Origin of the sequence: Enterococcus sp. HY326, assembly GCF_026157065.1 — a bacterium.
Taxonomy (GTDB): Bacteria; Bacillota; Bacilli; order Lactobacillales; family Enterococcaceae; genus HY326.
The window spans coordinates 229,462-344,804 of record NZ_JANLGQ010000002.1 but is presented as its reverse complement, the minus strand read 5'-3'; the positions used below and the strand labels follow the sequence as shown (position 1 = coordinate 344,804).

Below are 115,343 nucleotides of genomic sequence, written 5' to 3'. Positions count from 1 at the left end.
TTTCCATCATAGCAAAAGGTGCCCAGCTCTTTGGATAGACAATATCGGCATCCTTGAAGGCTTCTGCCATATTATTCGTTTTAGTAAAGGAACCGCCAGACTCAGCAGCATTTTTTGCTGCGACTGCTTCGACCTCCGGCATCACTTCATAGCCTTCTGGATGAGCTAAAACAACATCCATGCCTAAACGAGTCATTAAACCGATAATTCCTTGAGGTACAGATAATGGTTTACCATAAGAAGGTGAATAAGCCCAAGTCATGGCAATTTTTTTGCCTTTTAGATTTTCAACACCGCCAAACTCATGAATCAAATGTAAAGCATCTGCCATTGACTGAGTTGGATGATCAATGTCACATTGCAGATTAACTAAGGTTGGCCGCTGTTCCAAGACGCCATCTTGATGACCTTCTTGGACTGCTTCTGATACTTCATGCATGTAAGCATTGCCTTTGCCGATATACATATCATCACGAATACCAATAATATCCGCCATGAAGGAAATCATATTGGCTGTTTCCCGCACTGTTTCCCCGTGGGAAATTTGGCTTTTGCCTTCATCCAAATCTTGAACTTCTAAGCCTAACAAGTTACAGGCTGAAGCAAAACTGAAGCGAGTTCGAGTTGAATTATCTCTAAATAGGGAGATGCCTAAGCCACTGTCAAAAATTTTCGTTGAGATATTATTTTCCCGTAAATAGCGTAATGTGTCGGCCACTGTGAAGACAGCCTCTAGCTCATCTCGGGATTTTTCCCAGGTTAAGAAAAAGTCGTTTTCGTACATTTCTGAAAATTCCAGTTGATTTAGTTTTCCAATATATTCTTTAAAAGTTTCCATCTTTAAGCTCCTTAATTATTATTTGATGTTTTGGCAGTAGGTCGTTGGTAATGCCGCATACATTGCGGCACAACGAACCAAATCTTCTTTCCAAGTTTTTTCATTTGGGGCATGGGCTTCCGCTTCAGCACCCGGGCCAAAACCAATACATGGAATACCATTGCGGCCCATGATTGATACACCATTGGTTGAGAAGGTCCATTTATCTAATAATGGACGGGCTTCCCGCATGGCGACAGTCGATTTAGAACCTTGCCGTTGATCGCCAAACAAGTTATGATGCACTTCCATTAAGGATTCGGTTACGACGTGGTCTTCAGGAATTACCCAAGTTGGGAAGTAGCATTCGATTGGGTAAGATAAGCCGGTATAGGATGGCCGATCATATTCATACATCGATACGACTACATCTTCACCGTATTTTTTAACTGCTGGTAATTGACGAATTTCTTCAAGACAGCTTTCCCAAGTTTCCCCAGCAGTCATTCGGCGATCTAAAGAAACAGAGCAGCCATCAGCGACAGCACAACGACTTGGTGAAGAATAGAAAATTTGTGAAGCTGTGACTGTTCCTTTACCTAAGAAACGAGCTTCCTGCCATTCTGGATTATATTTTTCATCCAGCATTCTAACTAGACCACGGATTGAAGTGCTCTCTGTATCCCCGTTATTGTTTAAAGCCCGAACATCTTGTAAAATGTCCGCCATTTTATAAATGGCGTTGTCGCCCCGTTCTGGAGCAGAACCATGGCAAGAAACGCCTTTGACGTCAATCCGTATTTCCATCCGGCCCCGTTGTCCACGATAAATCCCGCCGTCGGTTGGTTCAGTTGAAACCACAAATTCTGGGCGAATCTTATCTTCTTTAATAATATATTGCCAGCACAGGCCATCACAGTCTTCTTCCTGAACAGTCACAGTGACTAAAACAGTATATTCATCAGATAATAAACCTAAGTCCTTCATAATTTTAGCGCCATAAATTGCCGAAACAATCCCGCCCTCTTGATCAGAAGTGCCTCGACCACCAATTTCTTCATCGCTTTCGTAGCCGTCATACGGATTAAATTTCCAGTTACTCATTTCACCAATACCCACTGTATCAATGTGACCATCAAAGGCGACGATTTTTTCACCGGTGCCCATATAGCCTAACAAGTTCCCCATTGGATCAAAAGTTACTTTATCGAAGCCTAAAGCTTCCATTTCAGCTTTGGCCCGTTCCATTTTATTTTTTTCTTCAGCACTTTCTCCTGGAATTTTCACTAATTCTCGTAAAAATTTGGTCATAGCTGGTCCGTAAGCTGTTGCTGCTTGTTTAATTTCTTCAAAATTCATGTTACTCTTGCCCCCATACAATTTTTTTATAATTTTCTGGATCAGTGTCGCCTTCAGTTGAAAACATTAAAACAACAGAGTTTTGATCCAGTTTCAATGCTTGTTTTAATTCCTGATAAGCAGGATCTTTCATCACACTAGCGACAACTCCCATCGCCACGGCTCCGGATTCTCCAGAGATAACCTGTGGGTCACCTTTCAGGGGTGCGCCTAAAATTCGCATACCTTTTTCAGAAACCCAATCCGGTGCTGAGATAAAGAAATCTGTGTGATTTTTTAAAATATCAAAGGAAATCGTGTTAGGTTCGCCACAGGCTAAGCCCGCCATAATTGTCTGTAAATCCCCTTCAACAAAACGGATGCTACCATCTTTAACTTTAGCTGATTGATAGAGACAATCAGCTGCCTGAGCTTCAACCACCGTCATAATTGGTGGATTATCTTGATAAAGATTAGCAAAATAACCAATCACTGCGCCGGCTAAACTACCAACACCTGCCTGCACAAAAATGTGGGTCGGCCGTTGAACACCCGTTGCTTGTAATTGTTGAGCCGCTTCTAAAGACATCGTGCCATAGCCCTGCATAATCCAAGTTGGGATTTTTTCGTAGCCTTCCCACGCAGTATCTTGCACCATCACACCGTTTTCAGCTTCCTCCGCCAAATGATTGGCCATGCGGACACATTCATCATAATTTACTTCTTCAATTGTGACTTCAGCGCCTTCTTTTTGAATATTTTCAAAACGAATCTCTGCTGAACCCTTAGGCATCAAGACCACTGATTTCTGGCCCAATTTATTAGCTGCCCAAGCCACGCCCCGACCATGATTGCCGTCTGTTGCTGTGTAAAACGTTGCTTGACCAAATTTTTCTTTTAAAGCTGGCGAGGTTAACTCTTCATACCCCAGCTTGGCCACATCAACAGCTAATTTTTCAGCGATATAATTTGCCATCGCAAAAGATCCGCCTAACACTTTAAAGGCATTTAAGCCAAAACGATAGGATTCATCTTTGACAAAAAAATCTTTTATGCCTAAATAATTGGACAGCTGTGATAACTCAGCTAAAGGTGTTGTCGTATATTGCGGAAAGCTCTGATGAAAGGCCAGCGCCTTACCGATATTTTCTTCTGACATTAAAGGTAAAAATTGATCGTCTGTTTTTGGCATTTCGTTTTTCAGCCATTTTATTTCTTCCAACTAAAATCCTCCTCGATTGTAAAAAATAGTAAAACTTGATTGCTCACTTCCTTATTGCTACTTTAAGTTAAAGTGGTCGTGGTACAAGTCTTCTTCCAGAGGTAATATAAGAATCTTATTGCCATTTCTTGTGCCTTAACCACATTGTTTTATTTGGTTGTTCTAAAGACGAATTGCCCCTTTTTTTCTTGGAGGACTTTGCCGTTTTCGGCAACCTTTTGACCTCTAAGAAAAACACTTTGAGCCTGACCCTGCGTTTCAATTCCTTCATAAGGTGTATAATCGACATTTTGTAATTGGGTAGTAGCCGAAATGACGCCTTTAGCTGCCGGATTCCATACTACCAAGTCGGCATCGCTACCGACTTGAACAATGCCTTTTTGTGGAAATAAATCAAATTGCCGGGCAATGTTTTCTGCTAGAAGTCCCACCATGGTTTCTAAACTAATTCGTTTGCTGGCAACACCAGCAGTATAAATTAGCTGTGGCCTAGTCTCGACTCCGGGCATCCCATTAGGAATTTTGCTAAAATCATCAATCCCTAAAACTTTTTGGGTTTTAAAATTAAAACTGCAGTGGTCGGTTGAAATTGTATCAATTTCACCATTTTCTAGTCCCTCCCACAAAGCTCTCTGATCATCTAAACTTCTTAGTGGCGGTGAGCAGACATATTTGGCTCCTTCAAAATTAGGGGCGTCATACAAATGATCATCCAACACTAAATACTGAGGACAAGTTTCGACATAGAGCTGTTGCCCCCGTTTGCGAGCTCTACGCACAGCTTCCAATGATCTTTCGGTACTTAAATGAACAATATTCACCGGTAGCTCAGCTTGATCCGCTATTGTTAAATAGCGTTCCACCGCTTCTGCTTCAACCGCATCTGGTCGAGAAAGCGGATGGTAATGGGGACTGGTCTTACCGGCCTTCAACAATTTCTTTATGCCTTCATTGACTAAGTCACCATTTTCGCAATGAACTCCCAGCATTCCATGAAATTTTTTAATTTCTGTCATAGCTTCATAAATTTCAGCATCAGTTGTTCGCAAATTGTCGTAGGCCATGTACATTTTAAAAGAGGTAATCCCTGCTGAAATCATTGCAGCAATCTCGTTTTTTATTTCTGGATTCCAGTCGATAATCGACATGTGAAAAGTATAATCACAGGAGCTATTACCCTTAGCTAATCGTTGCCAAGTGTCTAAGCAAGCCTGCAGAGAACCATCCTTATCCGGCGTCGCCATATCAATGACGGTCGTTGTACCGTTGGCTAAGGCGGCGCGACTACCGCTGGCAAAATTATCGGCTGTCCCACTGGAACCAGCGCCATTATTTAGCTGTAAATGAGTATGGGCATCAATAAAGCCCGGCAGGATAAAACAACCCGAGACATCCTCGACCTGTGAATCACCGATTGGCAAACTCGCCCCTAGCTCGACAATTTTTTCTTTTTCAATTCTGACATCTAGCTGACGTCTATCCACAGCGGTGACTACAACACCGCCTTTTAATAAAATCGACATGGTTCTCCCTCTTTTCAAAAAGGTCTTTAAAACTAAAATGTAAATTGTAAGTAGAAATTTTTATTACGCCATCAAGGTGTAGCTATATTCTTCAATTAGCGTGTCCATTAAATTTAAAATTTCTTCTGGGACATCCAGATAGGTTTGATTGACATTGACGACTTGTTCCTGCGCTCCCAAACGTAACAGGCAATCCTTCGACAAATTATCGAGAACATAAAATCCTGAGTTGCTACTATCATGGAAGTCTGACTCTGTTTGGAATAAAGTAAATTTATCCTTATAAGGCGCACTTTGATATGGGCAGAAGGTCTCGCAGTTGCCGCATTCATTACACATGCGGTCAATGTGAACAATTTGCGGAGAACCTTTGATGGTCACCACAATATTGGCTCGGTTGGGACAAACATCCATGCAAGATTCACAAACGGTTGAACACTCCAAACAGCGACTAGCTTGACAGGCGGAATTTTCTGCTCCGTACAAGAGCCCACGTTTTTGTCGCACACTTTGGCGATCTTGATTGATATTATCTGTTTCAAAATGATTTCGGTGTAACTCACAGATATTTGCCGCCGCTTTAGTAGCATCCGCAATCGCTTCGACAATCGTTGCCGGACCCAAATTTGCGTCCCCTATAACATAAACATTTTCTAAATTAGTTTCTAAAGTCTGCGGATTGACAATGACCTTGCCCCAATCATTTGTTTCCAAGCCTATCGAGTGATAAAATTCTGTATCAACTTTTTCACCGACAGCGGCAATCACCGTGTCTGCAGGGACCTCAACAAATTCTCCAGTACCGACTGGTTTACGACGCCCAGATTGATCCCGTTCACCTAAGCGCATCATTTCACAAGTTAAGCGACCATTTTCTATTTTAATTGGCGCTAATAATTCCAAAAATTCAACGCCATCTGCTAATGCCAGATAAAGCTCTTCTTCGTCCGCTGGCATATTACGTTTATCTCGCCGATAGACAACTGATACTTTTTTTACATCCGGTAAACGCATAGCTGCTCGAGCACAATCCATTGCTGTGTTGCCGCCACCAACCACAATAATATTTTCTCCATACGGGTTAACATTAGGATTTTTGCGATTTGCGATTAAAAATTCTAAGGAGTTTAAGGTTGTGCCAGCTTCTAAGCGTAATTTCCCATGCTTCCAAGCACCAATCGCATAAATAATATTGGTAAAGCCCTGTTTCTGTAATTCAGTTAAGCTTGGTGCTGCTTGCCCAGTTTTGAATTCGGCTCCTAAAAATTCGGCCATCTTAACATCATTTTCGACCGATTGCCTAGAAATTCTAAATTCCGGTACGATTTGGCTGCAGACACCGCCAAGGGTCTCCGCTTTTTCAAAAACAGTAACCGGCATTCCTTCTCGTGCTAACAGATAGCCGGCAGAAATTCCTGCGGGCCCACCGCCAACTACCGCCGTCTTTGCTGCGCCGACTTTTTTCTCAGGTCGCACCATTTCAGCCATTAGTTGAGCATAAGCCGCTTCGGCCGCTTCCAATTTCGCTTCCCGAATTTGAATAGCTTCTTCATAAAACTGGCGAGTACACTTCGTCATACAGGGATGAGCACAAATTGTTCCCGTGATAAATGGCAGAGGGTTTTTATCAACAATCACCCGCAAAGCTTCAAGATATTTCCCTTCACTGACATAGCGTAAGTAGGCTGGAATATCTTGATCAATCGGACAGCCACCTTCATCACGACAAGGTGCTGTATAACAATCAATTAACGGGACATTCCGTTCAATTTTAGGACTCTCTGGTAATTTAATTGACTTATGATAATGGCTTTGTTTTTCAATTTTAGCGACAATATCAGTTAATTTTTCTAAACTCACTTGAACTGTTGCCGGATAAGGCGCATCTGCTAAAAGATTCGCCACTTGGTTCATCCGTTGATAACCCCCAGGCTTCAATAAACTCGTAGCCATCGTAATCGGCCAAATCCCCGCCTCAAAAATTTCTCGAATATTGAAAATATCTGCTCCGCCTGAATAAGAAATTTGTAGTTTCCCAGCGAAAGCGTCGGAAAGTTTTTTGGCTAAACCGATACTTAAAGGAAACAGGGAACGGCCTGACATATACATTTCTTCACCTGGTAGTTCATTTTGAGCAATGTCAACAGGAAAAGTATTGGTGATTTTAACGCCAAAGCTCAACTGCTGGTTATCAGCTAATTGCTGCAGCCGTTGAATCATGGGAACCGCATCCTCAAACTGTAAATCTTCTTTAAAGTGATGATCATCAAATTCGATATAATCAAAGCCCAAGCTATCCATTTTTTCTCTTGCATAAGGATAGCCCAGCATTGTCGGATTGCATTTGATAAAGGTATGCAATCCTTTTTTCGTTAATAAATAGGTAGAAATCCGTTCAATTTCATCCGGCGGACAGCCGTGTAAAGTTGATAAGGTAATCGAACGACAGACCCGGGAATCAATGGTTGCCAGATATTCTTCGTCTATCCGTTTAAAATCCTTCAGATATTTTTTTGCCGCTTGTTGACATTCCTGCCAAATCGCCGTATCTTTGGCATCTTTCAGCTGCTCAATAAAGCGATCAATTTTCTCCGATTGAATACCGGCAAGATCATAACCAACACTCATATTAAAGATGAAACCATCGGGATTGCCGATTGCTAATTCTTTACTGAGAATTTTTAAAACATACCAAGCTTTGACATATTCTTCCATTGCCTGTGGCACTCTCAGCTCAGTTGACCATTCTACGTTGTAGCATTCATCCGCTGCAGTGATGCACGGTTTACTTACAGGCAAGTCTTCACCGTCAATAATCTGAACCGTTTTCAATTCAAAAAATCTCGAACCGGTTAAATAGGCCGCAATAATATTTTGGGCTAATTGCGTGTGGGGCCCAGCTGCTGGACCGCAAGGGGTTTCCATTTTTTCGCCAAATAAAGTCATTACCTTCTGGGGATCTGCTTGGTATATTTTTCGAATGCCAAAAATTGTGCCCTCGGTTTGATACTCATTTAAAACCCAATTGAATAAACTATCAATTGAAATCGGGCGCATCATATCGCTCATCTTTTTCACTCCTTCAGCTGTTTAGTTATTAATCCGACGCCACAAATCATTGGCCTGAACTTGAGCTTCGTGCCAAACTTTTTCTTCATCAATGCCAACCACTTCACGATTGCGCATCTTGATAACGCCATCGATAATTGTGTCTCTGACCATTGCACCATTGACACCAAATAAAATATGTCCATTAGGATTTGCTGCTGTCATCGGTGTTGGCCCTTGATACTCAACAACAATTACATCGGCTGCGGCTTCTGGTTCTAAAACCCCCAATTTGGTTTCAAAATGACGATTCGCCATCTGTGGATTATTTTCAAAAAGCATTGCTGGAATTTGATTACCACCGGCTGTTGGATCAGCCAAATGATGCTTATGAATTAGATTCGCAAATTTGAAAGATTCTGTAACGTCATTGGTAAAACCGTCGGTGCCAAGTCCCATCAAAATTTGATACTCATCAAACATTCTTAAAGCTGGCGGACAACCGACAGCGTTCCCCATATTCGATTCAGGATTGGTCACAACCATCGTGTTAGTGTCACGAATCAATTCCATTTCGTGAGGACCAATGTGAATGCAATGGCCTAGCATCGTTTTTTCACCAAGAATCCCAAAATCATACAGACGATTGACAATTGGTTTGCCATATTTTTGCAGTGAATCTTTTACATCTGCAATATCTTCTGCCACGTGAATGTGGTAGCCGACATCATCTGGGGTATTACTTACACAGTAGTCTAAAGTTTTATCTGACAATGTAAATGCAGCATGCATACCAAACATCGCTTTTTGTAAATCATCAGTCCGTTGTTGACTCACCTTGATAAAATCAAGGTTTTCTTTGACGGCAGCTTTCATTTTCTCAAAACCATCACGATCAGAAACTTCATAGCAGAGGCAAGTCCGGATACCATATTCATCTGCAGCTCTTGATAATTCATGCAAGCTGCCGGCGATACCTCCGTAGCTGGCATGATGATCAAAAACTGTCGTCACACCATTTTTCAGACCGTCTAGATAAGCAACTTTCCCACTGTGATAGCAATCTGCTAGATTCATGCTTCGATCCAAACGCCACCACAAGCCTTCTAAAATATCCATAAAATTATGTGGAGCGTAGCCATTGATACTCATGCCACGAGCAAAAGAACTATAAATGTGATTATGCATATTAACAAATCCTGGCATAATAATGCCACCTTTTGCGTCAATAAATTCTGCCTCGGGAAATTCTTTTTTCAATTGATTGGTCTCGCCAATTTTTTTAATTCTTTTCCCATCAATTGCCACACAACCATTTTCATAAAAACCTGTTCCTTGACTCCTTGTCACTAAGCGTCCATTTCCGATTAATAGCATTCAATTATTCCTCCCTTTAATATAATTAGCAATCGCTTTCATTCATTTGGATAAAAAAATTTAGTTGAAATGAAACAGTCAAATTCATTTCTTTTTTTCTTTTCAATCACTCTTCTTTTTGATTATATCACTCTACCTAAAAAAAAACAATGCTACCTAAAAAATATTTTTTAGTTTTTTTATTTGAACATCTTGTTATTCACAGAATCCCATGATATCATGAATGTAACAAGCTTTGAGAACGTTTTTAGAAAGGAAGATCAGCATGCTTTCAGATGAGCAATTAACTTTTTTAACCCAAATTGCCAAAGCCTTAGCCGGACAATTCGGTGAAGATTGTGAAGTTGTCATTCATAAAATTCAAGAAAATAGCATTGACAATTCAATCGTCTCAATTGAAAATGGGCATGTTTCCTCACGGCAATTAGGTGACGGCCCCTCTCAAGTAGTTTTAGAGGCTGTCAAAAAAGATCCACGAACATTAAAAGATCATATTAACTACTTGACTCGTACTCATGATGGGCGGATTTTAAAATCCAGTACAGTGTATCTGAAAAATGAAGACGGTCAACTGGATGCTATTTTCGCCATCAATCAAGATATCACAAATCTGATTGTCGCCGAATCTGCCATAAAATCTTTAATTGCCACTGAAGAATCAGAAGAAGCCAAGGAACCAGATTACATTCCACAAAATGTCAACGAACTCTTAGATGACTTAATCGAAGAATCCATCAAGATTGTTGGCAAGCCAGTTGCTTTGATGACGAAAGATGAAAAAATTAAAAGTATCCAATTTTTAAACAACAAAGGCGCCTTCTTGATTACCAAATCAGGTGACAAAATCTCGAAATTTTTCAATATTTCAAAATATACTTTGTATAGTTATATTGATGCTACTTAATAGTAATAAGTTTGATAAGTTCGATTGAAGTGAATCCAAAGCGGAAGATGAAAAATTCTGCTTTGGATTTTTTATTGGGTTTGTTTAAACAATGGATTTACTAAAATGATAAAGAAAATTAAGCGGCTAAGCTTAGAAAAGTCAGAGGGATTTCTGGCACTTAGACAATGTAACCAAGTTGCTAGAAGGCAGTGTAAAGCTTAAAACTTTCAGGGGGTATTTTAGATTTAACTCCCTCTATTTCATCCACCTTTGGCAAATATTTTCTGAAATGAAAAAGATAAGAACAGAAATTTTCGATACACTCACCTAAAGATTCAAAAAAATATGCATAAGTAATTCAAAAACTCCGCCCAAGCGAAAACTTGGGCGGAGTTTAGGCAAATATTATATGATTTCACAATCGATTTAATGAGTAAAGACTTTGCAAATCCTTATTTCTTCGGATTATCGTCTTCATCCATTTTCAGCACAGCCATGAAGGCTTCCTGAGGGACTTCGACAGAGCCAATCTGTTTCATCCGTTTTTTACCTTCTTTTTGTTTCTCTAAAAGTTTGCGTTTACGGGAGATGTCTCCGCCGTAACATTTAGCCAAAACATTTTTTCGTAGGGCTTTGATATCAGACCGTGCGACAATTTTTTGGCCGATGGCCGCTTGAATTGGTACCTCAAATTGCTGACGCGGAATCAGTTTCTTTAATTTTTCGACAATCGCTTTGCCTCGTTCATAGGCAAATTCTCGATGGACGATAAAGCTTAATGCATCAACTTTTTCTGTATTTAATAAAATATCCATCTTGACTAGCTTGCTAGGCCGATAGCCAGCCATTTCGTAATCTAATGAGGCATAGCCTTTCGTGCTGGATTTCAATTTATCAAAGAAATCAAAGACAATTTCTGAGAGTGGAATTTCGTAGACGACATTTACGCGATAATCGTCTAAGTAGTCCATCGTCACAAATTCCCCCCGTTTTCTTTGGGACAATTCCATCACCGCTCCGACATAATCATTTGGCACCATGATTTGAGCTTTGACATAAGGTTCTTCCACGCTGTCAATAGTCACAGGTTCTGGAAACTCTGCGGGATTATCAACAACAACTGTAGAGCCATCCGTTTTTTTCACATGGTAAATTACAGAGGGTGCGGTGGTGATTAATTCTAAATTAAATTCCCGCTCTAATCTTTCCTGCACAACATCCATGTGGAGCAAGCCTAAAAATCCACAGCGGAAACCAAAACCTAGCGCTTGAGAGGTTTCTGGTTCAAATTGTAAAGCTGCATCGTTTAATTGTAATTTTTCAAGGGCTTCCCGTAAATCATTGTAACGGGACGTGTCAATTGGATAAAGACCACAATAAACCATCGGATTCATTTTACGATAGCCGGGCAAAGCTTCTTTCGCCGGGTTGTTGGCCAAAGTAACTGTATCACCTACCCGAGTATCCTGAACGGTTTTAATGCTAGCGGTGATGTAGCCTACATCACCCACCATGAGAAAATCTCGATTAACAGCTTTTGGCGAAAACACGCCAACTTCAGTCACTTCAAAAGTTTTGCCATTACTCATTAATTGAATTTTATCGCCGGGTTTGACCACGCCATCGGTAATGCGGACGTTTAAAACAACGCCGCGATACGCATCATAGACCGAATCAAATATTAATGCCTTTAAAGGTGCTTCCAAATCTCCTGCAGGTTCTGGCACGAATTGGACAACTTGTTCTAAAATTTCTTCAATACCGATGCCGGCTTTAGCGCTGGCTAAAACGGCTTCACTGGCATCGATGCCAATTACATCTTCAATTTCTTTGCGTACCCGTTCTGGATCGGCTGCCGGCAAATCAATTTTATTGATGACTGGTAAAATTTCTAAATCATTATCCAAGGCAAGATACACATTGGCGAGCGTTTGAGCTTCAATCCCCTGAGCTGCGTCAACTACTAAGACGGCGCCTTCACAGGCTGCTAAGCTACGGGAAACTTCATAAGTAAAATCGACATGTCCGGGAGTGTCGATTAGATGAAAAATATAGGTTTCGCCATCTTCTGCAGTGTAATTTAATTCGACAGCATTTAATTTAATCGTGATGCCCCGCTCTCTTTCCAAATCCATGGAATCCAATAGCTGGTCTTGCATTTCCCGAGAAGAGACGGTGTGGGTTTTTTCTAAGATTCGATCCGCTAACGTTGATTTGCCGTGATCGATATGGGCGATAATCGAAAAATTGCGGATTTTTTTCTGCCGTTCTTTCATTTCTTTTATATTCATGTGTTTTCCTACTTTCCTAACAATCAGCACTTAAGATTATAACAACGGAAGTCCTCCTTGAAAAGAGTTTTTAACATTTCTTGGGGAATAATCGCTAGAAAATCCCCATAAAAAAACTGACACTAGTCAAATTAGTGTCAGTAGATAGATTAAGCTTCGGTAATCGCGATTGCTTGCGAACCAAATTGTTCCCATGAGGCAATAAAGTCAGTCAAGCTGGTTTGATAATTTTCATTGCCATAAGGGTCATTCAGATAAACATATTCTTCATCATAACCAATCAAAACAACACAATGCTCACTCATAGAAATTTCAACGGGGCCATTGACGGTTTCCCATGTTTCCATATCATTAGTGGCGGCGTAATTAGTCGTGGTGATGGCCAAGACTGGGCTGCCCGTCGACAAAAAGTACTGAACTTTAGAGAAATCACTGCCGGTAAAATCAATAGCAGTCAAATCTTCTGTCAAATAATTTTGGGCCAAATTAAAAATTGGCTCGTGATACACAAAGTAGCCTGCTCCGATATCGCCGGTGATATCGCCAACAAAGGCTTCGTTAGGATCACCATAATAACCCTCATCATCTTGATAGGCAACTGACGGTAGTGCATCGGCCAAATCATTTTTCGTTACATCAATATTATAATAATTCAAAATCATCGCTAACGAAGTAACCTCGCAACCATTTCGCAGACGTGGCGAATCTAGTTGATTTAGCAAAGGAACATTTTCGATAGTCGCGCTAGTCAAAATTTCTGCTGCTTGTGTCTCGGTTAATTCTGCTGTCCCAGAAGTAATCTCAATTATTTCCTCTGTCGATGATGTCGTAGAGGTTGTGGTGGTATCGGCCATTACCTCTTCTTCAAGGGGATCAGTGGCGGTTAGGTTGGCTACAATGATGACCACAGCTATAAATCCCATAACAGCTGCGAGTCCCAATAAATATTTTTTATTCACTCAACTACCCCATTCTTTTTTATTATGTATAAGTATAAATTATATTCCTTAAAACAAACTTAATATTCATGAAATGTAAAAAAAATGTAATAATCGACATCAAACATGCCCCATCGCCAAAAAAGACATTGCAGTAAAGTTTTGCTATACTTAGTCCATTAGAAATGGAGTTGAAAATATGGCGGAACAAGATTTTCGCGAAAATTTAGTTTTGAAGCCGGTTAGTGAAGAGCATGTCGCTCAATTCAATGAATTATTGAGTTATGTCTTTCAGTTTACAGAATCTGATTTAGAAGAGAGTGGTTTTTCCAATAAACGGGAACTAATCAAATCTAAACAGCCGATTTTAGAATTATCAGAGGTGTTTGGCTGGTTTTATCAAGATAAATTAATTTCACAAATTGCAATTTATCCCTGTGAAGTAAATATTCACGGAACCTTATATCAAATGGGTGGTGTAACAGGTGTCGGCACATACCCTGAATATGCCAATCATGGCTTGATGCAGGATTTAATCCGCGTTGCACTAGGAAACATGCGCAAAGAAAAACAATGGATTTCCTATTTATATCCCTACAGCATTCCTTATTATCGCCGCAAGGGCTGGGAAATTATGTCGGACAAATTAAGTTTTAAAATTAAAGATGTTCAGCTGCCAAAAGCTGTTGAGGTTCCCGGTATGGTGGAGCGCAAAGAGGTTTATGACCCGGATGTTTTTACTGTCTATGCCCGCTTTGCCAGACAAAATCATGGCGCCTTGATTCGCAGTGAGTTTCACTGGGAAGAATACTGGCGTTTTGAAAATGAAGAGGAACGGACGGCCGCCGTTTACTACGGCGCCAATCAAGAACCTCTAGGTGTTTTATTTTATTGGATTGCCGAAGATGTTTTTCATATTAAAGAAATGTTTTATTTGAACTTAGAAGCCCGCAACGGCCTCTGGAATTTTATCAGCGCCCATTTTTCGATGGTCGACTGGGTCTTGGGGGATATTTATAAAAATGAACCGCTAGCTTTTTTATTAGATGACAGTCAAATTAAAGAGACGATTGAACCGTATTTCATGGCCCGCATTGTCGATGTGAAGGAATTTTTACAGGTGTATCCCTTTGAAAGTACCGGCAAACCGTTTCATTTTGTTGTGACCGATCCTGTGGCGGATTGGAATACGGGCATTTTTGGTCTGATTTGGGATGAAAATGATCAGGTGACTGTGACCGACGAAGCGATTGGAAAGCCGGTTGTCCTTGACATCCAAACTCTAACTTGTCTGATGATGAATTATCGCCGGGCCAGTTATCTTTCACGAATTGAACGACTTAGCACAGATAAAGAAACCCTGCACACCTTAGAACGGATTTTACCAGATACGGAAGCTTACTTCAGTGACTATTTTTAAGCATACAGGGTTCCGTGACTACTTTTAGATGGAGGATTTATAAATGAAGATTTACTTCGCCGCCCCATTATTTGCTCAAAGTGATTTACTTTATAATCAAAAGCTTGTTGAAAAGATTCGGCAGCAACAACCAGATGCCACTATTTATCTGCCGCAGGAAAATGCGGCGATTAATGATAAATCGGCTTATGCCGACAGCAAAATGATTGCTTTAGCTGATACTGAAAAAGTTTTAGAAAGTGATTTGATGATTGCGCTATTAGATGGTATCACAATAGATGCCGGAGTTGCTTCAGAAATCGGCGTCGCCTATGGAAAAAACATTCCAATTTTAGGCTTATATACTGATACCCGTCAGCAAGGTAGCGACAATCAGCAAAAAATTCAAGCGCTGCAGACTGTCGCTGAAAATCAGTTTCACTATACAAATCTCTACACAATTGGTTTAATAAAATTAAATGGTCAAGTGGTTAATTCTGAAGCAGCGCTTTTACAAGCTCTGCAAGAATACTGCTAGAAAGGTTGTCCCATGTCAAAAAAAATGAAACAAGCACAATTGGCGTTAACTGTTTTTGGATTGTTTGTCGTCGCTTATAATATCTTTGAATTGATTACTAATAAGTATTCTACGAGTCAAGGCATCATCTTTGTCATTGAATCACTTGCGGGTATTGTCTTAATTTATCTGCCGAATATCGCCCGTAAATTATTAAAAATCGAAATTCCAGCGGCTATCGTCCTGTTTTACTGGTTTTTCTTAACCATTTCCGTTTTTATCGGCACTGGCTTACACGTTATTTCTTTAATTTTCTTCTGGGATAAGGTGCTCCATGCCGTCAGTCCTATGCTTTTAACAGTGTTGGGGTATGGCTTAATCGCAACCTTTTTAAAAGATGCGGATATTTCTAAAACCAGTCCCTGGCTCTTTATTATTATGGGCTTCGCCTTTGCTGGACTCTGTGGTGTTTTCTGGGAATTTTGGGAGTTTCTCTGCGATCAATTTTTCAATATGAATCTGCAGCGCTATAATGCCTCCAGTGGCACACCATTTATCGGGCGGGAAGCCTTGATGGATACAATGGGTGATTTGTTTACCAATACTTTGGGAGCTTTGGCGTTAACCATTTTTGCCGGAGTAAAAAGTCACAATCATCCAGAATATTTTGAGCAGTTTAAAATCAAAAAATTGCCTTAAATGTAAATCTAGAATGAAATACTGGCAATCGGCTGCTGGTCTTCCCTCTGTGCTATACTAGAAATAACTTTAAAAGATATCAGGTCGTTTTTAACTAGAGGTGATTCATATGAAAAGACTTTTATCCGGCTTTGCCACTTTTCTATTTTATCTAGTAATTGTTGTCGTCATTTTAGGTCTCGCATATTTTATTTTTAGACCTAAGCTTTAAGCTTAATGTGAAACCGCCCTAGTAATTCTGGGCGGTTTTTTATGTTGCTGTTACCTGCTATTTTCTCCCTTGCAAATCACGAACTCATCCGTAACAATAGATAAGAAATATTTGGCTTTTCAGACACACCAAAAAAATTTAAAGGAGTTTATTTAATGAAACTAGAAATTTTACAGACACCTCTTTCAGTTATTCAAATAGCAGATTTTAATGAGCTTGACCTTACTATCAGTCCATTATTTATTGCAAATACTAAAGATGAACGTTCAGTCGTGTTGCCGACTGAAAAGGTTCCAGCTCTCACCTTGAATCGAGAAGATGGCTGGCGAGCTCTCAAAATCGTCGGTGTTTTAGATTTTAGTCTTGTAGGTATCTTGGCAAAAATCGCTAGCCTTTTGGCAGAGCAGGACATCAGCATCTTTGCCGTTTCTACTTACAATACCGACTATATTCTTATTAAAGAAGACAAGCTAGCCAAGACTATCTCGGTGTTAGGCGATGCCGGTTATACAATTAGTGACTAGCAATTAAAATTTCTTCATGATAAATTTGCTGTTAACTTGAATTTTCACAATTAAGCTTACTTTTGCAAAAATATCTGGAATTTCTCCTCTTCAGTGATTTTTTTATGGAAAACTTCATGTTATGATGAAGTCAGTTTGGTAATTTTTATTAGAGGAGGAAATCTTTTGCAGAAATTTTTTCAAAAACAATTGGTCCAAGATACGCTATTTGTCACAGTTGGGGCCTTTGTCTTAGCTTTGTCGATTAATTCTATTTTACTGCCTAATCGGATTGTCGCTGGGGGTGCGAATGGAATTAGTGTGGTTTTAAATCACCTTTTCAACTGGAATCCCGCAATTATTTTGTACGCCATTAATATTCCCCTTTTATTCTTGTGCTTTATCCTGTTAGGTAAAGAAACCGGGCTAAAGACGATTTATGGCAGCTTGCTTTATCCTTTTTTTGTTGGGATCACTAGCAATGTTCCTGTTTTAACCACAAACATTTTTTTGGCAGCCCTCTTTGGCGGCATTATCACAGGGATTGGTCTAGGCTTAGTCTTTCGCGGGAATGCTTCGACTGGTGGAACGGCGATTATCTCACAAATTGTGCATAAATATTTAAAAGTCTCGCTGGGAATTGCGATTCTCTTTGTAGATGGCTTGGTAATTTTATCTGCATTTTTAGCATTCAGTACAGATGTCGTTTTATTCTCGTTGATTGCCCTATTTATTATTGGTCGGGTTGTCGATGGCATTCAAATTGGACTGGTACGCTCAAAAAATATTTTGATTATTTCCCAAAAGCACCAAGAAATTCGCAGGGTGATTACCGATGAATTGGATTTAGGGGTTACCTTAATCCCAATTGAAGGTGGCTATAGTCAGCAACCAGGAAAATTACTAATGACCGTTATTCGTGAAAAGGATTTTCCAAAGGTCAAAGAGCGCATCCTTTCAATTGATGACCACTCCTTCTTTATCACCCTAAGTGCCAGCGAAGTTCACGGACGCGGCTTTAGCTTGAAAAAAGTGGCGGAGGATTATGGGGTTGAAATGAATCAGTTGTAGGATGATGTATCAATCAAACTTTTAAAATTAGCAAAAATGAATTTTGATTTTATCTCTTTTATGAAAAAAGCTGATCCCAACAGGTCAGCTTTTTTTAGGTTCTTCTTTTAATCGAAATAAACTTTCGACTGGCACTTCAAAAATTCTAGCAATTTCCAAAGCCAGTTCTAAAGATGGGTTGTACTTATTTTTCTCTAAATGGACGATAGTTTCTCTTCTAACTCCGACTTGTTCAGCCAAATCTTTTTGGGTCAGCCCCCGCTCTTCACGATATTCTTTTAAATTCGTTTCAATTTTTCCCATTAGATAAGCCTACATTTTCAAAAGTGAGGAAGGATAATGCGTGAAAAGCTAACATAGCAGCTACAACAAACGACATAATACCTGCTGTTAATCGGATATGAAGAGAAAATGCCAATAAGCTGACACCTAATAAAAGGAAAAACGAAATTGCTGCAATGATAGTTAAATTGCTGGCCTTTGACAGATTGTAACGGGCTCGTTCATCCATCTTCTCGGAATTCATCAGAGCTATCCAAAGAATAATTGCTGAAATTACGACTAGCATCACTCCCATAACAAGATATTTTAAATAAATTGGATTGGTGTTTGGTGTGCTTAATGAGACACCAATGCTATAAAACAACATTGCTGCTAAAAACTCGATTGAATAAATTTTACTAGTTAAGTGTATTTTCTTTTTCATTTTTTGTCCAACTTTCATGTGATGTATTTATAACATGTTACAAATATATCACTCGGTTTGTTTCTTGTCAAACTTTTGAAGGAATAAGATTTTTAGTTTTCCCATTATTTTTAACCTATCTAAGAATGCTCAACTATCATTTTTTGCTGACAATAAAAAACTGCTATCAAATTTGACCAACTTGATAGCAGCTTTTTGTTAGTTTATAAATTAATTTTTTTCACTTGAGGATTCATGATGGCTGTTCCAGTTATTTCGATAAAAGTTTTGCCAGCTGCTTTTGTCGCCGTTGCCAATAATTGACCGGGCCGCTTCAAATAGCGTCCCTGCTGAATTGAAATTGTCAGCGGATTTTTTTCTGGATAGAGATATCTTTGACAATAAGCTGCCATCACCCCTGACGCTGTACCAGTCACCGGATCTTCAATGGTTTTAGAATACGGCGAAGAAAAATGGCGGGCGCTGAATAAGCGTTGTTCTTGATCCAAAATAGTAAAAGGATGAATCGAGCTACGGGGAATTTCCTTTAAAACTTCTGGAAAGCGTAGCGTTTGCGGCACCATTTTTGCTAAGACGGCCTCGCTTTTCACAGGGACTAGCAAAGTCCAAGATCCAGTATTGCCATATTCAATCGGCAAATCCTCTAGCAAATCTGCTTCTTGAATGTTTAAGACGTTGCACAATTCTTTTTTTGATGAGAGAAATGGTGTTTGCTTCGGTTGACTTTGGGCCATCGTCAAAGCGTCAGCGTTTATTTTGATTTCGATTGGACCGACTTCTGTTTTAAGGAGCGCATGCTCTTGAATCAAGCCAGCATCTAAAAGGTATCTCACACCGCCAATTGTTGCGTGACCGCATAAAGGCGTCTCATGCCCTGGTGTAAAATAGCGAAACTCAGCGGTACATTCTTCACTGGTCAAAATAAAAACCGTCTCATTAAAGCCCATCTCGGCTGCAATTTTTTGCATCTGATCCGTGGTCAGATTGTCTGCCGCAGGAACAATCCCGGCTGGGTTTCCTTGATTTATTTTTTTGGTAAAGACATCTGCTTGATACACAGCAATTTCCATTTGATTAAGCCACCTATTTTTATTATCAGACAAACAAAAGCTGCGACTAAAGTATCCCATAAAATGAGCGGCACCTTGCCAAATTTTTTCAAAAAATTGGCATTCCTTTGCTCATTTTGGTTTTCTTTTCGTCACAGACTCGGTTCACTTTGTTCTATTTAATTCAATTCTTCTACTATCTCGTAGTCATCGGGATTTTTAAGGGCGTGAAAATCTTCCTTAAAAAAGAGGACATATTGGTTATTGCGCTTGTCTTTAGCAATAACCAGAGGTTCTTTATCACGGCCACTATCCTTTTCAATTTGAGCAGCAATATACAACGCTTTTAAATCCACATCAGAGGTTAGCGCATTACCTTGGTTAAAGAAAATTCTTTCTTCCATTTGAAATCCCTCCTTTTATACATTTATTTTAGCATTAATAGAAAACGACTTCCAATAAAGGCCGTTGAATCTTTTGTGATTTTTATAAGAGTTTTTTGTCCGCCATGTATTCTTCTAAATTATTCATGGCTGCTGCGACTTTTTCTGCTGTGATCGTCCCTCTCATCATATGAATCGTCTCGTCAGGCAAAACAGCCCGTTTGGCCACGGCTGTTATTTCTTCAGCAGTCAAGGTCATTTCCATAGCGGCTAAGGATTTCGGCAAGTGCAGTTCATCGTAAAAAGGAAGTAATTCTTCCAGCTCTTGCCACTTATTTTCCATTACCAACTGCACCAGCACGCCATAAGCCACTTTGTTGCCGTGAAGTTGCTGATGACTTTGAGGCAAGATGGTTAGGGCATCATGAATTGAATGGGCCCCAGCCGTGCGACCATATTCATCGCCAAAGCCCCCCACCATGCCGGCTAATAGAATATTCGTTTCAACAACATTTAAGAAGGCCTGATTTAGTTCATTTTTTTCCATCGCCGCTAAGGCCGCTTGACTGTCTCTTAGTAATACAACTTGGCATTGCTTGGCAGCAAATTCTGCTACAGTTATTTCAATTGGTTTTTCTTCAATCTGTTCAATGATAGAAATGCCCTCGTACCATTTGGCTAAAGTGTCCCCAATCCCTGCCACCATCAATTCAATTGGCGATTCTAAAATGACCCGGGGTTCAATTAAAACCAAGGCATTGCTGACAGGAAAAATATCATAGCGATCCATTGAGCCGTCTTCATTATAGACCACGCTTAAAGATGCATAGGCTGCACAGGTTGCGGCTAAGGTCGGCAGACAAAAGACGGGCACCTGCGCTCTAATGGAGGCCAGTTTGCCAGTGTCTAAAACTTTGCCACCGCCGATTGCCACTACCACTTCAAAATGTTCTTTTTTTATCATGTCCACAAATACTTGGGCATGGGCGTCTGTACACTCACCGCCATAGTATTCATAATGAACCGAAAAATCAGTCAGGTTGGGCAAAAAGTTTTGGACAGCCTGCCAAGATTTTTTACCGTGAAGGATTAGAACCTTTTTTAATTGGCGCCGTTCTAAATGCGCCGAAAGCTGCTGCCAAGCTCCTTCATGACATTCATATTCCTGCGGAGCACCTCTGACAATAAGTGGTTGATTCATCTTCTTCTCCTTTTTTTCCTGAAATAAATTAAATCTTTATTAGTTTTATACGAAACAAAAAAAGCGCCTTTAAAAAGGTTTTTCCAAAAAAAATTTCTGAAAAGTCCTTTTTGCCCTTTGACTTTAACAGATTTTATGATATTATAATTCACAGAAAAACACAAATGAATTTTTATGCAATTATTATTCATTTTATTTTGTAAAAGGGAGCGATTATTGAATGAAAAAATGGAAAAATTGGCTGTTTTCGCTGATTGCCTTGCTGGCAGTTGCCGGTTCATTTTTACCAGCAGCAGCTCAGGCAACTTCAACTTCTGGATCAGATACCGCAGTTGCCACAACTGCTGAGACGGATGCAACATATGAAAAGGTGATTTCTAGTGGCAAATTAATTGTCGGCTTGTCGGCAGACTATGCACCTTATGAATTTCATGCGACTGTCGATGGTAAAGATACCATCGTGGGCTTTGATATTTCAATTGCTCAACATATTGCGGATAGTTTAGGTGTTGAACTGGAAATTCAAGAGCTAGGTTTTGATGCTCTTTTAGGAGCACTAACGACAAATAAGATTGACATGATTATCTCCGGCATGTCTCCAACACCGGAACGGGAAGAACAAGTTGATTTTTCTGATCCCTATATGACGGTGACGCAAAAAGTGGTCGTGCGGGCTGCTGACAAAGATAAGTATACTTCCACTGCTGACTTTAACGGCGTACCGGTTGGCGTTCAAAAACAAACGACGCAAGAAGAATTGGCACAAACGGAAATGACTGGCTCTGTTTTGACTTCACTACAAAAAGTGCCAGATTTAATCACCAACTTAACCACTGGTAAAGTCGATGCGGTTGTTTTAGAAGGACCCGTTGCCGATGCTTACGTACAACAAAATACAACATTGACAATCGCCGATGATGTAACCTTCGTGAACGGTACCAAACAAACCGCTGTAGCTGTCAATAAAAATTCACCACAATTTTTAGCAGCCATCAATGACTCTATTAGTGAAATTACTGGCTCTGATTTATTAGCTGAATATCAAGAAGAAGCCAATGAATTGATGTTCCAAGATGACACCAGCTTCTTTGAAAAATACATGCCTTACTTTATTTCCGGGACTGGTTATACTTTACTATTAGCCTTTGTCGGTGTGCTATTCGGAGCTGTCTTAGGTAGCGTCTTTGCCTTGATGAAACTTTCAAAATATAAAATTTTGCGGGCTTTGGCGATTATCTACATTGAATATGTCAGAGGAACACCACTATTGGTGCAAATTTTTATTGTGTATTTCGGAACCACAATGTTAAATCTCAATGTGTCCAATCTAGTGGCCGGCTGTATTGCCCTTTCTTTAAATAGTGCTGCTTATGTTGCGGAAATTATTCGGGCTGGGATTGGCGCTGTCAATAAAGGTCAGATGGAAGCCGCTCGTTCACTAGGAATGAATCAAACACAAGCGATGCGCTACATTGTCTTTCCACAGGCAATTAAAAATATCTTACCGGCTTTAGGAAATGAATTTGTCACTGTCATTAAAGAATCTTCTGTCGTATCGGTAATTGGTGTGGCGGAATTAATGTTCCAAACTGGTGTGGTTCAAGGCGCCAGCTTCCGGGCCTTCATGCCTTACGTGATTGTTTCCTTAATTTACTTCGTCTTAACCTTCGCCTTGTCTCGTTTATTAGGTGTTGCTGAAAGGAGAATGAAAACTAGTGATTAATATAACTGACTTACACAAAAGCTTTGGTGACAATGAAGTCTTAAAGGGCATTGATTTAAATGTTGAAGCTGGTGAAGTGGTCGTAATTATCGGCCCTTCCGGTAGCGGAAAATCCACCTTCCTGCGGTGCATGAATTTATTAGAAATGCCAACCAAAGGCAAGATTGAATTTGAAGGTCAAAATATTTTAGAAAAGGGCGTCAACATTGATTCCCTACGGCAAAAAATGGGAATGGTGTTTCAAAGTTTTAACCTTTTTCCTCATAAAACTGTTTTAGAAAATTTGACGATTAGTCCAATTAAAGTAAAAAAAGAAGATGCTGAAGCCGCCAAGAAAACGGCATTGGCTTTACTTGAACGGGTTGGTTTAAGTGATAAAGCTGAAGTTTATCCTTCTAGTTTATCCGGGGGACAACAGCAACGGGTGGCCATCGCTCGCGCTTTGGCAATGAATCCAGACGTGATGCTTTTCGATGAACCGACTTCGGCCCTTGATCCGGAAATGGTTGGTGAAGTGCTATCCGTTATGCAAAGTTTGGCTAATGATGGCATGACCATGGTGGTCGTTACCCATGAAATGAGCTTTGCCCGCCAAGTAGCTGATCGGGTAATCTTTATGGATGCCGGCATTATTCAAGAGGAAGGCACCCCAGAAGAAGTTTTCGGCAATCCGCAAAATCCGCGGACTCAAGATTTTCTGGCAAAAGTCCTCTAAGTCATTTTAGCTAAATTAAAAGTGTCCGTGACACAAGTTAAGACAGATTTTATTCCGAACAATATTGAAAAGAGACAGAAAATATTGTGTAATTGTCATGTAGATTCAACAGCTGGCTAACAGAAAAATTCTATTAGCCAGCCTACTGAATTCCAAAAACAATTTGATTCGGATAATTTTACTGTTAAATACTTGTGTCGCAGCCACTTTTATTTTTTATCGTGAAGGGAAATTGAAAATGAAAACATCAAAAATCGCCAAAAGATTTCATGCGCCAAAGGAAAATATTTTAATGGAGATTGGTGCTCTAGCCAGTCATACAGATAACTTAATTAATCTTTCCATCGGTGATCCCGATTTAATCACTGATGAGAAAATTATTGATGCCGCAATGACTGCCGCCAAAGCCGGTCATACAAAATACACGGCCTCAGAAGGCAGCCAAGAATTATTGGCTGCTATTCAAAAATTTTACCAGACGCAATATGGCTTAGCCTTTGAACTAAATCAAATTTGGGCAACAGTAGGCGCTCTTCATGGCATCTATCTAGCTTTTCAAGCCATCCTTGATCCCGGCGACGAAGTAATCATCCATGAACCCTACTTCTCTCCTTACAAAGATCAAGTTATCTTTGCTGGCGGTGTCCCAGTTTTTGTACCAACCTATGAAAAAGATGATTTTCAATTAGATGTTAGCTTGTTGGAGGCCGCTATCACACCAAAAACCAAAGCGATTTTATTGAATTCGCCGAATAATCCAACTGGAGCAGTTTTTTCAAAGGAAACCTTTCAGGTGATTGCCGACTTAGCCATCAAACAAGATCTTTTGATTTTATCCGATGAAGTCTATGAAGCCTTCACCTATTACGAAGATTTTATGCCGATGGCCAGCTTTGCACCGGAAAACACGATTACTTTTGGTAGTTTCTCCAAAGCTTTTGCCATGACTGGTTGGCGTTTAGGCTATATGATTGGCCCGGCTGATATCAACGCAGTTGCTAAAATGATTAACGAAAGCGTAGCCTACTCTGCCCCGACTCTTTCTCAACGGGCAGGCATTTACGGATTAGAGCATTACGCTGAATTAGTTCCGCAAGTTACCAATGTTTTTCAAGAACGCTTAGAATATATTGAAAAACGCGTTGCTGCTAATTCTTTTTTATCGCTGCGACCGATTAAAGGCTCCATCTATGCTTATATCAATATCGCAAAAACTGGTTTAGATTCCGTCGCCTTCACGGAAAAACTTTTAAAAGAAACCAAAGTTTTAGTCATTCCCGGTAAGGCCTTCGGGGAAACCACTGGTGATCAACACATTCGCCTAGCCGCTACGCAAAATTTAGAAATTTTGCGGGAAGCCTTTGACCGAATCGATCAATTAACCTTTTAAAAAAACTCAAGTTCATTTTTCCTTTCACATGTAGCTTTTACAAAAAGCTTCCTGAAAAGATAAGTGACTTGAGTTTTTTTATTTAGTTTTTGAGTAAATATTGTTTGAAGAATAATTCCACATAAGGTTGCGCCTCTGTTAAATAGCCTTTTGCATGAGCCGAGCCGGTAATGAATTTAGTCATGACGGGTACGCCAACTTCTGCTAAGGCGGCTTCTAAGAGCCAGACGCCTTCATTTGGCACCAATTCATTCAATGAGTTGGCAATAAACATTGGACCGGCTGTTGCAGAAACACGATTAAGCGGCGACATATCTTTAATTTTTTCCGCTTGATTACCGGCATAATTTAAAACAAACCATTTATAAAAGCGATCATCGCCACCGTCTTGGTCGATTAAATTACTAGCAAGATTGGGATTGTTAACTTGCGCCGCTTTGGGTTGTGGTGTCACGTCTTGATGAGCTGCTAGCCAATCTTCTATCTGGATAATGCCTGATAAAGAAACAGCCGGTAAACCAAATGCTAAGGACAATTCAATTGCCAAATTACCACCAGCGGAAGAACCATACACGCCAATCTTTTGCTTTTCTAAATAATCACTTTTCTTTAACCAATGGTAAACATTTTTCACATCATCTAAGGCTGTCGGATATAAAAATTCCGGAGCAAGCCGATAATTCGGCACTAACACGAGATACCCTTGATCTGCCCAAATTTGCGCCCAATCTTGATCCTTCGTTTTATCTCCTTGGAACCAGCCACCGCCGTGAATATCAATCAGTACGGCTCCATTGCTTTTTTCTGGTTGGTAAATATCCATCTTCAATTGATTTTTTTCATCATACATAACATCTGTCAAAATTTTCATGTCCTTCACCTCTCTTAAAATTATACTCCCAATCAAAAAAAGACCGTAGCAATCCGTTTCAAAGCGGAAGAAAAAAGTGAAAACAGGTATAATAAAAGAAAATCAGAAATTGGAGGAATGATTATGCCAATGCTTTATGGAAAAGACAATCGTGAAGAAGCGGATTTTTTAGAGCCGATTTTTGCAGAAGCCGCCGAAAATCATGATTTGCCTAAATATAAATTAGCCGACACGGGTTTGGATTCGCAGGCGGCCTATCGTTTAGTCAAGGATGAATTATTAGATGAAGGCAATTCCCGCTTAAATTTGGCGACCTTTTGCCAAACCTATATGGAACCAGAAGCGGTTGCTTTGATGAGTGAAACGCTAGACAAAAACTTAATTGATAAATCAGAATACCCCCGCACTGCTGAATTAGAAAATCGATGTGTCAATATGATTGCCGAGCTTTGGCAGGTCAATCAAAGTGAAAAATTTATCGGGACCTCGACGATTGGTTCATCAGAAGCTTGTATGTTAGCGGGGATGGCCTTAAAATTCCGCTGGCGCAAAGAAGCCGCCGAAAACGGTTTGGATATTTATCGAAAACGACCGAATCTAGTGATTTCCGCTGGCTATCAAGTCTGCTGGGAAAAATTTTGTGTCTATTGGGACATTGAGCTGCGGGCGGTACCGATTGATTCACAACATCTGTCTTTGAACATGGAGACAGTGATGGATTATGTCGATGATTACACCATCGGCATTGTCGGCATCATGGGTATAACCTATACCGGTCAATATGATGACTTAAAGACTTTAGACAGTCTCGTTGAAACATACAATCAAGAACATCACAGAACACTTTCCATCCATGTCGATGCTGCCTCTGGCGGATTTTATGCCCCATTTGTTGAAAAAGATTTGGTTTGGGATTTCCGTTTAAAAAATGTCGTTTCCATCAACGCTTCTGGTCACAAGTACGGACTAGTTTATCCAGGCGTTGGCTGGGTCTTATGGCGGGATCAACAATATCTACCAGAGGAATTAATTTTTAAAGTCAGCTATCTCGGTGGTGAAATTCCCACGATGTCGATTAATTTTTCCCACAGCGCATCGCAGGTTATCGGACAATATTATAATTTTGTCCGCCTAGGTTTTGCTGGCTACCAAGAAATTCAGCAGCACACCCATGATGTCGCCATCTTTTTAAGTAAAGAAATCAGCCAATTAGCCGATTTTAAAATTATCAACGATGGCAGCCAATTACCATTAGTTTGTTATAACTTGATGCCAGATGATGCTCGGGAATGGACGCTTTACGATTTATCCGACCGCCTATTAATGAAGGGCTGGCAGGTGCCGACTTATCCTCTGCCAAAAGGGTTAGATCAAACAGTGATTCAACGGATTGTCGTGCGGGCCGATTTTGGCATGAATATGGCCCATGAATTTATGCAGGACTTTAAAGATGCTATCGCTGATTTGCAGAAGGCCCATTTAGTCTTTCACGAAAAAACTGAAATTAAAAAACAAGGCTTCACTCACTGAACAAAAAAACGCATCTGAGAAGGCAGTCAATCACTGCCTCTTCAGATGCGTTTTCGTTTTTGTAATTATCAATTTTGTTAGGCTTCACCTTTAATTAAGCTTAAGCTTCTACAACTTCTTCCACCACTGCTTCGTTTTCAAAAACCAATTGATCGGCTAGTAAGCTAATCGTCACTTTAGTTTTTGGTAGGACGCGACCGGCAATAATTTCTTTTGCCAAAGGTGTTTCCACTTCTTTTGTGATGAAGCGACGTAAAGGTCGGGCACCAAAAGCCGGCTCATAGGCGTTGTCAGCAATCCACGTTTTAGCTTCATCAGAAATGGTTAAATAAATTTCTTGATGTTCTAAGCGACGGGCCAATTGTTCAACAATTTTCACAACAATCCCCTTCACATTATCTAAACTCAATGGTGTGAATAAAATAGTGTCGTCAATCCGATTTAAAAATTCGGGTTTGAAGTGTCCCTTCAGCATGGTCATCACCGCATCCTCGACAGTTTCTGGAATGCTACCGTCTTCGGTCACACCTTCTAATAACAGCTGCGAACCGATATTGCTGGTCATAATCATCACCGTATTTTTAAAATCAACTACGCGGCCTTTTGAGTCGGTTAAACGGCCGTCGTCTAAGACTTGCAGCAAAATATTAAAGACATCTGGATGAGCTTTTTCAATTTCATCCAAAAGGACAATCGTATAAGGATTGCGGCGCACGGCTTCCGTCAGCTGACCGCCTTCTTCAAAACCGATATAACCTGGAGGCGCTCCAACAAGTCGTGAGACGGAATGTTTTTCCATGTACTCACTCATATCAATGCGCACCATATGATCTTCTGAATCAAATAAATTTTCAGCCAAAGCTTTTGCCAATTCGGTTTTCCCAACACCCGTTGGTCCTAAGAATAAAAATGATCCTAAAGGCCGGTTCGGGTCCTGTAAGCCGGCCCGTGACCGTAAAACAGCATCACTGACAGCTGTGACAGCTTCGTCTTGTCCAATGACTCTTTGATGGAGCGTATCATTGAGCTTCATCAATTTTTCCCGTTCGCCTTCGACTAATTTTGTCACCGGAATGCCGGTCAAACGGCCAACCACCTCGGCGATTTCATTTTCAGTGACAGACTCTTGAACCATCCGTAAATTGCTGGCTTCATTTTTAGCTTCCAAAGCCTTCAACTCTTTTTCCAATTCAGGAATAGTGCCATGGCGCAAGACAGCCGCCCGTTCTAAATCATAATTGTTTTCAGCATCTTCCAGTTCGTGGCGGGCTTTATCAATTTCAGCCCGTTTATTCGACACTGAATTAACTTCTTCTTTTTCAGTTTCCCACTGCAATTTCATGGCATTGGCTTCTTCTCTTAAATCAGCCAATTCCTCTTGCAGATTACCTAACCGTTTTTTAGATGCATCGTCTGATTCTTTTTTCAATGCAGCTTCTTCAATTTCCAATTGCATTAGGCGTCGGGTCACTTGGTCCAATTCGGTTGGCATGGAATTCATTTCAACCCGAATAGTGGCACTGGCTTCATCGACTAAATCAATCGCTTTATCTGGTAAAAAACGATCTGTGATGTAGCGGTCGGATAAGGTTGCCGCCGCGACTAATGCATTATCATGGATATTGACGCCATGATGGATTTCAAAGCGTTCCTTTAAGCCCCGTAAAATACTAATAGTATCTTCAACAGTCGGCTCTTTAACTAAAACTTTTTGGAAACGGCGTTCGAGGGCTTTATCTTTTTCCATGTATTGACGGTATTCATCTAAAGTCGTGGCCCCAATCGTATGAAGTTCTCCACGAGCCAACATCGGTTTTAATAAATTACCGGCATCCATACTGCCTTCTGCTTTGCCAGCACCGACAATATTGTGAATTTCATCGATAAAAAGAATAATGCGACCATCGCTTTTTTTGACTTCGGCGAGAACAGATTTTAAGCGTTCTTCAAATTCACCACGGAACTTAGCACCGGCAATCAAAGAGCCCATATCTAAAGAAAAAATAGTTTTGTCCTTTAAATTTTCTGGAACATCTTTGCGGACAATCCGTTGGGCCAAGCCTTCAATGATGGCTGTTTTACCGACACCAGGTTCACCGATTAAAACCGGATTATTTTTAGTTTTACGGGTTAAAATCCGAATGACATCGCGAATTTCTTCATCCCGTCCGATAATCGGGTCCATCTTGCCGCTTTTGACTTGTTGGACCAAGTCAACACCGTATTTTTCCAATGCTTGATATTGTTCCTCTTGATTTTTTGAGGTGACTTTGTCGCCACCCCGCATATCTTCAATGTTTTTGCGCAGTTCTTTTTCAGTAATACCTTGTTTTTTCAAATAGACTGTTAAGCGATAATTTTTCAACTTCATTAGAGCTAAAATCACAATTTCGGTTGAAAGAAATTCATCGCCAAAACTATTTTTTAATTGGTCCGCTTCATTTAATAAGCTGAATAAATTTTGGCTCATATTTTGACCGTACTGAACATTACCGCCAGCAACTGTCGGATATTCATCCAAAGCTCGGTCAACTTCTCTTTCAAAAGCATCGACATCTAAGCCGGCATCCGTATAAAAGTTACGCCCAAAGTGATTGGGTTGCAAAAAGATTTTCCATAGATGGGCAATGTCAATTTCTTGATGGCGACGGGTAACAGCCACTTGTTGCGCTTCAGCAATCGCCTCTTGTAAGGTGCTAGTCATTTTTTCTGGATTCATATAAGTACCTCCCGTTTAACTATTTTTTTCTAGTTAACGATCTTCTCTTGTTTAGTGAGAAATCAAAATCTTTTTCATTTCTCTGACAATAATTATACACAATTGGTCAGTAAAGGTCAAAAAATAACTCTTGAAAATATAAAAAATCAAAAAATAATTTCCCGCAGGAACTATTTTTTGATTTTGATTTAGCTATTATTTTTTTCTTTGCGAACTTCCCGTAATTCACTGGAAATTTGTCGTCTTTTTTTCAATAGCACATAGACTAGTCCAATTAAAAATGGCAAGACATAGGTTGAAAAACGATACAACAGCAGCGAAGAAAGTGTGTCAACCTCACCGACTAATGGTCTAAAAAGCAACAGGTAAATAAATTCAAATGAACCTACGCCGGCTGGTGTCGGAATTACCCCAGCCGTCACCACCACCATCGAGATAAAAGATAGCGAGGTTAAAAAGTTCAAACTAGGATGCAGTTGAAATAAAATCGCATAAGGAATTAAATACCAGAAAAATAATTTGAATAAGCTCCAATAATAAATTCGCAAAATTTTAGTTCTATCTTGGACAATCGTTTGAAAAGTTTCCCGCAGAGAAAAAATTTGCAGGTTCAAATTGTCAATCCAATCGCGAATTTTTCGACTCTTAAAGACCTTGTTACAAAAAAGCATCACACCGACTTGTAAATTGATGCTCGAGGCAAGCAACGCCAAGGCTATGACAATAATTGCCGTGACGACAATTCCAAAGAGTACTAATGCAATATATTGTGGGCGTTCATGCCATAGCCTGCTAAATTGCAACACTAAACCAAAAACGGCATAGGTTAAAACAGCTAGTTTATACATCATCATGTGTAGTACAGTTACGCCAATTCCCTGAGACATTTTCATGCCTTTTTCCCGATAATATTGGACCTCAGATACGAGAGTGCCGGCGCCTAGAGTAATCACCCGATAAAAAGCCACCGATCCAGATAAAAAGAAGCCATTCTTTTGCGAAAATTCTTCACAGAAGGGATCAGCAATGAGCTGAACCACCTTGCCTTCTAAAAGCTGATATAAAAATCCCAGCAACACTACAATGAACAGCGTCAATAAACTAGTGGAAGCCAACTGTTCAAAGATATCTTTAAAGGAATTTTCTCCGACGACAATAATGAGCACGAAAATAACCACCAAAAAGGCAATATTCATGATCAAACGATTTTTAGAATTTTTTTGCATGTTAAACTCCCAACGATTTATCAAACATATAAATAAGAACAAGTGCCACCATCACACCAATAAAAAATGCAGCATAGAATTTGGGCTTGCGGGTTTTATGATGAAACACCTGTTGACCAATCAATCCGCCAAAACCGGCTCCGATGATTCCTAAAGCTAATAAAGTTTTTTCGGGAACCCGCCACTGATGCTTTCGCGCCTTCTGCTTATCAAGTCCCATCAATAAAAACAACAGCACATTGACACTCACTAAATAACCATATACAACCAACTAGTCACCTACTCTGGAACAAAGATTTGTAATTTTTTCGTTTCGACTTTCATAGTTAACGGTAAATAATCAGCCGGGTCGCCATCAATCCGAGCCTGCGCTTTTTTCATTCCTGACAATTTTAAAGTGCTGGTATGAAAATACTGGACATCCGGCAGCTGATAAATGCGGCCGCTGAGAATTTTCGGCAGATAAAAAAGATAGCGCCAAATATGCAGCCGTGGCAAAATCGTCACATGAAAAAGACCATCATCTACCCGAGCTGTACTGTCAAAATGGGTGAAGCCGCCAATTGAGTTGGTCATCGTGACCGCTAAAAGCTGACAAGATTCCTGCCAAGACTTTTGGTCTGTCTCAATATCAAAATGATAACGTTTCTTTTTCAACACCATTTTGATAAAATTTCTGACAAAAATAAGTTTACCATACTTTTGCTTATCTTTTTGAGAAATTGAGGCAGCGGTGTCCGCTAAAATCCCCACAGTCATACTAGAAACCATCACGTCTTGATTGACCACGCCGTAATCACAAAGGCGTTGATGCCCTTCAAAAATAATCGGAAAAGCCGCTTCAGCATTGACCGGCAACTCCAAGGAACGGGCAAAATTATTAACCGTTCCACCGGGAATAATCCCGATATTGTATTTGTCAATGGTGCTTGAAAAATCCTGCACCATATGACGAATCGTGCCATCTCCGCCGATAAAAACCAAGGTGTCAATCTCTTTAGACTCAGCTTTTTTTGGATAGTCTGCCGGCTTTATGTCCTTGGAGATTTCCTGTAGAAAGACCTTCTGCTGGGGATGATGCTCTTTTGTGTAATGGGCGAACTTCTCCGCAATTTTCAACGCTTGATCACTGCCAGAACTCTGATTATAAAAAACCATAATCCGCATTATTTTCACCCTCTTTATAAAATAAAATCTGAGTCATAAGTTAGCTGCAGAATCTCTTTTTCTAGTTTTTCTTCCAAAACTGTTTTAGAAATCCCGACTGTAAAAAACTTATGCCCAGACCTGTTAAAAATTATTTTGCGTTATTTTCTGCGATTTTGACAATGACATCAACAGCTTTTTCCATCGCCTGTAAAGATACAAATTCAAAGCGTCCGTGCATATTTTCACCACCAGCAAAAATATTAGGCGTTGGAATTCCCATATAAGAAATTTTAGAGCCATCTGTCCCGCCCCGCACAGGTTCGATAATCGGCTCAATTGCCAATTCAAGCATCGCATTTTTAGCCAGCTCCACAATGCTCATATCTTTTTCAATGATTTCCTTCATATTGTAATACTGATCGTACATGTCCACAATGACCCGCTCTTCATTAAAGCGACTGTTTAATTTATTCTGGATGTCGGTAATCATTTGTTTGCGGGCTAAAAATTTGTCGTGGTCATGGTCACGAATGATGTAACTCATCTTCGCTTCTTCAACATTACCGCTTAAAGCCATCAGATGGAAAAAGCCTTGATAGCCGTCAGTTTTTTCCGGTACTTCGTCTTGAGGCAAGCTATTTTGAAAATCAATCGCCAATTGCAAAGCACTAATCATGGTATTTTTAGCCGTTCCAGGATGGACATTTTTTCCGTGAATTGTGATATTGGCTTGAGCTGCTGAAAAAGTTTCATATTCCAATTCACCAACTGGGCCGCCATCCATCGTATAGGCAAAATCAACCGCAAATTGTTCGACATCAAATTTATCTGCACCGACACCGATTTCTTCATCAGGACCAAAGGCAACTTTAATTAAGCCGTGTTTGATGTCAGGATTGTTAAGCAAAATTTCCATCGCTGTCATAATTTCAGCAATCCCCGATTTGTCATCAGCGCCTAATAAAGTCGAGCCATCTGTTGTAATCAAGGTTTGACCGGCATAATTTTTTAAATTGGGAAAGTCTTCAATATTTAAAGTGTAGCGGCCGGCCTTATCTAAATTAATGACTGACTGACCATCGTAATTTTCGACAATTTGCGGATTGACATTTTCGGCATTGAAATCAGCCGTGTCCATATGGGCAATAAAGCCGATAGAACGAACCTCTTTCTCGGTATTGCTAGGCAAGGTTGCCATCACAAAACCATTTTTTTCATTATAAAAGACATCCGACATGCCTAAGTCAATTAATTCTTGTTTTAAAGTTTGAGCAAAGGCCACCTGCGTTTGCGTTGAAGGAGTCGTAGTGCTCTCAGGATTCGAGCGGGTTTCAGTTTTGACATAACGTAAAAATCTTGGTAATAAATTTTCGTACATTTTCATAATCTCCATTCTGTTTAGCGATAAGTAAAAGGATTTGTACTGACAGCTGAAGGAAAAGCCTCCAGCTCCCAGTTATTTTCTATTTGCCAGCTCTTTAATAAAGCGACAATTTTTTCTTTGCATAACGTTTCAATGTAATGCCCAGGGTCTAAGACCGTTAGCCCGGCACTTTGCATGTCGTGGGCCGTATGATAATAGACATCCCCGGTGATATAGACGTCAGCTCCTAAGCGTAAGGCATCTTTATAAAAATTGCCGCCGCTGCCACCGCAAATCGCAATTTTTTTGATCAGTTGTTTCGTCTTAGTCGGAAACACCACTTTGATTTCAGCTAAACCAAACGCTTTTTTGCTGCGCTCGATAAAGTCATCGATCGAAATGGCGGTTGGCAATTCACCAATCCGCCCGATACCAAATGTTTGCGGAGCATTTTTTAGTTCATAAAGATCATAGGCGACCTCTTCATAAGGATGGGCCGCTACCATCGCCTTCACAATTTTTTCCTTCAAAGGTTCAGGAAAAATCACTTCAATTTTAGTTTCCTGCACTGTAGTGGCTTCATCAATTTTGCCAATTGCCGGCTGGGCGCCTTTCACCGGAATAAAACGACCAGTGCCAGTTGTTGAAAAGCTAGTATGCTGATAATTTCCCTGAACACCTGCTCCCGCTTTACCTAAAACCTCCCGCAACGCTTTGGCCTCTTCTGTTGGAACAAAAACCGCCAGTTTCATCATCGGAAAACGATGGGTTTCAGAAAGATAACCCGTCACAGGTACAGCTAAAGCTTCCATAAACCAATCATTTAAGCCACCATCAACAATATCCATATTCGTATGGGCGACATAGACCGCAATATCATGACGAATTAAATCCATCGCCATTTTTGTCTGCACATCTTGATCGGTTATCATCTGAACCGGTCGAAACAAAGGCGCATGTTTGGTGATAATCAAGTCAACTTTTTTTTCAATCGCCTCAGCCACCACTTGGGGACGAATGTCTAAGGTCACCATGACATTTTTTATTTCCTTGTCCAAACTTCCCACCTGTAACCCAGAGATATCGTCTTCCATTGAGAGCCATTGCGGACAAAATTCTTCAAAACGCTGAATAACGGTTTGTGCTTTTACCATGATTAACTCCTTTACTTAGATAATTTGTGGAACAGCTTACCTGCAATTTCATAAAGCTTGCGGGTAGTTGCGCTTATTGATTTTTTAACGCTGTTTTAATTAGTTCAATTTCTGCTTGAAACTGGGCAATTTTTTCTGGTGTGGCGCTGGTAGCTGCCTTTAGCTGTTTAAGAATCCGTTGCCGATTGCTTAACTCCCGCTGCCATTTCTTAACAAAAACGGGATTTTTTTCTTGGCTCAAAAAAGGACCAAGTAAAATTTCCGCTGGTGAATACGAAACTGCTGTCGCTGATTTTTCGGCGACAATTATTTCATAGGTTTTATGATTTTCCTCTAAAATTGTTTCAGCGACAATTTGATACTCATGCTCTTTTAACCAACCGCGTAAAATATTTTCGCCAATATTCGGTTGCAAAATGAGCCGTTCAGTGCCGTTTAATTTTTCTTGTTGGACACCCGCTGCTAAGATATCTCGAATCAGACTGCCTCCCATGCCACAAATTGTGACAGCGGTAATCTGATCAGTCTTTTCTACGGCCGCTAGACCATCTGCTAAGCGAACTTGAATATTTTTTTGCAAGCCATTTTTTGCGACTTGTTTTTGCGCCGATTCAAAGGGCCCTTTAACAACTTCACCGGCAATTGCAAAATTTATTTTCCCCTGCAGCACTAAAGCGACCGGCAGATAGGCATGGTCGGAACCGATGTCGGCTAGTCGGGCATTTTCTAAAACATATTCACCGACGCTAGCTAAACGTTTGGATAACACTTGCTGATTCATAATTCCTCCAAAACTTGTACTTTTCACAAGAAACATTATAGCATTTTTATAGCGGATTAGCTGAGAAAATCACTTTTGTTGGCAATTGTTTGCGATGATGTCCTTTACTCGCTACAATTTTTATTTTTACAAATAAAAAAACTGATTTACACCTTTCAATTCAAGAAATTCTCCTAGCTATTTCCAAGAAAAATTTCTTAAATGAAAGTGGCAAATCAGTTTTATAAATGAATCGTTAAAGAAAGCTTACCTTTCAACAGCGGCTTGAATGCTACCATAAAGGACACCAGCGATTGGAAAAACAATCCAAGAAATACTCCAGGCATGGAAGATAAAGCCGCCGATTAAGAAGATAGCGACCACAATCGGCCAGTAAATTCCATTTAAAAAGACGATGAAGGGGGGCAGATTTTTTGCTTGGCGGGCTCTAGGTCCCGGCTGATCTTCATCTGCTACAAAAATCCGTTCACTGGTTAATTTCTCAAAACTCCCTTGCACCATGCCGCCATAGACTAGCAGGGTGACTCCAAAACCAATACCAAAGAGCATCATACTAACTCCGAGACTGTCGCCTCCCAGCATTTCACCGATAAAAAGTAGGCCCACCGAAAAAATAATAATCAGCACGCCAATTGTAATACTGGCTGCAAAGGAACGACGGTAATTATTTTTAATCGTCGAAACTTCTTGGGCGACATTTCTAGGGATTGGCCGATCGTCTAAAGATTTGGAGACATTTGTGATAGCCATCCCCGCCACAATAAACAAGCCCACACCACAGCCAATTAAAATGAAAAATAGAAAAAGACCAACATATTCGACATACATCTCACTAAGTAAAATCAGCTGACTAACACTCAACAGGATTAGTAAAACACCTAAGCCAATTTTTAAAGCAGAACGGCGATATATTTCTAAAAACGCAAAGGCTTCTTCATGGGAAATTGCATCCTGCCGATTGTCAGCTGCTGGTTCCTCTTGTTGATGCCCATCTTTTAAAATTTCTAAATCAGCTAGTAATTCATCAATTGACCCAAATTCAGTAATGGTGATGCCAATTGCTTCATGCTCGCCTTTGCCTTCACTAATTAATTCTTCGTAGCGGTCTTCCATGTTCGCCATTAAATCAGCTTTTAGTTGTTCTTTTTCCAGACTTTCAGGCACTCCTAAAAATAGGCTCTCCAAGTAATCCCGAATAGTTTTCATTTTCCTGTCCTCCTAAATAAATAAATCAACAACTGCTTTTGTCAGCTGCCACTCAGCTTCTTTTTCTGTCAAAAAAGTTTTTCCCAAATCGGTAATTCGATAATAGGTGCGTTTTTTTCCATGGGTTACTGCCCCGGGAAACGATTCAATATACCCGTTTTTTTCCAAACGGTTAAAGGCCGAATACAAAGTCGTCTCTTTGATAATATATTTTCCTTCTGTTACTTCCCGAATGGCTTTTGAAATACCATAACCGTAGGATTCGCCGGCTTTTAAAATGGATAAGATAATCACATCGTTATAGCCTCTGATCCCGTCGCTTGAGATCATCTGCTCCCCTCCTAACAATTACTACGTCTGTCGTTGTAAATAGTATAGCAAAATTACTACGACAGGTAAAGTAAAATTACATAAAAAAGCTGTGACACAAAATTTATCGACAATATTTTCTCCGAAAAATAATTAGTGAGAGCTACTAACTATTGTGAGTTTGTCCATTAAATCAACCAGCTTGCAAAAGCAGCTAGATTTTTTTCTAATCTTCCTTTCAGACCAGAAAGACAAATTCACTAAGTTTCGGTGATGATATATCTAAAAAATTGTGTAACAGCTTTTGAATATTTCCACATTTATTATGTTTTAAAAAACTTTAGCGGACTTTGGCTAATAACTTTTCTGCGGAAACTTCCGTAATGCCGGTGTTGCCATTTTTATATTGACCCATTTTGGCAAAAGGCGTGTCGTGTAAAAAACTTTCCAGCGTCATAATCACCGCACTGTGGGTGACAAGTGCAACATCTTGAGAATTTTCGGCAATAATTGTCACCAAAGTTGGTAGTAAACGATCTAACAAGTCCTGATAAGACTCTCCGGCTGGTGGGCGGGTTGTCCGACGATTTTCGTACCATTGACGATATTCCAGCGGATACTTTTCCGCAACTTCTGGCCAAGTGAAGCCTTCCCAAACTCCCAGATTAATTTCCTTTAGGCCTTCTGCAACAACTAATTCTAGCTTTAGTTGTTGACTAAGAATGTCGGCTGTTTCAACAGCCCTTTTCAAAGGGCTGCTATAAATTTTGCTAAATTTCAAAGGATTTTCTGCCAGTTTTTCAGCCAATTGTTCCGCTTGGGCCTGTCCATTTGCATTTAATGGAATATCAGATTTCCCTTGAATTTTACTGGCAACGTTCCAATCAGTTTCTCCGTGACGAATTAAATAAAGTTTCATACCTGCTCCTTTACTATTTTGCTAGCTTTAGTGTATCAGCTAAAACACAAAAAAGCTTGCTGAATAGGTTAGCCAAAATTTCGCCTAGTCAGTCTAAATATTTTTCGGACTCACTGCTTTCTATCAAAGCTGATAGGCTTTTTGGTAAAACTATTAAACAAGCTTCATAAAATTTAGATGGTATCACCGTTAAAAATTGAATTTTTAACAATCACATAGTCCACTTTGCGAATCGCTTCAAGGTCACGGCCGCCAGCATAAGAAATAGAAGATTGCAAATCTTGTTCCATTTCAATTAAGGTGTCAGCTAAACTACCCTTGTGTTGAATCCAGATTTTTTTGCCTTCGACATTTTTCTTCTCGCCCTTTTGAAATTCTGAGGCACTGCCGAAATATTCTTTATAGACAACGCCGTTTTCAACTTTTGTTTCTCCAGGTGATTCTTCATGACCGGCAAATAGCGAACCAATCATCACCATGGTAGCACCAAAGCGAATCGATTTGGCAATGTCCCCGTGGGTCCGAATACCGCCATCAGCAATAATCGGCTTGCGGGCAGCCTTCGCACACCAGCACAGGGCTGCTAATTGCCAGCCGCCTGTGCCGAAGCCAGTTTTAATTTTGGTGATACAAACTTTTCCGGGTCCAATGCCGACCTTAGTTGCATCCGCACCAGCGTTTTCTAATTCTCTGACAGCTTCTGGAGTTCCAACATTGCCGGCAATCACAAAGCTATCTGGCAAATGTTTTTTTATGTGACCAATCATGTTAATCACGGCATTGGAATGGCCGTGGGCGATATCAATTGTAATATAATCAGGCACTAAATTTTCTTTGGCCAATTGTTCAACAAAAGCATACTCGTTTTCTTTAACACCGACAGAAATTGAGCTGATTAGACCTTTTGACTGCATTCTTTGAATAAAAGAAATGCGGTCATCTTCATCAAAACGGTGCATAATATAGAAATAATTGTTTTCAGCTAAGAATGTCGCAATTGTTTCGTCCACAATCGTTTGCATATTTGCAGGCACGACTGGCAAACGGAAATTATGCTTGCCTAAAGTGACTGTTGTATCACATTCTGAACGGCTGTTCACAATACATTTATTCGGTACTAACTGGATATCTTCGTAATCAAATACTTTCATAGTAAATGACCTCCCATTATTCTGGCAAAACACGAACATTAATTTATTGTTTCGCTGATTTATTTCGCCATAAGTAAATTACACGAAATCAATCAAAAAAGCAAGCCCTTCTCCAACAAAAAATAACTTTTTTGCAAATAAATCAAAAAAATGTTCGGTTTTCCTATTGTCAATCAAGGAAAACCCGAACATTTTTATTTATCCTTATACCAGAGGGGATAACGATCTAAAAAAATAGCAAACTCATCGGCTACCGCCTCTTCCACCAGTTGATGGACTTCCGGATTGCGCAGCTTCAACTTGGTAATCCCAAAATATTTCGCATTTGGCAGCTTAACAGCCACGGCCAAATCAAAACGAGTCAGTAATTTTTCTTCATCAAAGACGGCGATATTTTTCTGCTTTTTGAAATAATCATTTAAAGCCACCAGCGCTCCGTCAATCAAGCCTTCTAAATGGGTTCCGCCTTGATAGGTTTGTAAGTTGTTGGCAAAACTGGCGGCAATTCGTCCTTGATCATTGCGGGATAGCGCCACTTTTACGTGAACATGCTGAATTTGCTTTTCAAAATAAAAGGGTTTGCGGCGGCGGGAAGAAAATTCATCCTGTTCATACAAATACTCCACCAGTCCTTGGCGAAACAAAAAATAATTTTTTTGCATTTGATTTTCCTTCAGCTCAACAATCAGGCCATCGTTTAAAAAAGCCAGCTGATGACAAAAATTATAAAACACGCCATAGGGTAATGGCTGGCTGTCAAAGCCTTTAAAATCCGGAATAAAGCGCAGACTAACCTTTTTGAAATCACCTTCAAACAAAGCCTGTTGCTTCTCTTTTAGAAGTCCATCATGATAAGTTTGACTGATAAATTGCTGCTGATTTTGAACGTCAATTGTAAAATAAGAGGAAAGATTTTTTAGCACTAACAACTCACTAAAATCGATGATATTTTGACTGTTTAACCAAGGCTCTAATGACTGTTCTTCTGGCAAACGCAAGGTCGCCGTCAACTCGTGATTATTAATTGCTAAAAGTAGATGGCACCGGCTCAAATCGGATGCAATCGTAACCAGACAGTCTAAAGCCCCAAGAATCATTTTTTGCAAAGCTGTTTGCCCATCGTGACCAACAAAATTTTCGGGATTTTGGCGAATTTTCACCCGCAGATTTTGATCTTCAAGATTTTTCCATAGTAGTTGCATTGTATGTATCACCGCCTACTTTGTCTTTTCTTATATTTTTCCCTAAATAGTCTAAAAAAGCAATTCCTTGATTGCTTTTTTGGAAAAATAAAAAAAGTGAGTCTGCACCATTAGTTTACTCAATAGACAAATCCCAATACTGATTCCCTTTGCTTTTTAGGACAGTTGGTCCCCATTGCAATTGCACAATACTTTATCATAATTTCTACGTATTATGTGGAACATCTCAGTATGCTAAGAATTTTCAGTTCTATAATAAGCTAATGTCACAGACTCACACTTTAAAAGTTTATGGCAAAATATTTCCAGCTGCTAAATACACATCATACCAGTCATCTTTCGACATTTTAATTTCAGAGGCAGCCGCAATTTCTTTAATGCGGCCAAGATTCATTGTACCGGCAATCACTTGCATATTAGGCACGCGTAAAATCCAGCTAGAAGCAATTCCTGTTGGCGTTGTATTATATTTTTCAGCCATCTCTTCAAGCTTTTTATTCAGCTCAGGGAATTTTTCATTGCCGATAAAGACGCCTTCAAAGAAACCATATTGATAAGGCGACCATGCTTGGATTGTCATATCATGCAGGCGGGAATAATGGTAAATACCGCCGTCATGATCTACGCTGCCGTCATCAGTCATATTGACATGAATACCTGAATCAATCATCCCAGTGTGCATAATGCCAAATTGCAATTGATTGGCAACTAATGGCTGCTTAACTGTTTTTTCCAATAAATCAATTTGGCTTGGATTTTGGTTGCTGACACCAAAGTGTTTAACTTTACCACTAGTGGCTAGCTCATCAAAAGCGGCTGCTATTTCTTCTGGCTCCATTAACGCATCTGGACGGTGTAACAACAAGGCATCTAAATGGTCCATCTGTAGGCGTTTTAAACTGCCTTCTACCGCTTCAATAATATGTTCCTTTGAAAAATCAAATAATTTTCCAGGAACAATACCACATTTACTTTGAATAAATAAATCTTCCCGTTTAATCGAGGTTTTCTTGAGGGCCTCTCCGAAAATTGTTTCGCAGTTGCCTGCGCCATAAATATCAGCGTGGTCAAAAAAAGTAATGCCCGCATCAACGGCTGTTTCAATCACTGCTTGAGGATTTTCCGCATTGTTAATCCGCATTGCTCCTAAAATCACTGCATCAACATTTTGATCGGTTGGTCCAAATTTCATTGTCCGCATTTTGATGATTCCTCCTATTTTTGAAAAACGATAAAAAGATTTTTTTGGTTCCATCTTAAAGTGTACCACAAAAAATCTAAAAGGGCTTTCATTATTTCAAATGAAATAACAGATTCAACTAAACTGACAAAACTTTACTGTCAGCATAAAAAATTAAATATTTTTAAGACTTTCTAGTTTTTTTGTGATTCAGATTATACTTTTAAAGCTAGCTGTGCTATGATTTTACGAGTGAAGGAGCCGGTTTAAAAGACCCTTTCTTCTTTATTTTAAAAACAAAAGATTCATGAACTAGTTTACCTTTTTGGAAAATGGAAATAGATATGGGAGGCAATAACATGTGTGGATTCGTTGGTTGTGTTCACTACAATGAAGCAGAGGATTTTCGTCCGCAAGTAAAAAAGATGAGTGAAAGAATTATTCACCGTGGTCCGGATGATGAGGGATATTATCAGGATGACGCTGTGACGTTAGGCTTTCGTCGTTTGAGTATTATTGATATCGAACACGGCGGACAACCTTTGTCGTACGATAATCAACGCTATTGGATTACTTTTAATGGCGAAATTTATAATTATGTAGAATTAAGAGAAGAATTAATCGCTGAGGGGTATTCTTTTGCGACTCATAGTGATACCGAAGTGATTTTAGGTATGTATAAAAAACATGGTAAAGACGTGGTCAACTACCTACGGGGAATGTTCGGCTTTGTTATTTGGGATACCCAAGAAAAAACTTTATTTGGTGCCAGAGATCATTTTGGGATTAAACCTTTTCATTATACAGAAGTTGACGACCGCTTGTATTTTGCCTCTGAGTCAAAATCTTTGCGGGGTATTTTATCTGAACAAACCTTCAGCAATGAAGCATTACAACAATATATGACCTATCAGTTTGTACCAGACCCAATGACGATGACCCATGAAATTAAACGCTTGGTGCCTGGTCATTACATCTTTAAAGAAGCTGGCAAGCCGTTAGAAATTAAACGCTATTTCACCCCAGCCTTCCACCCAGTTCAAACGGAGGAAAAGGTTTTAGTTGAAGAAATCCGCAGCGTTTTATATGACAGCGTTGAAAAACATATGCGCTCTGATGTAACCGTTGGCTCCTTTTTATCCGGCGGCATTGATTCTTCGATTATTGTTGCTTTGGCCCGGGAATTTAATAATGACTTAAATACCATTTCTGTTGGTTTTGAACGGGAAGGCTACAGTGAAATTGACTTAGCTAAACAAACCGCTGATGAGCTTGGTGTCAAAAACCACAGTAGTTTAATTACCCCTGAAGCTTTTGCGGAGAGCTTCCCAGAATTTGTCTGGGATATGGATGAGCCCCTTGCAGATCCGGCGGCTGTCCCCCAATACTTTTTAGCCAGAGAGGCCCGGAAAATTTGTAAAGTGGCTTTAAGCGGTGAAGGCGCCGATGAATTATTCGGCGGTTACACGATTTACAATGAACCAAATTCTTTGGCGATGTTTGATAAATTCCCTCGGAGCTTAAATTCAGCTTTGCGGCAGATGTCAAAAATAATTCCTGAAGGCGTTAAAGGTAAGAGCTTTTTAGTCCGTGGAACGACCCCGATTGAAGAGCGCTATGTGGGAAATGCCAAAATCTTCAACGAAGAAGAAAAGCGGCAATTTATGAAGCAATACCGCAATGATGTCAATTATATGCAGGTAACAGCACCTTTTTACAATGATTCAAAAAATATTGACCCAATTACCCGCATGCAATACATTGATATGAACACTTGGTTGATTGGTGATTTGCTGACAAATGCTGACCGGACAACAATGGCCTCTTCTTTGGAATTGCGAACACCATTTGTTGATAAAGAAGTTTTTAAAGTGGCTAGCAAAATCCCGTCTGATATGCGGATTGCCCACAATACGACAAAATATATTTTGCGGAAGGCAGCGGAAAGTTTTGTGCCAGAATCTGTAATTTACCGTAAAAAGTTAGGCTTCCCTGTGCCAATTCGCTTTTGGTTAAAAAACGAATTGTACGACTGGGCTAAAAATATTATCCAGACAGCTGATGTCGATCAGTGGATTGATAAAAATTATGCCCTCTCGCTGTTGGAATTACACGCCAGTGGTAAACAAGATGTCTCTAGAAAACTGTGGACCCTATTAACCTTTATGGTCTGGGTGCAAATGCAGCAAGAGCGTAATCCCCAAACTTTAACTGCTGAAAAAAAGATTGAGATTGCTTAATTGATGTGATAATTAAATTTTAAAATTAAAAAACCTTCATCCGTTACTCTAAGGGAGTGATGGATGAAGGTTTTATTTTATTTTTGAATCGCTTTTGCACCAATATCGTGGCGGTAAAAGGTCCCGGCTGTATCAGCTTTATCTAAAATCTGATAGACCTTCGTTTGCGCCTCTTTCAAAGTTGCACCAGAAGCTTCAACTAAATAAACTCTGCCGCCGTTAGTTACTAAGCGGCCATCTTCTTCGGCAACACCCGCATAATAGACATTGCCTTCTGAAAACTCAGGAATGACTTGCCCCTTTTGATACTCCCCAGGATAACCATCCGCAGCCACGACCACTCCTAAAGAATAACCAGTTTTCTGCCAAGAAATTTCGGGAACTTTGCCCTCTAATAAATCTGAAATAATTTTCGCTAGATCACTTTCTAAACGCTGCAGTACTACTTGAGTTTCCGGATCGCCAAAGCGAGCATTAAATTCGATAACCTTGGGACCTGCTTCTGTTGCGATTAAGCCTGCATATAAAATTCCTGTAAAATCACGTCCTTCTGCCAATAAGCCTGCAGCAGCAGGTTTTAAAATCTTTTCGATGGCTTCTGTTACCATCGCTTCTGGAATTTGCGGCACCGGTGCATAAGCGCCCATTCCGCCAGTATTTGGACCTAAGTCATTGTCATAGGCCCGTTTATGATCTTGGGCAATCACCATTGGATAAACTTCTTGATTGCGAACAAAAGCCAATAGTGAAAATTCTTCTCCGGCTAAAAATTCTTCGACAACTACCTTGGCTCCTGATGCGCCGAATTTATTATCCTCCAGCATATCTTTTAAAGCAGCAATCGCTTCTTCTATAGTCAATGCCACGACGACTCCCTTGCCTGCCGCTAAGCCATCCGCTTTAATCACAATTGGCGCACCCATTTTTTCTACATAAGCTTTCGCTTTTTCAAAATCAAAAAAAGTTTGATAAGCGCCGGTTGGAATTTGATATTTGGTCATAATTTCTTTAGCGAAATCCTTTGAACCCTCAATCATCGCCGCAGCCTTTTTCGGTCCAAAAGCTTTTAGACCAGCCGCTGCGAAATCATCGACAATTCCATTTAATAAAGGAACCTCTGGGCCGATAAAGCTCCAGTCAATTTGCTGGCCTTTGGCAAAAGCAATTAACGCCGCGTGGTCATCTTCAGCAATGTCCACAATTTGAATACCGTCTTTGGTCATGCCAGCATTTCCCTTTGCACAAAACACTTGGTCAACAAGGGGACTTTGTAAAAATTTCTGACAGATGACATGTTCCCGACCACCTGAACCAATTACTAAAATATTTAATCCCATGATTTCCTCCAATTTTAAAAAGGTCTGCAGCAGCGGTCACTTAAGCCTTTGCTACAGACCTTAATTTTAAATTTTGGAGAGCGCCGCAAAATCTAGCACTCTCTATAAGATTTTAATGTCTAAAATGTCTGATGTCGGTAAAGACCATCGCAATGCCATATTTGTTGGCCATATCAATTGACTCTTGGTCACGAATGCTGCCGCCAGGTTGAACGATGGCTTTGATGCCATGTTCTGCTGCATATTCGACACTGTCCCCCATTGGGAAATAAGCATCTGAGGCTAAAACAGCTTCTGAAATACGATCGCCCGCTTGTTCGATTGCAATTTTCACTGAGCCCACTCGATTCATTTGACCTGCACCGATGCCCAAAGTCTGATGATTATTTGCCACGACAATCGCATTGGATTTCACATGCTTAACGGCTCTCCAAGAAAATTCTAAGGCTTTTAGTTCCTCTGCTGAAGGTTGGCGCTCGGTAACAACTTGCCACTCGCTGGCGACTTCTTTGACCGTATCTTGGTCTTGCACCAGCAGTCCACCTAAAACAGAAACAGTTTCAACACCGGCAGCTTTAGCTTTTTCAGAAAAATCTAAAGTCATCAAACGGAGATTTTTTTTCTTAGCCAAAATATCATAGGCATCATCAGTAAAGCTTGGTGCAATGATAATTTCTAAAAATAATTCATGCATTTTGCTAGCTGTCTCTAAATCGACTTCTCTATTCAAAACAATGATACCGCCGAAAATTGAAACAGGATCAGCCTCATAAGCATAATCGTAGGCTTCTAAAATAGTTGCCCCTGTACCAATGCCGCAAGGATTCATATGTTTGACCGCCACCACAGTGGGCTCTTCAAATTCTCTAGCAATCCGAATCGCTGCATCAGCATCTCGAATATTATTATAAGACAATTCTTTTCCGTGAAGCTGTTTTGCTTGAGCAATTGAAAAGGCAACCGGCAAGCCGCTTTGATAGAAGGCCGCTTCTTGGTGGCTATTTTCCCCATAGCGGAGTGTTTGTTTCAAATCATAAGTCAGCGTCAAGCTCTCTGGTGTTTCCTCTGCAACTAACTCTGTAAGGTAGCCGGCAATCAGCGCATCATAAGCTGCTGTGTGGCGGAAAACTTTCGCCGCTAAACGTTGCCGTGTTGAAAGAGTTGTCGCATTTAATTCCTGCAGCTCACCTAAAACGACTTGATAATCTAAAGGATCCACAACGACTGTCACCGCAGCATGATTTTTAGCAGCGGAACGAAGCATGCTTGGTCCACCGATATCAATATTTTCAATGGCTTCAGCCTCAGTAACGCCATCTTTTAAAATTGTTTCTTTAAAAGGATATAGATTCACCACAACTAAATCAATAGGTTGAATGTCGTGATCTGCCATCGCCTGCATGTGGCTGTCTACATCCCGACGGCCCAATAAGCCACCATGAATTTTGGGATGCAAGGTTTTGACCCGGCCATCCATCATTTCCGGAAAACCAGTCACATCATCAATGGCGATGGTTGCTAGTCCAGCATCCTCCAAAGCTTTTTTTGTGCCTCCGGTTGAAATAATTTCAATCCCTAAAGCCGTTAAACCTTTGGCAAATTCGACGATACCGTTTTTATCAGATACACTGATTAATGCTCTCATGAACTATTTGCTCCTTACCTTTATCTATGATAATTTCGTTTATTTAAAGTTTTCTGCTATGACTTTAGCAACTACCTGCGGATAAAGCTGATGTTCTAGGGCATGAATTTTTTCCTCTAAAGACTCGAGGGTATCATCCTCACTGACGGTAACTTTCCCTTGGGCAATGATTGGTCCGGTATCGACACCATCATCAATAAAATGAATGGTGACACCAGTCTCCGTAACACCAGCTTCAAAGGCATCTTGAATCCCATGCAGTCCGGGAAAATCCGGCAGCAATGAAGGATGGATGTTGATAATCCGATTGGGATAAGCCTTTAACAGTGTGTCCCCAATAATCCGCATATAACCCGCCAGTAAAATTAAATCAATTTCTTTATCCATTAACAGTTGTAAAAGCGTCACCTCATAGGCTTTTTTTGAAGCAAAATTCTTCGGAGAAAAACTTCTTGCCTCAATACCTAGCTGTTGGCTCCGCTCTAAAACATAAGCCTTTGGTTGATCACTAAAAAGTAAGACTAACTCACCATCAATGTTCCCTTTTTGGAAGGCTTCTGCTAAAACTTGAAAATTGCTACCATTCCCAGAAGCTAAGACCGCCACTTTAGGCCTAGTCATTTTTTAATACCACAGCTTCATTGGTTTTATCAACCACTTGCCCGATTTCAAAATAAACCTCATGGGCGTCAGTTAATGCTTGCTTGGTCGCAGCGGCTTTATCCGGTGCGACAGCCAAGACCATGCCAATGCCCATATTGAAAATTTCATACATTTCTAAAGCAGGAATTTTACCGTATTTTTCTAAAGCTGTAAAAATTGGTAAGACCGGCCATGAACTAAGCTTGATTTCTGCTGCTAAGTTTGCTGGTAGCATGCGGGGAATATTTTCAACAAAACCGCCACCGGTGATATGGGCGATACCATTGACTAATTGATTTTTGACTAAAGGCAGCAAGGCATTGACATAAATTTTAGTCGGTGTTAACAGTTCAGCCCCTAACATTTTACCATCTAATTCAGGCAGCTCGGCTTGTCCGTCAAATTTATTTTCTTCAAAGAAAACCTTGCGAACCAAAGAATAACCATTGGAATGGATGCCAGTTGAAGGCAGGCCTAATAAAATATCCCCCGCTGCAATTTTTTCGCCAGTCACAAGGTTGCTCTTTTCCGCAACGCCAACTGCAAAGCCCGCTAAATCATAATCGTTTTCACCGTACATCCCGGGCATTTCAGCAGTCTCGCCACCGATTAAAGCAGCACCGGCCTGCAAGCAGCCTTCTGCGACACCAGCCACAACCTGTTCCAAACGAGCAGGAATATTTTTTCCTGTAGCAATATAATCTAAAAAGTATAACGGCTCGGCTCCTTGAGCAACAATGTCATTGACACACATAGCGACACAGTCAATCCCGATTGTATCGTGCTTGTCTTCTTGGATAGCCACCATTAATTTGGTGCCCACACCATCTGTTCCCGAAATTAAAACTGGTTCCTTCACATCCACTTGAGATAAATCAAAACAACCGCCGAAACCGCCTAGAGCTCCCATCACTCCTAGACGCTCGGTTTTTTTGACATGTTTTTTAATTCGTTCGACTACTTCATAACCAGCTTCGACATCAACGCCGGCTTTTGCATAGGCATTCGCCATTAGACTTCCTCTTCTCTTTAATAGAATGAAACATGTTCCTTCAATGACGCCACGTAACGATCTGCATAATCATATAATGGTGTTGGATAATCGCCGTTAAAATAGGCCATACACAAGCCAGAATAAGGCGCATCAAAATTTAGGCCAATCGCATCAATTAATCCCTGCTCACTTAAGTAACTCAAGCTATCAGCAGTAATCACATCGCGAATTTCATCAACTGTATGATTAGCGGCAATCAATTCTTTGCGGGTTTGAATATCAATCCCGTAAAAACAAGGATAACGCAATGGGGGTGACGCAATTCTGACATGGACTTCTTTTGCGCCGGCTTCTTTCAATAATTGCACAATACGCTTACTGGTCGTGCCCCGCACAATCGAATCATCTACCATGATGACCCGTTTGCCTTCAACAACGCCCCGAACCGCTGAAAGTTTCATCCGCACACCCTGCTCCCGCAGTTCTTGTGTCGGCTGAATAAAAGTTCGGGCAATGTATTGGTTTTTCACCAAGCCCATTTCATAGGGAATTCCGCTGGCTTCAGCGTAGCCACTGGCAGCTGATAAAGAAGAATTCGGCACGCCCACTACCATATCAGCTTCGACTGGTGCTTCTTCGGCTAAAATGCGGCCCATATTTTTTCGTGCAGTGTGGACGTTAACACCGGCAATATTTGAATCCGGACGGGCAAAATAAATGTATTCCATCGAACAAATGGAATGCTGGGTATCCTCGGTGTATTTGTCATAATGAATCCCCTCATCATCAACAATTACAATTTCACCTGGATTGACATCCCGAATAAATTCCGCACCGATTACTTCTAAGGCACAGGTTTCAGAGGCAATTACGTAGGCGCCGTTTTTCATTTGACCAATTGATAATGGCCGAAATCCGTTGGGGTCAAGAGCGGCAATCATGCAGTCTTCCTTCAATAAAAGATAAGCAAAGCCCCCTTTGACTTGGTTCAACGCTTCTTTTAATTGATCCAAAAATTCCCGTTTAGGACTGGTGCGAATCAGGTGCATCAAAATTTCCGTATCGGAATTAGAATGAAAGATGGCGCCGAGTTTTTCTAAATTTGTTCTTAGCGTTTTGGCATTGGTCAAATTGCCATTATGGGCCAAGCCAACTGAGCCGTCGTAAAATTTAAATAAAAACGGCTGGATATTATCAACACTGCCATTGCCGGCAGTCGCATAGCGGACATGCCCGATTGCAGCATTCCCTTGCAAGCGGTCTAAAATTCTTTCGTCTTTAAAAACTTCTGATAACAGCCCTAAATCACGATAGCCATCCAGCTTCCCTTGATGATTGGCAACGATACCTGCCCCCTCTTGCCCTCTGTGTTGCAGGCTATGGAGACCAAAATAGGTGACGCGGGCAGCATCTGGGTGACCCCAGACGCCAAACACGCCACATTCTTCATTTAGACTTTTTACTTCATAAGACATGGAATAGCTTCCTCCCAAAGTTGGTTCGCTTCCTTAGTCGCAACATCAATTAAGCCGTCTTCGGCAGTAAGTTTAATTTGTGGCGTTTGAGTAACTTTACCAATTAAAGTCATTGGTACTTTTTCCGACTTCAACAAGTCTTCAAAAGCGGTTTGATTTTCTGGCGCCACTGAAATCACAAAGCGAGATTGGGTTTCAGAAAAAAGATTCGCTTGAGGTATAGAAATGCTGGCATCCACCCCTAAATTATTTTTGAAGCTGGCTTCGGCGATGGCAACAGCCAAACCGCCTTCAGCACAATCATGGGCGCTAGCAACTAAACCAGCTTGAATCGCTTTTAAGACAGCTGCCTGATTGGCTTTTTCGACAGCCAAATCAAAGTCCATCAAACGGCCTTCAATTTTGCCTAATTGCATTTTTTGCAATTCAGAACCGTTAAAATCAGCTTTAGTGTCGCCAATTACATAAACTAAGTCATCGGCTTTTTTAAATTCCTGTGTGGTAATATCTTCTAAGTTTTTAATTAAACCAACCATGCCAATCATCGGCGTTGGGTAAATCGCTTTGCCGTTTGTTTCATTGTACAAAGAAACATTTCCAGAAATAACCGGTGTATCCAACATACTACAAGCCGTAGAAATACCGTCAGCAGAGGTCCATAATTCCCAGAAGCCTTCTGGTTTATCTGGTGAACCGTAATTTAAACAGTCGGTAATCGCTAAAGGCTGGCCGCCACTAGCGACAATATTTCTGGCAGCTTCTGCTACTGCAATTTGTCCGCCAACTTCTGGATTCAAATACAAATAGCGGGCGTTACAATCAGTCGTCATTGCTAACGCTTTATTCGTGCCACGAACGCGTAAAACAGCCGCATCGCTACCTGGGCGCACTACAGTGTTCGTGCGAACCTGTGAATCATATGTTTCATAAATCATTCTCTTAGAGGCAATCGTAGGTTGTTGCAATAAAGCCATCAACGTTTGTGAGGCATCAAAAATTGCTGGTTTAAAATCATTCATTTCAGCGAATTCCTGAATGCGGGCAGGCTCTTTGCGTTCTTTATTGTAAACCGGCGCATCTTCTGCTAAAGCGTCAACTGGTAGATTCGCTACCTCAACGCCTTTGTGGAATAAGCGATACAAACCATCATCGGTTACTTCACCGATGGTTACCGCATCTAAGTCATATTTTTCAAATAATTCAACCACTTCGGCTTCATGCCCCTGCTCGACACAAATTAGCATTCTTTCCTGTGACTCAGACAGCATCATTTCATAAGGGGTCATATTGGTTTCCCGTTGCGGCACGTCATCTAAGTACAATTTCAAACCAGAACCGGCCTTTGAAGCCATCTCTGAACTTGAAGAAACTAAACCGGCGGCTCCCATGTCTTGGATGCCGACTAAAATATCAGCATGATCTAATATTAATTCTAAGCAGGCTTCTAATAAAAGTTTCTCCATAAAAGGGTCGCCAACTTGGACAGCCGAACGTTGTTGTTCTTCCCCTTCAACAAATTCTTCCGAGGCGAAGGTCGCACCGTGAATGCCATCCCGGCCAGTTTTAGCACCGACATACATAATCGAATTGCCAACACCTTTGGCTTGACCCTTTTGAATATCTTTATGGTCAATTAAACCAACACACATTGCGTTGACTAAAGGGTTTCCTTCATAACAAGGGTCAAAGGCCACTTCACCGCCGACTGTCGGAATGCCGATACAATTTCCGTAGCCGCTGATACCGTGAACCACTTCTTCTAATAAATATTTTGTGCGGGCATTGTCTAATTCACCAAAACGCAAAGAATCTAAAACAGCGATCGGTCGAGCTCCCATACTAAAAATGTCACGGATAATGCCGCCAACACCAGTAGCCGCACCTTCATAAGGTTCGACTGCCGATGGATGATTGTGGCTTTCAGCTTTAAAGACAACCGCCTGATTGTCGCCGATATCCACAATACCCGCACCTTCTCCCGGTCCTTGCAAAACTTGCGGACCGCTTGTCGGAAATTTTCTAAGAACGGGTTTGGAATTTTTATAAGAACAATGTTCGCTCCACATTACCGAGAATAAACCCGTCTCTGTGTAATTGGGTAAACGGCCGAGGATATCTTCAGAAATCATCCGATATTCTTCATCAGTCAAGCCCCATTGTGCATAAATCTTTTGATCTTTAATTTCTTGGCCAGTTGGTTCTGTGATTGTTTTCATTTAAGCTGTGACCCTCCCGAAATTTTTCAGCATTGACGCAAAGAATTTTCTGCCGTCCTCTGAACCCAATAGACTTTCCATCGCCCGTTCTGGATGGGGCATCATGCCCATCACATTGCCGGCTTTATTGGTGATGCCGGCAATTGCTTCGACACTCCCGTTAATATTTTCACCGTCATAAGTAAAGACAATCTGATTGTTAGCTTTTAATTCCGCTAAAGTCGCTTCGTCACAATAATAATTGCCATCGTTATGAGCAACGGGAATCTGAATCACTTCACCGGCTTCATATTCGGAAGTGAAGTTCGTTTGATTATTTTCAACTTTTAAAGGAACTGTTTTGCAGATAAAATGTAGCGAATCATTTCTTCTTAAAGCCCCTGGCAATAAACCAGCTTCTGTTAAAACTTGGAAACCATTGCAGGTCCCAAAGACTGGTTTGCCCTCTTCAGCAAAGCGCACCACTTCTGACATGATGGCAGAAAAGCGAGCAATCGCACCACAACGGAGATAGTCACCATAGGAAAAACCTCCGGGTAATAAGACGCCGTCAAATCCAGCTAAGCTCTCTGCATCATGGCGCACGTATTCAGCATCGGCTCCCATGATATCTTTGATTGCCCATAACATATCCATATCGCAGTTTGAACCAGGAAAAACGATCACTGCAAATTTCATGTTAAACTTCCTCCAATTCAGCAATTTCGTAACGGTAGCTTTCCATATTGACGTTAGCTAATAATTTATCACAAACTTCTTCAATCATCGCTTCAACAGGACGGTCGCTTTTCGCTACTTTCATTTCAAAGTATTTCCCAATCCGAATCTCTTCAATTTCTTCATAGCCCATCCGATGGACTGCACCCTTCACGGCTTCTCCTTGAGGGTCTAAAACTGAATCCTTGTATGTAACATAAACTTTAACGAAATACATGAGTTTGCTCCTTTTATTGTGTAATTGATTTATTGTGAAATTTTTTCTAAACGATCTAAGACTTCTTGATAGACGGGAACTAAATCCCCTAAGTCACGGCGGTAAATATCTTTATCCAAATGTTCACCAGAATCTATATCCCACAAACGACAAGTATCGGGAGAAATTTCATCTGCTAATAAAATTCCGTCTTCTGTGCGACCGACTTCAATTTTAAAATCGATTAATTGAATGCCGATGTTTTTAAATAAATTAAGCAACGCTTTATTGACAGCAAAAGCAATCGTTTTGATTTGATCGATTTCTTCTTGCGTGGCGATGTCTAAAACTAAGACATGGTCATCATTAATCATTGGATCATCTAAGGCATCTTCTTTGAAATAAAATTCGAGGATAGGAAAGTTTAAAGGTGTTCCTTCAGGGATTGCTAGGCGTTTTGAAAAACTGCCGGCAGCTACATTGCGGACGACAACTTCAAGGGGAATAATGTCGACCTTTTTTATTAATTGTTCGGTTTCTGAGAGGATTTCTTGGAAATGATTGGGAATATTGTTTTTGTTTAGCTCATCAAAAATACGGCTGGTAATCTGATTGTTCAGTTGGCCCTTTCCTTGAATCGCATCTTTCTTGACACCGTTTAAAGCTGTTGCCTGATTCAGGTATTCAACCCATAGGATATCAGGGTTATCCGTACGATACAGTTTTTTGGCTTTGCCTTCATATAGCAGTTCCAATTTTTCCACGGGTGGTTTGCTCCTTTTTCATCAATTATTTCTAAAAACACGAAATATTTTCTGCCTACATTGTAACAACGGAAAAAATCTTGGTCAACGATTTTCTTTACGTTTTAATAATTCTATTAGAAAAACGTTCGTGTTTTAGCCAAAGTAAAAAGCAGACTTGTTATGGTAACGTTTACTATACTTTCTGGATATGATATAGTACCAATAGAATTGCATTTGCGGATGGAGGATTTGGATGAATAATTCGTGGCAAACGGCTCAGGAATTTTTACAAAGCTTAGCGGATGAAGAAAAAAATCGCTTATATAATGATCTGTTGGCGATTTCACGGGTCCATGAAAAAAATCAAGATGTCAAACATTACTCTTTGCGAAAAATTCGCCGCGCCAGTCATCGGCTGTTTAGCGACAAGAAAAAACATTTTGAGTACAAAAATGATAATCATTGCCTAGTGATTGAACAAATTCAAGAACAGCATTGGCTGAAGACCTGCTACAATCTGACGGTCTCCTTTGATGATCAGGACTTGAACATGGCCTTTGTGGAGTCTCTAGAAAAAGAACTCCGGAAAAACATGTTGGACAACAGTTTACAACCTGCATAATAATAATCATTTCGCCAAGCCTGTCAGCTAAAGTTGCAGACTTGGCTTTTTTGTTAATCAAAAAAATTGCGCCTTCCTAAAGAGTCCGCTAAACTTTTCTTAAAGGTGGTGTAAAAATGGAACGTGTCAAAAAATTTCTAACCATTAAACGCATTATTGGGATTGTGGTGAGTCTTTTTGTAATTGTTTTTGCCTTTCAAAACTGGAGGCCTGTGACCATTGATTTTATTTTCTTCTCCATCCGCTGTCCCCTCTTAGTACTGATTTTAATCCTGTTTATCTTAGGGATTGCGATTGGCTGGCTGATGAAGCGTAAGGATGTTAAAACTGCGGCTAAAGCCCGTAAATAAAAAAATTGCGCCCTCAGCTAGCTAGCTGAAGGCGCAATTTTTTTATGCTCCTAAACCGACCCGATCAAAAATCACGTCGACATTTTTTAAATGATGATGATAATCAAAGGCGTCATCTAAATCTGCCTTGGTTAAAACATCCATAATTTTAGCATCTTCTTCTAATAACGGTCGGAAGTCAGTTTGGTTATCCCAAGCTAAGGCTGTCTTCGGCTGAACCAAATCATAGGCCTCTTCTCTAGTCATGCCACTGTCAATTAATTTTAGCATCACCCGTTGGCTGTAAATCAGGCCAAAGGTAGCCTGCATATTTCGCTGCATATTTTCCGGGAAGACTGTCAAATTTTTGACAATATTGCCAAAACGATTCAACATATAATCCAATAAAATAGTGGTATCTGGAATGATAATCCGCTCCGCTGACGAGTGGGAGATATCTCGTTCATGCCAAAGGGAAACATTTTCATAGGCAGTCACCATATGTCCACGAATCACACGAGCTAAGCCCGCCATATTTTCTGACCCAATTGGGTTGCGTTTGTGGGGCATTGCAGAAGAGCCCTTTTGTCCTTTGGCGAAAAATTCTTCGACTTCGCGGGTTTCTGATTTTTGAAGGCCGCGGATTTCCGTGGCAAATTTTTCAATGCTCGTTGCAATTAAAGCCATAGCGGCAAAATATTCTGCGTGCAAGTCTCTTGGTAAGACTTGCGTTGAAATATCCTGCGGGCGAATGCCTAATTGGGTACACACATAGTCCTCGACAAAAGGCGGAATGTTTGCAAAAGTCCCAACGGCACCAGAAATCTTGCCGGCTTCCACCCCTTTGGCTGCATGTTCAAACCGTTCAATATTGCGTTTCATTTCAGAATACCACAGGGCTAATTTCAAACCAAAAGTCGTTGGTTCAGCATGGACGCCATGAGTCCGGCCCATCATCACCGTGTATTTATGTTCTTTGGCTTTTGCGCCGATAATTTCTGTGAAATTTTTCAAATCTTGTCGCAAAATGTCATTGGCCTGTTTCATCAAATAGCCATAAGCTGTATCAACCACATCGGTACTAGTTAATCCATAGTGAACCCATTTACTTTCTTCCCCAAGGCTTTCAGAAACTGCCCGGGTAAAGGCCACCACATCATGGCGGGTAGTTTCTTCAATCTCTAAAATGCGTTCAATATCAAACGTCGCTTTTTCACGAATTTTTTTGACATCCTCAACGGGAATTTCACCTAATTCAGCCCACGCCTCATCTGCTAAAATTTCCACCTCAAGCCACGCTTGATAACGATTTTGATCTGTCCAAATTGCTCCCATTTCTGGGCGAGTGTAACGCTCTAACATCTTGTCTGCTCCTTTATTATAAATAAAATATTAATCCCAAATTTTTGTTTGGTAAACCTCTTCCAAGGTTTCTTCGACATTGTCCGTTAAAATGGTGATATGTCCCATCTTGCGACCCTTTTTTGCTTCGGCTTTGCCATAATAATGAAATTGCCAAGCAGGTTTTTGCGAAATTAAATTGTAGGTTTCTAACAAAGCTTCTCCTAAGACATTGACCATCACGGCACTCTCTAGTAATTGGACTTCAGGCAACGGCCAATTGCAGATGCCGCGAATATGCATATCAAACTGACTGACGTTGCAAGCTTCAATTGTATAATGCCCCGAATTATGCGGCCGGGGCGCCAATTCATTAACGTAGATGCCGCCATTTTTTGTTAAAAACATTTCCACTGCTAAAACTCCCGATAAATCTAAGGCTTCGGCGATTACTTTGGCAATCCGCTGAGCTTCTTCAGTGATTTCATCATTGATGCGAGCCGGTGCAATAGTTTCATGTAAAATATTGTTGCGATGGATATTTTCAACAACTGGAAAAACTTGATAGTCTTCACCGTTACCAGCTACCATCACGGAAATTTCTTTTTCAAAGGGAATCCATGCTTCTAAAACACAAGTTCCTTTACGGAGTAAATTCATGCCTGAAGCTAAGTCGCTGGAGCTATAGATAACGTGCTGACCTTTGCCATCATAACCGCCTCTTGTAGTTTTCAAAACACAAGGGTAACCGATGCTATCAATTTCATCTAGAATATCTGACGGATTGATAATCGTCGCATGGGGTGCAATGATAATATCATTTTCTTCTAAAAAAGTTTTTTCTAAAATACGGTCTTGGGTGATTGCTAATAAGTCTGTTCCTTGAGGTAGCGGAACAATTTCTTCGACGGCTACTAGGGCAGCCACATCGACATTTTCAAATTCATAGGTCACGACATCTGAGCGTTTGGCCAATTTTTCAAGGGCTGTGATGTCACTGTATTCGGCTTTTATTTGCCAATCAGCCACTTGCGCTGCCGGACAATTTTCCACCGGATCTAACACTCCAACCCGAAAGCCCATTTCTTTGGCGCTGATCGCCATCATTCTGCCTAATTGGCCGCCACCGACAATTCCGATAACGGCGCCGGGCAATAATGCTTTATCCAAGTTGATCACTACTTTCCAGCACTGCTGCTGTCATTTTTTTGCGTTTGTCTGAGATTCTTTCAGCAATATCTAAATCATACATGGAAAGCATTTGGGCTGCAAGCAAGCCGGCGTTTGTAGCACCGGCTTTTCCGATGGCAGTGGTCGCTACCGGTACACCGCCGGGCATTTGAACAATTGACAATAAAGAATCCAAGCCGTTTAATGTTCGGGATTGCACCGGCACGCCGATGACTGGCAATGTTGTTTTTGCCGCGACCATTCCCGGTAAATGAGCTGCTCCACCAGCACCAGCGATGATCACCTTAATCCCTCGCTGACGAGCATTTTCTGCAAAGGAAAACATTAAATCTGGCGTTCGATGGGCTGAAACTACTTTTTTTTCATAGGGTATTGCTAATTCTTCGAGACTTTCACAGGCGTGCTTCATGGTTTCCCAATCTGAAGTGCTACCCATAATTACTGCAACTTGTGGCGTCATGTTTTTCGCTCCCTTTACTTATTCATCCATATTCTAGCAACAATCTATTTAGCTTGTCAAAATAATATCGAATGTTTTATAAATAAAAATAAAAATTGTTCGTAAATTTTCCGATGAATTTTCGTTGGAAAATTTTTTTAGAAAAAAATCACCCTCTGAACTGTCAGAAGGTGAAGCGAAATTAAATTTAAACGTGACTAGTTTCACTGAAATCCGGCGCTTCATCTTGCACGCCATTAAATATCAAATTTAAAATGATTGCAGCAAAACTTGACATCACAATACCGTTACCAGCAAACATTTGGACTGTTTCCGGCAATTGGACAAAAATTTGCGGCATCACATTGAAGCCCAAGCCAAAGCCAAGAGACACAGCGATAATCAATAGATTTTTATCGTTGGCAAAATTAATTTTTGATAGCATCCGCATCCCTTGAACAGCAACCATCCCGAACATCACCAGCATGCCACCGCCTAAAACTGGATCAGGAATGATTTGGGCCAAGGCACCGATTTTCGGAAATAGGCCGAGAATAATTAAAAAGATAGCCGAAAAATAAATTGGTTTTTTGGTTTTAATACCTGACAGCTGAACTAAACCAACGTTTTGAGAAAAACCCGTATAAGGAAAAGTATTGAAGATACCACCAAGGATTACAGCTAATCCCTCTGCCCGATAACCTTTTTTTAATTCAGTTTCACCGATTTTTTTGCCAGTGATATCCCCTAAGGCAAAATAAACTCCAGTAGATTCAACCATGCTGACAATTGAAATGATAATCATCAATAAAATAGACCAAATATCAAAGGTCGGCATGCCAAAATAAAAGGGCTGCGGCAAATGGAAGACCGGTGCTTCGCCAATGGCGCTAAAATCCACCAGACCCATGAGAATCGCAATGACCGTTCCGCCAACTAAACCAACTAAAACGGCAATCGAACGTAAAAAGCCTTTTGCAAAAATCTGCAACAATATAATCAATAAAATTGTAATAAATGCTAAAGCCAAAAAGCTTGGGTCACCAAAATTTGCTGCTGTTGCGCTACCGCCACCCATTTTTTCAATGGCAACGGGAATTAAAGTCAAGCCAATTGTCGTAATGACTGTCCCGGTGACAATCGGCGGAAATAGTTTTTTCACCTTAGAAAAAACACCGGCAATCAACACTACAAAAATACCCGCAACAATTATTGCCCCATACATCGCACCAATACCCTTTTGGCTACCGATAATAATCAATGGTGCAACTGCTTGAATGGCACAGCCTAAAACAACCGGCAGACCAATCCCGAAAAATTTAGTGACTGTTAATTGCAATAAGGTCGCCACGCCACACATAAAAATATCAATTGAAATTAGATAAGTCATCTGCTCTTGATTAAAACCTAAGCCTTGGCCGATTAATAAAGGAACTGCAACAGCTCCGGCATACATCGCCAATAAATGCTGTAACCCTAAAACCGCTGCTTTTCCATTTTGTCTTTCCATCAATTAAGCATCTCCTTCTAGGAATTCTACTGTGCCATCTTTAAAGCCGCTGATTCTCGCTAAACTAACTACTGGCAAACCCATATCTTCAATCAGCTGGCGGCCGCCTTGGAAGGATTTTTCAATTACGATGCCGATGCCGACAACCTCTGCTCCGGCTTGCTGGCACAATTCAATCAAGCCTTTAGCCGCTTGACCATTGGCTAAGAAGTCATCAATGATTAAGACCTTATCTGTTTCATTTAAAAATTTTTTTGAAATCGAAACCGTGCTGGTGACCTGCTTAGTAAAGGAGTAGACTTCAGCAGTCAATAGCTCTTCATTCATCGTTAAGCTTTTTGCTTTGCGGGCATAAATCATTGGCACCTGCAATTTTTGCGCGGTAAAAATAGCTGGGGTAATCCCAGAGGCCTCGATGGTCACCACTTTGGTAATCTGCTGACCTTTAAAAGCATCCGCAAAAACACCGCCAATCGCCGCCATCAAATTGGCATCGACTTGGTGAGTTAAAAAGCTATCCACCTTCAACACATCTTGATTTAAAACTAAGCCATCTTTTTTGATTCTCGATACTAGCTCTTCCACTTTTTTCCTCCTTGGAAATTTTCTCGTTAAAATTTACTAAATCAAAATAATTACAAAAAAGGCCCCGCTCTGCTACTTCTTAAAGTAAGCAAAAAAAGCGTGGACCGTCCTTTTTTTGCTTATAGTCCGGTGTTTACGGCACCAGGTAGAGACTGTCAACCAGATTTTGACGATATACAAGCAGTGATTTAGTTTTGAATAAAAGCTATTATGAAATTATATAACAAAAAAAGCAAGAAATTTTCTTGCCTTTTTAGCATTTTTTCATTTTAAATTTTCTTTCTCCTGTTTGCGGTACTTTTCCATCTTATAGCTAAAGAGGTCTCCGCTTGATGGTGGCGTATAAGTAATCGCATTTGCACCCGCACGAATTGTTTCTAAAATATTTTCATCATTAGGTCCACCGGTTGCAATAATTGGCAGCTCCGGATATTTTTTTCGGAAGTGAGCGACTGTTTCTGCTGTCTCTTTACCGGCACTAATATTGATAATTGTGACGCCGGCCTTCAATTTTTCTTCAATTTCGGTATAAATTGAGGTCACCGTCGCAATAACGGGAATATCTACAACTTTACAAACTTCGATAACCGTATCTAAAGGCGTTGGGCCGTTTAAAACCACGCCTAATGAGCCCTGCGCTTCAGCAAACATACTCATGTACATACTGCGAGTACCTTGTGTAGTCCCCCCGCCAACTCCAGAGAAAACAGGAATATCGGCTGCCTCAATAATACTTTTGGTAATTGCCGGATGAGGCGTAAAAGGATAGACAGCAATGACTGCATTGGCATCTGTATTGCGGATAATAGCGATGTCTGTCGTAAAAATAATCGATTTAATTTTTTTCCCAAAAATTAAAATGCCGCTGGCTTCACGAATCACTTCAGGGACTCGCACCAAATCTTGTTTTAGTTCTGTCATAATTTCAGGAACTTTTTTCTTGTCCATGCTGCCACTTCCTTTCAATTTTAAATTTCATCATACTGACTTAATTGGTTTTCTTCAATCACTGCAATAATTTTTGCAGCATAATCAGGATCCGTTGCGTACCCTGCTGTCTGTAAGGCAGCAGCGGCTTCTTGGTAAGTTTGAGCTGCTAAGACTTCAGCGTACAAACTTGGATTCCAAGAAACGCCGTTCACAAATAATTGCGTGTGGTCGTCAAGGGATTCATTCCAATCGTTATAGACACGAAAATCCCCTTGAATAGTAATCCACTCTTCATTAACAAATTCCATTGTCTCCAATGTGACTGAGGATTCCCCTTCTGATGCTTTGATACCAAAAAGATTATGATACTCGCTCGCTAAAGAGCTTTGACCCCAATCGGATTCTAAAATCGCTTGTCCCAAAATAATGCTGGGTAAAATGCCATATTGATTGTGTAGTTCTTGGGCGTGCGGTACTAAAGTATTTATAAACTCAGTATGACTGACTTCCACCGGATCTTCACTAACCGTTTCTGGCGCTGCGGTGGCCAAAGAAAAAATCGAATACAAAAAAGCAGACCCTACCACGGACAGTAAAAAAATAGTCATAATGATTTTTTCAAGCGTCAGATTTTGTCCCGACCTGCGGACTTTTCTTGCCATAAATTCTCCGTTCCTTAATTAAATAAAGCTAAATATTCTTCCAAGGTTAAATTGTGACTAGTGATATACTCGGCTGAGTCCACACCAACATAACGCAGATGCCACGGCTCATAAGTAATACCGGTAATATCCTCCCGACCTTCAGGATAGCGGATAATAAAACCGTATTGTGCACAATTAGCGGCTAGCCATTGAGCAGCCGGTTGTTCCCCAAAAAGCGGATCCAACATATCGCTAGCATAATTAGAATAATTATTATACCAATCGCTGTCAACTACATCGATTGCCAGACCAGTATGATGCTCGCTATAACCTGGCTGGGTGACTTGAACATTCGTTTCTTCAACGGCCTGTTCATAAGAAATATTTTCTTCACTCATCCGTCGATTCACCGAAGCATCGTAAACCTGTTGCTGATCAGCAACAGAACGAAAAGCGGACACAACCACTAACGGATAACCGGCAGCCTCAGCAGCACTTGCCAATTGGTTGTAGGCATCGACAATGCGGCTATCCACCTCTTCAGAGCCTGAGATGGCTGTCAGCTGATCGGCCGCTACTTCTTCAATTATTTGATTATTAGGACCAACTAAAACTAAATCCCAATCCGTTGGCGAAACAGCCGGTAAATCACTAGCTGATGGTGTCTCGCTGGTGGAAGTGGTTGTAGAATCACTGGTGGCTGTGCGTTGCTGATTGGCAACAATCGTCGTGCCCTGGGTCCAGAGAAAAATTTGCGACCCTAGAAAAAGGGCGCCGATAAACGCTCCTAAAAAAATAAATCCAAAAACAAAACGTTTCTTACTCAGTTTCTTCAACTAACTGCCTCATCATCTTTCGTATAGGTTTCCACTAGATTTTCATTCACCCAATCCAGTAAAGGTACTTCGGCTTTTTCAATTTGTTGTTGAATCATCGAAGGTAAACGGAAACTTAAAATATCATCATAGCCCCATTCGCCGTATTTTACCGTAACGCGGATATTAATGAAAGGATTTACCTTGGGGCTTTCTTTGGCAGGCGCAATTAATTCGACTTCGGCTAAATCCCCCGCCAACCATTTTTTAGCAATTGCCGTTTTGATATGGCGATATTCCTGAACAGCGGTGTTACGTTTTTCAGGAAATAAAATTGTTTGCCGCAGGACCTTTTGTAAAACGAGCCACTCGTAATCAGTGAATAAATTTTTAATCTTCTGTAGGTTTTCAGCCGATAAATTCACCTGCCCTTCCTTCCAGTCCAACCAATTCTTTTCTGTGATAGCTAATTGTTCAGTATAAAACTGAACCTCTGATTCAAACTCCTCTAAAATTGTACTTAAGACAATTCTGACATAAACTTGATGCATAGCTTTTCCCTCCAAACGAAATGAAATTCTTTTTCCCCAGTGGGTCTCATTATTATTATAGCGATTTTTAACGAAAAAACATAATATTGCCAAAAAATCCTACAGGCTTATTGTTTTTTTAACTCTTAAAAATTGCTATACTGAGACTGACGGATAAACAAGCTACTTTATCTGAAATCTATCAAAATAAAGAATCTGAGGTGGCGTATCGTGAAAACTTATCAATGGGGTATTGTTGGCTTAGGAGGCATTGCCCGAGATTTTGCAACGGACTTTCAACAGGAAAATAGTCGGCTGGTTGCAGTTGCATCCCGCTCTTTAGAAAAGGCGCAGGCCTTTGCAGCTGAATTTGGCATTGAACAGGCCTATGGCAGCTATCAAGACATGCTGAGCAATCCTGATATCGACATTATTTATGTGGCGGTGCCAAACAAACAGCACATTGACCATATCTTACAAGGTTTAGCAGCCGGCAAACATATTTTATGTGAAAAGGCGATTACCATGAATAGCCGTGAATTGACTGAAGCGATGGCTTTAGCGGAGGAAAAACAATTAGTTTTGGCCGAGGCGATGACAATTTTTAATATGCCGCTCTTTGAACGCTTAAAGAGTATCATCGATGCTGGTCGCCTTGGCAAAATTAAAATGATTCAAGCACCCTTTGGCAGTTATAAAGAGCCCGACCCGACCAATCGTTTTTTTAATCCCGATTTAGCTGGTGGTGCCCTTTTAGATATCGGCACCTATGCTGTTTCTTTTGCCCGCTATTTCCTTTCAGCACAACCAAAAGTTATTGCATCTTCAATGGTTCCTTTTCCCACTGGTGTCGATGAGCAATCGGTAACAATTTTGCGCAATCAGCTGGATGAGATGGCCAGCATTACCTTGACCTTCCAAGCAAAAATGCCCAAAATCGGCATTATCGCCGGAGAGAATGGCTACATTACAGTGGCGGATTATCCCCGGGCAGATCAAGCGGAAATTTTCTTTAATGATGGCGGCAAAGAATTTATTGAAGCCGGTAGTTCGCAAATGGCTATGAATTATGAAATAAGCAACATGGTGGACTTTATTGAAGGCAACAAGCCGAATCGCTCGCTCTTTCTTACACGAGATGTGATTGACATCTTAGACCAGATGCAAACGACTTGGTCACAAAACTAAAAAAACTTTAAAAACAGTCGCACGACCTTAGCTCTTGGAGTTTTTTCCAAAGCTAAGGTCATGCGACTGTTTGCTTGTCGTACTAAAGCATTAGTCTTCGAGCTTGCCGGCAAATTCAGCTTTAACTTCAATAAAGCTCTTAAAGGATTGTAAGAATTGAAAAAGTTCTGCTCTTTTTTCAAATTCATCCCGGGTTTGCGGTAGCGCCATCATCCGATAATCATCTAACACTTCAGCAATCATTGCTAAAATCGTTTGCCCATCATTATTTTGTGCAAAAGTTTTGGCGGTATAATTCAATAAAAACTGCATATTCTCGCCATGCTGTGGCGCAACTTGGATTTTTTTCAGACAGTCAATCATCTCTGCTAAAATTTTTCCCTGGGCCCGTCGCATCGAAAAATAATCGCTGTAATAAAAATTGGGGGTGAACCATTGATTTTCTTGAAAATTTTGAGCCTGCTCTTCGGCTTTACGGATAAAGCGGGCCAACTCTTGATACTTTTCATCAATCCCCGTCAAACTGCCCTGCTGAGAAATTCCCTTGGCCATCTCCCGCAAAATTTCTCGAAACCCCGCTTCAATTTCCTCTTGGTTCATCTTCAATTTTTTTTCGACATTTGGCATGTATAAATTCATCAATAGAGCCAAGCCAACTCCGATAATCATCAGGGCAAACTCATTAGCAATCCAAGGCCAGCTAAGACTCTCTTCTATCAGATAATGAGTGACTAGCACCGAGCAGACCACAATCCCATCAGCTAAGCCAAAGCGGACGGTCAAAGGAATGTATAGCAATAAATAAATGCCAAATGCCCAAGTCGTATAGCCAAACAGAGTGAAACAAACACCTGCCACAATCGTCGCCAATGTCAATGCCAATAAACGGCTAATACCGGTAAATAAAGAACTGCGTTTTGTATTTGTTAAGCTGAGGACTGCGATAATTCCAGCTGCAGTTGTGTATTGCAGGCCTAAGCCTGAAGCCAAAAAAATCGCCAATGTTGCGGAAACGGCGGTCTTAATCGTTCGTAAACCAATTCTCACAGCGTCACCTCCTGCAAAAATTATACTAAAAGCTTTCTTTAAAAACTAGCAATTCTCAATAGTTTTCGATAGTATAAAGAGACAGGTAGCTTTTTACCGCAAATTTGAAGGGTGATTTTATGCATATTGGCAAATTTCGTTTAGGCCTAAGAACGATTAAAAGTGCTGTGGCTGTCATGATTTGTATATTGGTTTTTCATTTCGTCGATGGCGGCCAGCCATTGATTGCGGCTTTAGCAGCTGTATTTTCTTTGCGGCAAGATTTATCGACGAGTCTCTCCTTTGGTAAGTCCCGTATCCTCGGCAACAGTCTGGGAGGGCTGCTAGCCATTTTCTATTTTGTCATTAAATCTTATTTTGAATATGATTTTTTAGTGGAACTATTTTTACTGCCGGTCCTAGTCGCCCTGTGTATCGTCATTTCTGATGGGATTAATAATAATTCAGGCATCATTGCTTCCATCGCCACGCTATTGCTAATTTCTTTGAGCATTCCCCAAGGTGAATCGGCGTTTTACGCCCTTTCCCGAGTAATCGAAACCTTTATCGGCACCTTTATTGCGATTGCGATTAACTTTTTTGGTCAGCCAAAAGTTGTCGAACAAAAGGCCGAATTAGAAGAAGATTTAGCCCAATTGAAAATAAAAGAAGCTGCATTAAGTCAGCAGCTAGAGGAAGTTAGAGGCAAGATTAATCAACAAGACCACGAAGAAAAATAAACTAAAACGGCTAATGGTTTTCTTTTTTTAGAATTCCATTAGCCGTTGATTTGTGTTCAAAACCTAAACTAGTTACCCGCCAAAGAAAGCCAAAAGGACGCCAGCGGCAATGGCAGAGCCAATCACACCCGCCACATTTGGGCCAACTGCATGCATTAATAAATAATTACTTGGGTCAGCTTTTAAGCCCTCTTGATGAACAACTCGAGCAGCCATAGGAACAGCCGAAACACCGGCAGCACCAATCATCGGATTAATTTTTCCTTTGGTGATTTTACATAAAAGCTTGCCGAATAAAACGCCGGCAGCCGTGCCAATCGCAAAGGCAAACAGGCCAAGGAAAATGACCTTCAACGTCGTTGCGGATAAAAATAAATTGGCTTCAGCCTTCGCTCCAACTGTCAAACCTAAGATAATCGTCACAACATACATCAACGTATTTTGAAGTACCTCGGCAATTCGCGGAACCACAGCGGATTCTTTTACTAAATTCCCCAGCATCAATGAACCAATCAGCGTTGCAGCTGTCGGTACGACCAATGCAACAAAAATTGTCGTGAAAATTGGAAAGACAATTTTCTCAGTGCGACTAACTTTCCGCTGTTGCGACATCTTTATTTTCCGTTCTTTTTCTGTAGTCAACGCTCGAATAATCGGCGGCTGGATGATTGGCACCAGCGCCATGTAAGAATAAGCTGCTAAGGCAATTACTGAAAGTAGGTGCGGCGCCAATTTTGTTGTTAGAAAAATGGCAGTCGGTCCGTCAGCTCCACCAATAATCCCCACTGAGGCCGCCTCCATACCGGTCATTCCCAGCATCAAAGCACCAAAGAAGGCCGCAAAAATCCCAAATTGAGCCGCCCCGCCTAGCAGTAAAACAATCGGATTGGCAATCAAGGGGCCAAAGTCAATCGTTGCACCTAAGCAAAGGAAAATCAGTGGCGGATAAATCCCTAGCTCAGTTCCTTTGTACAAATAATATAAAAGTCCGCCGGGATTGTCCCCTAATGGCCCGGACATTAAGCCGGCCAGCGGCAAATTTACCAAGAGAATACCAAAGGCAATCGGTAAAAGTAGATATGGTTCATATTCTTTTTTGATGGCCAAATATAAAAAGACACAGGCCAAACAAATCATAAATAAGTGCTTCCAAGTTAAATTGGCAAATCCAGATGTTTGAATTAATTCATTAAAAACGTCCCCCATGCGCTAATCCTCCCCAATCAATTTATGCATTAAATAAATGCCACCCCATAATGCCGCTAAAATGCCAAAGACTACCAACATTGAAACCAGCGTAATCTCTAAGCCCTGCAATAAGTTCATTTTCATCCCTCCTGCATCTAATGAAATAAACATTTTTGATTTTTACCAATCAAATTATGTAACAAGTGACTAAACTGTTTAACTTGTGAAAACCTTTACTTAAAGTATAACAATAAGTCCAAAAAAATAGTAGTTGTGGTAGGAGTCTTTTTTACAGGGAATTCAGGGAAAGTAACTTGGATTTGCTTTTGATTCCGCTTAGGCTTCAAAAGCAAATCCTCGGCTCACTCCCATTACTTTTCAGCAATGTAGTTACTTCGCTTTTTCTGTATTGACTTCTATCACAACCACCAGCTGATTTTATTCAGCGCCATCGGTTGAGTCAGTTGGCTCATTTAAATTAAAATTGGTACCGCCCCGTTTGGAGAAGTTTTCGATTAGTTCACGGACATCCAAACCAGTTGTTTCTTTTAAAGTTTCCTGTGTGCCAGCTAATAAATTAGTCGCATAATTGGTAATTTTATTAGCGCCACTATTAGGTCCTTCAGAACCGCCTGTGTCGACAACCGTAATCTTATCGATGTTCCCCAATGGCTGAGCTGCTTCTTTCATTAACTCAGGCAAGATTTCTAAAATCATGCTCAAGACAGCTGCTTCGCCATATTGCTTGAAGGCGTCGGCAATTTTTTGTTTGGCTTCGGCTTCAGCTTTCCCTCTTAATAAGGTCGCTTCTGATTCAGCTTGCCCAGCTAAGCGGGTTTTGTTCGCTTCGGCTTCGGCTAGCGCTTCAATTCTAAAACGCTCGGCTTCGGCTTCGGCAACATCTTGAGCTTTTTTCGCTTGGGCTTCTTGTTCCATCGCATAACGATCCGCATCGGCTTTTTTCTTAACCTCAGAATCGTATTGTTTTTCTCGCCGGGTAATTTCTTTTTCTTCCAGCTCGATTTGTTTTTGCCGCTCGATGACTTTGACTTCCATCTCTTGTTCGATAACTTCTTGTTGGGCCCGAGCACTTTCCAAGTTATAGGCTTGGTCGGCTTTGGCTTTGGCAACGTCTTGGGCTTCTTTGTAGGTCGCTAATTTTAATTCTTTTTCTTTAGCGGCTTCGGCAATTTCAGTTTGCCGTTGCAATTCAGCCTGTTGCGATTCTTTTTCAGCTTCCGCTTTTTTAATTCTAGTTTCTTTTAAAGCTTCGGCTTCAGCGATATCGGCATCCCGTTTAACTTGGGCAATCCGTGGTTTACCTAGAGAATCTAAGTAGCCATTTTTATCCCGAACTTCTTTAATCGTAAAAGATACGATAATCAGCCCCATTTTGGCTAAATCCACAGAAGCCACTTCCTGTACGCTTTGGCTAAATTTGTCACGGTTTTGGTAAATTTCTTCCACTGTCATTGAGCCTAAAATCGAACGCAAATGACCTTCCAAAACTTCGCGAGCTTCATTTTCCAATTCTTCTCGGGTTTTGCCTAGAAATTGTTCCGCTGCCGTTGCAATTTCTTCAACTGAAGAACCGATTTTAATAATTGACGTGCCGTCACACATAACCGGAACCCCTTGCTCGGTGTAGACCTCAGGCGTAGACACATCCAGTTTGCTGGAAAGCAAGCTGATTCGATTTGACCGTTGGAATACCGGCAAAACAAATGCACCACCGCCTCTGACGATTTTGATTTTATTGCCCCGTTCATCAGCATGAACATTTTTTGTTCCTAAATAACTCCCGCTGATAATCAGCGCTTCATCTGGTTTTGCTGTTTGGTATTTGGAAACAAATACGACTAACAAAATCAATAAAATAAAAACAACGATGGCAATTGGTATAATAATTCCTGCCATTTTTTCTCCCCCCATCTTTTTTATTCTATATAGGCAAACTTCCTTGATAAGGAACTACATAGCATACTCTTTCTTTGACCTCAATAATCAGTACCTGTGACCCTTGCAGTGCCTCGGTCTCCTGCGGCTCAAAAAAGGCCGCTGGTCGACTTAAAGAACCGGTCACACTTTTAAATTGAATCTCCCCCATTCCTTTAATGGGAATTGGTGTAATTACTGTCGCAACATTGCCCTCCATATCTTTTTCAGAAATCGAGATAGTCGATTCAGCCCGCCGCATTGGTAGAATAAAATAAAAATTCAGCAGGAAGACTAAAATCGAAGCTAAGATACCCGCGCCAATTAAAATAACGAAGCTGTTGAGGGCTGTTAATTTTTCACCCAGGTAACCAAACAAACCTAAAAAGGCAAACCAAGGAATCACTAAAATCGGATCAATCGGGCCATCAAATTCAAATATGTCCCCAAAAATCAGCATCACCATCGCCAACACAGCACAGATAATCAATAGATAAAAATAAATGCTCTCAAAAGAAATTCCCGCAATCATCCTGCCACCTCCTTAGTTCTCTTATAAATAATAATACCAATAAAAAACTGAAAAGCCTAGAAAAATCGTGAATTACACGTGATTTTTCTAGGCTTTTCAAAACTATTCATTTGATTTTAAAGCTTCAATCATGTCAACTTTTTTCAGCTTCTGATGCATAAACAAGCCAACAATTAAAGTGAACAATAAGGTAATCAAACTAGCGTATAGATAACTAAGCAGATGAATGTCCGGACTAAACATAATCATATCGACCTCAACAGTTTTTAACACATATGCGTGTTCAATATTTCCTAAGAATAATCCAAAGAAAATCCCGATAAAGGTCAAAATAATATTTTCCCGATAGACATACATGGTGACTTCTTTATCGTAAAAGCCCAAGACTTTAATCGTCGATAGTTCACGAATTCGTTCTGAGACATTGATATTTGTTAAGTTATACAAGACGATAAAGGCCAACAAGCCAGCGGAGATTATCAAGACCCACACAACAATATTCAAACTATTTATCGTGTCTCCCAAAGCGTCCCGTGATTGAGAAATAAAACTGATATTCACTACTTGAGAATCCGCCATAATTTGATTGGCGGCTTGATTTTCTTCGTCAGTGCTTAAATCTTTAGAAAACAAAAGTAAATCACTATTATAATCCGGTGACTGATTAAAAACTTCTTGATAATAATCTGGCGTCAAATAAGCAAAATGACCTGTATAATTTTCCGCAATATGGGCGATTTTCACTTGGTACTCCCCACCATCGCTGTCAGTCAGAGGGAAGCTGTCTCCCACCTGTAAATCATACATCTCTGCTAATTTTTCATTGATGATGGCGCCGCTATCATCCAAAGTATATTCTTCGCCTGTTTTTCGGTCATTGAATAAAACAAAATCTGACATTCTTTCAGGATTTTCTGGAACATAGACTGTTACATCGCGGGTGGTTTCACCACTTTTTTCCAGCTGCAAAGTTTGATTACTGAAAAACATATCGCCGGAAAAATCAGCGACATCAGCTAAAATCGCTTCATAGTCTGTGGTTTGCTCCTCGTCAGGCTCTTCATTAAAGGTTACAACAGCACTGTAATGCCAAATTTTATCAAATTGGATGGTCACGATATCTGAAATCGAATCCCGCAAACCAAAACCCGTAATAATCATTGACATACAGCCGGCAATTCCCAAAATTGTCATCAGCATCCGCTGCTTATAGCGGAATAGATTACGCATGGTCACCTTTTGAATAAAACTCAGGCGTTGCCAAATTGGTGTCAACCGCTCTAAGAAAATCCGTTTGCCAGCCTTTGGTGCTTTAGGTCGCATTAAACTGGCAGGCGTTGCCAATAAATCTATGCGTAAAACTAATAAGGCGGTACCGACTGTACATAAAATCGCCACGATAATTGCAATCACTGCGTAGTTCAAATGCCACGGTGAAACAAAGTTGCCGATATTATACAGCTGACCATAGGCGGTAAAAATAATCACTGGAAATAGATAAAAGCCCAAAGCGAGCCCAGCAAAGGCACCAGTAATTCCCGCTAAACTTGCGTAGATAATAAATTTCATCGAGATGGCTGAATTGCCATAGCCTAATGCTTTAAAGGTTCCAATTTCTGAGCGTTTTTCTTCCACCATGCGGGTCATCGTCGTTAAGCTGACCAAGGCGGCAATCAAAAAGAAAATAATCGGAAAAACGGTGGCCAAAGAAGAAATTCGATTGGCATTATCTTCAAACTCACTATATCCGGGATTATCATTTCTAGTTGAGTACGTATAATCACTGGCTGTCAGCTGATCTAATTCATTCTGCTGCTCTGCAATTTTACTTTTGGCATCAGCAAGCTCCGGTTCTTTTTCCGCTAATTGACTTTGGTATTCAGCCAAGCCTTCATCATAGGCAGCCTGTGCCTGATCCAATTCCTGTTGAGAAGCATCAATTTGTCCTTGGCCTTCTGCTATCGCTGTTGCCAATTGATCTTTAGCAGCCTGAAGTTGCTGACGGCCGCTGTCAATTTGACTTTGGCCATTCGCCAGTTGCGTCTCGGCTGATTGAATCTGCGCTAAACCATCATTGTACTGCTGTACCTGACTGTTAATTTCTGCAATGCCAGCATCGATTTGATTGAGACCATTTTGAATTTCTTGGGCTTGAGCCGTCAATTGATTTTGGTATTCGCTAAGAGCGCCGATACTGATTTGCAAATTTTCACGACTAGGATCAACAACAAAGGTTTGCAAAACGCCGGCTACTTCTGCTGGCAGCTGCCCTAGACTAGCCGCAACACCTTGAGCTAATTGCGGGGCCAAGATGGCATATTCTTCGTCACTCGTTTGTGAAGCGAGGGAAAGCTGATTGAACAAGCTTTCCAAACTCTGCTGTGCTGCGGTAATTTGGTCGAGACCTGCTTGCGCCTGACTTCTTTGCTGCTGTAAATCCGTTAATGAATTTTTCGCGGCTTCAACTTGGCCGGCATTTGCGGTCAGCTCATTTTTGCGACTAGCTAAAGTTTGCCGATTATTATCCAGCTCGGTTTGCGAAGCATTCAATTGTGCTTCACTTTGATCAATTTCAGCTTGCGCTGAAGCTGTTTGAGTGGCTAATTCCTGCCGGGCAGCCTCTAACTGGCTCTGACCATCAGCTAACTGAGCAGCCGAATCTTCCAGGGTGGTCTGCGCATCCGCTAAAGCTTTCTCCCCATCGGCAACCTCTTGACTAGCCTCATCAATTTGCTCTTGAGCCTCAGCTTTTATTTCAGACACCCGTTCAGCTGGTCGTTCAGCTAGTTCCTGCTCCAACTGTGTTTGATTGGTCGCTAAAGTATCCTCGTAAGCTGTTGAATAAGCCGGCAAGTCAGCTAAATCTTGATAAGTAATATAAATTGTCGAATAGACGTCTGCTGTTAAGTTTTCCTCAAACACCACCGCAAAATAATCCACTGAACCAGTACCAACATTTGTATAGCCACGGGAAACATTTTCCACATAGGTCGGTGAATTTACAAAGCCGACAACTGTATAAGCATAATTTGCTAGTAGCCCGTCCACGTCATCATCTTCAGAAACTTCATAGCTGTCGCCAATTTGATAACTGCCGCTTAAAGCCTCTCGATTGTCTAAAGCAATCTCATCAGCTTTTTCAGGTAAGCGGCCGTCAACTATATTGTATTGATTGATTTTTTGCTCTGGTGTATAACCATAAAATCGCACTACTGCCGTTTGCGACGTTAAATTTATATCCGCAAATTTAAACGCCTCAGCGCTTGCGACATTTTCATCTGTCTGGACAATCTTTAAATCATCCTCTGTCAATCCTAGACTAGAGATGATTTGATTGTCGGCTAAATGTTGCTGTTGATAATAATTGGTGGCAGTCTGGAGCATGTCAGGGCCAGTTGCCCCAATCCCTACAAAAAAAGCAACCCCCAAAAAAATAATTCCAAAGATTGAAAGAAAGCGGGTTTTCGTCTGCCAAATTTCCCGCAGACTGGTCTTAAGCATCATTGACTTTTTCATTTACTGCCTCCTACCACTCAATTTCAGTAATCGGCAGTGGATTTTCGTTAAGTTTAATGCTTCTAACCTTCGCATCGTTAATGCGAATCACACGGTCAGCCATCGGCGCAATTTGCGAATTATGGGTAATAATTAAAACCGTTGTACCGGTTTCCTTTGCAGTATCCTGCAAAATTTTTAAAATCTGCTTCCCGGTTTCATAATCCAAAGCTCCAGTAGGTTCATCACATAATAATAATTTCGGGCGCTTGGCAATCGCCCGAGCAATCGTCACCCGTTGCTGCTCACCACCGGACAATTGAGCAGGAAAATTATTCATGCGCTCACCGAGTCCGACAGATTTTAAGACGGATTCAGCATCTAAGGCGTCTTTAACAATTTGAGCGGCCAGTTCAACATTTTCTTTGGCGGTTAAATTGGGGACTAAATTATAAAATTGAAAAACAAAGCCGACATCATCACGACGATACGTAGTCAACTGTTTTTCATTGAAATTGGCAATATCGGTGCCATCAATAATAATCTGGCCCTCATCGCAGCTGTCCATGCCACCTAAAATATTTAAGACGGTGGATTTACCTGCGCCACTTGGTCCTAGAATAACGCAGACCTCACCCTTTTCTACATCAAAGGTGATACCATCATTGGCAACTATTGTTGTGTCTCCCATTTGATAGCGTTTATATTCGTTAATAACCTCAAGGTAACTCACATTCATCACTCCTCCCATAGATTTTAACATAACTAAGGTTTAAGAACTTCTAAAAAGCTGTCAGTCAGCTGAGATTTTTCCACAAAAAAATCAGACCCACAAGCAGTCTGATTTTCCCATTTATTTATGAACTGGAAATGACTTATTCGGCGTGGTAACGTTCGACACCGTCAAGATAAGTTGCAACTAATTCCATGTCTTTATCTAATACAATAAAATCAGCTGCTCGGCCGTTGGCAATTGAGCCACATTGGTCAGCAATTTTACAGCTGACAGCTGGCACATAGGTAGCCATCATAATTGCTTCTTCCGGTGTTGCAATGTTCCAATCCACCACATTTTTAATGGCTTCTTTCAATTTTAAAATGCTGCCGGCTAAACTACCAGAGTCCTTTAAACGAGCCGTTCCTTCAGCAACGACGACAGGGAATTCTCCTAACATGTAATCGCCATCCGGCATGCCACCCGCCATCATGCAATCGGTAATTAGTGCCACATGATCATGACCGACTTTTTCCATTAGGATATCGGCTGCATTGGGGTGCACATGATGCCCATCACAAATTAATTCAGAAAAAACGTGCTGTAATGACATCAAGGCGCCAACCATTCCTGGTTCCCGATGATTCAATGCCCGCATGCCATTGTAAGCATGAACAAAAACGCTAGCACCAGCCTCGACTGCTTCAGTGGCTTCAGCTAAAGTAGCATTGCTGTGTCCTAAAGAAACTACCACACCCTGATCCGTTACCGCTTTGACAAATTCTTTGACTCCTTCACGTTCAGGAGCTAAAGCAATTTTTTTAATTAATCCACCAGAAGCTTCTTGCCATTCGTTAAATGTGTTTAAATCAGGGTCGCTGAAATAACTTGGGTTTTGGGCGCCTTTATGCTCAGGAGTGAAGAATGGGCCTTCAAAATAAATCCCTTGAACCTTGGCACCAGGTACTTCTTGATAGACTTCGCCAATTGTTTTAGCAACCGCTAATAAACGTTCCTTGGTTGAGGTTAACGTTGTTGGTAAAAAGGAAGTCACGCCACAAGAAAGCAGGCCCTCTGACATTACTTTCAAACCTTCAGCATCGTTATCCATCACATCATGGTTTAAAAAACCATGAATGTGGGTATCGACTAGGCCGGGGGCAATCCACTGTCCTGTGTAATCAATGATTTCAACTTCACCTGTCGGTACTGCTTGATAAAAATCACCGAAAAAACCATCGGTAATTTCTAAATAACCTGGCCCTTTAACATCACTTGGATAAAAAAATTTGTCTGCATAGATAAACCGTTTCACGCTTCATCATCCCTTCAATTCCATTGATATGTACCCCTATAAATTACTCCTAAAAGTAAAAATAGTCAACAAAAGGTCTACACCATTTATGTCGCAGTGACAATTTTTTTCAGCTGCAAGGACAGCTTGTGGTATTTGTCAGCTTTATCAATATTTCCCTGGAAAGAATAATAATCCCGCTTTAATTCAAATAACTGATCGACGAAATAATAACTATTTTTTTTGTGGGCCAAATCTAAGCCCTTATCAATCATTTCCATCGAGGTCTCATAATAGCCTTGTTTTTGCAAAAAACTCGCGTAGTTAAAGAAGATTTTGATTGATTCAGCCGCTGCTCGCTCATTAGGTATGTCAGCGAACAATTCGACGCTTCTGCTCATATAATATTCGGCTTTATCACTCTTGCCCATTTCAGCATAAACTTTCCCTGTACAGCTGATTAGCTGCACATCTTCGTCTTTTGCACTCAGATGACTTACATTTCCAATGTAATTTAAGCCAGTTTTCAAATATTTAAGAGATTTCTCTAAATTACGATGCAGATAATATTCGCAACTTCCCATATAATAGTAAAAAAGTAAGAATTCTTTTTCACTAAATAAAAAATCGATGATGTTTGATGAGGAAATTTTAATAGATAATTCTTGAAAGCGGTTGTGGCGATACAAGTCGGCAAATTGTTCAAAAAGCATCACGTTGTCAGTTTTTTCAAAGACGTTGTGATTGACAACTTGATCGATAGAAACCCCTAAGCGGTCACACAATTGCTGAACTACTAGGACATTCGGCAGTTCAATATCCCCTTCAATTCGACTGAGGACACTTTGGGAACAAATATTTTCACAAAGCATTTTTTGGGTCATATTGCGTTCTTTTCTAATTTTTCTCAAGACTTGACCTAAAGATTTTTCCACAAAATTTCCCCCTTTTTAAAATTATGCGAATTCGCATTTTGTTATCATAATACTTTATATCATAATAATGTCAAGGTAAATGAATAGTCATATTATTTTTTTAAGGTTGAGGTGGTTGAGATGTCCGAAACATACGGTCAAAAAGTAACATTTAACTTGGAGAAAGCAAAACATTGCGGCTACATTGAAAAGGAGTATGAAAATTCTTATTTAGTCCATGTAAACGATCCATCCGCAGATATGGTAGAGAAGTATACCAATCGCATGATTGTTTCAAAAAAGAATTGCGAGCTAATTGCGGATAAAGCCGTGTAGCTTTTCACATTTGTCAAAATCCAAAAAGGCCATAACACTTGTCGAACTTAAGGAGTTCTTCAGGTTGTCTGTAATGCATCATAACAGACAACCTGAAAGGAATTCTGACAGCCGACTCGCTGTTATGGTCTTTTCTTTGTTTAACGATGCTTTTGTTTATAGGTACTTAAAAATTCCGCCATCTTATCCATCGTCAATTTTAAATCCTCCATCCGAGGCAGGTAAACAATTCTAAAGTGATCAGGTGTCTGCCAATTAAAGCCGCCCCCGTGAACCATTAAAATATGGTGTTTATGCAAGAAGTCTAAAATAAATTGTTCGTCATCGACAATATTGAAGCGGGCTGTATCGATTTTAGGAAAGATATAAAAAGCTGCCTTGGGTTTGACTGCGGAAAGCCCCGGGATGCTTTGAATCGCATTATAGACGTATTCCCGCTGCTCATAAATTCGGCCTCCCGGCAATAATAGCTCGTCAGCACTCTGATAGCCTCCGAGAGCCGTTTGAATAATTTGTTGGGATAAAACATTTGAACAGAGCCGCATTGACGACAGCATGTTTAACCCCTCAATATAGCCCTGCACATTTTTTTTATTGCCGCTCAAGACCATCCAGCCCACTCTAAAGCCGGCTACCCGATGAGACTTAGATAAACCGCTAAAGGTCACCACAAATAAATCAGGGGCCAGAGTTGCAATCGGAATATGTTTAAAGCCGTCCATAATCATCCGGTCATAGATTTCATCAGAATAAATGATCAATTCATTTTCCCGGGCAATTTCAACAATGCCCTCTAAAATTTCTTTTGGATAAACAGCTCCCGTTGGATTATTAGGGTTGATAATCACGATGGCCTTCGTATTGCTGGATACTTTTTTGCGAATATCTGCTAAATCAGGAAACCATTCTGCCTCTTCATCACAAATATAATGCACCGGTGTGCCACCTGCTAAAGAAACAGAGGCCGTCCACAAAGGATAATCCGGCATCGGCACCAAGACTTCATCGCCAGTGTCTAATAAGCCCTGCATCGACATTGTAATTAACTCGCTGACACCATTACCTGTGTAAATATCATTAATCGTAACATTGGGAAATTTTAATAATTGATAATATTGCTCAATCGCTTTTCGTGCAGAAAAAATCCCTTTAGAATCAGAATAGCCTTCTGACTCTCTGACATTCAAGATGAGATCTCTAACAATTTCATTTGGCGCATCAAAGCCAAATGGTGCAGGATTCCCAGTATTTAATTTTAAAACGCTGATGCCTTCTTCCTTCATTCGATCGGCTTCGTCTAAAACCGGTCCCCGCACATCATAGCTGACATGCTCTAGTTTTTGTGATTTATCAAAATTACGCATAAGGCATCCCTCTCTGAATCTTTTATTTTTACCTTTTCAAAATTTTCTTTAGTAAGATTAAATTACCTCGAACACAAGGATTTTGCAATTAAAATTCTGAAAAACAAACTTATTTTAAAAAAAGACCCTCATCAATAGCTGATTGAGGGTCTTATTCAAACACATTTTTAAGCAAATTGTGTTGAGGGTAATCTTTTATTCGAACGATGATTTCTTTTCAGCAGAATCAGAATCCGCTGCTTTAGTTTCTTCTGTTGCAGAATCTTCATCAAAGGTTGCCTCTGTCAAATCAGTGGCGGTGTTTGCCGCTTGCTCCGCAGTTTCTGATTGGCTTTGAAATTCCTCTGTATCAGAATTTCCAATTGTCTCAACAGTGTCTGAGTGTTGACTAGTTTCCTCAGCCGACTCTTTCTTTTCAGCGGTTGGTTGGTTGAAGGAATAAGATGGTTTTTCAAAAATTCCTGTTGGCTCAGATTCTTCTTGAGTTTCAACAACCGTTTCTGTAATGACTGGAGCTTTTGGAGTTTTTGAAACTTCTGTAACTACTGATTCGTTTGATTGGTTTACTGATTCATTGAACTTATTATCATTCTGAGGTACTGGGTGAAAAACTGGCTTTGCAGTTAGCTCGCTATTGGTATATTTTCTTTTCTCAAAATAAATCTCATCAAAGAAAGCTGCTTCTGACGTGTAATAATAAGGCATCACATAGAAACTAGCAAAGCCTAAGCTATAGGCTTGTGCTAAAAACCACCAGAAGAAGGAGAGATTAAAAATTAAATATTCAATCTTATAGCCCCGCATTAATTCTTCACTCAGGGCAATTGCCTTAGAGGAATTCAAATCAGGTTCTCGTTTTAATAGATAGTTGGTCATGCTGTAGCTGGCTGTTTTAACTAGGCCAGGAATAACAAACAAAAAGCTCCATAAGGTAGTAAAGATGGCAATCTTAACATTTGACCAAAGAACAACCCCGAATTGCTTGCGGATTTTCTTGAGGCTATCTTTAAAATTGAAGTTCTCACCATCAATAGTATCAATCCCCGTCCAGCGTAACAGTGGAACATAAACACAACTATACACCAGTGACACGGCAATGATAAAAGCAATAAAGATAAAGCTGATGAAAAATGATAAAAATGGGTTGCTGCGGCGTGGCATTTCCGTGTAACCGGACTCTGGGAAATAAGGTTCAAAATCATTGTTCATCGGTGACACTTGATTCAAGGTCGGTGCTGAACCTGGTAGCTGATAGCTATTACCCTCAAGTGAATAACCTAAGTAATCTTCCCACGCTTCATCATAGCTATAATAATAGGCATCTAAAGTCCCTTCATTGAAATCATCCGAGCCTAAATATTGCACAGGCCGACCTTCAATATTGGCTAAAATTGCTTGGTCTGAAGATAAGGTGCCCCAATACTCGGTACCATCTTCTTGGTCCTGCCAGCCCTGCAAATAACCAGCTTGATAACCTAAGGCATAGCCGTAGTTATATGCCGGCGTATAGGAAGATTCTTCATAGGTGTAATAATCATCGTCCCAATAGTCATCCCAAAAATCGCTGTCGTAATCCTCTTCGTAATAACTATCCTCATAGCCGCTGGAATAATTATCCGTATAACTTAAGACACTAGCGATTCCCAAAAATATAAAGGAAAAAAAGAAAGTGATTGCCATAATTGCAAAAGGAATGATAATAAAAACACTCCATTTACCATATTTTCCCTTTAAGGAACGTTGTGCTAGTTCCTTCAGCTCTTTTCTTAACATTCAAGCGCCCTCCTGCTGCGTGATTTCAAAAAACATTCTTTTATAAAGATAATTATACCTCATTTTGAATGTAAGTAGTTAGTCGGACCATCGCATCTGTTAAATTTTCCATTGATGCAGCGTAACTAATTCTGACATAGCCCTCTGCCTCTGGACCAAAAGCGATACCGGGGATAATTGCCAGCCCAACTTTTTCCGCTAAATCCAAACAAAATTTCATTGAGTCCTGAGTTTGACCCACAGGAATTTTTGCAAAAATATAAAAGGCGCCATTAGGATGGGCAATTTCAAAACCCAGTGGTGTCATTTGGCGAATTAAAAAATCCCGCCGTTTGATATATTCTGTTTTCATTTCCTGAGCATCATTGATGCCCTCAATCAAGGCTTGCACGGCCGCCTTTTGCGAAATCGTCGAAGCCGCTGTCACTAAATATTGATGAACCTTCATCAATTCAGCCGTCAGCTCCTGTGGGGCAAAGATAAAGCCAATGCGCCAGCCAGTCATTGCATGGGATTTTGACAAGCCGTTGATTAAAATTGTTTGTTCTCTTAAATATTCAGCAATTGACACATGCTGCCCTTCATAGGTCAGCTCGCTGTAAATTTCATCGCTGATAACAAAGATATCATATTTTTTTAATGTTTCAGCTAGCGCCTGAACCTCTTCGCGATTATACGTCACACCTGTGGGATTACTAGGATAATTTAAAATAATTGCTTTCACCTGCTCACCATGAACTGCCATCGCTTGATCAATCATCGCTGGAGATAAAATAAAATCATTTTCCGTTGTATCGATATAAATCGGCTCCGCATTCGCTAGTGTAATCACTGGCTCATACCCTGGATAAATCGGCGCCGGCAATAACACTTTATCGCCGGGTTGCAAAATTGCCAGCAAGCTAGCAGAAATCGCTTCGGTTGCACCGACTGTTACGAGGACTTCATTTTGTGGATTGTAGTCCACAGCATATTTTTCTTTTAAAAAGGCCGCTGCCGCTGTTCTGACATCAATCAAACCAGACATGCCAGTATAATGGGAAAAGTTATCCGAAATAGCCTGTGCTCCAGCTTCTTTTACATGATTTGGCGTATTAAAATCCGGCTCCCCCAAAGTTAATTTTAAAATATTCGGGATATCTGTGACTTGCTCGTCGAAACGGCGAATCAAAGACACTTGGATTTTATCCACCTGCGGATTAAAACGCTGTGTTAAATTATTCATCATTTAGCCTACCTTTTCCTGCTTAAATTTTCAGTTTATTGTACCATATTTCCAGCAATATGAAATTTCAATTGGGGAAATTTCTACTTTTCTTTTTAAATACTCATTTTATTCTTGCGAAAAGCTCTGTTTATGGGGCATAATAGACAAAAACATGGAGGTCTTCTTATGCGCGGTATTCGAAAAACTGAGCCTTACACAGCTGGCGAACAGCCTAATTTCACGGATATGATTAAACTCAATACCAATGAAAATCCCTACCCACCATCACCAAAAGTCAAAAAAGCTTTACAAGATTTTGATTATGATCAATTAAAACGTTACTCTTCACTGGACCAACGACCACTAAAAGAAGCTTTAGCCGAAAAATTTCAGCTTGCTCCAGAAAATTTTATTATCGGTAACGGCTCCGATGAAGTTCTTGCGTTTTGCTTTTTGGCTTTTTTTAATAGCGAGTATCCGGTGCTCTTTCCGGACATCACCTATGGCTTTTACCCTGTCTGGGGAGACCTTTTCAAAGTCCCGATTCAGTTAATCCCCTTACGAGAAAATTTTAAAATCAATTTAGCTGACTACAAAACGGAAAACGGCGGAGTCATTTTGACAAATCCAAATGCGCCAACGGGGGACTATCTGTCTGTAGCTGACATCGAAAAATTTTTACAAGCAAATACTGAGTCAGTTGTCGTAGTCGACGAAGCTTATATTGATTTTGGCGGCACTTCCGTAATGCCGCTAATTGACAACTACCCTAATTTGGTTGTGGTGCACACCTTATCTAAAGGAGTTTCTTTGGCTGGTCTGCGTGTGGGTTATGCTGTAGCCCAGCCGACTTTAATTCAGGTTTTAGAAGGAGTTAAATCATCCTTTAATCCATATTCTGTTGATAGCCTGGCAGAAACTTTAGCAACGGCTGCCATTGAAGATGGTGAGTATTATCAAAACCTGCAAACACAAATTAGTGCAACCCGAGAAGCCTTTTCAAAAGATCTTTTAAAGTTAGATTTTGAAGTGCTCCCCTCTCTGGCAAATTTTGTCTTTGCCAAGCCGACTAAAATCTCTGCAGAAAAACTTTTTAACGAACTAAAGGCTCAGCATGTTTTTGTTCGCTATTTTAAGCAAGAACGTTTAAAAGATTATTTGCGTATTTCGATTGGGACTCCTTCAGAAATGACTAGAGTTACTCAAATTATTCAACAATTGCAACTGTCAGACGACTAAGCTTAATTTTACTTCAGCAAAGAATCTAAAAAAAACTCTTATGCAACTACTAATAGACAGCTACATAAGAGTTTTTTTCAAGAACAGAATTAATTAAAGCCTACTAACCTTATTCCACTCCGAGAAAGTACAATTTTTTGATAATGATTTTTTCAATTTGTTGCGCTTCAGGATCCAGCTCACCAACGATTTCTAGCGTTAAGTTCGGCCATTTCCAAGAACGATAAATAATTTTACCTGTTTCTGAAAGCTCTTGAATCATTTCTGTTAAACTCTGGTCAACATCTCTGCGGCTGACAAAGCCGTAGCCAACTAAGATATTGTCCATATTTTCAAAGCCAATTTTAGTTTCTTTGACTAAAGAATCCTTAACAGCTTCCTGCAATTTTTCTAGTAATTGCTGCTTACTGATTGTTGTCTTTTCGGCCTTCAAAGCTTCCAACTCTTCGACTAATTTTTCATATTGGTCTTTGGTGACCATCACGCCAGCAACTTTTTCCCGATTAAATATATATACCCCTGTACCTTCTTTACGGGCTTGCTCAAAAACCTCCATCGGTGACCGTTTCACTTCAGTGATGGAAGATGTGGGAACTTCTAATTTCTTTAACTCCATAAAACCCACGTACCCCTCTCAAAATTATCTTAGCCAATTATAGCATAAGAATCCGTGACTGGCAGAGTTTTTTGACTTAAAAAAACTTTTTAAAGTCTTTTTTCTAAAAACAAAAAGAAAGCCAGCTGATTGTTAAACAAATTGACTATTTGCGTAAAGCCTTAGTCATTTTACGGATACTTTTTACTTGCACAAAAGATAATTAAAAAATCTTTGACAGTAAGTTTACCGTAAACTATTTATTTAGACACGAAGAGCTAGCTCACATAACTTTTTATATTTTGCTGCGATTTAAACTCAAAGAATTTAACAAAACACTGACAGAGCTAAAGGCCATTGCCCCACCTGCAATAATCGGATTCAAAATACCAAAAGCGGCAAAGGGAATGCCAATCGTATTGTAGATAAAAGCCCAGAACAGATTTTGTTTAATTTTCCACAGGGTTAGTTGCGATAATCTCACCATTTTACTGAGGGATTTCAAATCACCATTCATAATGGTGACATCTGCTGTTTCCATGGCAATATCTGAGCCTGTCCCCATGGCGACGCCAATATCAGCTAAGGCTAGAGCTGGCGCATCGTTAATGCCATCGCCAACCATTCCAACTAAATCACCATTTTTTTGCAATTCCCCGACATAATTGGCTTTATCTTCTGGCAGCACTTCAGCAAAAATTTGTTCTGCTGTCAGTCCGACTTGCTGACCAATATATTGTGCAGCAGCCCGATTATCGCCTGTCATCATATAGACCTTAATTCCTCGATTTTGCAATGAGGCAATAGCCTCTTTTGAGGAAGCTTTAACTTGGTCGGCAACCGCAATCATTGCCAAGACTTCTGTTTGGTTGGCGAGAAACATCACCGTTTTACCCATGCTTTCTAGTTCTTGATATTGATTAAATGCTTGAGTTAATTGGATATCTAATGAATCTAATAGACGGACAGTCCCTGCAAAATACGTTTCCCCATTGATTGTCCCGCTGATGCCTTGTCCAGGTAAACTGCTAAAGTTTTCTACTGAAAAATCTTGCGAAAAGTTTTTTTCTTCAGCAAAATTAACAATCGCTTTAGCCAATGGATGTTCTGATTGTTTCTCCATTGCTGCAAAAATTTCTAACTCCACTTGGCCGCCAACTGTATCAGTAACAACCGGTTTGCCTTCTGTAATCGTTCCCGTTTTATCTAAGACGATACTAGACAAATGTGCAGCGCCCTCCAACGCTTGACCGCCTTTAATCAAAATTCCTTGCTTAGCCCCTAAACCAGTTCCTACCATAATCGCTGTTGGCGTTGCCAAGCCTAAGGCACACGGACAAGCAATGACTAAAACAGAGACCGCATGAATTAAAGCTGTCTGCCAATCGACTAAAAAGCCGGTAACTAAAAGCGTCACCAACGCAATTCCTAAAACAACTGGAACGAAAATGCTAGAAATACGGTCGGCAATCTTTTGAATGGGCGCTTTACTCCCCTGTGCTTCCTCCACCATTCGAATAATTTGCGAAAGAACTGAGCCTTCACCGACTTTCGTTGCTTTTACCGTCAAGCTACCATTAGTGTTGATAGTCCCACCAAAAACATTATCAGAAACCTGCTTTTCAACTGGCAAGCTTTCACCCGTCAACATGCTTTCATCAATAGCAGACTGTCCTGCCACCAAAATGCCGTCAACTGGAATTTGTTCGCCGGGTTTTACTAAAACTAAATCAGCGGTTTTGACCTGTTCAATCGGCAGTTTGACCTGCTGTCCATTTATTAAAACGGTCGCTTCTTTGGCTTGTAGGGCCATCAATTGCTTGATTGCATTGCCGGTTTTATTTTTAGCCGCCTGTTCTAAATATTTACCTAAAAGAATCAAAGTGATAATCATCGCACTGCTTTCAAAATACAGTTCCGTGTAATTTTCGCTGAAAAAACCATTATAAACACTTAATAAGTAGGCAGCGGAGGTCCCCATCGCCACCAACACATCCATGTTTGGTGCTAGCGTCTTTAAAGCGTGGTAGGCCCCTTTATAAAAGCGGGCTCCAATCCAAAATTGGACAGGAGTTGCCAAGACCAACTGAACAATTGGTCGATGGAAAAACATAACAATTCCGCTGTGATTGCCTAGAAGCATTAAAATCATCGAAATCATCAAAGGTGCAGTCAAAATTGTACTGACAATTAAATCACGTTTCATTTTTGCCACATAGGCTTTTTTCTCAGCCGCAATTTGCTGCTTATGGGCATCATCGTATAAAATCGCCCCATAGCCGATGTTTTCGACTGTCCCGATAATCTGCTCAGTACTTAAATCCTCTGCAAATTGGACTGTTGCTTTTTCGGTTGCTAAATTAACTGTCGCAGTTGTGACACCTGGCGTACTATTTAATTCTTTTTCCACTCTTGCCGAACAATTAGCACAGGTCATCCCTGTGATGACAAAAGTTTCTGTCTGGCTGCTCATTATAAGACCTCAGTTGCATACCCGACTTCTGTCACTTTATCGGCAATGGCTTGCGGGCTCACTTGACTTTCATCAAACTTAACCACCCCGTTTTCTTTTTTCAGATTAATTTTGACTTTTTCAATTCCCGGCAGGCTATTGATCCCTTCTTCCACACGAGCTACACAATGCTTGCAGGTCATTCCTTTAATTGCAAATTCTTTTTTCATGATAATTCCTCCATTTTTTTGTTTAAGCTGAATGATGGGAGCATTCACATTGTCCCGGAATACAATTGCAGGCAATCGTTTCCTTAGCAACTTTTTGCTCCAATAATTCTTTTAGCTGATCGATATCTGCTTGGGTTAACTCCGCTTGATCGACTAATTCTGATAAGGTTTGGCCAATTCGTTTGGCGCAAATATGGGAAAATAGATTTTCGGTTGCACTCCTAACAGTCGCTGATTCGCTGACAGCTGGATGATAAATAAATTTCTTGCCGACCTGCTCTGTCCAGACGACTTCTTTTTTAACTAATCTCCCCAAAAGTGTTTTGATTGTGGCCGGCTTCCAGTCCTTAGAATCCCCCAGCACGCCGATAATTTCTTGAGCACTGGCTTGTCCTAATGTCCAAATAACCCGCATGACTTCCCATTCAGAGTCGCTGATTTTTATTTGTTGATTGATTTGATCTAAAACGGGCATCTCGCACCTCCTCTGTTTACAATAGTAATCTTAAGATATTTTTAGTTTACAACTGTAATCAATAAAAGTCAATAAAAAAAATCAGGTTTCCCTGACTTTTTTATTGAATCAGATTATTCGGCTAATTCTTTATTTTTACCACGACGGGCAATAAATGGTAGCAACATACCTAACGCGATTAAAACTAACGGTGTGACAATGTTGGTTCCTAATTGGAAAATCCAACCTTGCGGGTCAACAGCATAATCGATTTTAGGAATCATCCCTAAAATACAAGCGAAGGCTGTAAAAGCAAAACACCAAGCCCCGAAGATAAAACCAACTTTTGGATTTTTAACAAATTTATATTCTGAATTAAATTCTTTGTAGGCTTTATTTAACAACATATAGGCTAAGAAGACCCACATATAACGCATCGGCATTACAACCGAATTTAAATTCGTCAACCAAGACACGATATGATTAAAATCACCAATACCAATCATTGGCAGCATGATAATAATGCTGACTAAAATACCCGTTAACAAGTAACCATTTTTCAATGTACCTTTTTTGGTTCGTTTTCTTAACCAAGCGGGAACAAATTGCGAATCAGCATCGTTTAATAAAATTTTCAACGGTGCATCAATTGAAAAAGCTAGCGCGGCAATTTGGCCAACGCCGTTAGTCAAGGCATAGATAAACATTAAAGCATTGCCTAGATGATAATGATTGCCTAAAATTTGGAAGGCTGCATAGGCACCATTGGCCATCAAATCTTCAGGAATTGCTGAGCTAGTGAAGAGCATGCCCATGGCCACAGAGCCCAATACCGCACAAATTCCGACCATTGCTGCTAAAAGAATCATCCCTTTAGGAAACTCTTTGGCAGGATTTTTAGTTTGGTTAACATATGGAGAAATTTTTTCGGCCCCACCAACGGCAAATACTAACATAGAAACTGTTGTAAAATAACCTAAGTCAAAGGTTGGAATATACGTTTTGACGTTGGTCATCTCTGGCGTTGCCACTGTAAAATCACCAATAAACGGAGCAGTCGCTGCTAATAAAATAAATAATAATGACATGACGAACATGGCTGTCCCGGCAATTCCACCGATAAATTTTAAAACGGACAGGCCTTTTGTTGACAGGTATAAAAACGCTAAGAAAATTACTAGTGAAGCTAAAGAAATCATCCCCACCGACATACCAGCTAGCATCGTGCCATCGCCTTTAATAGCCCAGCCGAGGGCAATCATAATCGCCTGTGGCTTTTGTGCCAAATAAGGAATGTGCACTACCCAATATGTCCATGCAGCGTAGTAAGCTAAGCGTTTTGAGTGAGATGTTTTTTCCACCCAAGAGCTGACCCCACCGTCACTGTCTTTAAAAGCTGAACCTAGTTGGCCAACAATTAAAGCATATGGAACAAAATACAATACCAGAATCAATATCCATGATGTGACCACTGATATCCCTTGTTGTGCATAGTTATTGACAACATTTCCCATGCCCCAAACCATGTTAAAGGCAATAAATGCTACCGAAAACCAGCGCAGCTGTTTATCATTCATGTGTTTCTCCCCTTAAAAATGCAAATAAGTACAAAACAATTTTACAGCAGTATAGACCACTAAAACAGCTTCTCAATAACTATCTGGCAATAAATTTAGTTTCCCTTCATTTTCATTCGACTTAATCTTGTAAAGTAACCATTCAATTTTAATTTTTCCGTCACTTTTTAGCCATAAAAAATAAAAAACGCCGACTTATCCTTGATAAGCCAGCGTTTAATTATGAGCAAGGTTTCTGCTTAGAAATTGAAAAAAAGTTTATCTGAAGGTTATTTTCTAATCTTTTGTTCTTAACGCCCGCATGGCATTTAAAACGGCTATTAGAGTAACGCCGACATCAGCAAAGACGGCTGCTCCCATTGAAGCAAAACCAACAGCTCCTAAAGCTAAGACTAACACTTTGATACCGATTGAAAAAATAATGTTTTGTTTGACAATTCGCAATGTTTTTTTAGAAATGGCAATCGCTTTTGGTATTAGTGAAGGTGCGTCATTCATAATCACGACATCAGCTGCTTCAATCGCTGCATCACTACCTAAGCCACCCATCGCAATGCCTAAATCAGCACGAGCTAGCACCGGAGCATCATTCATGCCATCGCCGACAAAAGCAATCTTTTGATTATCTGCCATCAGTTCTTCTAATTTTTCAACTTTTCCTTCAGGTAACAAATCCCCATATACTTGATCGATGCCTAATTTTTCAGCAATCGCAGTCCCGACCTTTTGATTATCCCCGGTCAGCATGACTGTTTGCTTGATGCCGGCTTGATGTAATTGTTGGATGCTTGTTTGGGCATCCGCTTTTACTTCATCGGCAATAATCAAATAACCTAAATAGTCGTTATCTTCAGCGAGATAAATAATTGTTCCGACTGTGGTGACTTTGGGTACTAAAATACCTAACTCTTCCATCAATCGCAGATTACCTGCGGCGATTCTTTTTTGATTGATTGTAGCCAACACGCCAGCTCCAGAAATTTCTTGAATATCTTCAACTGGTAATAGCTCGCCTTGATAAGCCTTTAAAATTGAAAGGGCGATTGGATGACTGGAATTTGCCTCAACACTCGCTGCTAATCTTAGAAAATCTTTTTCAGGCAGACTAGTCGCAATCTCTTGGACTTCAAAAACACCTTTGGTTAACGTGCCTGTTTTATCAAAAACAACTGTTTCCACTTGAGAAAGCAGTTCTAAATAATTACTGCCTTTGACTAAGACACCTGCCTTGCTGGCCCCGCCAATTCCGCCAAAGAACGTCAATGGTACTGAGACCACTAATGCACAGGGACAAGAAATAACCAAGAAGGTCAATCCGCGATAAATCCATTCAGACCACGCTTGTTGAAATAGTAACGGTGGTACGACAGCCAACAAAAGTGCCAAAATAACTACAACGGGTGTGTAAATGCGGGAAAATTTCGTAATAAAATTTTCCGCTGGCGCTTTTTTGCTGCTGGCATTTTCAACTAAATCTAAAATTCTGCTGACCGTTGAATCCGCAGCATTTTTTTCAACTGTGATCTGAATAACGCCCGTTTGATTCACAAAACCGCTCAGAATTTGATCGCCAACTACTAATTTCCGCGGTACGGCTTCTCCCGTCAAAGCCGAGGTATCCACCATTGTTTCTCCATTGGAAATAATTCCATCCAATGGAACTCTTTCACCTGGTTTGACAATAATTTCTGCACCGACTGCAACCTCTTGCGGCGGGACCTCTTGTTCACCAGTCGCCGTCCTAAGATTGGCATAATCAGGACGAATTGCCAACAAGCCTTTAATCGATTTACGAGATTTTCCGACCGCCACACTTTGAAATAACTCGCCGACTTGATAAAAAAGCATAACCGCCACGGCTTCTGGATATTCACCAATTAGCATTGCGCCAATTGTTGCAACCGCCATTAAGAAATGTTCATCGAACACTTGCCCCTTGATAATATTACGGGCAGCCGTCAACACAACATCGCCACCAATGAATCCATATAGGAGCAAGAAACCAATCAACCTTGGCAAATCATTTAAATTAGCGAGACTTAAAATAATTAATGCAACAAATGAAAGAGCTATCCGCCAGATATCTTTTTTCAAATGGCTGTCATCATGTTGGTGCCCATCAGATTGTTGACTTAAATCAATCATCTCAACATCTGGTTCTAACTCATGAATAATCGTTTGCGCTTGTTTTTCCACCTTAGCAAAGTCTTCGGCAGGACAAGTAATTGCCATCTTTGTTTGCACAAAATTAACCGTTGCTGCTTGTACGCCATCAATTTTTTTGACCGCTGTTTCAATTTTTGCAGCGCAATTACCACAGTCTAAATTTTTCAACTCATATGTTTTTTCCATCTGACTAACCTCCTTAAAACCTTTACATGAATTTATCTTCATGTATATAATAAATGAATCGCCATTCATATGTCAAGTCTTTTTGTGCTTTTTTTCAAAAATAGTTTGACAGATGAGCTGCAAAAATTTACTATATAAAAAGTGATGAAATTATTTTTAATTGATTGCCAGTAAATCCGCAGAAGTGGTGGAACGGCAGACACGCTATCTTGAGGGGGTAGTGAGCACACGCTCGTGCGGGTTCAAATCCCGTCTTCTGCATTTGTAAAGTTGTTGGCAATTGTCAGCAGCTTTTTTCTTTTATTAGGAGGGTTAGAAAATGAAGGAGCAACCCGAAGAACCTCAAGAAGATAAACAAGATGGCTTTTATAGTTTATTAGGAATGCTGACTGGTTTGCTGATTGCTCTAGCCACCAGTAATTTTCCCTTAGGACTTATGTTAGGTGTGATTATCAGCATTGCAATGGAATGGGCCCACAACCTTTATGCTCTCTACTTAAAAAATAAAGATGACCAGTAGATTTTACACAGACTACTGGATTTTTTTAACACCCAGTTAGCAGATTAAGAATTTTAGAAAATAGCCACAACAAAAAAACTTTCCCAATGATTGAGAAAGTTTTTTTCATGTACTTCAATTTAAATTGTTGCTCAAATTCACTGCCTTTTAACAAAAGAGTACGCATATCAGCAGAAAAATTCTTTCACCATTAGTCTTCCGGAAAATAGCTGTGATGATCGGCTTCCTTTGTATCGTCTTCAATCAAGCCACTTAAAGAACGTTCCAAGATTGACTTTCCTTTATTTTTTTCACTATTATTGCGCTTTTTGCCAATTTTTTTGTATTCGCTGCGGGTCATAGCGGTGGGTTCTTCGCTGTTGCCAAAACGTCGCACAGTTGGCTCTTCTTCTGTATCTTTGACTTGATAAGCAGCTGGTTCATTATCAAAAACTAAAAACGATTGGCTATCTTTCTTCATGGCCTTCAGTAGTTCATCATTCGTAAATTCATTTTCGACTTTATCAGTAATAACAGAAGCTGGCACATAGGTCGGCTCAAAAGTTGGCTCACTTGATTTAAAATTATAATCCTTGTGCATTTGAACTGAGGCATCATAAGGATCGCTATGGGCTCTGCGGACTACATAGCTCGCCCGACCAGGTCCCCGATTACCAAAAATATTGGTTTTACCAGTGCGAGTTTTTTCGGGGTACTGGGGTTTTGAATAGTCTGGCAAGTTTGCCCGGTGCTTTTCAATTTCCTTTTGCTGTTCAATGGACAGTCCAGCCCGCTCACTAATTCCTTTATTGTGCCGGCGATACGTCCGTTCTTCACTGGATCTAACCGGTTCATCAAAACGAACAGCCGACTCGGTGCGCAACGGCGGAACTACATCAGCTCTGACTTGATTTTCATAGCGGCGATTTTCATGAGGGGGAGCTGTAATCAGCGACTCTCCTCCACCAAAAATATCACGTTTTTCTCGATATATTTTTACCCCAGTCTCATCGTCGTAAGCGGGGAATCTAGCGTGTCTGCGTTTGACTTCGATTTTTTCTTCCATAGTTATAACCACCATTTTTTCTTATGTCCTTTTAATTTTAACATAACAATTGCGATTATTCTACAGCTAATCCTTTCAGATAAGGGCTTCATAATTTTTTAAATTTCATTTTTTTCAAAAGGAAAAAACAAAAAAGACTAGCTTGAAGTGACCTTAAAAAGTTAGAAATTTGCTCTGACTTTTGAGGTAGCTTCTTCAGCTAGTCTTTTTTATCAATATAGTGTTGCAATAAAATCTATTCATTCTTTAGGTATTTTTCTTTTCTAGTAGTTACTTTTTCAAGTAGCCAGCTTAAAAAGAAAGCTTATTTTTTTGAGTTATGAACGCAGTTAAATTTGCCCGTGCAAAATTCGGATAAATCTATTTTTATTCTGCAGCTAATGTAACGACAGCTGTTTCAGTGTCACCTTTTGCCGCATTTTCTAAAGCGGCGTCAGCTAAGACTTTAAAGTCTCCAGAAGAATGGGTGGCACCAGTTACTGCATCAATACTTGTTGTCGATTGTGTTTTAACCAATTCATCTTCTAAAGTTTTCATATATTCTTCAGGATAAGTCCCATTAGATGCTTCCATTTTTTCTTTGTATGATTCATCGGCAGTTTTCAAATTGCCGCTTTCGTCCTTCGCGTCAAAATCGACCATTGTAATTTTACCGTCAGCAATTGTCACCGTGACATATTCTTTGTAGCCATTGCTATAGTCACTTGCTTCAGCAGTGTATTCGCCGTCCTGCCAAGCTTCTGTAGTTGCATTAGTCGAGCTTTCTGTTGTGCTTGTTGCCATTGAAGAAGATTCCATAGAACTAGAACTGCTGGAAGCTGTTGAATTATCACTGCCGCAAGCCCCTAATAAAACTAGTGTTGCCAATGTTGCTATACCTAAACCAAGCTGTTTTTTCATATAAATCAGTTCCCCTCAAATAAATATTGTTATTTTACAAAGACCAGATTAGCACTTTGTGTCACAATCTTCAAATAAGATTTTTTGTGAAAATGAAATTTGACCACTCGTGAATTCACTTATAAAAACTTTCTATTTATAAGCTATCCCCATATTATGACAAGTGAAAAAAAGATACTTTTTGAAATTTTCACAAACCATCCTGTACTCTATCATTATTTTTTAATAAAACTATTTCGAAGGGTTTTCTTTGCTTAATCTCGATAAAATTTTAATGATTTAAATGCTAATTTCTCCATGAAAAAATCTAACAGAAGGAGCTTCTCATAATTTTTCTGAGAAGATGATGGAAAAGTTAAGACTTTGTTCAAAATTTTACGAAGTTGCTGGTCTATCTCAGGTAACTTGACAAGTTTGATGGCGCTGAAATCTGTCGTTATCCACTCGCTTAAGCTCGCTGCCTGTAAAAATACACTAGGACGCAGTTTAGTCCCCTTTCCCTTCGCAACTTTTTCAAAGATGTGCTCGACTTGATTGAAAAAATATTCTGGATTTACATCCCCAAGGAGCGTTTCAAAAGGTTCTAAAACCTTCGGAACAGCTTGGCCACTACCGCTGAAACTGAAATAATCCACCAATTCAGACTCATAATTAGCACGCTGAATCAGATGAAAAAAAAGCAGTCCGCTATCGTTGCCCGCCTGTCTCAATTCAAAAAAGTTTTGTTTTGTCTCGGTTAAAAACAAATAATCCTCAGTCAGCTGCTCTTGATAGAAATAATAGAGAAAGGCTGACTGCTCTTCAAGAGATATTTTTTTTAATGCTTCAATGACGGATAATAGCTCTGATGTTTCGTCTAATTTTTCAGCTGTTTTGACAACCGGAACTAATAAACGATAACGCCGGTCTTTTCTTTCAATCCAACCGGCCTTCACTGATGCCTCCAGCATTTTTTCAAAGCGTCCTTCAGAAAACTGCTGCTTTAGTTGTCTTAAAATAATCTCCTTTGCTCGATTCTCCCAAAGGTAATCAAAGAGCTGTGTTAATAATGGATCCGCTGCTAATTTTTGCAGCTCTTTATTTTGCGTTTGAATCTGAATTTCCATCTCATCACCTCAAAAAAACTGTGCCCAGCTGCTTATCTTCAAACATTTCTCCACAACTTTAAGTGTAAAACAGAGCTACTGCACAAGTTTTGTAAGTACTTGGCAGTTGAACATTTTCAACAAAAAAAGTCATCACCTTAAGGGAGAAACATTAAAAGATTACAGCTGTCGCACAGTCCAAATTTCCTTAATTAAATTGTTCAGTTAATTGTGGCACGATTTGTTTCTTACGGGAAACAACACCCTTTAAAAAGGCCCGATTGTCGACTAATTTGATGTTAAAGGCTTGTTCGACCTTATCTAAGTAATCGCCAATCACTAAAATTTCAGAGTCACTATCTAATATGTTGGTGATGATTAAGATAAACAAATCATAGCTGTTTTTAGCAATTTCAGCTGCCATCGCCGCTTCTAACTCACCTTGACGGTTAATCATCTCTTGTAAGTCGACAGTATTCACTTGGGCAATGCGGATAGTCTGGTCCCCCATTGGAAAACTCTTGGCATCTAAATCCAATAGTGTTTCAGCTGACTTATCCGCCAAATTAGTGCCAGCCTTTAACATCGCTAAGCCGTACGTGTCTAAATCAACATCGGCAATCTCAGCTAATTCTTTGGCAGCTGTCACATCTTCATCAGTACAGGTTGGTGATTTAAATAATAAAGTATCTGAAACAATCGCTGAGAGCATCATGCCAGCCACTTCTTTTGTGACAACGGCATTGTTTTCTTTAAACATTTTATAGACAATTGTACTTGTGCAGCCAACTGGTTCTGCCCGATAGTACAAAGGATTAGCTGTTTCAAAATTAGCAATCCGGTGATGGTCAACAACTGAAAGAATTTCAACTTCGGCTATATCGGTAACGCTTTGTTGGAATTCATTATGGTCGACTAGCATAACATTCTCAGTTTCATTGGCAACTGTCGTCACAACTCGGGGGGCTGGCACATTAAAGTAATCCAAAGCAAATTGAGTTTCTTCGTTTGGTGTATCTAAAGCGACTGCTTCAGTATCTTTACCCAAAGCATTTTGTAGGCTGCTGAAGGCAATTGCAGCGCCAATCGCATCTGTATCTGGGTTTTGGTGACCGAAAACTAAAATTTTTGACATGGAAAACGCTCCTTTGATTTTCATAAAATAGCTAAATTTTTTTAAATTAATCCTTCATTATCATAACAAAAAAAAAGACTAGCGACAATCATGGAATGACGTCAGAAAGCTAGTTTTTACTGCCTTCAAAACTTCATTCGATATCAGAAGCTAGTCTTTACATGTTTAACGAGATTGATACTTGGTATAGTCAGTAACGTGTAAAAGTTCGCGGGCATTCGTTACCCGGTCATCCGTTGGTGGTTCAATTCCCTCCAAAGGATATTTCAACTCTAATTCGTCCCATTTATATTTGCCCATCGTGTGATAAGGCAACACTTCTACCTTGTCCACATTATTCAAGGTTTTGATAAAAGTGTCCAGACGAATTAAAAATTCGTCGTAGTCGGTTCTCGTTGGTACTAATACGTGGCGAATCCAAACTGGTTTATCAATTTCAGATAAATAGTTTGCCATGTCTAAAATATTGTCGTTGCTTTGGCGAGTCAAACGTTTGTGACCTTCATTGTCGATATGTTTAATATCAAACAATAATAAATCTGTGTAGTTCATCAGCTCATTGAACTTGCCGATAAAAGGCTCGTCTCGTGTAAAGGGTTTGCCACAGGTGTCAATCGTTGTATGGATGCCTTCTGCTTTAGCTTTTTTAAACAGGTCGATTAAAAAGTCCAGCTGCAATAAAGGTTCTCCGCCGCTGACAGTGATGCCCCCTTTAGCACCCCAATAGGAACGATATTTTAAGGCCTCAGATAATACTTCATCGGCTGTCACCTCACGGCCGCCTTCACCAATTTTCCAAGTATCCGGATTGTGGCAAAATTCGCAGCGCATCTTACAGCCTTGAGCGAACACAATAAAGCGGACGCCAGGCCCATCGACGGTCCCAAAGTTTTCCGTTGAATGAATTCGGCCTACTATTTTTTCAGTCATATCTCATCGCATCCCATCTATAATCAATCAGAATTGCTTCTGAAGAAAGTCGTCATTTTTTTCTTTATGTAACAATAATTGAAGGATAACACGAATGAAACCTGCAATCAAAAAAACTGCCTCTTCAGCGAAAGCTATTCAACTGAAGAGGCAGCACTATTTAGACTAATAAATCTTAAAGTCTGTCGTGGGAAGTTCTAGCAATCACGTCAGCTTGTTGTTCAGGAGTTAAGTCACGGAATTTAACAGCATAACCTGATACCCGGATAGTTAAGTTAGGGTATTTTTCAGGGTGAGCTTGCGCATCCAATAACAATTCGTTCGTAAATACGTTCACGTTCAAGTGGTAGCCACCTTTGTCAAAGTAGCCGTCCATTACATTGCGTAGGTTGTTGATGCGAGTTTCTTCGTCTTTACCTAAGCCGTTTGGATTGATTGTTTGAGTATTTGAAATACCATCTTGAGCGTTAGTATATTCTAAACGAGCTGTTGAATTCAATGAAGCCAATAAGCCGTTCTTTTCACCTAAGAATTTGCCGTCTTGATAACTTGGGTTGGCACCTGGTGCTAATGGTTTGCCAGCACGACGTCCATCAGGAGTGTTACCAGTTGCTTTTCCGTAGACCACGTTTGAAGTGATGGTTAACAATGACAATGTTGGCATTGAGTTACGGTAAGTGTGTTGACGGTTGATTTGGTCCATGAAGTATTTCACGATCCAGTTTGCCATTGCATCCGCTTCTTCGTTATCGTTTCCGTAAGTTGGGAACTCGTTTTGCGGGATGTAATCAATTGCCATGCCGTCTTCATCACGAACAACTTGAACATTGCCGTGTTTGATTGCCATGATTGAATCAGTTGCGTGAGAGATACCAGCAATTCCTGTTGCAAAAGTACGTTTCAAATCGCTGTCCATCAATGCTAATTGTGGAGCTTCATAAGCATATTTGTCATGCATGTAATGAATCACATTTAAAGTATTCACATAAAGTTCAGCTAACCAGTCTAAGATATCTTTGTAACGATCCATGAAAGCTTCGAAATCAATTGTATCACCAGTCATTGGACGATATTTAGGAGCAACTTGTGCTTTAGTTTTTTCATCCACGCCGCCGTTAATTGCATATAAAACAGCTTTTGCTAAGTTCGCACGAGCGCCAAAGAATTGCATGTCTTTACCCATAACTGTTGCAGATACACAACAAGCGATGGCAGTGTCATCAGAACCCCAGTGAGTGCGTAATAAGTCATCATTTTCAAATTGGATAGATGAACTTTCTTTCGCAATTTTAGCAGAGTAAGTTCTGAAGCCTTCTGGTAAATGAGAAGAATACAAAACAGTCAAGTTTGGTTCTGGAGAAGGTCCCATGTTTGTCAATGTGTGTAAGATCCGGAAGTCATTTTTAGTAACTAATGAACGGCCGTCAAGACCCATACCAGCGATTGATAAAGTAGCCCAGATTGGGTAACCAGAGAATAATTGGTTGTATTCAGGCGTCCGAGCAAATTTAACCATTCTTAATTTCATGATTAAATGGTCGATTAATTCTTGTGCTTCAAATTCAGTAATCGCACCATTGTCTAAGTCACGTTGGATGTAGATATCTAAGAAAGCAGAAATCCGTCCAATTGACATTGCTGCACCATTTTGAGATTTGATAGCGCCAAGGTAACCGAAGTATAACCATTGGATAGCTTCTTGAGCGTTTGCTGCTGGGCGAGAAATATCAAAGCCGTAAGAAGCAGCCATTTTCTTCAAGTCGTTTAAGGCACGGTATTGCTCCATGATTTCTTCACGAAGACGAATCACGTCATCGGTCATTACTTTATTACCAGTATTGTCATGGTCTTTTTTCTTTTCAGCCATTAAGTAATCAATTCCGTATAAAGCAATCCGACGATAGTCGCCGATGATCCGGCCGCGGCCATAAGCATCTGGTAAACCAGTGATAATTTTATTTTTACGAGCAGCTCTCATATCAGCTGTGTAAACATCAAACACACCTTGGTTATGTGTTTTACGGTAGTCTGTGAAGATGTGAGTCATCTCTTCATCAACTTCGTAACCATTAGATTTTAATGAGTTGTTAGCCATGTTGATGCCGCCAAAAGGCATGAATGCTTGTTTCAAAGGTACATCAGTTTGCAAGCCAACAATTTTTTCTTCTTCTTTGATTAGGTAGCCAGGACCATGAGAAGTAATTGTTGCAGGATTAGTTGTATCCATGTCATACACACCGTTTTGTTCGTGTTGAACTTCAAACAGCTCTTGCAATTTAGTCCATAATTTATCAGTGCTTGGTGCGATTGGTTCTAAGAAGCTATCGTCACCGCGATATTCAGTATAGTTCTTTTGGATAAAGTCACGAGTGTTAACTGAATGTTCCCATTCGCCGCCTTTAAATCCTTGCCATTGTTCTGCTTTTTTAGTATCGATATTAGTTGTTGTTGCCATTTGTGAAGACCCCCTCAATGTCTTTTAAAACCATAACAGCTTTACAACGATAGTATAACACGTTCGAATCATTTTGCAAGCCTTTGCTTGTAGATTTTTTAACATCTCAGAAATATTTGTTTTTTAAATTGACATAAACTTTGATTTAAAGCCATTTACACTCTTGTGAACGTTTTAATAAAACTTAATATTTATTAAAAATCAGAATAAACAGGAGCAAAAAAAGACCCTTTCTGTACTAAAACAGAAAGAGCATCTGTTACAGAATCTGTAACAGTGTTAGTCGTTTTCAAGAATTTTGGGTGACTTTTTAATGTAGACTTCAGCGATACCGCCCGTTTGTTTTTCATCCATGGCAAAAGAACCATTTGAAGTTCGATCATTAATTGGGATATCAGCCGGAATTAATTCTTTTTGTTCACCATTATTTCCCAGTAGAATTAAAGAATCACCGTTTGACGCTCCCATATAAAAGACCCGATGAGGATTATTTTTCAATTCCCGCAGCACCATTAGTCCTCGCTTAGCCCGACCTAGCTGAGTCAGCTCTTGTGCCAGCATCCGTTTAACTGCTCCCCGCTGTGTCACCATGATGATCGGGTTGTCCCCTTCGCTGTAAACTAAAAGGCCATTGACAACGTAGTCGCCGTCCTTCAAGTTCATTGATTTAACACCAGCTGCCTTCGCTCCCACCACTGGAACTTCCTTCAGTGGATAGCGCAGACCAAAGCCACGGTAACTAACTAAGAAAACATCTAAATCCGCAACAGCATCAGTCAAGTAGCTGGCAACCAGTGCATCGTCATCGGTTTTAAATTTCATACAGCTGGCAGGCCGACTCTTATAAGTCCGCCATGGTTCAAATTCCTTCATGGCCGTTTGTTTAATCAAACCATTTTTACTGATAAAGACGAAATTTTTCGTCTCAGAAATGTCACTGTAAGGAAAGACACCAATAATGGCTTCATCAATTGCTAAATTGAGAATCGTTTGAGAAATATGCTCGCCTAGGTCTTTCCATTTTAAATCCGGCAGTTCATGCACCGGCCGATAAATTACATTGGCCTTATTAGTAACCAAGAGTAAATGATCTAACGTATTCAGCTGACCGCTATATAAAATATGGTCGCCATCCTTCATACCGATTTCTTCCGGCTTAGAAGCACTATAGGACCGTAGGCTACTGCGTTTGATGTACCCTTCTCTGGTGACCGTGACCGCAACATCTTCTTGGGCAATCAAGACCTTCGTATCAATTGTAATTTCTTGGATTTCATCTTCAATTTTTGTCAGGCGTTTGTTGGCGTATTTTTTCTTAACGTCTCTTAACTCTGACTTGAGAACTTTTAACAGTTCGCCTTCATCTTCAATAATTTTTTTCAGCTCAGCAATTGTTGCTTGTAAATCTTGCTGTTCCTGTTGCATCTGTGTGATATCTGTATTGGTCAAACGATACAGCTGCAAAGTCACAATCGCTTCTGCCTGCTCTTCTGTAAAATCAAAGCGGGCAACTAAATTATTTTTAGAATCTTTTTTATCTTTACTACCACGGATCACCGCAATCACTTCATCAAGAATGGACAAGGCCTTAATTAAACCGTCGACAATATGAGCGCGTTTTTCCGCTTTGTTTAATTCATATTGACTGCGTTTAATAATCACTCCTTTACGATGGGTGATATAGCTTTCCAAAATACGTTTCAAACCAACTTGATGGGGTGTCATATTATCAATAGCGACCATGTTGAAATTATAATTAATCTGCAGCTCAGTATTTTTAAATAAATAATTTAAAACCCCTTGAGCATTGACATCTTTTTTTAATTCCACCACAATCTGCAGGCCAGTCCGGTCACTTTCATCCCGCACTTCAGCAATTCCGTCAATTCGTTTAGTCAAACGAATCTCATCCATCTTTTTGACAAGATTGGCTTTATTGACTTCATAAGGAATTTCATTGATAACAATTTGCTGTTTGCCGCCTTTAATATCTTCAATCCGTGTTAAGGACCGCAAAATTACTTTTCCCCGGCCGGTTTCATAGGCTTTGCGAATTTCTTCTTTCCCCTGCAAAATGCCGCCAGTCGGAAAATCCGGTCCAGGAATAAAGGTCATTAATTTTTCCAACGTTGCATTTGGATGATCGACTAAATGAATTGTACCATCAATGACCTCGCCTAAATTATGGGTCGGAATTTCTGTGGCGTAACCTGCGGAAATCCCAGTGGAACCGTTGACTAATAAATTGGGGAATTTTGCCGGCAAAACAGTTGGTTCTTTTTCGGTATCATCGAAATTCCAGACAAAGTCAACGGTCTCTTTTTCAATATCCCGCAACAATTCACCGCTCAATTCAGAAAGGCGGGCTTCTGTATAACGCATCGCAGCCGGCGGATCACCGTCCATGCTACCGTTATTGCCGTGCATTTCAATTAAAACTTCCCGCAGCTTCCAATCTTGGCTCATCCGCACCATTGCCTCATAGATACTGCTGTCACCATGGGGATGATAATTCCCCATGATATTCCCGACGGATTTTGCCGATTTTCTAAAGCCCTTATCAAAGGTGTTGCCGTCTTTGTCCATTGAAAATAAAATTCGCCGCTGAACCGGCTTTAGACCATCACGAATATCTGGCAAAGCCCGTTCTTGGATAATATATTTTGAATAGCGACCAAAACGATCTCCCATGACGTTTTCAAGGGTTAGTTCTTGAATCTCTTGTCGTTTTTCCACAAGTTTGTTCCTTTCTCATAGCGCTTTTCTTAAAGACAGATATTACTCGTCTTCAAATAAACTAATGTTCTCAACTTCAGAAATTTCATTTTCTACTGAGTCAGATGTCTCCACAGCTGCCATTGCAACGGCACCTTCTTCTTGACGATCTAAGATACTGCCATCTTCCTCCAAGGTAAATTGGACATGGCTTTCAATCCATTTCCGACGGGGTTCAACTTTATCACCCATCAAGGTGGTGACTCGGCGTTCTGCCAACGCACCGTCATCAATTCGAACCCGAATCAAGGTTCTCGTATCTGGATTCATCGTCGTTTCCCACAGCTGATCGGCATTCATTTCCCCAAGACCTTTGTAACGCTGCAGCATGTAGCCTTTGCCCACTTTTTTAGTGACATCTTGCAATTCTTCATCCGTCCAAGCATATTCGACAACTTGCTTTTTGCCGGCGCCTTTAGATACTTTGTATAAAGGCGGCAAAGCGATATACACTTTGCCTGCTTCAATTAAAGGCTTCATGTAGCGATAAAAGAAGGTTAGCAACAAGACTTGAATATGAGCACCATCGGTATCGGCATCGGTCATGATAATAACTTTATCGTAATTACAGTCCTCAATTGAAAATTCCGGACCAACTCCCGCGCCAATCGTATAAATCATCGTATTGATTTCTTCGTTTTTCAAAATATCCTGCATCTTGGCTTTTTCAGTGTTGATAACCTTACCTCGTAAAGGCAAAATTGCTTGAAACTTCCGATCACGGCCTTGCTTAGCAGAGCCTCCGGCCGAATCGCCTTCGACTAAATACAGTTCATTGCGTTTCGCATTTCTCGATTGGGCTGGCGTCAGCTTACCAGATAAAAGGGATTCACCTTTTTTACGTTTTTTTCCGTTACGGCTTTCTTCTCTGGCTTTGCGGGCAGCTTCTCGAGCTTCTCTGGCTTTAATCGCCTTACGAATCAGCATCTGACTCATTTCGCTATTTTCCTGCAGGTAAAAGCCCATCTGTTCGCCGACGACATTGTCGACGACATTTCTAGCTGCTGGTGTCCCAAGCTTCTCTTTTGTTTGTCCTTCAAACTGCAATAGGTTTTCTGGCACGCGAATCGAGAGCACCGCCGCTAAGCCTTCACGAAAATCGCTGCCTTCAAGATTTTTGTCTTTTTCTTTTAACAGACCGACCTTGCGGGCATATTCATTATAAGCTTTGGTCATGGAAGTCTTCATGCCGACTTCGTGGGTTCCGCCATCTTTAGTCCGAACGTTATTGACAAAGGACAAAACATTTTCAGAGTAGCCATCGTTGTATTGATAAGCTAATTCGACTTCGATGCCTTCTTTTTCACCGGAGAAATAAACAACCGGAGTCAACGTATCTTTTTCTTCGTTTAAATAATCAACAAATTCTTTGATACCTTCTTCAAAAAAGAAAACTTCTTCAACGGCTTCCTCTCCTCTTAAGTCTGTCAACGTAATTTTGACGCCTCGTAAAAGAAAAGCTGATTCTCTCAAACGCTCAGACAGTGTTTCGTAAGAAAATTTAGTCGCTGAAAAAATCGTATCATCCGGTAGAAAATGAACTAGTGTGCCATTTTTCTTTTTAGTTTTACCGATTTTTTTCAGGGTTCCCACCGGCTGACCGCCGTTTTTAAATTTCATTTCATATTCGACACCATCCCGCACAATGATGACATCTAGCCAGCTAGAAAGAGCGTTCACCACGCTGGCCCCAACACCATGCAGACCACCGGAAGTTTTATAGCCGCCCTGACCGAATTTCCCACCGGCATGCAAGACGGTAAAAATAACTTGGACGGTGGGCTTACCAGAAGCGTGCATCCCGACAGGCATTCCCCGACCATAGTCCGCTACGCTGATACTATTATCCGGATGAATCGTTACATCGATTTCATTCCCGAAGCCAGAGAGTGCTTCATCGACAGCATTATCGACGATTTCATAAACTAGATGGTGCAAACCGCGGCTATCGGTGGAACCAATATACATTCCTGGCCGTTTGCGGACTGCCTCAAGACCCTCCAATACCTGAATCGAGGCGTCATTGTATTCATTACTTTTTGCTTTAGGCATCTAAAAAACCCCTTCATACTCACTACTTTTAACTTATTTCAAAAATACTGCAACTATCTTATCATAAACTATTATGAAATGTGGATAAAAATTTTTAAGAAACTTTTTTAAAAAAATTAATCTCCTAGAATTTCTTGACTCGAGTCAAACAATTTATTATGTCATATAGTTTGCCAAAAATAAAATACCCGACTACTTTTAACCGTCTTCAATTGTTCTGATACTGACTATCACTGTCATAAAACGAAGCAGACAGCAGATCAGCGGAAAGAACGGATGCTTTGTTACCATACATCCTCTTGAAGGTTTCGTCAAAAATAGTTCAGGTATTTGGCTGTTTTTTTTCAAAAATTAACGGATATCCATTTTGGCAAGCTCAATTTTAATGCAGCGATTCATCACGACGTCTTTTTTACCAGCAGCTTGTAAAATTTCGGCTGCCTCATCGTTTTCTAAGCCAAGCTGAGCCCAAAAAACACCATCATTTCGTTTAGCAAATTCAGCAGCGACCTCTGGTAAAAATTCACTGCGGCGGAAAATATCAACAATATCCATTTGCTCTTCAAGGTCTAAAAGACTTGCTGCTACCGGTTCTCCTAAAATAGTTTGCCCAGCTAAAACCGGATTAACAGGGAAAATTTGATAGCCCTGCTCTTGTAAAAGCTCTCCAATCCGATAGCTGGTGCGGTCCTCTTTATTACTTAGGCCGACGATGGCAATTTTTTTAGCTTTCGTTAAATAATCAAAAATTACCTCTTGACTTGGATTGTTAAAACTCATGATAATCCCTCCGTTTATTATTGAGCTTACCTGACAAACATGTTAAACTTTACAAAGAAATTCTGAAGAAGAAGGTCAAAAATGAATATACTATTTTTTCTACTTATTGCCTATTTATTAGGCTCAATTCCCTCAGGTGTTTGGATTGGAAAAATCTTTTTTCATAAGGATATCCGTCAATTCGGCAGTGGCAATAGCGGAACTACCAATACCTTTCGTGTGCTGGGTAAAACCGCCGGCACCATCGTTTTATTTATGGATATTCTAAAAGGCACACTAGCCACTAGCCTGCCGTTGGTTTTCCATTTGACAAATGTCAATCCCCTTTGGTTCGGTGTCTGCGCCATCTTAGGCCACACCTTTCCAATTTTCGCCAAATTTAAAGGGGGCAAAGCCGTTGCAACAAGTGCTGGTATGTTACTAGCTTATTCGCCGCCATTTTTCATTTACAGCTGTTGCATTTTTATCATCTGTTTAGCGATCACCAGTATGGTCAGTTTATCCAGCATGATTGCCGCTGTTTTGATTACTATTTCAACTTTTGTGATTCCCTACATTGCTCCATGGATTTTGGCACAGCAGGATTGGTTATTGCACGTTATCGCCATCGGGGTCTCCGCCTTCATTTTTTATCGTCACAAGGAAAATATTCAACGCATAAAAAATGGTACTGAAAGTCGGATTCCCTTTGGCTTAAATAGTAGCAAGAAAAACGTTTGAGCACTCAAACGTTTTTTATTTTACCGTAATCGCATATTTGGTAGTAAATTTCCCTTGAGAAGCCAAGTGTTTTATGCCAAATTTTTCGCTCAATTCGCCAGTTGTTTCCAAGATATCTGCCACGCCGCACCAAGGTTCAATGCAAACAAAAGGCGCTTCTTTGGGATAAGGTGACCAAATACCGACAAAATTCATATCCGAATAGCTCAAGGTGACGCTGTGTTCCGATTTTTCGCTGGCAATGGTATAACTGTTTAAGCCTCTTGTTTCAAACACTAAAGCATCTTCTTTGAAAAGCGCATGGCTGAGACTAATTGCAGTATTGGTTTGAGCTAAAGTTCTTTGATCTAAATCGATATAGGGTCCTGCTAACGGTAACTTAGTGCGGGATTTTTTTGGCGAAAAATCCAAAAAATAATCTTCAAAATTTAATCCAGCTTCTAAAGGTACTTTAAATGCCGGATGTCCGCCAATTGAAAAATACATCTCGTCAGTACCCGTGTTAACTACCTCGTATACCACCATCAGCCCATCACCACCAACTGAATAACGAATGTTCAACTGAAAATCGAAGGGATAATTGGCCTTTGTCTTTTCATCGCTAACTAAAGTGAACGTAATATCAGTTGGACCTTGCTGTGTAATAGTAAATTCCATATCCCGGGCAAAACCGTGTTGACCCATCTGATACGTTTTGCCGTCAAAATGATACTGGTTGTCCTTTAGACGCCCCACAAAAGGAAAGAGCACAGGCGCATGGCGATTCCAAAATTCAGGATTGCCATTCCAAATGTATTCAATATTTGTCTTTTTCCCCTTAAGGCTAATTAATTCTGCTCCTAGTGTGCTAAAGGTTGCCTGTAATTGTTGATTTTCAATTGTAATCATACGCTGCTCCTCCTTTTTTGTTTTAGTAGTCGTGCTTAGCTAATTCTTCTTTGAAGCGAGAATTTAAAACCTTTAAATAAGTCCCCTTCATCCCTAAAGAACGGGATTCAATAATGCCAGCCGACTCTAGTTTACGGAGTGCGTTGACAATCACCGAACGGGTAATCCCGATTTCGTCTGCAATGTTTGAAGCAGTCAGACGGCCCTCGTCGCCATCTAGTGCTTTAAAAATGGCCTGCACAGCTTTTAATTCACTATAAGATAAAGTATTGACGGCCATTTGCACCGCTGTTGCACTGCGAACTTCATCTTCAATGCTGCGGGATTTTTGATACAAGACCTGCATCCCCACCACTGTGGCACTGTATTCTGCTAATACCAAATCATCGTTATCAAATTTCTTTTCCATGCGGGACAAAATAATCGTGCCTAAACGTTCTCCTGCTCCAAAGATAGGCACAACGGTGGTTAAACCGTTGGGAAAGTCACTGCGCAATTCCACAGGAAAGGCAGTCATTGCACTGTCGATTGGAATGTTAGCTTCTGTTTTGTCTAAAAGATCCACGCGATCTGTATAATTTTTGGGAAACTGTTTTTCAACGAACATGGATTTCACTCGATCGTTATTCACGTCATGCCGTTCATTGTAGCCCAGCAAAGCTCCCTCTTTACTGATGATATAAGCATTGCTATCCAAGACATCCCCCAGAATTAAGGCCATTTTATCATAGGGCAGTTCCGTGTTTAGATCAAAAGAATTTTTTTGTTGCAGTAATTGATTAATCTCCCGAGTTTTCTCCAATAAGTTCATTGTGTTTCCTCCCATTTTTTAAATTATAAGATAAAGCGGCTTAGGTCTTCATTGGTGGCAATACTGTCTAGTTTTTCGTTGACATAAGCCTCTGTAATTGTAATTTCTCCCATTTGCATATCTGGTGCTTCAAAAAGTAAATCTTCTAATAATTTTTCTAAAATCGTGTGTAAGCGGCGAGCGCCGATATTGTCAGTATCCCGATTGACATCAAAGGCGATTTGCGCAATCCGTTCAATAGCTTCTTTGGTGAAAGTAACCGTCACATTTTCCGTCCCAATTAAAGCGATATATTGTTTCACCAACGCATTATTTGGTTCCGTCAAAATTTTAACAAAATCCTCTGCTGATAAATCATCCAGCTCAACGCGGATTGGAAACCGTCCTTGTAATTCTGGAATTAAATCGCTTGGTTTGGATAGATGGAAGGCCCCAGAAGCGATAAATAAAATATGGTCCGTTTGAATGGCTCCGTATTTGGTGTTAACTTGGGAACCTTCAACAATCGGCAAAATATCCCGCTGTACGCCTTCTCGAGAAACTTCACCGGATTGTTGCGATTTAGAGGTGATTTTATCCATTTCATCAATGAAAATAATTCCGTTTGACTCAGCGAGCTTAATTGCGGCACTGTGAATGTCCGCATCATTGACAATTTTGGAGGATTCTTCTTTGACGAGTAATTCTTGGGCCTCTTTAACTGTAACTGTCCGTTCGATCTTTTTCTTTGGCGACAATGCACCTAGCGTCTCATTTAAATCAATCCCCATCTGCTCAAGTCCGTTATTCATCATCGGCGCAGATTTTTTAACCTCATCGACTTCAATGGTGACTTCCCGCTCATCCAGCTGTCCTCTTTCCAATTGCTCTAAGACAGTTTTGCGATTTACGCGGATTTCATCAGTGACTTCTTCTTGTTCTTCTGGCTTTTGTGCGGCGTTAAACATCTGCATCATCTGATCAAATTGGTTATTGCTTTGTTTTTGCTCTTTTTTCAAGCCGGGGACTAACACTTTGACCAAGCGATTGTTAGCTCTTTTTAGCGCTTGGCTATAGACACCGGAATACTGTTGCTTTTCAACAATTTGGATAGCATTCTCCACTAAATCCCGGACCATTGACTCAACGTCACGGCCGACATAGCCGACTTCGGTAAATTTAGTCGCTTCCACTTTGATAAACGGCGCATCGACAATTGTGGCTAAACGGCGGGCAATTTCCGTTTTCCCAACACCGGTTGGCCCAATCATCAGCATATTTTTTGGGGTGATGTCCTCTTGCATCTGCTCATCCAATTGTAACCGGCGATAACGATTGCGCAAGGCAACCGCAACTGCTTTTTTGGCCTCATGTTGGCCGACAATATATTCATCTAGTTCTGTGACAATCTGTCTTGGTGTTTTATTTAATTCAGTCATGATTTAACCTCACTTAATTTCTTCGACAATAATATTATGGTTGGTGAAAATACAAATATCTGCGGCGATTTCCAGCGCATTTTTGGCAATTTCAGCGGCCGTCATTTCTTGTTTTGTATAACGTTTCATCGCTCTAGCGGCGGACAAAGCAAAATTGCCGCCAGAACCAATTGCTAAAATGCCATCGTCTGGAGTAATCACTTCACCTGTACCAGAAACAAGTAGCATTTCTTCTTTGTTCATAACAATCAGCATGGCTTCAAGTTTTTGCATTGATTGTTGCGTCCGCCATTCCTGCGCTAATTCAACGGCCGCCCGTTGCAAATTGCCGTTGTATTCGTTTAACTTCGCTTCAAATTTTTCTTCTAAGGTAAAGGCATCGGCCACACTGCCGGCAAAGCCGACTACCACTTCGCCATTATAAATCCGCCGAACCTTGCGAGCGGTGCCCTTCATAACAACAGATTCCCCCATTGTTACTTGGCCGTCACCCGCCATGGCAAATTTGCCGTTTAATTCAACGGCACAAATTGTTGTTGAATGAAATTGTGATTCTGTCATAGTTCTATCTCCTTTATCGCATTTAGCTAAATTTCAAAAGATTGCTAAAATTTAGATTCCTTTTAACATAAGTCCAACAGATGAACTCAAAATGAAGTAATAGGAACTTAAATCTTAGAATAGTTAGTATAAAGCGCCTGTTCAAATAATGCATCAGGCTCGAGGATGAAAGTTGCGATAATTTTTTTGCAGACTCTCCTTAGTTACATGAGCGTATATTTGTGTTGTCGACAGATTGGCATGACCCAATAGTTCCTGCACAGTCCGCATATCTGCGCCATTGTTTAATAAATGAGTGGCAAAGGTATGCCGCAACATATGAGGATGGATGTCACTGTTTAAACTGCTTTTTTTGATGACTTGATTTAAAACATATTCAATCCCAGTCGGGGTAATCGCCTCACCTCGATGATTAATAAAGACTTTGCTGTGCTCTTGACCATATTTTTTCATCAACGGCTCACGCCCATTAGTAAAATAATCCTGGAGGGCATCTGCCGCAAAGGAACCTAGCGGAACATAACGTTCTTTGTTCCCTTTTCCGTGAATCAGCATGACCTCATTATCAAAGTCTAAAGCTTTCATTTCCAAATCAGCCGCTTCACTTAGCCGCAGACCTGAACCATAAAGCACCTCTAAAAGCGCTCGGTTGCGTAAATCCAGCGACTTCTCCCCTTGGACACTTTCAAAAAGCGCCGTCATCTCATCTTCGTAGAAAAAGCGGGGCAACCGAATACTGCCACGTTTTAGATGCACATAAGAAAAGGGATTTTCTTCTAAGACCTGCTGCTTCAATAAAAATTGATAAAAAGAACGTAGACTGGCAATCTTACGGCTCAGGGAATTTCGACTGTATTTTTTTTCCGCCAATAACGCCAAGTAAGCCCTGACATCTAGATGGTCAATTTTTAGATACTCTTCATCACCAGACAAGCGCAAGAATTCTAAAAAATCTTCTACATCTTCTTGATAAGCCTGTTGTGTTTTCTCAGAATAGCCCCGTTCAAAGAGCAAATACCGATAAAATTCTGAAGGCCAATTTTTTTCAGTCACCGCAATCCTTCCCTTCGTTAAATTAAACTCTACCACAAGCCATATTAGAAAACAATTTAATTGTCAGAATTAAACTCTCATATAAAACAATTCTAAATATTTTTACGATTTATGCAATTCAAAAAAAGAGTCTTCCTGTTAAGAAACTGGAAAACTCTTTCGAAAAATATTAAGTCGTTTATTTTTTCACACCATTTTCAATCCATAAAAGTCGCTGGCGAAATTGCGCCTTGGTTTTTTCTGACGGTTGATGCATAATCAGATGCTGTTTGATCAGCTGATGCATAATATCCATAATAAAATTGACTAGCTCTTGGTATTCCCGACCATTTGTCAGCTTTAAATCCCGGGTATTAATCAAGGTGAAAAATTGTTTTTGAATGCCAACTTCTTGGGTTTCTCCATTTGGCGGCGTTGCCAAGACCTGTTGATCTAGTTCAACTTCGCCATTGAGCATCATAACTTTGAAATAGCCTTGGTAATGGGAGCTGTCGACACTTTTTAAAAAATCTAAGAAAAACATTTCCAGCGCCAAAAACAAATCACCCTTGGTGTTTTCAAGCGCCGTGAAAATTAAGTTATGGGCATCGACTTTAATCTGCTGATAGGTCCACTGAAATAAGTCATCGACGTTTTCAAAATATTTATAAAAAGCGCCACGGGAAATATCAGCTTGTTTAATAATTTCAGAAACCTTCGCCTCCCGCAACGGTGTATTTGAAAAGACACCGACTGCCGCTTTAAAAATCCGCTCTTGTTTTTCCTTTGATAAATTAAAAAAAGTTGTCTTTGGCATACAATCCCTCTGCTTTTCTTAAATACTTTTTTCAAACTTGCTTATTCAGCTGCTGTCGTCATATCTGCTACTGCATTTAAAGCTCGCTCAGCTAAGGCCGCATAGCGTTCTTTTTTATCGCGAATTCTTTCAGGTAACTCAGGGAACAAACCAAAGTTGGCATTCATCGGTTGGAAATGTTTACCAGCTGCATGAGTAATGTAATAGGCCATGGAACCGATAGCGGATTCCTGCGGCATTTCAATCGGCGCCAAACCTTTTGCGAGACGAGCCGCATTAGTCCCAGCCAATAAACCACTGGCAGCACTCTCCACATAGCCCTCCACACCTGTCATTTGTCCGGCAAAAAATAAATCATCCCGCTTGACTGACTGATAGGTTGGCTTTAATAGCTCTGGTGAATTCATAAAGCTATTGCGATGCATCACACCATAGCGGACAAATTCGGCATTTTCTAAACCAGGAATCATTTGAAAAACTCGTTTTTGTTCTCCCCATTTCAAATGGGTTTGAAAACCGACAATATTGTATAAAGACGCAGCTGCGTTGTCTTGGCGCAATTGAATGACAGCGTATGGTCGTTTGCCGGTCTTCGGATCTTCTAAGCCAACGGGTTTCATCGGACCAAAGAGCATCGTTTTAAAGCCCCGCTCTGCCATCACTTCAATGGGCATGCAGCCTTCAAAATATTTTTCTTTTTCAAATTCTCGCAGTGGCACAACCTCAGCTGCCACCAAGGCTTCATGGAAGGCTTTAAACTCTTCTTCGGTCATTGGACAGTTTAGATAAGCAGCCTCCCCTTTGTCGTAGCGGGATTTCAGATACACCTTGTCCATATCAATCGTATTTTTATCAATGATTGGAGCAGCAGCATCGTAAAAATAAAAGCCATCTGAGCCGTTAAACTCTTTAATTGCTTGGCTCAATCCTTCAGAAGTCAACGGACCTGTCGCAATAACGGTAATCCCTTCTGGAATCTCAGTTATTTCTTCATTGACCACCGTTACGAGCGGATGATTTTTCACCCGGTTGGTAATCATTTCAGAAAAAGTATCTCGGTCCACCGCTAACGCACCACCAGCGGGGACCGCTGTGGCATCGGCTGACGTAATGACCACTGAATTTAACCGGCGCATTTCTTCTTTTAAGACGCCGACCGCATTGGCCAAGCTATTGCCCCGCAAAGAATTTGAGCAGACTAATTCTGCGAAATTTTCAGTTTGGTGAGCCGGTGTTTGCTTCACCGGACGCATTTCAATTAAATGGACGGGTACACCACTTTCGGCAATTTGCCAAGCAGCCTCACTGCCGGCCAGACCCGCTCCGATAACATTTACAGATGGATACATCTTTTTCCCTCACTTTAAAAAAATAAAATTGGTACATGTTCACTGATTGTATCATATCGAAACAATTTGTGAAATGCACCAATTTTAACTTATATTTATTTTTGCACGTCTTCTTCGTAGTCCCCGTTGATACAGACGACTTGTTTGCCGCCCTTAACTTTTTTCTCTACAAGGTACTTGCCACACTTTGGACAATCCCGGCCAACTGGTTTATCCCAAGAGGTGAAATCACAATCAGGATAACGGGTACAACCGTAGAACAAACGATTTTTTTTCGATTTGCGTTCGACAACCTGGCCTTCAAGACAGACAGGACAGGTCACACCGATTTCTTTAATAATCGGCTTGGTGTTGCGGCAATCTGGAAAGTTACTGCAGGCGTAAAACTTGCCGTAACGACCGAGTTTAATCACCATTGGATGTCCGCAAACATCACAGTCAAAGCCAGCAGGCTCATCTTTAATTTGAATTTTTTCAATTTTTTCTTCCGCTGTTGTCAGTTCTTTTTCAAAAGGTCCGTAGAAGCGGTCGATAACTTTGACCCATTCTTCCTTGCCTTCTTCGACGCTATCCAAATCAGATTCCATCGAAGCCGTAAAGTGAACATCGACAATATTTGGGAAAAATTCGACGATTAATGAATTGACAATCTCCCCTAGCTCAGAAGGCTCAAAACGTTTTTGCGTGAGCTTCACATAATAGCGACGTTGAATGGTATCTAAAGTTGGTGCATAAGTTGACGGACGGCCGACACCATTTTCCTCCAACGTTCTGATGAGCGTCGCTTCACTGAAACGAGCAGGCGGCTGGGTAAAATGTTGTTTCGGTTCAATGTCTACAGATTGAACAATATCTCCTTCGGCTAAATCTGGCAAGATATTATCCTTTTCCTCCTTACCATCATCACGACCTTCGATATACACCTTCATAAAGCCTTGGAATTTCACTTTAGACCCATTAGCGATAAAAATGACATCATTTTGATTAAGAGTCACCTTCATCGTGTCTAAAATCGCCGGCGTCATTTGGCTAGCAACAAAGCGAGACCAAATCAAAGAATAGAGTTTCATCTGATCTTTGTCTAAATATTTTTCCATTTCCTGCGGTGTCCGCAGGGTGCTTGAAGGACGAATCGCTTCATGGGCATCTTGAGCCCCCTGTGCGTTTTTAGTTTTCCGTTGGCCATGGGCTGAAAATTCTTTGCCGTAGGTCGTTTCGATAAACTCTGCTGCTTCTTCCTTCGCACTGTCAGCAATCCGTGTCGAGTCCGTCCGCATATAGGTGATTAATCCGACAGAGGTCCGACCAATTTTAATTCCTTCATACAGCTGTTGAGCCACCATCATAGTCTTGCGAGTCCTAAAATTTAGCTTGCGGGCTGCTTCTTGTTGCAGGCTACTGGTAGTAAAAGGCAACGCTGGATTGCGTTTACGTTCTTTCTTTTCAACTTTGGTAACATCAAAGTCTTTGCCGGTAATCCGCTGTGTAACTTCTTTAACACTCTCGGCATTCGGCAATTTTTTCTTTTTGCCGTCCATGCCCCAGAAGTTTGCTTTAAATTTTTTCTTTAATTTTTGAAAATTACCATCGACACTCCAGTATTCTTCTGGAATGAAATCACGAATTTCCTGTTCCCGGTCAATAATCATCTTTAAGGCAATCGATTGCACCCGGCCAGCACTCAGGCCTTTTTTGACCTTGCGCCATAAAATTGGACTAATTGAATAGCCAACGATTCGGTCTAAAACTCGGCGAGCTTGTTGGGCATCCACTAAGTCTAAGTCAATCGCTCGTGGTTCTTTAAAAGCTGCTTTAACGGCATCTTTAGTAATTTCATTAAAGACTACCCGATTTTTATCCTTTAAATCAAGACCTAATAGAAAAGCCAAATGCCAAGCAATGGCTTCCCCTTCTCTATCCGGGTCACTTGCGAGATAAACTTTTTCAGCTTTTTTAGCTGCCGACTTCAAGCCTTTGATAACGTCACCTTTACCACGAATCGAAATATAATGGGGTTCAAAATTATTTTCAAAATCGACTCCCATTTTACTTTTTGGTAAATCTCGGACGTGTCCGACACTGGCCACAACCTTATAATTTTTCCCCAAATATTTTTCAATTGTTTTTGCCTTAGCTGGTGATTCCACGATAACTAAGTATTTATAAGCCATATATTGGGCTACCTCTTTTCTTTTTCTTCTATTATATAGAGCACTTGGAAGACATGTTACAAATCGTAGCCTATGATAGCGATTGAAAAAACATTTGTCAAGGAGAGAAAATTTGCTGAAGAAAAATACAGCTTCTTTTTTAAACTATTTTTGGGATTTTTTTACAAATACGGTGTCAGCTCATCCAAAATATCTTGCGTCGAAATCACACATTTTGCGCCTTCTTGAAGTAGCTGCAAACAACCAGTGGCCCGAGGATTATCGCAGGCTCCCGGAAATGCAAAAACTTCCCGGCCAAAGTCTAACGCCATCTGTGCCGTAATCAGCGAACCGCTGCGTTGTCTAGCTTCGACAACGCAAGTCCCCACGGTTAATCCTGCAATAATTCGATTGCGCATTGGAAAATGATACCGTAGCGGCTGAGTGCCATCAGGGTATTCAGATAAAATTAGATGTTCCTCCGCTAATTTCTTTTGCAAATAATAATTTTCCTTGGGATAGGTTCGATCCAAACCGCAGCCGACGACCGCAATCGTTCGCCCCTGTTTGGTTACCGTCAGTTTATGGGCTAGACTATCGACACCTTTAGCTAAGCCGCTGACAATTGTAAAATTATGTTCAATCAATTCCGGCAATACCTGCTGGACAACTTTGCCAGCCTGCTCAGAGGCATCCCGTGTACCGACAATTGCCAGAGCCGGCGTTTTCAAAAAATCCAAATTGCCTTGATAAAAAAGCAAGCTTGGCGGATTATAAATTTCCTGCAAAAATAAAGGATACTCTTCATCCAAAATGGTAAAAAAAGGTCGCTGATTCTTTTCCGCCATAATTTGCGCTTTGGGCCAAGAATCGTAAAAATCCAAACGATACTTCTCAATCCGAGCAATCCGCTGAATCTCATACAAACTCAGCTGGGTCGTCTCATTTGCTAGACAAAAACGCAGGACCTTAAGCCGACCAAGATTACCAATTCCTCTGCAATAAACCAACTGTAACACTAATTTTTTTAATTCCTTTAACATAAAAAAACCTCTTTTCTGAAATACTTTCAATAGTATTCGCAGAAAAAAGATTCTTTCATCTTACATATCCTTAATAGGCGCAAAACTGCGGCGGTGAATTGCCGTGATACCGAATTTTTCTAAACCAGCTAAGTGTTCCTTCGTGCCATAGCCGGCATTTTTTTCAAAGCCGTAGCCGGGGTAAACTTCCGCAAACTCCTGCATCATTTGATCCCGTGTTTCCTTGGCAACAATACTTGCCGCTGCAATCGAAATCGAGCGGGCATCCCCTTTTATCAAATTTTCTTGGGGAAGATTATTGGCAAGCTTCATGGCATCGATTAATAAAAAATCAGGCTGCGGTTCTAACTGATCAATCGCCGCCTGCATCGCCAGCTTCGTCGCTTCATAAATATTGACCTGATCGATTACCTCCGCCTCAATGATACCGACACCGATTGCGACCGCTTGTTTTTTTATTTCTAATAAAAGAGCCGCTCTCTTTTGCTGGGAAAGCTGTTTGGAATCATTGATGCCAACTAAATTGGCATCTGATTTCAAAATGACTGCCGCACTCACCACCGGGCCAGCTAAAGGACCACGACCGACTTCATCAATCCCGGCAATATACTTGTAGCCCTTGAGGTAAGCCAGCTTTTCAAACTCCTGCATTTTTTGATAATTTTCAATAAGCTGAGCTTTTTTTGCCAAGCGATTTTGCCATTGGTTAAGGGCTGTTTGAACGCCCTTGCGGGAATCATTTTGCCAAAGTTGGATGCGACTGTCCTTTACATCAGAAATCTCAGCTAATTGTTTTTTTATTTCTGCAATAGAGGTTGGCTTCTCAGTCATTTGCTTCACCAAATTCTTCGTAGCGATCCAACGTATAGCCGCCTAATTTGCCCCCGCGAATCTCATGGACAATCATCTCACTGCCCCGTTCAAAATCATCACGAAAGCCTCTTTTTTTGGTAATTAGCATGAGCTGTTCAACTGGTGCCAAAAAGATTTCTTCTTCTGAAAAACTATAGCGCTCCTGCAAGCGTTCAGGATAAAACCGGCTAAAAAATTCCAAGCCATAAAGGGCCATATCATCCAGATGAATCAATTGGTCTTTAATGGCACCTGTTAAAGCCAATTTTTTACCAATCTCAACATCTTCAAACTTCGGCCATAAAATTCCCGGTGTGTCTAATAATTCTAAATCAGCACCCATCCGCAGCCATTGCTGACCCTTCGTGACACCAGGCTTGTTCCCTGTCACGGCAATTTTTTTTCCAACTAGACGATTCATCAGCGTGGACTTGCCAACATTTGGAATACCAATGACCATCGCTCGAATCGCCCGAGGCTTTAGTCCCCGCGCTTTATCTCTAGCAAT

101 protein-coding genes, 1 tRNA gene, 1 pseudogene and 1 riboswitch (2 of these 104 only partly in view) are annotated in these 115,343 nt (G+C 40.5%); of the genes and pseudogenes, 20 read left to right on the top strand and 83 right to left on the bottom strand.

Translation table 11 applies throughout. From position 1 onward, the window contains the following. From ygeW to ssnA, 6 genes are all read right to left on the bottom strand, one after another. A protein-coding gene (gene ygeW, locus ORH16_RS06290; protein ID WP_265457223.1) for a knotted carbamoyltransferase YgeW crosses the window boundary here: on the bottom strand, positions 1-838 show its 5' portion. 356 nt of this gene lie to the left of the window's left edge; the window shows 838 of its 1,194 coding nt (coding positions 1-838); it begins with the start codon at positions 836-838; the stop codon falls past the left edge of the window. Between the two features lie 18 nt (positions 839-856). Continuing rightward, positions 857-2,176, bottom strand: coding sequence for a YgeY family selenium metabolism-linked hydrolase (locus tag ORH16_RS06285; protein WP_265457221.1), 1,320 nt, complete (start codon positions 2,174-2,176; stop codon positions 857-859). A 1-nt stretch (position 2,177) separates the two neighbouring features. Beyond that, entirely contained in the window at positions 2,178-3,377 is a 1,200-nt protein-coding gene (gene dpaL, locus ORH16_RS06280) for a diaminopropionate ammonia-lyase (RefSeq protein ID WP_265457219.1), read from the bottom strand. 149 nt (positions 3,378-3,526) lie between these two features. After that, positions 3,527-4,900: a dihydropyrimidinase gene (hydA, locus tag ORH16_RS06275; RefSeq protein WP_265457217.1), complete on the bottom strand. Its 1,374-nt coding sequence runs from the start codon at positions 4,898-4,900 to the stop codon at positions 3,527-3,529. A gap of 63 nt (positions 4,901-4,963) precedes the next feature. Beyond that, complete coding sequence (ygfK, locus tag ORH16_RS06270; protein WP_265457216.1) at positions 4,964-7,969, bottom strand: putative selenate reductase subunit YgfK; 3,006 nt, start codon at positions 7,967-7,969, stop codon at positions 4,964-4,966. 21 nt (positions 7,970-7,990) lie between these two features. Next, on the bottom strand, positions 7,991-9,325 hold the full coding sequence (ssnA, locus tag ORH16_RS06265) for a putative aminohydrolase SsnA (RefSeq protein ID WP_265457214.1): 1,335 nt from the start codon (positions 9,323-9,325) through the stop codon (positions 7,991-7,993). A gap of 265 nt (positions 9,326-9,590) precedes the next feature. Here ssnA and ORH16_RS06260 point away from each other — a divergent pair, with 265 nt between their 5' ends. Next, positions 9,591-10,229 (top strand): helix-turn-helix transcriptional regulator, encoded by a 639-nt coding sequence (locus tag ORH16_RS06260; RefSeq protein WP_265457212.1) that lies wholly within the window; start codon positions 9,591-9,593, stop codon positions 10,227-10,229. Between the two features lie 434 nt (positions 10,230-10,663). On the opposite strand, the gene lepA is transcribed toward ORH16_RS06260, so the two are convergent. Next, positions 10,664-12,502 carry a translation elongation factor 4 gene (gene lepA, locus ORH16_RS06255; RefSeq protein ID WP_265457211.1) on the bottom strand — a complete coding sequence of 613 codons (1,839 nt, stop codon included), beginning with the start codon at positions 12,500-12,502 and terminating at the stop codon, positions 10,664-10,666. 149 nt (positions 12,503-12,651) lie between these two features. Continuing rightward, positions 12,652-13,461: a C39 family peptidase gene (locus tag ORH16_RS06250; protein ID WP_265457209.1), complete on the bottom strand. Its 810-nt coding sequence runs from the start codon at positions 13,459-13,461 to the stop codon at positions 12,652-12,654. Between the two features lie 178 nt (positions 13,462-13,639). Here ORH16_RS06250 and eis point away from each other — a divergent pair, with 178 nt between their 5' ends. From eis to ORH16_RS06225, 5 genes are all read left to right on the top strand, one after another. Continuing rightward, positions 13,640-14,860 carry a GNAT family N-acetyltransferase gene (eis, locus tag ORH16_RS06245; RefSeq protein ID WP_265457207.1) on the top strand — a complete coding sequence of 407 codons (1,221 nt, stop codon included), beginning with the start codon at positions 13,640-13,642 and terminating at the stop codon, positions 14,858-14,860. Between the two features lie 43 nt (positions 14,861-14,903). Then, the gene (locus ORH16_RS06240; RefSeq protein WP_265457205.1) at positions 14,904-15,377 is read left to right on the top strand and encodes a nucleoside 2-deoxyribosyltransferase; all 474 of its coding nucleotides are present in this window, start codon (positions 14,904-14,906) and stop codon (positions 15,375-15,377) included. 12 nt (positions 15,378-15,389) lie between these two features. Beyond that, positions 15,390-16,055, top strand: coding sequence for a hypothetical protein (locus tag ORH16_RS06235; protein WP_265457204.1), 666 nt, complete (start codon positions 15,390-15,392; stop codon positions 16,053-16,055). A gap of 366 nt (positions 16,056-16,421) precedes the next feature. After that, positions 16,422-16,790 (top strand): ACT domain-containing protein, encoded by a 369-nt coding sequence (locus ORH16_RS06230; protein WP_265457203.1) that lies wholly within the window; start codon positions 16,422-16,424, stop codon positions 16,788-16,790. Between the two features lie 165 nt (positions 16,791-16,955). After that, positions 16,956-17,840, top strand: coding sequence for a YitT family protein (locus ORH16_RS06225; RefSeq protein ID WP_265457202.1), 885 nt, complete (start codon positions 16,956-16,958; stop codon positions 17,838-17,840). Positions 17,841-17,924: 84 nt separating this feature from the next. On the opposite strand, the gene ORH16_RS06220 is transcribed toward ORH16_RS06225, so the two are convergent. The 5 genes from ORH16_RS06220 to ORH16_RS06200 form a co-directional block, all read right to left on the bottom strand. After that, positions 17,925-18,143 (bottom strand): helix-turn-helix transcriptional regulator, encoded by a 219-nt coding sequence (locus ORH16_RS06220; RefSeq protein WP_265457200.1) that lies wholly within the window; start codon positions 18,141-18,143, stop codon positions 17,925-17,927. After that, positions 18,130-18,546 (bottom strand): hypothetical protein, encoded by a 417-nt coding sequence (locus tag ORH16_RS06215; RefSeq protein ID WP_265457199.1) that lies wholly within the window; start codon positions 18,544-18,546, stop codon positions 18,130-18,132. Before ORH16_RS06215 ends, ORH16_RS06220 begins: the two co-directional genes overlap by 14 nt. Before the next feature lie 203 nt (positions 18,547-18,749). Beyond that, on the bottom strand, positions 18,750-19,616 hold the full coding sequence (locus ORH16_RS06210) for a PhzF family phenazine biosynthesis protein (RefSeq protein ID WP_265457197.1): 867 nt from the start codon (positions 19,614-19,616) through the stop codon (positions 18,750-18,752). A gap of 158 nt (positions 19,617-19,774) precedes the next feature. Next, entirely contained in the window at positions 19,775-19,999 is a 225-nt protein-coding gene (locus tag ORH16_RS06205; protein WP_265457195.1) for a hypothetical protein, read from the bottom strand. An 82-nt stretch (positions 20,000-20,081) separates the two neighbouring features. Then, on the bottom strand, positions 20,082-21,179 hold the full coding sequence (locus tag ORH16_RS06200; protein WP_265457194.1) for an iron-containing alcohol dehydrogenase family protein: 1,098 nt from the start codon (positions 21,177-21,179) through the stop codon (positions 20,082-20,084). A gap of 220 nt (positions 21,180-21,399) precedes the next feature. Between ORH16_RS06200 and ORH16_RS06195 the strand changes: the two genes are divergently transcribed. The 3 genes from ORH16_RS06195 (at position 21,400) to ORH16_RS06185 (ending at position 25,007) form a co-directional block, all read left to right on the top strand. Continuing rightward, a complete protein-coding gene (locus ORH16_RS06195; protein ID WP_265457193.1) occupies positions 21,400-22,902 on the top strand; it encodes an ABC transporter permease subunit in 1,503 nt (500 codons plus the stop codon). Further along, positions 22,895-23,617, top strand: coding sequence for an amino acid ABC transporter ATP-binding protein (locus ORH16_RS06190; RefSeq protein ID WP_265457191.1), 723 nt, complete (start codon positions 22,895-22,897; stop codon positions 23,615-23,617). The genes ORH16_RS06195 and ORH16_RS06190 overlap by 8 nt, the downstream gene beginning before the upstream one ends. A 238-nt stretch (positions 23,618-23,855) precedes the next feature. Continuing rightward, positions 23,856-25,007, top strand: coding sequence for a pyridoxal phosphate-dependent aminotransferase (locus ORH16_RS06185; RefSeq protein WP_265457189.1), 1,152 nt, complete (start codon positions 23,856-23,858; stop codon positions 25,005-25,007). A gap of 82 nt (positions 25,008-25,089) precedes the next feature. On the opposite strand, the gene ORH16_RS06180 is transcribed toward ORH16_RS06185, so the two are convergent. Further along, entirely contained in the window at positions 25,090-25,878 is a 789-nt protein-coding gene (locus ORH16_RS06180; protein WP_265457187.1) for an alpha/beta hydrolase, read from the bottom strand. Positions 25,879-26,007: 129 nt separating this feature from the next. Here ORH16_RS06180 and ORH16_RS06175 point away from each other — a divergent pair, with 129 nt between their 5' ends. Next, positions 26,008-27,408, top strand: a complete 1,401-nt coding sequence (locus tag ORH16_RS06175; protein ID WP_265457771.1) for a glutamate decarboxylase — start codon at positions 26,008-26,010, stop codon at positions 27,406-27,408. A 100-nt stretch (positions 27,409-27,508) separates the two neighbouring features. On the opposite strand, the gene clpB is transcribed toward ORH16_RS06175, so the two are convergent. From clpB to ORH16_RS06110, 13 genes are all read right to left on the bottom strand, one after another. Next, positions 27,509-30,127 carry an ATP-dependent chaperone ClpB gene (clpB, locus tag ORH16_RS06170; RefSeq protein ID WP_265457185.1) on the bottom strand — a complete coding sequence of 873 codons (2,619 nt, stop codon included), beginning with the start codon at positions 30,125-30,127 and terminating at the stop codon, positions 27,509-27,511. A gap of 188 nt (positions 30,128-30,315) precedes the next feature. Then, positions 30,316-31,353 carry a lysylphosphatidylglycerol synthase transmembrane domain-containing protein gene (locus ORH16_RS06165; RefSeq protein ID WP_265457183.1) on the bottom strand — a complete coding sequence of 346 codons (1,038 nt, stop codon included), beginning with the start codon at positions 31,351-31,353 and terminating at the stop codon, positions 30,316-30,318. A 1-nt stretch (position 31,354) separates the two neighbouring features. Then, positions 31,355-31,624 carry a DUF1294 domain-containing protein gene (locus tag ORH16_RS06160; protein WP_265457181.1) on the bottom strand — a complete coding sequence of 90 codons (270 nt, stop codon included), beginning with the start codon at positions 31,622-31,624 and terminating at the stop codon, positions 31,355-31,357. An 8-nt stretch (positions 31,625-31,632) separates the two neighbouring features. Further along, positions 31,633-32,520, bottom strand: coding sequence for a diacylglycerol/lipid kinase family protein (locus ORH16_RS06155; protein ID WP_265457179.1), 888 nt, complete (start codon positions 32,518-32,520; stop codon positions 31,633-31,635). Positions 32,521-32,650: 130 nt separating this feature from the next. Then, positions 32,651-33,880, bottom strand: coding sequence for a peptidase T (gene pepT, locus ORH16_RS06150; protein WP_265457178.1), 1,230 nt, complete (start codon positions 33,878-33,880; stop codon positions 32,651-32,653). Positions 33,881-33,900: 20 nt separating this feature from the next. Next, positions 33,901-35,019 carry a Nif3-like dinuclear metal center hexameric protein gene (locus ORH16_RS06145; RefSeq protein WP_265457176.1) on the bottom strand — a complete coding sequence of 373 codons (1,119 nt, stop codon included), beginning with the start codon at positions 35,017-35,019 and terminating at the stop codon, positions 33,901-33,903. Positions 35,020-35,092: 73 nt separating this feature from the next. Further along, the gene (locus tag ORH16_RS06140) at positions 35,093-35,800 is read right to left on the bottom strand and encodes a tRNA (adenine(22)-N(1))-methyltransferase (RefSeq protein ID WP_265457174.1); all 708 of its coding nucleotides are present in this window, start codon (positions 35,798-35,800) and stop codon (positions 35,093-35,095) included. Between the two features lie 246 nt (positions 35,801-36,046). Beyond that, positions 36,047-37,006 carry a permease prefix domain 1-containing protein gene (locus tag ORH16_RS06135; RefSeq protein ID WP_265457172.1) on the bottom strand — a complete coding sequence of 320 codons (960 nt, stop codon included), beginning with the start codon at positions 37,004-37,006 and terminating at the stop codon, positions 36,047-36,049. Positions 37,007-37,018: 12 nt separating this feature from the next. Continuing rightward, positions 37,019-37,336, bottom strand: coding sequence for a PadR family transcriptional regulator (locus ORH16_RS06130; protein WP_265457170.1), 318 nt, complete (start codon positions 37,334-37,336; stop codon positions 37,019-37,021). 319 nt (positions 37,337-37,655) lie between these two features. Then, positions 37,656-38,234, bottom strand: coding sequence for a histidine phosphatase family protein (locus ORH16_RS06125; RefSeq protein ID WP_265457168.1), 579 nt, complete (start codon positions 38,232-38,234; stop codon positions 37,656-37,658). Positions 38,235-38,407: 173 nt separating this feature from the next. Beyond that, positions 38,408-39,385 carry a GMP reductase gene (guaC, locus tag ORH16_RS06120; protein ID WP_265457166.1) on the bottom strand — a complete coding sequence of 326 codons (978 nt, stop codon included), beginning with the start codon at positions 39,383-39,385 and terminating at the stop codon, positions 38,408-38,410. A 194-nt stretch (positions 39,386-39,579) separates the two neighbouring features. After that, complete coding sequence (locus ORH16_RS06115) at positions 39,580-40,587, bottom strand: hypothetical protein (protein WP_265457164.1); 1,008 nt, start codon at positions 40,585-40,587, stop codon at positions 39,580-39,582. A 289-nt stretch (positions 40,588-40,876) separates the two neighbouring features. Beyond that, positions 40,877-41,788, bottom strand: coding sequence for an aldo/keto reductase (locus tag ORH16_RS06110; protein ID WP_265457162.1), 912 nt, complete (start codon positions 41,786-41,788; stop codon positions 40,877-40,879). A gap of 338 nt (positions 41,789-42,126) precedes the next feature. On the opposite strand from ORH16_RS06110, the gene asnB reads away from it, so the two are divergent. Then, on the top strand, positions 42,127-44,007 hold the full coding sequence (gene asnB, locus ORH16_RS06105; RefSeq protein WP_265457160.1) for an asparagine synthase (glutamine-hydrolyzing): 1,881 nt from the start codon (positions 42,127-42,129) through the stop codon (positions 44,005-44,007). Positions 44,008-44,084: 77 nt separating this feature from the next. Here the strand turns inward: asnB and purD are convergent, their stop codons facing one another. The 9 genes from purD to purC all read right to left on the bottom strand — a co-directional run bounded on the left by purD (position 44,085) and on the right by purC (position 53,993). Continuing rightward, complete coding sequence (gene purD, locus ORH16_RS06100; RefSeq protein ID WP_265457158.1) at positions 44,085-45,344, bottom strand: phosphoribosylamine--glycine ligase; 1,260 nt, start codon at positions 45,342-45,344, stop codon at positions 44,085-44,087. A gap of 112 nt (positions 45,345-45,456) precedes the next feature. Next, positions 45,457-46,989, bottom strand: a complete 1,533-nt coding sequence (gene purH / locus ORH16_RS06095; protein WP_265457156.1) for a bifunctional phosphoribosylaminoimidazolecarboxamide formyltransferase/IMP cyclohydrolase — start codon at positions 46,987-46,989, stop codon at positions 45,457-45,459. A gap of 39 nt (positions 46,990-47,028) precedes the next feature. Further along, on the bottom strand, positions 47,029-47,610 hold the full coding sequence (gene purN, locus ORH16_RS06090; protein WP_265457155.1) for a phosphoribosylglycinamide formyltransferase: 582 nt from the start codon (positions 47,608-47,610) through the stop codon (positions 47,029-47,031). Beyond that, on the bottom strand, positions 47,603-48,643 hold the full coding sequence (gene purM / locus ORH16_RS06085) for a phosphoribosylformylglycinamidine cyclo-ligase (RefSeq protein ID WP_265457153.1): 1,041 nt from the start codon (positions 48,641-48,643) through the stop codon (positions 47,603-47,605). Before purM ends, purN begins: the two co-directional genes overlap by 8 nt. A 17-nt stretch (positions 48,644-48,660) precedes the next feature. After that, on the bottom strand, positions 48,661-50,100 hold the full coding sequence (gene purF / locus ORH16_RS06080; protein ID WP_265457152.1) for an amidophosphoribosyltransferase: 1,440 nt from the start codon (positions 50,098-50,100) through the stop codon (positions 48,661-48,663). Beyond that, the gene (gene purL / locus ORH16_RS06075; protein ID WP_265457150.1) at positions 50,085-52,316 is read right to left on the bottom strand and encodes a phosphoribosylformylglycinamidine synthase subunit PurL; all 2,232 of its coding nucleotides are present in this window, start codon (positions 52,314-52,316) and stop codon (positions 50,085-50,087) included. The genes purF and purL overlap by 16 nt, the downstream gene beginning before the upstream one ends. Further along, positions 52,317-52,994 (bottom strand): phosphoribosylformylglycinamidine synthase subunit PurQ, encoded by a 678-nt coding sequence (gene purQ, locus ORH16_RS06070; RefSeq protein ID WP_265457149.1) that lies wholly within the window; start codon positions 52,992-52,994, stop codon positions 52,317-52,319. A gap of 1 nt (position 52,995) precedes the next feature. Then, a complete protein-coding gene (gene purS / locus ORH16_RS06065; protein ID WP_265457147.1) occupies positions 52,996-53,250 on the bottom strand; it encodes a phosphoribosylformylglycinamidine synthase subunit PurS in 255 nt (84 codons plus the stop codon). A 29-nt stretch (positions 53,251-53,279) separates the two neighbouring features. Then, on the bottom strand, positions 53,280-53,993 hold the full coding sequence (gene purC / locus ORH16_RS06060) for a phosphoribosylaminoimidazolesuccinocarboxamide synthase (protein ID WP_265457145.1): 714 nt from the start codon (positions 53,991-53,993) through the stop codon (positions 53,280-53,282). Positions 53,994-54,228: 235 nt separating this feature from the next. Between purC and ORH16_RS06055 the strand changes: the two genes are divergently transcribed. Together ORH16_RS06055 and ORH16_RS06050 are read left to right on the top strand one after the other, a co-directional pair. Further along, a complete protein-coding gene (locus ORH16_RS06055; protein ID WP_265457142.1) occupies positions 54,229-54,597 on the top strand; it encodes a hypothetical protein in 369 nt (122 codons plus the stop codon). Positions 54,598-54,713: 116 nt separating this feature from the next. Beyond that, positions 54,714-54,947, top strand: coding sequence for a lipopolysaccharide assembly protein LapA domain-containing protein (locus tag ORH16_RS06050; protein WP_265457140.1), 234 nt, complete (start codon positions 54,714-54,716; stop codon positions 54,945-54,947). A gap of 42 nt (positions 54,948-54,989) precedes the next feature. Here the strand turns inward: ORH16_RS06050 and purB are convergent, their stop codons facing one another. From purB to ORH16_RS06005, 9 genes are all read right to left on the bottom strand, one after another. Further along, on the bottom strand, positions 54,990-56,288 hold the full coding sequence (gene purB / locus ORH16_RS06045; protein WP_265457138.1) for an adenylosuccinate lyase: 1,299 nt from the start codon (positions 56,286-56,288) through the stop codon (positions 54,990-54,992). A 30-nt stretch (positions 56,289-56,318) separates the two neighbouring features. Beyond that, a complete protein-coding gene (purK, locus tag ORH16_RS06040; protein WP_265457136.1) occupies positions 56,319-57,446 on the bottom strand; it encodes a 5-(carboxyamino)imidazole ribonucleotide synthase in 1,128 nt (375 codons plus the stop codon). Continuing rightward, entirely contained in the window at positions 57,430-57,918 is a 489-nt protein-coding gene (gene purE / locus ORH16_RS06035) for a 5-(carboxyamino)imidazole ribonucleotide mutase (RefSeq protein WP_265457134.1), read from the bottom strand. The genes purK and purE overlap by 17 nt, the downstream gene beginning before the upstream one ends. A 187-nt stretch (positions 57,919-58,105) precedes the next feature. Further along, positions 58,106-59,407: a nucleobase:cation symporter-2 family protein gene (locus ORH16_RS06030; RefSeq protein WP_265457769.1), complete on the bottom strand. Its 1,302-nt coding sequence runs from the start codon at positions 59,405-59,407 to the stop codon at positions 58,106-58,108. A gap of 3 nt (positions 59,408-59,410) precedes the next feature. After that, positions 59,411-59,992, bottom strand: coding sequence for a xanthine phosphoribosyltransferase (locus ORH16_RS06025; protein ID WP_265457132.1), 582 nt, complete (start codon positions 59,990-59,992; stop codon positions 59,411-59,413). Positions 59,993-60,094: 102 nt separating this feature from the next. Beyond that, positions 60,095-60,192, bottom strand: a riboswitch (purine riboswitch). 64 nt (positions 60,193-60,256) lie between these two features. Further along, positions 60,257-60,940, bottom strand: coding sequence for a hydrolase (locus ORH16_RS06020; protein ID WP_265457131.1), 684 nt, complete (start codon positions 60,938-60,940; stop codon positions 60,257-60,259). Positions 60,941-60,960: 20 nt separating this feature from the next. Further along, entirely contained in the window at positions 60,961-61,584 is a 624-nt protein-coding gene (locus tag ORH16_RS06015) for a glycoside hydrolase family 73 protein (protein ID WP_265457129.1), read from the bottom strand. 14 nt (positions 61,585-61,598) lie between these two features. Next, complete coding sequence (locus tag ORH16_RS06010; RefSeq protein ID WP_265457128.1) at positions 61,599-62,402, bottom strand: M15 family metallopeptidase; 804 nt, start codon at positions 62,400-62,402, stop codon at positions 61,599-61,601. Continuing rightward, positions 62,399-62,932, bottom strand: a complete 534-nt coding sequence (locus ORH16_RS06005) for a hypothetical protein (protein ID WP_265457127.1) — start codon at positions 62,930-62,932, stop codon at positions 62,399-62,401. The genes ORH16_RS06010 and ORH16_RS06005 overlap by 4 nt, the downstream gene beginning before the upstream one ends. Positions 62,933-63,142: 210 nt before the next feature. On the opposite strand from ORH16_RS06005, the gene ORH16_RS06000 reads away from it, so the two are divergent. Next, positions 63,143-64,099, top strand: a complete 957-nt coding sequence (locus ORH16_RS06000; protein ID WP_265457126.1) for a Gfo/Idh/MocA family protein — start codon at positions 63,143-63,145, stop codon at positions 64,097-64,099. A gap of 90 nt (positions 64,100-64,189) precedes the next feature. On the opposite strand, the gene ORH16_RS05995 is transcribed toward ORH16_RS06000, so the two are convergent. Beyond that, positions 64,190-65,146 carry an aromatic acid exporter family protein gene (locus ORH16_RS05995; protein ID WP_265457125.1) on the bottom strand — a complete coding sequence of 319 codons (957 nt, stop codon included), beginning with the start codon at positions 65,144-65,146 and terminating at the stop codon, positions 64,190-64,192. Between the two features lie 119 nt (positions 65,147-65,265). Between ORH16_RS05995 and ORH16_RS05990 the strand changes: the two genes are divergently transcribed. Further along, positions 65,266-65,865 carry an FUSC family protein gene (locus tag ORH16_RS05990; protein ID WP_265457123.1) on the top strand — a complete coding sequence of 200 codons (600 nt, stop codon included), beginning with the start codon at positions 65,266-65,268 and terminating at the stop codon, positions 65,863-65,865. 72 nt (positions 65,866-65,937) lie between these two features. On the opposite strand, the gene ORH16_RS05985 is transcribed toward ORH16_RS05990, so the two are convergent. The 8 genes from ORH16_RS05985 to ORH16_RS05950 form a co-directional block, all read right to left on the bottom strand. After that, positions 65,938-67,071, bottom strand: coding sequence for a sodium ion-translocating decarboxylase subunit beta (locus ORH16_RS05985; RefSeq protein ID WP_265457121.1), 1,134 nt, complete (start codon positions 67,069-67,071; stop codon positions 65,938-65,940). A gap of 3 nt (positions 67,072-67,074) precedes the next feature. Beyond that, complete coding sequence (locus ORH16_RS05980; protein ID WP_265457119.1) at positions 67,075-67,191, bottom strand: OadG family protein; 117 nt, start codon at positions 67,189-67,191, stop codon at positions 67,075-67,077. Between the two features lie 300 nt (positions 67,192-67,491). Continuing rightward, a complete protein-coding gene (locus ORH16_RS05975; RefSeq protein ID WP_265457117.1) occupies positions 67,492-68,970 on the bottom strand; it encodes a flotillin family protein in 1,479 nt (492 codons plus the stop codon). Between the two features lie 25 nt (positions 68,971-68,995). Beyond that, entirely contained in the window at positions 68,996-69,520 is a 525-nt protein-coding gene (locus tag ORH16_RS05970) for a hypothetical protein (RefSeq protein ID WP_265457115.1), read from the bottom strand. 102 nt (positions 69,521-69,622) lie between these two features. Next, positions 69,623-73,036 carry an FtsX-like permease family protein gene (locus ORH16_RS05965; RefSeq protein WP_265457113.1) on the bottom strand — a complete coding sequence of 1,138 codons (3,414 nt, stop codon included), beginning with the start codon at positions 73,034-73,036 and terminating at the stop codon, positions 69,623-69,625. Between the two features lie 10 nt (positions 73,037-73,046). Then, on the bottom strand, positions 73,047-73,748 hold the full coding sequence (locus ORH16_RS05960) for an ABC transporter ATP-binding protein (RefSeq protein WP_265457111.1): 702 nt from the start codon (positions 73,746-73,748) through the stop codon (positions 73,047-73,049). Positions 73,749-73,890: 142 nt separating this feature from the next. After that, on the bottom strand, positions 73,891-75,045 hold the full coding sequence (gene nagA / locus ORH16_RS05955; protein ID WP_265457109.1) for an N-acetylglucosamine-6-phosphate deacetylase: 1,155 nt from the start codon (positions 75,043-75,045) through the stop codon (positions 73,891-73,893). An 86-nt stretch (positions 75,046-75,131) separates the two neighbouring features. Then, the gene (locus ORH16_RS05950) at positions 75,132-75,959 is read right to left on the bottom strand and encodes a helix-turn-helix domain-containing protein (protein ID WP_265457108.1); all 828 of its coding nucleotides are present in this window, start codon (positions 75,957-75,959) and stop codon (positions 75,132-75,134) included. Between the two features lie 120 nt (positions 75,960-76,079). Here ORH16_RS05950 and ORH16_RS05945 point away from each other — a divergent pair, with 120 nt between their 5' ends. Beyond that, positions 76,080-76,274, top strand: coding sequence for a hypothetical protein (locus ORH16_RS05945; RefSeq protein ID WP_265457107.1), 195 nt, complete (start codon positions 76,080-76,082; stop codon positions 76,272-76,274). Positions 76,275-76,414: 140 nt separating this feature from the next. Here the strand turns inward: ORH16_RS05945 and ORH16_RS05940 are convergent, their stop codons facing one another. The 3 genes from ORH16_RS05940 to ORH16_RS05930 form a co-directional block, all read right to left on the bottom strand. Further along, on the bottom strand, positions 76,415-77,638 hold the full coding sequence (locus tag ORH16_RS05940) for a pyridoxal phosphate-dependent aminotransferase (protein WP_265457105.1): 1,224 nt from the start codon (positions 77,636-77,638) through the stop codon (positions 76,415-76,417). A gap of 195 nt (positions 77,639-77,833) precedes the next feature. Next, positions 77,834-79,411 carry a DUF975 family protein gene (locus tag ORH16_RS05935; RefSeq protein ID WP_265457103.1) on the bottom strand — a complete coding sequence of 526 codons (1,578 nt, stop codon included), beginning with the start codon at positions 79,409-79,411 and terminating at the stop codon, positions 77,834-77,836. 52 nt (positions 79,412-79,463) lie between these two features. Then, positions 79,464-80,636: a pyridoxal phosphate-dependent aminotransferase gene (locus tag ORH16_RS05930; RefSeq protein ID WP_265457101.1), complete on the bottom strand. Its 1,173-nt coding sequence runs from the start codon at positions 80,634-80,636 to the stop codon at positions 79,464-79,466. A 168-nt stretch (positions 80,637-80,804) separates the two neighbouring features. Between ORH16_RS05930 and hisC the strand changes: the two genes are divergently transcribed. Next, entirely contained in the window at positions 80,805-81,857 is a 1,053-nt protein-coding gene (gene hisC / locus ORH16_RS05925; RefSeq protein ID WP_265457099.1) for a histidinol-phosphate transaminase, read from the top strand. Between the two features lie 109 nt (positions 81,858-81,966). On the opposite strand, the gene ORH16_RS05920 is transcribed toward hisC, so the two are convergent. The 6 genes from ORH16_RS05920 to ORH16_RS05895 form a co-directional block, all read right to left on the bottom strand. Beyond that, the gene (locus ORH16_RS05920; RefSeq protein WP_265457098.1) at positions 81,967-82,473 is read right to left on the bottom strand and encodes a type II toxin-antitoxin system Phd/YefM family antitoxin; all 507 of its coding nucleotides are present in this window, start codon (positions 82,471-82,473) and stop codon (positions 81,967-81,969) included. 274 nt (positions 82,474-82,747) lie between these two features. After that, positions 82,748-84,925: a heavy metal translocating P-type ATPase gene (locus ORH16_RS05915; RefSeq protein WP_265457096.1), complete on the bottom strand. Its 2,178-nt coding sequence runs from the start codon at positions 84,923-84,925 to the stop codon at positions 82,748-82,750. Further along, the gene (gene copZ / locus ORH16_RS05910) at positions 84,925-85,134 is read right to left on the bottom strand and encodes a copper chaperone CopZ (RefSeq protein ID WP_265457095.1); all 210 of its coding nucleotides are present in this window, start codon (positions 85,132-85,134) and stop codon (positions 84,925-84,927) included. Before copZ ends, ORH16_RS05915 begins: the two co-directional genes overlap by 1 nt. A gap of 22 nt (positions 85,135-85,156) precedes the next feature. After that, positions 85,157-85,609 carry a CopY/TcrY family copper transport repressor gene (locus tag ORH16_RS05905; protein ID WP_265457093.1) on the bottom strand — a complete coding sequence of 151 codons (453 nt, stop codon included), beginning with the start codon at positions 85,607-85,609 and terminating at the stop codon, positions 85,157-85,159. Between the two features lie 113 nt (positions 85,610-85,722). Continuing rightward, entirely contained in the window at positions 85,723-87,165 is a 1,443-nt protein-coding gene (locus ORH16_RS05900; RefSeq protein ID WP_265457091.1) for an APC family permease, read from the bottom strand. A gap of 276 nt (positions 87,166-87,441) precedes the next feature. Beyond that, positions 87,442-89,517, bottom strand: a complete 2,076-nt coding sequence (locus tag ORH16_RS05895; RefSeq protein ID WP_265457089.1) for a heavy metal translocating P-type ATPase — start codon at positions 89,515-89,517, stop codon at positions 87,442-87,444. Positions 89,518-89,695: 178 nt separating this feature from the next. On the opposite strand from ORH16_RS05895, the gene ORH16_RS05890 reads away from it, so the two are divergent. After that, positions 89,696-89,778: transfer RNA gene (locus ORH16_RS05890), tRNA-Leu, on the top strand. A gap of 58 nt (positions 89,779-89,836) precedes the next feature. Next, entirely contained in the window at positions 89,837-90,037 is a 201-nt protein-coding gene (locus ORH16_RS05885) for a hypothetical protein (RefSeq protein WP_265457087.1), read from the top strand. Between the two features lie 190 nt (positions 90,038-90,227). On the opposite strand, the gene ORH16_RS05880 is transcribed toward ORH16_RS05885, so the two are convergent. The 9 genes and pseudogenes from ORH16_RS05880 to ORH16_RS05840 form a co-directional block, all read right to left on the bottom strand. Continuing rightward, on the bottom strand, positions 90,228-91,082 hold the full coding sequence (locus ORH16_RS05880) for a hypothetical protein (protein WP_265457085.1): 855 nt from the start codon (positions 91,080-91,082) through the stop codon (positions 90,228-90,230). 366 nt (positions 91,083-91,448) lie between these two features. Beyond that, positions 91,449-91,982 carry an FMN-binding protein gene (locus ORH16_RS05875; protein ID WP_265457084.1) on the bottom strand — a complete coding sequence of 178 codons (534 nt, stop codon included), beginning with the start codon at positions 91,980-91,982 and terminating at the stop codon, positions 91,449-91,451. Between the two features lie 254 nt (positions 91,983-92,236). Continuing rightward, positions 92,237-93,088 carry a DUF1803 domain-containing protein gene (locus ORH16_RS05870; protein ID WP_265457082.1) on the bottom strand — a complete coding sequence of 284 codons (852 nt, stop codon included), beginning with the start codon at positions 93,086-93,088 and terminating at the stop codon, positions 92,237-92,239. A gap of 187 nt (positions 93,089-93,275) precedes the next feature. Continuing rightward, a complete protein-coding gene (locus ORH16_RS05865; RefSeq protein WP_265457081.1) occupies positions 93,276-94,202 on the bottom strand; it encodes a manganese-dependent inorganic pyrophosphatase in 927 nt (308 codons plus the stop codon). A gap of 165 nt (positions 94,203-94,367) precedes the next feature. Further along, the gene (gene pflA / locus ORH16_RS05860; RefSeq protein WP_265457079.1) at positions 94,368-95,132 is read right to left on the bottom strand and encodes a pyruvate formate-lyase-activating protein; all 765 of its coding nucleotides are present in this window, start codon (positions 95,130-95,132) and stop codon (positions 94,368-94,370) included. A 175-nt stretch (positions 95,133-95,307) separates the two neighbouring features. Continuing rightward, on the bottom strand, positions 95,308-97,587 hold the full coding sequence (gene pflB, locus ORH16_RS05855; RefSeq protein ID WP_265457077.1) for a formate C-acetyltransferase: 2,280 nt from the start codon (positions 97,585-97,587) through the stop codon (positions 95,308-95,310). A gap of 464 nt (positions 97,588-98,051) precedes the next feature. Continuing rightward, a pseudogene (gene parC / locus ORH16_RS05850) lies at positions 98,052-100,323 on the bottom strand (DNA topoisomerase IV subunit A); the annotation flags it as partial. 42 nt (positions 100,324-100,365) lie between these two features. Continuing rightward, positions 100,366-102,414 (bottom strand): DNA topoisomerase IV subunit B, encoded by a 2,049-nt coding sequence (gene parE / locus ORH16_RS05845; RefSeq protein ID WP_265457073.1) that lies wholly within the window; start codon positions 102,412-102,414, stop codon positions 100,366-100,368. Positions 102,415-102,765: 351 nt separating this feature from the next. Beyond that, positions 102,766-103,194, bottom strand: coding sequence for a CoA-binding protein (locus ORH16_RS05840; RefSeq protein ID WP_265457071.1), 429 nt, complete (start codon positions 103,192-103,194; stop codon positions 102,766-102,768). 81 nt (positions 103,195-103,275) lie between these two features. Between ORH16_RS05840 and plsY the strand changes: the two genes are divergently transcribed. After that, positions 103,276-103,914, top strand: a complete 639-nt coding sequence (gene plsY, locus ORH16_RS05835; RefSeq protein ID WP_265457070.1) for a glycerol-3-phosphate 1-O-acyltransferase PlsY — start codon at positions 103,276-103,278, stop codon at positions 103,912-103,914. Between the two features lie 15 nt (positions 103,915-103,929). On the opposite strand, the gene ORH16_RS05830 is transcribed toward plsY, so the two are convergent. The 11 genes from ORH16_RS05830 to ylqF all read right to left on the bottom strand — a co-directional run. Beyond that, complete coding sequence (locus ORH16_RS05830) at positions 103,930-104,802, bottom strand: aldose 1-epimerase family protein (protein WP_265457068.1); 873 nt, start codon at positions 104,800-104,802, stop codon at positions 103,930-103,932. 22 nt (positions 104,803-104,824) lie between these two features. Continuing rightward, entirely contained in the window at positions 104,825-105,613 is a 789-nt protein-coding gene (gene codY, locus ORH16_RS05825) for a GTP-sensing pleiotropic transcriptional regulator CodY (RefSeq protein WP_265457066.1), read from the bottom strand. 23 nt (positions 105,614-105,636) lie between these two features. Further along, entirely contained in the window at positions 105,637-107,031 is a 1,395-nt protein-coding gene (gene hslU, locus ORH16_RS05820) for an ATP-dependent protease ATPase subunit HslU (protein WP_265457064.1), read from the bottom strand. 9 nt (positions 107,032-107,040) lie between these two features. Further along, positions 107,041-107,592, bottom strand: coding sequence for an ATP-dependent protease subunit HslV (gene hslV / locus ORH16_RS05815; protein WP_265457063.1), 552 nt, complete (start codon positions 107,590-107,592; stop codon positions 107,041-107,043). 153 nt (positions 107,593-107,745) lie between these two features. Next, positions 107,746-108,645 (bottom strand): tyrosine recombinase XerC, encoded by a 900-nt coding sequence (gene xerC, locus ORH16_RS05810; protein WP_265457062.1) that lies wholly within the window; start codon positions 108,643-108,645, stop codon positions 107,746-107,748. 178 nt (positions 108,646-108,823) lie between these two features. Next, positions 108,824-109,441 (bottom strand): TetR family transcriptional regulator, encoded by a 618-nt coding sequence (locus tag ORH16_RS05805; protein WP_265457061.1) that lies wholly within the window; start codon positions 109,439-109,441, stop codon positions 108,824-108,826. A gap of 41 nt (positions 109,442-109,482) precedes the next feature. Then, the gene (gene trmFO / locus ORH16_RS05800) at positions 109,483-110,790 is read right to left on the bottom strand and encodes an FADH(2)-oxidizing methylenetetrahydrofolate--tRNA-(uracil(54)-C(5))-methyltransferase TrmFO (RefSeq protein ID WP_265457060.1); all 1,308 of its coding nucleotides are present in this window, start codon (positions 110,788-110,790) and stop codon (positions 109,483-109,485) included. 95 nt (positions 110,791-110,885) lie between these two features. Then, positions 110,886-112,961, bottom strand: a complete 2,076-nt coding sequence (gene topA / locus ORH16_RS05795) for a type I DNA topoisomerase (protein WP_265457059.1) — start codon at positions 112,959-112,961, stop codon at positions 110,886-110,888. A 161-nt stretch (positions 112,962-113,122) separates the two neighbouring features. After that, positions 113,123-113,983: a DNA-processing protein DprA gene (gene dprA / locus ORH16_RS05790; RefSeq protein ID WP_265457058.1), complete on the bottom strand. Its 861-nt coding sequence runs from the start codon at positions 113,981-113,983 to the stop codon at positions 113,123-113,125. Between the two features lie 60 nt (positions 113,984-114,043). Continuing rightward, on the bottom strand, positions 114,044-114,814 hold the full coding sequence (locus tag ORH16_RS05785) for a ribonuclease HII (RefSeq protein ID WP_265457057.1): 771 nt from the start codon (positions 114,812-114,814) through the stop codon (positions 114,044-114,046). Next, positions 114,807-115,343, bottom strand: the 3' portion of a protein-coding gene (ylqF, locus tag ORH16_RS05780; RefSeq protein ID WP_265457056.1) for a ribosome biogenesis GTPase YlqF. Its footprint extends 333 nt past the window's final position; the window shows 537 of its 870 coding nt (coding positions 334-870); its start codon lies off the right edge, out of view; its stop codon occupies positions 114,807-114,809. The genes ORH16_RS05785 and ylqF overlap by 8 nt, the downstream gene beginning before the upstream one ends.

Excerpts from the sequence above, each read along its gene's own strand:
- ORH16_RS06285 (WP_265457221.1), bottom strand. The coding sequence starts at position 2,176 with ATGAATTTTGAAGAAATTAAACAAGCAGCAACAGCTTACGGACCAGCT.
- hydA (WP_265457217.1), bottom strand. The coding sequence starts at position 4,900 with ATGTCGATTTTATTAAAAGGCGGTGTTGTAGTCACCGCTGTGGATAGA.
- ygfK (WP_265457216.1), bottom strand. The coding sequence starts at position 7,969 with ATGAGCGATATGATGCGCCCGATTTCAATTGATAGTTTATTCAATTGG.
- ssnA (WP_265457214.1), bottom strand. The coding sequence starts at position 9,325 with ATGCTATTAATCGGAAATGGACGCTTAGTGACAAGGAGTCAAGGAACA.
- ORH16_RS06260 (WP_265457212.1), top strand. The coding sequence starts at position 9,591 with ATGCTTTCAGATGAGCAATTAACTTTTTTAACCCAAATTGCCAAAGCC.
- lepA (WP_265457211.1), bottom strand. The coding sequence starts at position 12,502 with ATGAATATAAAAGAAATGAAAGAACGGCAGAAAAAAATCCGCAATTTT.
- eis (WP_265457207.1), top strand. The coding sequence starts at position 13,640 with ATGGCGGAACAAGATTTTCGCGAAAATTTAGTTTTGAAGCCGGTTAGT.
- ORH16_RS06240 (WP_265457205.1), top strand. The coding sequence starts at position 14,904 with ATGAAGATTTACTTCGCCGCCCCATTATTTGCTCAAAGTGATTTACTT.
- ORH16_RS06235 (WP_265457204.1), top strand. The coding sequence starts at position 15,390 with ATGTCAAAAAAAATGAAACAAGCACAATTGGCGTTAACTGTTTTTGGA.
- ORH16_RS06230 (WP_265457203.1), top strand. The coding sequence starts at position 16,422 with ATGAAACTAGAAATTTTACAGACACCTCTTTCAGTTATTCAAATAGCA.
- ORH16_RS06220 (WP_265457200.1), bottom strand. The coding sequence starts at position 18,143 with ATGGGAAAAATTGAAACGAATTTAAAAGAATATCGTGAAGAGCGGGGG.
- ORH16_RS06215 (WP_265457199.1), bottom strand. The coding sequence starts at position 18,546 with ATGAAAAAGAAAATACACTTAACTAGTAAAATTTATTCAATCGAGTTT.
- ORH16_RS06210 (WP_265457197.1), bottom strand. The coding sequence starts at position 19,616 with ATGGAAATTGCTGTGTATCAAGCAGATGTCTTTACCAAAAAAATAAAT.
- ORH16_RS06205 (WP_265457195.1), bottom strand. The coding sequence starts at position 19,999 with ATGGAAGAAAGAATTTTCTTTAACCAAGGTAATGCGCTAACCTCTGAT.
- ORH16_RS06200 (WP_265457194.1), bottom strand. The coding sequence starts at position 21,179 with ATGAATCAACCACTTATTGTCAGAGGTGCTCCGCAGGAATATGAATGT.
- ORH16_RS06195 (WP_265457193.1), top strand. The coding sequence starts at position 21,400 with ATGAAAAAATGGAAAAATTGGCTGTTTTCGCTGATTGCCTTGCTGGCA.
- ORH16_RS06185 (WP_265457189.1), top strand. The coding sequence starts at position 23,856 with ATGAAAACATCAAAAATCGCCAAAAGATTTCATGCGCCAAAGGAAAAT.
- ORH16_RS06180 (WP_265457187.1), bottom strand. The coding sequence starts at position 25,878 with ATGAAAATTTTGACAGATGTTATGTATGATGAAAAAAATCAATTGAAG.
- ORH16_RS06175 (WP_265457771.1), top strand. The coding sequence starts at position 26,008 with ATGCTTTATGGAAAAGACAATCGTGAAGAAGCGGATTTTTTAGAGCCG.
- clpB (WP_265457185.1), bottom strand. The coding sequence starts at position 30,127 with ATGAATCCAGAAAAAATGACTAGCACCTTACAAGAGGCGATTGCTGAA.
- ORH16_RS06165 (WP_265457183.1), bottom strand. The coding sequence starts at position 31,353 with ATGCAAAAAAATTCTAAAAATCGTTTGATCATGAATATTGCCTTTTTG.
- ORH16_RS06155 (WP_265457179.1), bottom strand. The coding sequence starts at position 32,520 with ATGCGGATTATGGTTTTTTATAATCAGAGTTCTGGCAGTGATCAAGCG.
- pepT (WP_265457178.1), bottom strand. The coding sequence starts at position 33,880 with ATGTACGAAAATTTATTACCAAGATTTTTACGTTATGTCAAAACTGAA.
- ORH16_RS06145 (WP_265457176.1), bottom strand. The coding sequence starts at position 35,019 with ATGGTAAAAGCACAAACCGTTATTCAGCGTTTTGAAGAATTTTGTCCG.
- ORH16_RS06140 (WP_265457174.1), bottom strand. The coding sequence starts at position 35,800 with ATGAATCAGCAAGTGTTATCCAAACGTTTAGCTAGCGTCGGTGAATAT.
- ORH16_RS06135 (WP_265457172.1), bottom strand. The coding sequence starts at position 37,006 with ATGAAAACTATTCGGGATTACTTGGAGAGCCTATTTTTAGGAGTGCCT.
- ORH16_RS06130 (WP_265457170.1), bottom strand. The coding sequence starts at position 37,336 with ATGATCTCAAGCGACGGGATCAGAGGCTATAACGATGTGATTATCTTA.
- ORH16_RS06125 (WP_265457168.1), bottom strand. The coding sequence starts at position 38,234 with ATGAAACTTTATTTAATTCGTCACGGAGAAACTGATTGGAACGTTGCC.
- guaC (WP_265457166.1), bottom strand. The coding sequence starts at position 39,385 with ATGAAAGTATTTGATTACGAAGATATCCAGTTAGTACCGAATAAATGT.
- ORH16_RS06115 (WP_265457164.1), bottom strand. The coding sequence starts at position 40,587 with ATGCAACTACTATGGAAAAATCTTGAAGATCAAAATCTGCGGGTGAAA.
- ORH16_RS06110 (WP_265457162.1), bottom strand. The coding sequence starts at position 41,788 with ATGCGGACAATGAAATTTGGACCAACCGATCAAAATGTTGATGCAGTG.
- asnB (WP_265457160.1), top strand. The coding sequence starts at position 42,127 with ATGTGTGGATTCGTTGGTTGTGTTCACTACAATGAAGCAGAGGATTTT.
- purD (WP_265457158.1), bottom strand. The coding sequence starts at position 45,344 with ATGGGATTAAATATTTTAGTAATTGGTTCAGGTGGTCGGGAACATGTC.
- purH (WP_265457156.1), bottom strand. The coding sequence starts at position 46,989 with ATGAGAGCATTAATCAGTGTATCTGATAAAAACGGTATCGTCGAATTT.
- purN (WP_265457155.1), bottom strand. The coding sequence starts at position 47,610 with ATGACTAGGCCTAAAGTGGCGGTCTTAGCTTCTGGGAATGGTAGCAAT.
- purM (WP_265457153.1), bottom strand. The coding sequence starts at position 48,643 with ATGGCGAATGCCTATGCAAAAGCCGGCGTTGATGTCGAAGCTGGTTAT.
- purF (WP_265457152.1), bottom strand. The coding sequence starts at position 50,100 with ATGTCTTATGAAGTAAAAAGTCTAAATGAAGAATGTGGCGTGTTTGGC.
- purL (WP_265457150.1), bottom strand. The coding sequence starts at position 52,316 with ATGAAAACAATCACAGAACCAACTGGCCAAGAAATTAAAGATCAAAAG.
- purQ (WP_265457149.1), bottom strand. The coding sequence starts at position 52,994 with ATGAAATTTGCAGTGATCGTTTTTCCTGGTTCAAACTGCGATATGGAT.
- purS (WP_265457147.1), bottom strand. The coding sequence starts at position 53,250 with ATGTATTTCGTTAAAGTTTATGTTACATACAAGGATTCAGTTTTAGAC.
- ORH16_RS06055 (WP_265457142.1), top strand. The coding sequence starts at position 54,229 with ATGAATAATTCGTGGCAAACGGCTCAGGAATTTTTACAAAGCTTAGCG.
- ORH16_RS06050 (WP_265457140.1), top strand. The coding sequence starts at position 54,714 with ATGGAACGTGTCAAAAAATTTCTAACCATTAAACGCATTATTGGGATT.
- purB (WP_265457138.1), bottom strand. The coding sequence starts at position 56,288 with ATGTTAGAGCGTTACACTCGCCCAGAAATGGGAGCAATTTGGACAGAT.
- purE (WP_265457134.1), bottom strand. The coding sequence starts at position 57,918 with ATGACGCCACAAGTTGCAGTAATTATGGGTAGCACTTCAGATTGGGAA.
- ORH16_RS06030 (WP_265457769.1), bottom strand. The coding sequence starts at position 59,407 with ATGGAAAGACAAAATGGAAAAGCAGCGGTTTTAGGGTTACAGCATTTA.
- ORH16_RS06020 (WP_265457131.1), bottom strand. The coding sequence starts at position 60,940 with ATGGACAAGAAAAAAGTTCCTGAAATTATGACAGAACTAAAACAAGAT.
- ORH16_RS06015 (WP_265457129.1), bottom strand. The coding sequence starts at position 61,584 with ATGGCAAGAAAAGTCCGCAGGTCGGGACAAAATCTGACGCTTGAAAAA.
- ORH16_RS06005 (WP_265457127.1), bottom strand. The coding sequence starts at position 62,932 with ATGCATCAAGTTTATGTCAGAATTGTCTTAAGTACAATTTTAGAGGAG.
- ORH16_RS05990 (WP_265457123.1), top strand. The coding sequence starts at position 65,266 with ATGCATATTGGCAAATTTCGTTTAGGCCTAAGAACGATTAAAAGTGCT.
- ORH16_RS05985 (WP_265457121.1), bottom strand. The coding sequence starts at position 67,071 with ATGGGGGACGTTTTTAATGAATTAATTCAAACATCTGGATTTGCCAAT.
- ORH16_RS05980 (WP_265457119.1), bottom strand. The coding sequence starts at position 67,191 with ATGAACTTATTGCAGGGCTTAGAGATTACGCTGGTTTCAATGTTGGTA.
- ORH16_RS05975 (WP_265457117.1), bottom strand. The coding sequence starts at position 68,970 with ATGGCAGGAATTATTATACCAATTGCCATCGTTGTTTTTATTTTATTG.
- ORH16_RS05970 (WP_265457115.1), bottom strand. The coding sequence starts at position 69,520 with ATGATTGCGGGAATTTCTTTTGAGAGCATTTATTTTTATCTATTGATT.
- ORH16_RS05965 (WP_265457113.1), bottom strand. The coding sequence starts at position 73,036 with ATGAAAAAGTCAATGATGCTTAAGACCAGTCTGCGGGAAATTTGGCAG.
- ORH16_RS05945 (WP_265457107.1), top strand. The coding sequence starts at position 76,080 with ATGTCCGAAACATACGGTCAAAAAGTAACATTTAACTTGGAGAAAGCA.
- ORH16_RS05940 (WP_265457105.1), bottom strand. The coding sequence starts at position 77,638 with ATGCGTAATTTTGATAAATCACAAAAACTAGAGCATGTCAGCTATGAT.
- ORH16_RS05935 (WP_265457103.1), bottom strand. The coding sequence starts at position 79,411 with ATGTTAAGAAAAGAGCTGAAGGAACTAGCACAACGTTCCTTAAAGGGA.
- ORH16_RS05930 (WP_265457101.1), bottom strand. The coding sequence starts at position 80,636 with ATGAATAATTTAACACAGCGTTTTAATCCGCAGGTGGATAAAATCCAA.
- hisC (WP_265457099.1), top strand. The coding sequence starts at position 80,805 with ATGCGCGGTATTCGAAAAACTGAGCCTTACACAGCTGGCGAACAGCCT.
- ORH16_RS05920 (WP_265457098.1), bottom strand. The coding sequence starts at position 82,473 with ATGGAGTTAAAGAAATTAGAAGTTCCCACATCTTCCATCACTGAAGTG.
- ORH16_RS05915 (WP_265457096.1), bottom strand. The coding sequence starts at position 84,925 with ATGAGCAGCCAGACAGAAACTTTTGTCATCACAGGGATGACCTGTGCT.
- copZ (WP_265457095.1), bottom strand. The coding sequence starts at position 85,134 with ATGAAAAAAGAATTTGCAATTAAAGGAATGACCTGCAAGCATTGTGTA.
- ORH16_RS05905 (WP_265457093.1), bottom strand. The coding sequence starts at position 85,609 with ATGCCCGTTTTAGATCAAATCAATCAACAAATAAAAATCAGCGACTCT.
- ORH16_RS05900 (WP_265457091.1), bottom strand. The coding sequence starts at position 87,165 with ATGAATGATAAACAGCTGCGCTGGTTTTCGGTAGCATTTATTGCCTTT.
- ORH16_RS05895 (WP_265457089.1), bottom strand. The coding sequence starts at position 89,517 with ATGGAAAAAACATATGAGTTGAAAAATTTAGACTGTGGTAATTGCGCT.
- ORH16_RS05885 (WP_265457087.1), top strand. The coding sequence starts at position 89,837 with ATGAAGGAGCAACCCGAAGAACCTCAAGAAGATAAACAAGATGGCTTT.
- ORH16_RS05880 (WP_265457085.1), bottom strand. The coding sequence starts at position 91,082 with ATGGAAGAAAAAATCGAAGTCAAACGCAGACACGCTAGATTCCCCGCT.
- ORH16_RS05875 (WP_265457084.1), bottom strand. The coding sequence starts at position 91,982 with ATGAAAAAACAGCTTGGTTTAGGTATAGCAACATTGGCAACACTAGTT.
- ORH16_RS05870 (WP_265457082.1), bottom strand. The coding sequence starts at position 93,088 with ATGGAAATTCAGATTCAAACGCAAAATAAAGAGCTGCAAAAATTAGCA.
- ORH16_RS05865 (WP_265457081.1), bottom strand. The coding sequence starts at position 94,202 with ATGTCAAAAATTTTAGTTTTCGGTCACCAAAACCCAGATACAGATGCG.
- pflA (WP_265457079.1), bottom strand. The coding sequence starts at position 95,132 with ATGACTGAAAAAATAGTAGGCCGAATTCATTCAACGGAAAACTTTGGG.
- pflB (WP_265457077.1), bottom strand. The coding sequence starts at position 97,587 with ATGGCAACAACAACTAATATCGATACTAAAAAAGCAGAACAATGGCAA.
- parE (WP_265457073.1), bottom strand. The coding sequence starts at position 102,414 with ATGCCTAAAGCAAAAAGTAATGAATACAATGACGCCTCGATTCAGGTA.
- ORH16_RS05840 (WP_265457071.1), bottom strand. The coding sequence starts at position 103,194 with ATGAGTTTTAACAATCCAAGTCAAGAGGTAATTTTTGATTATTTAACG.
- plsY (WP_265457070.1), top strand. The coding sequence starts at position 103,276 with ATGAATATACTATTTTTTCTACTTATTGCCTATTTATTAGGCTCAATT.
- ORH16_RS05830 (WP_265457068.1), bottom strand. The coding sequence starts at position 104,802 with ATGATTACAATTGAAAATCAACAATTACAGGCAACCTTTAGCACACTA.
- codY (WP_265457066.1), bottom strand. The coding sequence starts at position 105,613 with ATGAACTTATTGGAGAAAACTCGGGAGATTAATCAATTACTGCAACAA.
- hslU (WP_265457064.1), bottom strand. The coding sequence starts at position 107,031 with ATGACTGAATTAAATAAAACACCAAGACAGATTGTCACAGAACTAGAT.
- hslV (WP_265457063.1), bottom strand. The coding sequence starts at position 107,592 with ATGACAGAATCACAATTTCATTCAACAACAATTTGTGCCGTTGAATTA.
- ORH16_RS05805 (WP_265457061.1), bottom strand. The coding sequence starts at position 109,441 with ATGCCAAAGACAACTTTTTTTAATTTATCAAAGGAAAAACAAGAGCGG.
- trmFO (WP_265457060.1), bottom strand. The coding sequence starts at position 110,790 with ATGTATCCATCTGTAAATGTTATCGGAGCGGGTCTGGCCGGCAGTGAG.
- topA (WP_265457059.1), bottom strand. The coding sequence starts at position 112,961 with ATGGCTTATAAATACTTAGTTATCGTGGAATCACCAGCTAAGGCAAAA.
- dprA (WP_265457058.1), bottom strand. The coding sequence starts at position 113,983 with ATGTTAAAGGAATTAAAAAAATTAGTGTTACAGTTGGTTTATTGCAGA.
- ORH16_RS05785 (WP_265457057.1), bottom strand. The coding sequence starts at position 114,814 with ATGACTGAGAAGCCAACCTCTATTGCAGAAATAAAAAAACAATTAGCT.